Annotated in this window: 102 protein-coding genes (2 of these 102 cut by a window edge); 35 read left to right on the forward strand and 67 right to left on the reverse strand. The window is 64.1% G+C overall.

Annotation, left to right across the window (positions count from 1 at the left end):
- Positions 1–747, forward strand: the 3' portion of a protein-coding gene (locus OX459_RS14980; protein WP_289905638.1) for a histidine kinase. It extends 162 nt beyond the left edge of the window; only the last 747 of its 909 coding nucleotides appear in the window; its start codon lies off the left edge, out of view; its stop codon occupies positions 745–747.
- A complete protein-coding gene (locus tag OX459_RS14985; RefSeq protein ID WP_289905639.1) occupies positions 744–1421 on the forward strand; it encodes a response regulator transcription factor in 678 nt (225 codons plus the stop codon). The genes OX459_RS14980 and OX459_RS14985 overlap by 4 nt, the downstream gene beginning before the upstream one ends.
- Here OX459_RS14985 and OX459_RS14990 read toward each other — a convergent pair.
- A complete protein-coding gene (locus tag OX459_RS14990; RefSeq protein WP_289905640.1) occupies positions 1418–3919 on the reverse strand; it encodes a TonB-dependent receptor in 2502 nt (833 codons plus the stop codon). The two genes, OX459_RS14985 and OX459_RS14990, sit on opposite strands and share 4 nt — an antisense overlap.
- A 93-nt stretch (positions 3920–4012) precedes the next feature.
- A complete protein-coding gene (locus tag OX459_RS14995; RefSeq protein WP_070217690.1) occupies positions 4013–4474 on the reverse strand; it encodes an Lrp/AsnC family transcriptional regulator in 462 nt (153 codons plus the stop codon).
- Between the two features lie 99 nt (positions 4475–4573).
- On the opposite strand from OX459_RS14995, the gene ilvB reads away from it, so the two are divergent.
- Positions 4574–6331, forward strand: coding sequence for a biosynthetic-type acetolactate synthase large subunit (gene ilvB, locus OX459_RS15000; protein WP_289905641.1), 1758 nt, complete (start codon positions 4574–4576; stop codon positions 6329–6331).
- Between the two features lie 10 nt (positions 6332–6341).
- Here ilvB and OX459_RS15005 read toward each other — a convergent pair whose 3' ends face one another.
- Positions 6342–7199 (reverse strand): helix-turn-helix domain-containing protein, encoded by an 858-nt coding sequence (locus OX459_RS15005; RefSeq protein WP_289905642.1) that lies wholly within the window; start codon positions 7197–7199, stop codon positions 6342–6344.
- A gap of 113 nt (positions 7200–7312) precedes the next feature.
- Here OX459_RS15005 and OX459_RS15010 point away from each other — a divergent pair, with 113 nt between their 5' ends.
- From OX459_RS15010 to bamE, 5 genes are all read left to right on the forward strand, one after another.
- Entirely contained in the window at positions 7313–8752 is a 1440-nt protein-coding gene (locus OX459_RS15010) for a cytochrome P450 (protein WP_289905643.1), read from the forward strand.
- A 35-nt stretch (positions 8753–8787) separates the two neighbouring features.
- Positions 8788–9249: a GNAT family N-acetyltransferase gene (locus OX459_RS15015; protein WP_289905644.1), complete on the forward strand. Its 462-nt coding sequence runs from the start codon at positions 8788–8790 to the stop codon at positions 9247–9249.
- A complete protein-coding gene (locus OX459_RS15020) occupies positions 9246–9605 on the forward strand; it encodes a nucleotide pyrophosphohydrolase (protein ID WP_289905645.1) in 360 nt (119 codons plus the stop codon). The genes OX459_RS15015 and OX459_RS15020 overlap by 4 nt, the downstream gene beginning before the upstream one ends.
- 62 nt (positions 9606–9667) lie before the next feature.
- On the forward strand, positions 9668–10456 hold the full coding sequence (locus tag OX459_RS15025) for a hypothetical protein (RefSeq protein ID WP_289905646.1): 789 nt from the start codon (positions 9668–9670) through the stop codon (positions 10454–10456).
- Complete coding sequence (gene bamE, locus OX459_RS15030; protein ID WP_289905647.1) at positions 10453–10761, forward strand: outer membrane protein assembly factor BamE; 309 nt, start codon at positions 10453–10455, stop codon at positions 10759–10761. Before OX459_RS15025 ends, bamE begins: the two co-directional genes overlap by 4 nt.
- 35 nt (positions 10762–10796) lie before the next feature.
- Here the strand turns inward: bamE and OX459_RS15035 are convergent, their stop codons facing one another.
- The 3 genes from OX459_RS15035 to OX459_RS15045 form a co-directional block, all read right to left on the reverse strand.
- Complete coding sequence (locus OX459_RS15035; protein WP_099665611.1) at positions 10797–12452, reverse strand: PAS domain-containing methyl-accepting chemotaxis protein; 1656 nt, start codon at positions 12450–12452, stop codon at positions 10797–10799.
- A 438-nt stretch (positions 12453–12890) separates the two neighbouring features.
- Positions 12891–15047: a DEAD/DEAH box helicase gene (locus OX459_RS15040; protein ID WP_251349280.1), complete on the reverse strand. Its 2157-nt coding sequence runs from the start codon at positions 15045–15047 to the stop codon at positions 12891–12893.
- Positions 15048–15319: 272 nt separating this feature from the next.
- Positions 15320–16165 (reverse strand): alpha/beta hydrolase, encoded by an 846-nt coding sequence (locus tag OX459_RS15045; protein ID WP_099665613.1) that lies wholly within the window; start codon positions 16163–16165, stop codon positions 15320–15322.
- 135 nt (positions 16166–16300) lie between these two features.
- On the opposite strand from OX459_RS15045, the gene OX459_RS15050 reads away from it, so the two are divergent.
- Positions 16301–17917, forward strand: a complete 1617-nt coding sequence (locus OX459_RS15050) for a M28 family peptidase (RefSeq protein WP_289905648.1) — start codon at positions 16301–16303, stop codon at positions 17915–17917.
- Positions 17918–18056: 139 nt separating this feature from the next.
- Here OX459_RS15050 and OX459_RS15055 read toward each other — a convergent pair whose 3' ends face one another.
- The 3 genes from OX459_RS15055 to OX459_RS15065 form a co-directional block, all read right to left on the reverse strand.
- Positions 18057–18473 (reverse strand): SRPBCC family protein, encoded by a 417-nt coding sequence (locus OX459_RS15055; RefSeq protein WP_289905649.1) that lies wholly within the window; start codon positions 18471–18473, stop codon positions 18057–18059.
- Positions 18474–18613: 140 nt separating this feature from the next.
- The gene (locus OX459_RS15060) at positions 18614–19312 is read right to left on the reverse strand and encodes a dienelactone hydrolase family protein (RefSeq protein ID WP_289905650.1); all 699 of its coding nucleotides are present in this window, start codon (positions 19310–19312) and stop codon (positions 18614–18616) included.
- An 88-nt stretch (positions 19313–19400) separates the two neighbouring features.
- Complete coding sequence (locus tag OX459_RS15065) at positions 19401–22352, reverse strand: DUF6701 domain-containing protein (protein ID WP_289905651.1); 2952 nt, start codon at positions 22350–22352, stop codon at positions 19401–19403.
- A gap of 115 nt (positions 22353–22467) precedes the next feature.
- On the opposite strand from OX459_RS15065, the gene OX459_RS15070 reads away from it, so the two are divergent.
- Positions 22468–23472, forward strand: a complete 1005-nt coding sequence (locus OX459_RS15070; RefSeq protein ID WP_077399151.1) for a helix-turn-helix domain-containing protein — start codon at positions 22468–22470, stop codon at positions 23470–23472.
- A 12-nt stretch (positions 23473–23484) separates the two neighbouring features.
- Here the strand turns inward: OX459_RS15070 and OX459_RS15075 are convergent, their stop codons facing one another.
- A complete protein-coding gene (locus OX459_RS15075; protein ID WP_034784311.1) occupies positions 23485–23718 on the reverse strand; it encodes a hypothetical protein in 234 nt (77 codons plus the stop codon).
- A 118-nt stretch (positions 23719–23836) separates the two neighbouring features.
- The gene (locus tag OX459_RS15080; protein ID WP_289905652.1) at positions 23837–24943 is read right to left on the reverse strand and encodes an S-(hydroxymethyl)glutathione dehydrogenase/class III alcohol dehydrogenase; all 1107 of its coding nucleotides are present in this window, start codon (positions 24941–24943) and stop codon (positions 23837–23839) included.
- A gap of 216 nt (positions 24944–25159) precedes the next feature.
- On the opposite strand from OX459_RS15080, the gene OX459_RS15085 reads away from it, so the two are divergent.
- The 3 genes from OX459_RS15085 to OX459_RS15095 all read left to right on the forward strand — a co-directional run bounded on the left by OX459_RS15085 (position 25160) and on the right by OX459_RS15095 (position 28024).
- Positions 25160–26608 (forward strand): PQQ-dependent sugar dehydrogenase, encoded by a 1449-nt coding sequence (locus OX459_RS15085; protein ID WP_289905653.1) that lies wholly within the window; start codon positions 25160–25162, stop codon positions 26606–26608.
- Positions 26609–26738: 130 nt separating this feature from the next.
- On the forward strand, positions 26739–27182 hold the full coding sequence (locus tag OX459_RS15090) for a thioesterase family protein (RefSeq protein ID WP_077399141.1): 444 nt from the start codon (positions 26739–26741) through the stop codon (positions 27180–27182).
- Positions 27183–27223: 41 nt separating this feature from the next.
- Positions 27224–28024 (forward strand): transporter substrate-binding domain-containing protein, encoded by an 801-nt coding sequence (locus tag OX459_RS15095; protein WP_289905654.1) that lies wholly within the window; start codon positions 27224–27226, stop codon positions 28022–28024.
- On the opposite strand, the gene OX459_RS15100 is transcribed toward OX459_RS15095, so the two are convergent.
- Both OX459_RS15100 and OX459_RS15105 read right to left on the reverse strand, forming a co-directional pair.
- Positions 28012–28554, reverse strand: a complete 543-nt coding sequence (locus OX459_RS15100) for a DUF3016 domain-containing protein (RefSeq protein ID WP_289905655.1) — start codon at positions 28552–28554, stop codon at positions 28012–28014. The genes OX459_RS15095 and OX459_RS15100 overlap by 13 nt on opposite strands.
- A 145-nt stretch (positions 28555–28699) precedes the next feature.
- A complete protein-coding gene (locus tag OX459_RS15105) occupies positions 28700–29203 on the reverse strand; it encodes a DUF3016 domain-containing protein (protein WP_289905656.1) in 504 nt (167 codons plus the stop codon).
- Between the two features lie 435 nt (positions 29204–29638).
- Here OX459_RS15105 and OX459_RS15110 point away from each other — a divergent pair, with 435 nt between their 5' ends.
- The gene (locus OX459_RS15110) at positions 29639–31144 is read left to right on the forward strand and encodes a DUF3369 domain-containing protein (RefSeq protein WP_289905657.1); all 1506 of its coding nucleotides are present in this window, start codon (positions 29639–29641) and stop codon (positions 31142–31144) included.
- A 225-nt stretch (positions 31145–31369) separates the two neighbouring features.
- Here OX459_RS15110 and OX459_RS15115 read toward each other — a convergent pair whose 3' ends face one another.
- Positions 31370–33325 carry a GAF domain-containing sensor histidine kinase gene (locus OX459_RS15115; protein ID WP_289905658.1) on the reverse strand — a complete coding sequence of 652 codons (1956 nt, stop codon included), beginning with the start codon at positions 33323–33325 and terminating at the stop codon, positions 31370–31372.
- Positions 33326–33510: 185 nt separating this feature from the next.
- Here OX459_RS15115 and OX459_RS15120 point away from each other — a divergent pair, with 185 nt between their 5' ends.
- From OX459_RS15120 to OX459_RS15140, 5 genes are all read left to right on the forward strand, one after another.
- A complete protein-coding gene (locus OX459_RS15120) occupies positions 33511–35058 on the forward strand; it encodes a C13 family peptidase (protein ID WP_289905659.1) in 1548 nt (515 codons plus the stop codon).
- A gap of 42 nt (positions 35059–35100) precedes the next feature.
- Positions 35101–35463 carry a cation efflux protein, CzcI family gene (gene czcI / locus OX459_RS15125; RefSeq protein ID WP_289905660.1) on the forward strand — a complete coding sequence of 121 codons (363 nt, stop codon included), beginning with the start codon at positions 35101–35103 and terminating at the stop codon, positions 35461–35463.
- A gap of 107 nt (positions 35464–35570) precedes the next feature.
- Positions 35571–36809 (forward strand): TolC family protein, encoded by a 1239-nt coding sequence (locus OX459_RS15130; protein ID WP_289905661.1) that lies wholly within the window; start codon positions 35571–35573, stop codon positions 36807–36809.
- A gap of 12 nt (positions 36810–36821) precedes the next feature.
- Positions 36822–38027 (forward strand): efflux RND transporter periplasmic adaptor subunit, encoded by a 1206-nt coding sequence (locus OX459_RS15135; protein ID WP_289905662.1) that lies wholly within the window; start codon positions 36822–36824, stop codon positions 38025–38027.
- A 25-nt stretch (positions 38028–38052) separates the two neighbouring features.
- A complete protein-coding gene (locus tag OX459_RS15140) occupies positions 38053–41235 on the forward strand; it encodes a CusA/CzcA family heavy metal efflux RND transporter (RefSeq protein ID WP_289905663.1) in 3183 nt (1060 codons plus the stop codon).
- A 23-nt stretch (positions 41236–41258) separates the two neighbouring features.
- Here the strand turns inward: OX459_RS15140 and OX459_RS15145 are convergent, their stop codons facing one another.
- The gene (locus tag OX459_RS15145) at positions 41259–41771 is read right to left on the reverse strand and encodes a hypothetical protein (RefSeq protein ID WP_152252198.1); all 513 of its coding nucleotides are present in this window, start codon (positions 41769–41771) and stop codon (positions 41259–41261) included.
- Positions 41772–42135: 364 nt separating this feature from the next.
- Between OX459_RS15145 and OX459_RS15150 the strand changes: the two genes are divergently transcribed.
- Positions 42136–42774, forward strand: coding sequence for a PEP-CTERM sorting domain-containing protein (locus OX459_RS15150; protein ID WP_289905664.1), 639 nt, complete (start codon positions 42136–42138; stop codon positions 42772–42774).
- Between the two features lie 80 nt (positions 42775–42854).
- Here OX459_RS15150 and OX459_RS15155 read toward each other — a convergent pair whose 3' ends face one another.
- Complete coding sequence (locus OX459_RS15155) at positions 42855–43034, reverse strand: hypothetical protein (RefSeq protein ID WP_077399114.1); 180 nt, start codon at positions 43032–43034, stop codon at positions 42855–42857.
- A 269-nt stretch (positions 43035–43303) separates the two neighbouring features.
- On the opposite strand from OX459_RS15155, the gene OX459_RS15160 reads away from it, so the two are divergent.
- The gene (locus OX459_RS15160) at positions 43304–43684 is read left to right on the forward strand and encodes a hypothetical protein (RefSeq protein ID WP_289905665.1); all 381 of its coding nucleotides are present in this window, start codon (positions 43304–43306) and stop codon (positions 43682–43684) included.
- On the opposite strand, the gene OX459_RS15165 is transcribed toward OX459_RS15160, so the two are convergent.
- On the reverse strand, positions 43685–46690 hold the full coding sequence (locus tag OX459_RS15165; protein ID WP_289905666.1) for a CHASE domain-containing protein: 3006 nt from the start codon (positions 46688–46690) through the stop codon (positions 43685–43687). It lies immediately after the preceding gene.
- Between the two features lie 264 nt (positions 46691–46954).
- Between OX459_RS15165 and OX459_RS15170 the strand changes: the two genes are divergently transcribed.
- Positions 46955–47674, forward strand: a complete 720-nt coding sequence (locus OX459_RS15170; RefSeq protein ID WP_289905667.1) for an AraC family transcriptional regulator — start codon at positions 46955–46957, stop codon at positions 47672–47674.
- Here the strand turns inward: OX459_RS15170 and OX459_RS15175 are convergent.
- Positions 47658–48563, reverse strand: a complete 906-nt coding sequence (locus OX459_RS15175) for a sterol desaturase family protein (protein WP_289905669.1) — start codon at positions 48561–48563, stop codon at positions 47658–47660. The genes OX459_RS15170 and OX459_RS15175 overlap by 17 nt on opposite strands.
- Positions 48564–48641: 78 nt before the next feature.
- On the reverse strand, positions 48642–49367 hold the full coding sequence (queC, locus tag OX459_RS15180) for a 7-cyano-7-deazaguanine synthase QueC (RefSeq protein WP_289899447.1): 726 nt from the start codon (positions 49365–49367) through the stop codon (positions 48642–48644).
- Between the two features lie 221 nt (positions 49368–49588).
- Here queC and OX459_RS15185 point away from each other — a divergent pair, with 221 nt between their 5' ends.
- Complete coding sequence (locus OX459_RS15185) at positions 49589–51502, forward strand: autotransporter assembly complex family protein (protein WP_289905670.1); 1914 nt, start codon at positions 49589–49591, stop codon at positions 51500–51502.
- Positions 51502–55929 (forward strand): translocation/assembly module TamB domain-containing protein, encoded by a 4428-nt coding sequence (locus OX459_RS15190; RefSeq protein WP_289905671.1) that lies wholly within the window; start codon positions 51502–51504, stop codon positions 55927–55929. The genes OX459_RS15185 and OX459_RS15190 overlap by 1 nt, the downstream gene beginning before the upstream one ends.
- Before the next feature lie 72 nt (positions 55930–56001).
- Here the strand turns inward: OX459_RS15190 and OX459_RS15195 are convergent, their stop codons facing one another.
- A complete protein-coding gene (locus tag OX459_RS15195; protein ID WP_099378551.1) occupies positions 56002–56241 on the reverse strand; it encodes a hypothetical protein in 240 nt (79 codons plus the stop codon).
- 24 nt (positions 56242–56265) lie between these two features.
- The gene (locus tag OX459_RS15200) at positions 56266–56418 is read right to left on the reverse strand and encodes a hypothetical protein (protein ID WP_168208500.1); all 153 of its coding nucleotides are present in this window, start codon (positions 56416–56418) and stop codon (positions 56266–56268) included.
- A 223-nt stretch (positions 56419–56641) separates the two neighbouring features.
- Here OX459_RS15200 and OX459_RS15205 point away from each other — a divergent pair, with 223 nt between their 5' ends.
- The gene (locus OX459_RS15205) at positions 56642–57160 is read left to right on the forward strand and encodes a hypothetical protein (protein ID WP_251349301.1); all 519 of its coding nucleotides are present in this window, start codon (positions 56642–56644) and stop codon (positions 57158–57160) included.
- 9 nt (positions 57161–57169) lie between these two features.
- Here the strand turns inward: OX459_RS15205 and OX459_RS15210 are convergent, their stop codons facing one another.
- The 8 genes from OX459_RS15210 to OX459_RS15245 all read right to left on the reverse strand — a co-directional run bounded on the left by OX459_RS15210 (position 57170) and on the right by OX459_RS15245 (position 66715).
- Positions 57170–57979: a hypothetical protein gene (locus OX459_RS15210; protein WP_289905672.1), complete on the reverse strand. Its 810-nt coding sequence runs from the start codon at positions 57977–57979 to the stop codon at positions 57170–57172.
- An 88-nt stretch (positions 57980–58067) separates the two neighbouring features.
- Entirely contained in the window at positions 58068–58646 is a 579-nt protein-coding gene (locus OX459_RS15215) for a nucleotidyltransferase family protein (protein ID WP_289905674.1), read from the reverse strand.
- 4 nt (positions 58647–58650) lie between these two features.
- The gene (locus OX459_RS15220) at positions 58651–59655 is read right to left on the reverse strand and encodes a DUF4424 family protein (RefSeq protein ID WP_289905675.1); all 1005 of its coding nucleotides are present in this window, start codon (positions 59653–59655) and stop codon (positions 58651–58653) included.
- Positions 59655–62486 carry an ATP-binding protein gene (locus OX459_RS15225; protein WP_289905676.1) on the reverse strand — a complete coding sequence of 944 codons (2832 nt, stop codon included), beginning with the start codon at positions 62484–62486 and terminating at the stop codon, positions 59655–59657. The genes OX459_RS15220 and OX459_RS15225 overlap by 1 nt, the downstream gene beginning before the upstream one ends.
- An 8-nt stretch (positions 62487–62494) precedes the next feature.
- A complete protein-coding gene (locus tag OX459_RS15230) occupies positions 62495–63241 on the reverse strand; it encodes a hypothetical protein (protein WP_289905677.1) in 747 nt (248 codons plus the stop codon).
- Positions 63234–64604 carry a hypothetical protein gene (locus tag OX459_RS15235; protein WP_092608970.1) on the reverse strand — a complete coding sequence of 457 codons (1371 nt, stop codon included), beginning with the start codon at positions 64602–64604 and terminating at the stop codon, positions 63234–63236. The genes OX459_RS15230 and OX459_RS15235 overlap by 8 nt, the downstream gene beginning before the upstream one ends.
- A gap of 224 nt (positions 64605–64828) precedes the next feature.
- On the reverse strand, positions 64829–65593 hold the full coding sequence (locus OX459_RS15240) for a DUF3108 domain-containing protein (protein ID WP_289905678.1): 765 nt from the start codon (positions 65591–65593) through the stop codon (positions 64829–64831).
- Positions 65594–66715 (reverse strand): DUF3108 domain-containing protein, encoded by a 1122-nt coding sequence (locus OX459_RS15245; protein WP_289905679.1) that lies wholly within the window; start codon positions 66713–66715, stop codon positions 65594–65596.
- A gap of 149 nt (positions 66716–66864) precedes the next feature.
- Here OX459_RS15245 and OX459_RS15250 point away from each other — a divergent pair, with 149 nt between their 5' ends.
- The gene (locus OX459_RS15250; RefSeq protein WP_289905681.1) at positions 66865–67575 is read left to right on the forward strand and encodes a PhaM family polyhydroxyalkanoate granule multifunctional regulatory protein; all 711 of its coding nucleotides are present in this window, start codon (positions 66865–66867) and stop codon (positions 67573–67575) included.
- Positions 67576–67596: 21 nt separating this feature from the next.
- On the opposite strand, the gene OX459_RS15255 is transcribed toward OX459_RS15250, so the two are convergent.
- The 11 genes from OX459_RS15255 to OX459_RS15305 all read right to left on the reverse strand — a co-directional run bounded on the left by OX459_RS15255 (position 67597) and on the right by OX459_RS15305 (position 78979).
- Positions 67597–67893, reverse strand: a complete 297-nt coding sequence (locus OX459_RS15255) for a hypothetical protein (protein ID WP_251349309.1) — start codon at positions 67891–67893, stop codon at positions 67597–67599.
- Positions 67877–69607, reverse strand: a complete 1731-nt coding sequence (locus OX459_RS15260) for a response regulator (protein ID WP_099665642.1) — start codon at positions 69605–69607, stop codon at positions 67877–67879. The genes OX459_RS15255 and OX459_RS15260 overlap by 17 nt, the downstream gene beginning before the upstream one ends.
- A gap of 11 nt (positions 69608–69618) precedes the next feature.
- The gene (locus OX459_RS15265) at positions 69619–70338 is read right to left on the reverse strand and encodes a HAMP domain-containing sensor histidine kinase (RefSeq protein ID WP_289905682.1); all 720 of its coding nucleotides are present in this window, start codon (positions 70336–70338) and stop codon (positions 69619–69621) included.
- A 158-nt stretch (positions 70339–70496) separates the two neighbouring features.
- Positions 70497–72299, reverse strand: a complete 1803-nt coding sequence (locus OX459_RS15270) for a family 2A encapsulin nanocompartment cargo protein cysteine desulfurase (protein WP_289905683.1) — start codon at positions 72297–72299, stop codon at positions 70497–70499.
- Complete coding sequence (locus OX459_RS15275) at positions 72274–73203, reverse strand: family 2A encapsulin nanocompartment shell protein (protein ID WP_034753448.1); 930 nt, start codon at positions 73201–73203, stop codon at positions 72274–72276. Before OX459_RS15275 ends, OX459_RS15270 begins: the two co-directional genes overlap by 26 nt.
- A gap of 118 nt (positions 73204–73321) precedes the next feature.
- The gene (locus tag OX459_RS15280) at positions 73322–73546 is read right to left on the reverse strand and encodes a helix-turn-helix transcriptional regulator (protein WP_034784364.1); all 225 of its coding nucleotides are present in this window, start codon (positions 73544–73546) and stop codon (positions 73322–73324) included.
- Between the two features lie 7 nt (positions 73547–73553).
- The gene (gene epsC / locus OX459_RS15285; protein ID WP_289905684.1) at positions 73554–74540 is read right to left on the reverse strand and encodes a serine O-acetyltransferase EpsC; all 987 of its coding nucleotides are present in this window, start codon (positions 74538–74540) and stop codon (positions 73554–73556) included.
- Between the two features lie 19 nt (positions 74541–74559).
- A complete protein-coding gene (locus OX459_RS15290) occupies positions 74560–75057 on the reverse strand; it encodes a rhodanese-like domain-containing protein (protein WP_251349313.1) in 498 nt (165 codons plus the stop codon).
- A gap of 213 nt (positions 75058–75270) precedes the next feature.
- Positions 75271–76902, reverse strand: coding sequence for an FAD-dependent 5-carboxymethylaminomethyl-2-thiouridine(34) oxidoreductase MnmC (gene mnmC / locus OX459_RS15295; protein WP_289905685.1), 1632 nt, complete (start codon positions 76900–76902; stop codon positions 75271–75273).
- A complete protein-coding gene (locus OX459_RS15300) occupies positions 76902–77465 on the reverse strand; it encodes a DNA-3-methyladenine glycosylase I (RefSeq protein WP_289905686.1) in 564 nt (187 codons plus the stop codon). Before OX459_RS15300 ends, mnmC begins: the two co-directional genes overlap by 1 nt.
- Positions 77466–77503: 38 nt before the next feature.
- A complete protein-coding gene (locus OX459_RS15305; protein WP_289905687.1) occupies positions 77504–78979 on the reverse strand; it encodes a PLP-dependent aminotransferase family protein in 1476 nt (491 codons plus the stop codon).
- Between the two features lie 108 nt (positions 78980–79087).
- On the opposite strand from OX459_RS15305, the gene OX459_RS15310 reads away from it, so the two are divergent.
- Both OX459_RS15310 and OX459_RS15315 read left to right on the forward strand, forming a co-directional pair.
- Positions 79088–79549, forward strand: coding sequence for an OsmC family protein (locus tag OX459_RS15310; RefSeq protein WP_289905688.1), 462 nt, complete (start codon positions 79088–79090; stop codon positions 79547–79549).
- Entirely contained in the window at positions 79550–80203 is a 654-nt protein-coding gene (locus OX459_RS15315; RefSeq protein WP_289905689.1) for an FMN-binding negative transcriptional regulator, read from the forward strand.
- A gap of 267 nt (positions 80204–80470) precedes the next feature.
- Here OX459_RS15315 and OX459_RS15320 read toward each other — a convergent pair whose 3' ends face one another.
- From OX459_RS15320 to OX459_RS15330, 3 genes are all read right to left on the reverse strand, one after another.
- Entirely contained in the window at positions 80471–81424 is a 954-nt protein-coding gene (locus tag OX459_RS15320; RefSeq protein WP_289905690.1) for an AEC family transporter, read from the reverse strand.
- A 99-nt stretch (positions 81425–81523) separates the two neighbouring features.
- Positions 81524–81961: a CHRD domain-containing protein gene (locus tag OX459_RS15325; protein WP_289905691.1), complete on the reverse strand. Its 438-nt coding sequence runs from the start codon at positions 81959–81961 to the stop codon at positions 81524–81526.
- Positions 81962–82122: 161 nt separating this feature from the next.
- Positions 82123–82680 (reverse strand): helix-turn-helix domain-containing protein, encoded by a 558-nt coding sequence (locus tag OX459_RS15330; RefSeq protein ID WP_034753667.1) that lies wholly within the window; start codon positions 82678–82680, stop codon positions 82123–82125.
- A 254-nt stretch (positions 82681–82934) separates the two neighbouring features.
- On the opposite strand from OX459_RS15330, the gene OX459_RS15335 reads away from it, so the two are divergent.
- Positions 82935–83171 carry a hypothetical protein gene (locus OX459_RS15335; RefSeq protein ID WP_289905692.1) on the forward strand — a complete coding sequence of 79 codons (237 nt, stop codon included), beginning with the start codon at positions 82935–82937 and terminating at the stop codon, positions 83169–83171.
- Here the strand turns inward: OX459_RS15335 and OX459_RS15340 are convergent.
- Genes OX459_RS15340 through OX459_RS15355 form a run of 4 tightly spaced genes read right to left on the reverse strand, consistent with a single transcriptional unit; the run spans position 83168 to position 87852 of the window.
- Positions 83168–84175, reverse strand: a complete 1008-nt coding sequence (locus tag OX459_RS15340; RefSeq protein ID WP_289905693.1) for a spore coat U domain-containing protein — start codon at positions 84173–84175, stop codon at positions 83168–83170. The genes OX459_RS15335 and OX459_RS15340 overlap by 4 nt on opposite strands.
- Complete coding sequence (locus OX459_RS15345; RefSeq protein ID WP_289905694.1) at positions 84175–86523, reverse strand: fimbria/pilus outer membrane usher protein; 2349 nt, start codon at positions 86521–86523, stop codon at positions 84175–84177. The genes OX459_RS15340 and OX459_RS15345 overlap by 1 nt, the downstream gene beginning before the upstream one ends.
- A gap of 57 nt (positions 86524–86580) precedes the next feature.
- The gene (locus tag OX459_RS15350; RefSeq protein WP_257218765.1) at positions 86581–87276 is read right to left on the reverse strand and encodes a fimbria/pilus periplasmic chaperone; all 696 of its coding nucleotides are present in this window, start codon (positions 87274–87276) and stop codon (positions 86581–86583) included.
- 45 nt (positions 87277–87321) lie between these two features.
- Entirely contained in the window at positions 87322–87852 is a 531-nt protein-coding gene (locus OX459_RS15355; protein ID WP_099665656.1) for a spore coat protein U domain-containing protein, read from the reverse strand.
- A 349-nt stretch (positions 87853–88201) separates the two neighbouring features.
- Here OX459_RS15355 and OX459_RS15360 point away from each other — a divergent pair, with 349 nt between their 5' ends.
- On the forward strand, positions 88202–89005 hold the full coding sequence (locus OX459_RS15360) for a response regulator (protein ID WP_099665657.1): 804 nt from the start codon (positions 88202–88204) through the stop codon (positions 89003–89005).
- On the opposite strand, the gene OX459_RS15365 is transcribed toward OX459_RS15360, so the two are convergent.
- Both OX459_RS15365 and pnuC read right to left on the reverse strand, forming a co-directional pair.
- A complete protein-coding gene (locus tag OX459_RS15365; protein ID WP_289905696.1) occupies positions 89002–91569 on the reverse strand; it encodes a TonB-dependent receptor in 2568 nt (855 codons plus the stop codon). The two genes, OX459_RS15360 and OX459_RS15365, sit on opposite strands and share 4 nt — an antisense overlap.
- Positions 91570–91901: 332 nt before the next feature.
- Complete coding sequence (pnuC, locus tag OX459_RS15370; protein ID WP_289905697.1) at positions 91902–92492, reverse strand: nicotinamide riboside transporter PnuC; 591 nt, start codon at positions 92490–92492, stop codon at positions 91902–91904.
- Between the two features lie 252 nt (positions 92493–92744).
- Here pnuC and OX459_RS15375 point away from each other — a divergent pair, with 252 nt between their 5' ends.
- Positions 92745–93476 (forward strand): transporter substrate-binding domain-containing protein, encoded by a 732-nt coding sequence (locus tag OX459_RS15375; protein ID WP_289905698.1) that lies wholly within the window; start codon positions 92745–92747, stop codon positions 93474–93476.
- A gap of 6 nt (positions 93477–93482) precedes the next feature.
- Here OX459_RS15375 and OX459_RS15380 read toward each other — a convergent pair whose 3' ends face one another.
- The gene (locus OX459_RS15380; protein WP_289905699.1) at positions 93483–94184 is read right to left on the reverse strand and encodes an isochorismatase family protein; all 702 of its coding nucleotides are present in this window, start codon (positions 94182–94184) and stop codon (positions 93483–93485) included.
- A 58-nt stretch (positions 94185–94242) separates the two neighbouring features.
- Positions 94243–95109: a pirin family protein gene (locus OX459_RS15385; protein WP_289905700.1), complete on the reverse strand. Its 867-nt coding sequence runs from the start codon at positions 95107–95109 to the stop codon at positions 94243–94245.
- A 119-nt stretch (positions 95110–95228) separates the two neighbouring features.
- On the opposite strand from OX459_RS15385, the gene OX459_RS15390 reads away from it, so the two are divergent.
- Both OX459_RS15390 and OX459_RS15395 read left to right on the forward strand, forming a co-directional pair.
- The gene (locus OX459_RS15390) at positions 95229–96134 is read left to right on the forward strand and encodes a LysR family transcriptional regulator (RefSeq protein WP_289905701.1); all 906 of its coding nucleotides are present in this window, start codon (positions 95229–95231) and stop codon (positions 96132–96134) included.
- Positions 96135–96180: 46 nt separating this feature from the next.
- Positions 96181–96984 (forward strand): metallophosphoesterase, encoded by an 804-nt coding sequence (locus tag OX459_RS15395; RefSeq protein ID WP_289905702.1) that lies wholly within the window; start codon positions 96181–96183, stop codon positions 96982–96984.
- On the opposite strand, the gene OX459_RS15400 is transcribed toward OX459_RS15395, so the two are convergent.
- A complete protein-coding gene (locus OX459_RS15400) occupies positions 96981–97154 on the reverse strand; it encodes a hypothetical protein (RefSeq protein ID WP_219117343.1) in 174 nt (57 codons plus the stop codon). The two genes, OX459_RS15395 and OX459_RS15400, sit on opposite strands and share 4 nt — an antisense overlap.
- Positions 97155–97419: 265 nt before the next feature.
- Positions 97420–98376, reverse strand: coding sequence for a subclass B3 metallo-beta-lactamase (bla, locus tag OX459_RS15405; protein ID WP_289905704.1), 957 nt, complete (start codon positions 98374–98376; stop codon positions 97420–97422).
- Positions 98377–98462: 86 nt separating this feature from the next.
- On the opposite strand from bla, the gene OX459_RS15410 reads away from it, so the two are divergent.
- Complete coding sequence (locus OX459_RS15410; RefSeq protein WP_289905705.1) at positions 98463–99320, forward strand: metallophosphoesterase family protein; 858 nt, start codon at positions 98463–98465, stop codon at positions 99318–99320.
- Here the strand turns inward: OX459_RS15410 and OX459_RS15415 are convergent.
- Positions 99317–99844 (reverse strand): dihydrofolate reductase family protein, encoded by a 528-nt coding sequence (locus tag OX459_RS15415; RefSeq protein WP_289905706.1) that lies wholly within the window; start codon positions 99842–99844, stop codon positions 99317–99319. The two genes, OX459_RS15410 and OX459_RS15415, sit on opposite strands and share 4 nt — an antisense overlap.
- Before the next feature lie 41 nt (positions 99845–99885).
- Here OX459_RS15415 and OX459_RS15420 point away from each other — a divergent pair, with 41 nt between their 5' ends.
- Positions 99886–100473, forward strand: coding sequence for a TetR/AcrR family transcriptional regulator (locus OX459_RS15420; protein ID WP_289905707.1), 588 nt, complete (start codon positions 99886–99888; stop codon positions 100471–100473).
- 9 nt (positions 100474–100482) lie between these two features.
- Here the strand turns inward: OX459_RS15420 and OX459_RS15425 are convergent, their stop codons facing one another.
- The 13 genes from OX459_RS15425 to aspS form a co-directional block, all read right to left on the reverse strand.
- Positions 100483–101964, reverse strand: a complete 1482-nt coding sequence (locus OX459_RS15425) for a serine hydrolase (RefSeq protein WP_289905708.1) — start codon at positions 101962–101964, stop codon at positions 100483–100485.
- A gap of 166 nt (positions 101965–102130) precedes the next feature.
- The gene (locus tag OX459_RS15430; RefSeq protein ID WP_289905709.1) at positions 102131–102910 is read right to left on the reverse strand and encodes an enoyl-CoA hydratase; all 780 of its coding nucleotides are present in this window, start codon (positions 102908–102910) and stop codon (positions 102131–102133) included.
- A 204-nt stretch (positions 102911–103114) separates the two neighbouring features.
- Positions 103115–104311 carry an acetyl-CoA C-acyltransferase gene (locus OX459_RS15435; RefSeq protein ID WP_034753391.1) on the reverse strand — a complete coding sequence of 399 codons (1197 nt, stop codon included), beginning with the start codon at positions 104309–104311 and terminating at the stop codon, positions 103115–103117.
- Positions 104312–104371: 60 nt separating this feature from the next.
- A complete protein-coding gene (locus OX459_RS15440) occupies positions 104372–104869 on the reverse strand; it encodes a YiiD C-terminal domain-containing protein (RefSeq protein WP_289905710.1) in 498 nt (165 codons plus the stop codon).
- 11 nt (positions 104870–104880) lie between these two features.
- Positions 104881–107280 carry a 3-hydroxyacyl-CoA dehydrogenase/enoyl-CoA hydratase family protein gene (locus OX459_RS15445; RefSeq protein WP_289905712.1) on the reverse strand — a complete coding sequence of 800 codons (2400 nt, stop codon included), beginning with the start codon at positions 107278–107280 and terminating at the stop codon, positions 104881–104883.
- 14 nt (positions 107281–107294) lie between these two features.
- Positions 107295–109085, reverse strand: coding sequence for an acyl-CoA dehydrogenase C-terminal domain-containing protein (locus tag OX459_RS15450; protein WP_034753387.1), 1791 nt, complete (start codon positions 109083–109085; stop codon positions 107295–107297).
- 78 nt (positions 109086–109163) lie between these two features.
- Positions 109164–109766 (reverse strand): TetR/AcrR family transcriptional regulator, encoded by a 603-nt coding sequence (locus OX459_RS15455; protein WP_070278980.1) that lies wholly within the window; start codon positions 109764–109766, stop codon positions 109164–109166.
- Between the two features lie 257 nt (positions 109767–110023).
- Positions 110024–110413 (reverse strand): RNA-binding S4 domain-containing protein, encoded by a 390-nt coding sequence (locus tag OX459_RS15460; protein ID WP_289905714.1) that lies wholly within the window; start codon positions 110411–110413, stop codon positions 110024–110026.
- Positions 110410–111573, reverse strand: coding sequence for a cardiolipin synthase ClsB (gene clsB / locus OX459_RS15465; RefSeq protein ID WP_289905715.1), 1164 nt, complete (start codon positions 111571–111573; stop codon positions 110410–110412). The genes OX459_RS15460 and clsB overlap by 4 nt, the downstream gene beginning before the upstream one ends.
- A 9-nt stretch (positions 111574–111582) precedes the next feature.
- The gene (locus OX459_RS15470; protein ID WP_251349339.1) at positions 111583–112404 is read right to left on the reverse strand and encodes an endonuclease/exonuclease/phosphatase family protein; all 822 of its coding nucleotides are present in this window, start codon (positions 112402–112404) and stop codon (positions 111583–111585) included.
- Between the two features lie 85 nt (positions 112405–112489).
- Positions 112490–112783 carry a hypothetical protein gene (locus tag OX459_RS15475; RefSeq protein ID WP_046682130.1) on the reverse strand — a complete coding sequence of 98 codons (294 nt, stop codon included), beginning with the start codon at positions 112781–112783 and terminating at the stop codon, positions 112490–112492.
- Between the two features lie 19 nt (positions 112784–112802).
- Positions 112803–113267 (reverse strand): dihydroneopterin triphosphate diphosphatase, encoded by a 465-nt coding sequence (gene nudB, locus OX459_RS15480; RefSeq protein WP_289905716.1) that lies wholly within the window; start codon positions 113265–113267, stop codon positions 112803–112805.
- Positions 113268–113358: 91 nt separating this feature from the next.
- Positions 113359–113486 carry the final stretch of an aspartate--tRNA ligase gene (aspS, locus tag OX459_RS15485; RefSeq protein WP_180278639.1) on the reverse strand. It continues 1675 nt past the right edge of the window, so 128 of the gene's 1803 nt are visible here — the last part of the coding sequence; its start codon lies off the right edge, out of view; its stop codon occupies positions 113359–113361.

Consider the following 113486-nt stretch of genomic DNA (forward strand, 5'->3'; position numbering starts at 1 on the left):
CTCGATGAACTGGCCCTGAGCCTCCTGGTGCTGGTGCTGGCGCTGGCCGGTTTTGCCGTGCGGCGCGGCCGCCAGGTGGCGCTGCTGCTGGCGCAAAACCGCGCCCTCACGCAGCGCCTGCTGCGCGCGCAGGAAGAGGAGCGCTGCGCGCTGGCGCGCGAGCTGCACGATGAAGTGGGACAGGACTGCACGGCCATCCGCGCCGCCGCCAGCTACATCCTGCGCGCGCGCGAGGGCGACCAGGCAAACGTGCAGGCGTGCGCCGCCAGCATCGCCCGCTCGTCGGAAGCGCTGCACGCGATGGTGCGCACGATGCTGCGCCGGCTGCGCCCGCCCGTGCTCGACAGCCTGGGCCTGGAAGCAGCGCTGCAGGCGCTGTGCGACAGCTGGACCCAGCAGCACGGCATCGCCTGCCATTTCGCGGCGCACGCCATCCCCGCCGGCCTCGACGACAGCACCGCCACCGCCATCTACCGCCTGGTGCAGGAAGGCTTGACGAACGTGGCGCGCCACGCGGGCGCCGACCAGGCCACGGTGGAATTGCGCGCCGATGCGCACGGCTTGCTGCACCTGGCCATCGAAGACAATGGCCGGGGTTTGCGCCAGGACAAGACGCCAGCAGACGGTTTCGGCATGCTGGGCATGCGCGAGCGCGTGGCGGGCTTGCGCGGCCACATCCGCTGGATCAGCGCGCTGGGCAACGGCTTGCGCATCGAAGTGGCCCTGGCGGCACGGTGCGCGGCATGAACGCCATGAACGCCATGCACAGCGGCATGCGGCCGATCCGCGTGATGCTGGTGGACGACCACCCCGTGGTGCGCACGGGCTACCGGCGCCTGCTGGAACAGGGCGGTGACATCGCCGTCGTGGCCGAGGCGGGCAATGGCGAAACGGCGTATGGCTTGTACCAGGAGCACGCGCCCGACGTCTGCGTGACGGATTTGTCCATGCCCGGCATCGGCGGCCTGGAATTGCTGCGCAAGCTGCTCGCGCGCGACGCGGGCGCCCGCGTGCTGGTGTTTACCATGCACGACACGCCGCAGCTGATCGCGCGCGCGTTTGACGGCGGCGCCTGCGGCTTCGTCAGCAAGCAGGCCGACCCGGAACACCTGGTCGACGCCGTGCGTGCCGCCCACGCGGGCCGGCGCTACCTGGACCCGCACAGCGCGCCCGGCCTGCTGCAAGGCACGGCCAACATGGAAGCGGACCGCTTGAGCAGCCTGAGCCAGCGTGAATTCGAAATCTTCCGCCTGCTGGCCGAAGGCCGCAGCGCCGCCGACTGCGCCCGCCTGCTGCACGTCAGCAGCAAGACGGTGGCCAACCACCAGACTTGCATCAAGGAAAAGCTCAACGTACCCGGCCCCGCCGCGTTGGTGCACCTGGCCCTGCGCAATGGCATCATCGAGCAGGTCCATCCTTAAAACGCATAGCGCACGCCCACGTTCACGCTGCGCGGCGCGCCGGCCGCATAAAACGTCGCATTGACCATCGGATAGTCGCCGTTCACGGCGGGCAGCGGGCGGGCGGCGAAATTGCCGTTGGCATCGAAACCCGTCACGCCCAGCTGGGCCGCCGTCGCATATTTCCGGTCGAACAGGTTATTCACCTGGGCAAACACGCTGAGTCGTGGCGTCAACTGGTACTTGCCGTTCAATTCCACCACGGCATAGCCGCCGCTCTTGCCCGCGCCCAGGTACGACGTTCCTCCCGCCTGGTGCGCATTGTTTTCATTGCCGCGCGCATAGGCGCTGGAGACGGCCGTCATGGCCAGGCCCACCGTCCAGTCGCGTCCGCCCTGAATATCCACATGCGCCTTCAGGATATGGCTCGGCGTCAAGGGAATGCGCTTGCCGGGCGTGATGACGATATTGCCTTCCAGGCCGGGCGCGTCCGCATCGCTGCTGCTGTTGGCGCTGCCGTTGACGAACTCCCGGCTTTGATACGTCGCCTGCAGCCACGTGTAGTTGACGCCGAAGTCCAGCATGCCCGCCTTGCCATCAAGCGCCAGCTCCACGCCCTGGTGGCGCGTCTTGCCGAAATTCTTGAAATAGCCAAACCCCGCCTGGTTGTCGGCCACGAACAGGATATCGTCGTGATTTTCCGCGCGGAACACGCCGGCGCTCCAGCGGGCCACCTCGCCCCACTGGCCGCGCACGCCCGCTTCCCACGTCTTCGTGATGACCTGCTTTAATGGCGGGTCGCCGGCCATGGCGTTGGGCAGGCGGCACGGGTTTTCCGGGTCGGCGCAACCGAGCTCGATGGCCGTCGGCGTACGGCTGCCTTCGTTGTAGCCGAGATAGGCGCTCACGCCTGCGGCCGGCGCATACGCCAGGCCGATGGCAGGATTGAAGCGGCTGAAACGGTGGTTGCCATCGAGCGAACCGCTGCCGCCGCCGGGCGTGATGGCGTCGCGGTTGCGCACGGTGCTGCGGTTGTAGCGGCCGGAGACGGTCAAGGTCATATCTTGATTCAACGCAATGCTGTCGCTCGCATACACGCTCCACGTGCGCATGCGCCCGCTCAAGTCGACCCGGTTGTCGACGGGCGTGCCGTCGTCATCGATTTCCGTGCCGTCGGCAAAGAAGTTCACAGGCGTGATGCTGCGGTCCGGATTCAGGTAGCCGAACTGGCTCGTCTGGCGGAACGTGGCGTGGCTGGCGTCGAAGGCGGCACCGGCCGTGACGCTGTGGCGCATGGCGGCCACGTCGGCCAGCGCGGTGAACTGGCCCGAAAATCCATAGTTTTCCTGCCGCGTATGGCTACGGTTGAGCATGCCATTGCATTTTTCGGCCGGCTCGTCGTTCAGCAGCACGTTGGCGATGCAGCGCCACTTCGGAAATGGCGTATTGGCCGCGTTCGCGCCGCTGGCGGGAAAGCCCGTGTAGCCGGCCGCCGCCAGGGCCGCCCGCTCGGCCGCTCCCGGCTGGTAGACGGACTGGTCGAGCGACTCGTCGTTCAAGTCGCCATTGAACGTGTGCGTGTCGATCTTGCGGTAGTACACATTGCCGGACAACAGCAAGGCCGCGCCGGCCTGGTGCTTGCCCGTCAGGTTCAACAGGGTCGATTTGTTTTCCGTCAAATCCGGCTTGGTATACACGCTGCGGTAATCGCGCGCCAGCAGGCGCTGTTCCTGCAAGCCGTTGCCCGTCAGCGCATTGTCCGCATGGGCCACGGTAACGGCGATGTCCGTGCGCGCATCGCTCCAGCCCAGCTTGCCAAACAGCTGGCGCACGTCGGACGGCGAATCGTCGCGCCAGCCGTCTTCCTTGAAGCGGTTGCCCGTCACATACCAGTGCCAGCCCTGCGCATTGCTGCCGCCATGCTCGACCTCGACGGCGCGCCGTTTGTCGGAACCCAGGCGCGCTTCGATGGCGGTGCCGGGGCTGCTGCGGCCATCCTTGGTTTGCAGGGCCAGCGCGCCGCCCAGGGTATTCAAGCCGAACAGGGGATTCGAGCCGGGCATCAGGGTCAGCGACTCGATGGCCATGCGCGGGATCAAGTCCCAGCTGACGACGTCGCCGAACGGCTGGTTCAGCCGCATGCCGTCCAGGTACACGGACAACCCTTGCGGCGTGCCCAGCAGGGGCGACGCCGTGTAGCCGCGGTAGCTGACGTCGGGCTGGAACGGGTTGTTCTGTACCTCGTTCACGTAGACGCTGCCCAGGTTGCGGCGCAGGAAGGCGGAGATGTCGAGCGCGCCGCTGCGGGCGATCTGCTGCGCGCTGGCCGTCTGCACGGGCGCGGCCAGGGTATCGCGCGGCTGGTCCACGGTGGGCAGCGGCATGCTGCCCGTGATGATGACGGTGGGCAAGTCACCCGAGGCGGCCAGGCTCGCGGCCAGGCTGGCGTCAGCGGCAAGGTCGGCGGCCTGCGCCTGGCACAGCGCCATGGCGGCGGCGGCCAATAAAGTCAGTTTCATGCGTATCCCCAGTTTTATCGTGGTTTTTATTGCGTCCAGTATCGGACAGCCACCATCGGGGAACTAGGGAAAAACTCCCGCCGTGCGGGGGAACTAGCGTTGCAAGGGCAGGTAACTCTGTTTGAGCTGGCGCAACACGAAACTGGATTTGCTGTGGCGGATGCCGGGAATTTTATATAAACGCTCGCGCAGCAGGCGTTCATAGTCGCGCGTGTCGCTCACGGCGATGCGCAGGTAGTAATCGTAGTCGCCGGAGACGAGGAACGCTTCCAGCACTTCCGGGATCATGGCCAGCGCGTGGCCGAATTCGAACAGGGCCTGATCGGAATGGTCGTCCAGCGTCACTTGCACGATGACGGTGTCGGCCAGCCCCACCTTGGCCGCGTTGACGTTCACCGTGTAGCCTTCGATGACGCCATCGTCTTCCATGCGCTTGATGCGCGCCCAGCATGGCGACGAGGTCAGGCCCACCTTGGCGCTCAGGTCGTGCAGACTGATGCGGGCATCCTGCTGCAGGGCCGTCAGGATGGCGAGGTCGAATTTATCCAGTTTCATTCTGTCATATCCTTATTTCACAGCAAATTTTACTGAATATCGCATTCTATACGAGAAAACCAGCAGCCTTTTCTGCCGCATCAGGCAGAAAATAAGGCCATGAAACCCGATCCCGCTCCCCTCCTCGCTCCCGCCGCCGATCTTGCGCCGCGCAACGGCGCCAGCACCCTGATCGACACCCTGCTGGCCCTGGGCGTCGACACCGTCTTCGGCTACCCGGGCGGCGCCGTGCTGCCCCTGTACGACGCGCTGCACGCGCAGCCCCGCTTGCGCCACGTGCTGGTGCGCCACGAACAGGCGGCCGTGCACGCGGCCGAAGGCTATGCGCGCAGCACGGGCCGGCCTGGCGTCGTCTTCGTCACGTCCGGCCCCGGCATGAGCAATACCACCACGGGCTTGCTCGACGCCCTGTGCGATTCGGTGCCCGTCATCTGCATCAGCGGCCAGGTGGCCAGCACCAGCATCGGCACCAACGCCTTCCAGGAATGCGACGCGCTGGGCATTTCGCGCCCCGTCACCAAGTGGAACCGGCAAATCCGCGCGGCCGAGGAAACGGCCGCCGTCGTGCACGAAGCATTTATCCAAGCCACGCAGGGCCGGCCCGGCCCCGTGCTGGTCGATTTTCCCAAGGATCTGCAGCTGGCGCCCGTCACGCAGCACGCGCCGCTGCCGCCCGCAGCCACAGCGGCCGCGCCCCTGCCGCAGCCCGCCGACCTGGAACGGGCCGCCAGCCTGATCGCCGGCGCGCGCCAGCCCGTGTTCTATGGCGGTGGCGGCCTCGTCAATTCCGGCCTGGATGCCTGCGCCGCCTTCCAGCAATTGGTGAAACTGGCCGCCGCGCCGTGCACCCTGACCTTATTGGGCCTGGGCGCCTTTCCCGCCTCGCACCCGGCCTTCCTCGGCATGCTGGGCATGCACGGCACCCTGGAAGCGAACCTGGCCATGCACCATGCGGATTTGATCGTCTGCGTCGGCGCCCGCTTCGACGACCGGGTCACGGGCCGCCTGGATGCGTTTTGTCCTGGCGCAAAGGTCATCCACATCGACATCGACCCGGCGTCCATACACAAGGTGGTGCACGCCGACGTGGCCTTGCGCGGCGATTGCGCGCCCGTATTGGCCGCCTTGCTGGCGCAGCTGCGCGGACGCCTGCTGGCGGACCGCCAGCCGTGGTGGCAGCGCATCGACGGCTGGCGCGCCCAGGACAGCCTGGCGTTCGACGATACGCCGGAGGTGATCGCGCCGCAGGCGCTGATGCGGCGGCTGCAGGCGGCGCTGGACAGCAGCGATGGCGGCGACGCCATCGTTTCCACCGACGTGGGCCAGCACCAGATGTGGGCGGCGCAGCACTTGCGCTTCGAGCAGCCGCGCCGCTGGCTCACCTCGGGCGGTGCCGGCACCATGGGCTATGGCTTGCCGGCCGCCATCGGCGCGCAGATCGCCCATCCGGGCAAGCGCGTCGTGTGCGTCAGCGGCGATGCGTCGATCTTGATGAATATCCAGGAACTGGCCACGGCCGTGCAGCACCGCCTGCCCGTGAAAGTGGTGTTGTCGAACAATGGCTACATGGGCATGGTGCGTCAGTGGCAGGAACTCATCCATGGCGGGCGCTACAGCCACAGCTACACGGAAGCGCTGCCCGATTTCGTCGCCCTGGCGCGCGCGTTCGGCTGGCAGGCGCACACGGTGAGCCGGCGCGAGGAACTCGACGCGGCACTGGCGGCCTGCCTCGCATCCGAGGGCCCGTACTTCCTCGACGTGCGCGTGCATGGCGCGGAAAACTGCTTCCCCATGATGGCACCCGGCGCGGGGCACCATGAAGTGACCTTGCGCAAAGGCGTCGTCTATACCGGGTAACAAATCCTGCTCAACTCCACACCCTGTATATCCAGTAGCTTTCATCGTCGCGCATGGCACGCGCCAGCTCGGTGGGGCTCAAGCCCGTGATTTCGCGCGTCTCGCGGCAAAAATGGGCCTGGTCGGCGTAACCGCCGCTGGCGGCGACGTCGGACCAGGACGCCGTGCCCTGCAGGATGGCGCCGCGCTCGTCGAGAAACAGCTGTTCCGCGCGGCGCATGCGGCGCAAGGTGCGCATGGGCTGGCCGGCCCAGGCCTTGATGCGGCGCTCGATATTGCGCGCGCTGCTGGCCAGGCCCGTCGATGCCGCCTGCACGGCCAGGCGGCGCACCCAGTCCTGCACGGCGCCGGCCGGATGGTCGCCGCTCTTGCGCGCCAGCGCCCAGCGCGGCGCGAGAAAATCCTCCACCAGCCTGACGCGGACCGCATCGCCGGGCGCCGCCAGCACGGCGTCCGACAGGGCCAGCCAGTCCCCATCGAACAGCGCGTCGAGCGGGCGGAACTGGTCCAGCAAGCCATCCATCGAGACGCCCGTCAACGCATGCAGGGCGGCCGGGTAAAACATCACCACAAACGTATGCACGGGGCCGGGGTTGTAGCTGACCAGCGGATACGAACGGGGGCCGCCGAACAGCGCGGGCGGCATGCGCACGTCCCGCAGCGACAGGCCCGGCGCTGCCGCTTCCACGTCGCCCGCGACGGTCCAGACGATGCTGCACATGGGCGCGGCGGGAAAGCGGTTCAGGCGCTGCGCCGGCGGCAGCGGCGCGCAGCCCGTGGTGTCGCGCACGAGGAAGGCGCGCACGCAGGAAGCGAGCGCCGTGCGCGGCGCGATCAGGCGGGTCAGGGGCGTAGGGGCGGCAGGCATGGCGACGATTGTACCGGCAATTTCCGGCCGCGCCCGATGTCGTATTCGTTCAAGACGCGGACGCGCAAGCGCGCTACAGTGAAGTCATTGTCGCCATCCACCAGGAGTACGCCATGCCCCCGCTCGACCACGCCGCCGCGCCCGCCACCACGGTCCTGCGCCAGATTCGCCGCCTGCCGGGGCCATTCGCCCTGCCCATCGTCGGCAACAGCCTGCAGATCAAGCTCACGCGCATCCACCGCGACGTGGAAGAGTGGGTGCAACGCTACGGCCCCTACCTGCGCGTCTGGTTCGGCCGCACCCTGGTGCTGGTGGTGGCCGACAGCGAGGCTGTCGGCGCCGTGCTGCGCGACCGGCCCGACGGCTTTCGCCGCCCCCTGAGCAGCTCCATCGTTTCCGAGGAAATGGGCGGCATCCCCGGCCTGTTCCTGGCCGAGGGCACGGAATGGCGCAACCAGCGCCGCATGGTCATGGCCGGCATGGCGCCCGGCGCCGTCAAGGCCTACTTCCCGGCGCTGGCGACGGTGGCGCAGCGCCTGCGGCGGCGCTGGCATCTTGCCGCCACGCAAGGCCAGGCGATCGACCTCGATGGCGACCTGAAACGCTACACGGTCGACATCATCGCCGGCCTCGCCTTCGGCACCGAGGTCAATACGCTGGAAGCGGGCGAAGACGTGATCCAGCGCCACATGGACGCCATCCTGCCCGCCGTGGCGCGGCGCAGCCTGTCCATGTTCCCGTACTGGCGCTACGTCAAGCTGCCCGTCGACCGCCGCCTGGACCGCGACGTGGCGGCCCTGTCCGCCGCCGTGGCCGACCTGGTGCAGCAGGCGCGCACGCGCATGGCGCGCGACCCGGCACGGCGCGAGCGTCCGCCCAACCTGCTCGAAGCGATGATCGCCGCCGCCGACGAAAAGGACAGCGGCGTGAACGACCGCGCCGTGGCCGGCAATGTGCTGACCATGCTGCTGGCGGGCGAGGATACGACGGCCAATACGCTGTCCTGGATGATTTACCTGTTGCAACGCCATCCACACACCCTGGCGCGGGCGCGCGAGGAAGTACGGCGCCTGGCGCCCGACGCGGCCCGCTTCACGATCGAGCAGATGGATAGCCTCGACTACCTGGGCGCCTGCGCCAGCGAAGCCATGCGCCTGAAGCCGGTGGCGCCCTTCCTGCCCGTCGAGGCGCTGCGCGACACGGTCATCGCCGATATCGCCGTGCCGGCCGGCACCCTCGTGTGGTGCGTGATGCGCCACGACACGGTGTCCGATGCGCACTTTCCCGACGCGCAAGCCTTCCAGCCCGAACGCTGGCTGGCCGAAGGGGGCGAGGCGAACAACAGGCGCGCCGCCATGCCCTTCGGTGCCGGCTTGCGCACGTGTCCGGGCCGCTACCTGGCCTTGTTGGAGATCAAGATCGCCATGGCCATGCTGCTGGGCAGCTTCGACATCGCCGGCGTCGACACGCCCGATGGCGGCGAGGCGCAGGAACTGATGGGTTTTGTGATGTCGCCCATCGGCTTGACGATGCGCCTGGCGCGGCCGCAGTGATACCATGGGGGAAGTCCCATTCATACGACCTCCCCATGACCATCCGCCTGGAATCGCCGCAGCAAGCCGACGTGCAAACCCTGATCGCCGAGCTTGATGCATATCAACAGACCCTGTATCCGGCCGAGTGCGTCTACTCGCTGGACCTGGCGTCCGTGCCGTCCGATACCCTGCTGTTTGCCGTCGCCCGCGATGCGGCCGGCACGGCACGGGCCTGCGGCGCCATCGTCGTCACGCCCGCTTTCGGCGAGCTCAAGCGCATGTACGTGCACCCTGACAGCCGGGGACTGGGCCTGGCGAAACGCTTGCTGGCCTTGCTGGAAGAGCAGGCGCTGGCGCGCGGCTGCCGCTTGCTGACCCTGGAAACGGGCATCCACCAGCCCGAGGCGATCGCCCTGTACGCGCGCCACGGCTACCAGCGGCGCGGACCGTATGGCGACTATCCCGACGACCCATTCAGTGTCTTCATGGAAAAACCGCTGCAGGCGGCCGCATGAGCGCGCCCAGCGACAGCTTGCTCGACATCCGCACGCGCCTGCGCGCCTTTGCCGACGAGCGCGACTGGGACCAGTTCCACACGCCGAAAAACCTGGCCATGGCCCTGTCCGTGGAAGTGGCGGAACTGGTGGAACATTACCAGTGGCTGGCCACGGGCGCGGATAGCGAACTGGACGAGGCGAAGCGCACGGGCATCCGCCACGAACTGGCCGACGTGCTGATGTACCTGGTGCGCCTGGCCGACAAGAGCGGCGTCGACCTGCACGCGGCCGTGCTGGAAAAGATGCAACTGAACGCACAGAAATACCCGGCACAGCAGGTGCGCGGCGACGCACGCAAATACAGCGAGTACTGATAGCGAGTACAGACACGCCCACCCGTGCGTGGCGGATGCGCAAAAAGGCGTAGCATTCAGGCATGCGTATTTATCGATTACTGCTGATCATAGGCTTGCTCCATGGACCTATTGCGCTGGCGCAAACCGCGCCCGTGCCGCAGGTGAAGGTGGACGCCACGCGCGACCCCGTCGACAAGTCCTACCGCAAGATGCTGCAGGGCGTGGACCGCTTCGAGCGCGACCATGCGCTGGCGCCGCAGGCCGTGCTGCGCTTCCGCTTGCTGCCGCGCCAGCCCGGCGTGGACATGGCCGGTGTGCAGCTGCGCATCGCCGGCGACACGGTCAGCATCCCCTTGCCCTTGGCCGAAGACAACAGCTTTGCCCCCGTGCGCAATGCGCAAGCGGCGCGTGAAGACGCCGTGCTGCTGGCCAACCGCAAGGCCAGCACCATGAGCTGGCGCGCGCAAGTCATCACGCCCGGCTTGCCGCCCGGCACGCGGCGCCTGGGCGACCTGCGCCTGGAATGCCGCGCCGGCATGGATTCCGGCCTGATCTCGAACGACCCGCAAATCATCGCCTGGCTGTCCAGCATGCTCTACAGCACAGATAAAGTGTGTTCCGAGCCGGACGGCAATTATCTGTTCTTCACGGACCGTCCCCTGTTCGGCGTGACCCTCGTGCATGGCGAGCGCCGCCTGGCGCTGCCGTTCACCATGCTGTACGCGGGCGGCGAGCAAACGCCCGCCTCGCTGCCCTATTGCGATTGCCAGGTCTTGCTTGACCGCACGTATTACGCGCCCTTGTGGGATAGCAACTGGCCGGACGACACCCTGCTGGAATTTATTTATATGGACGAGGTGGCGCCATGAAGTGGCTGTCGCTGATCTTGTTGACGCTGCTGGCCGCCTGCTCCGGCACGCGCGCCTTGCAAGCAAGCAAGAATGTGCCCTACACCACCCTGGAACAGACGGTGCAAGTGGGCAGCAGCACGCGCGAACAGGTGCGCGCCGCGCTGGGCGACAGCACGTCCATCCGTTTCGACAGCGGCAAGGAAGTGTGGATGTACACCTATCCGGCGGCCTCGGGCGCGCAGGGGGAATATGTGATTCTGTTTGGCGGGGATGGGGTGGTGAAGCAGGTGCGCAGCGGCGAGGTGTACCGGGTACGGAAGTGATTCCCGCCAGCATGGCGCTGGCGGGAGTGGCATGCTTATCGTGCCTTCAGCAAGGCCCGCGACGCGACGCCCGCGCCCACGCTGCGGCCCACGCCGGCAACCTTGCGCTTGGGCGACGCCTTCAATTTGAAGATGCCGATCGACTGGGCCACGCTGTCGGTGCGCTGCGCCAGGTTGGTGGCGGCCGCGGCCGCCTGCTCCACCAGCGCCGCATTCTGCTGCGTGATGCCATCCATGTGGATGACGGCCTGGTTGACTTGCCCGATGCCCTGGTTCTGCTCGCGCGTGGTCGAGGAAATCTCGTCCATCACTTCCGTCACGCGGGCTACCGAGGCGATCACTTCCGCCATGGTGGCACCCGCGTTGCTGGTCAGCACGCTGCCCGCGTTCACGGTGGCGATCGAATGGTCGATCAGGTTTTTCACTTCTTTCGCAGCCGTTGCCGAGCGCTGCGCCAGGCTGCGCACTTCGCCGGCCACGACGGCAAAGCCGCGGCCATGCTCGCCCGCGCGGGCCGCTTCCACGGCCGCGTTCAAGGCGAGGATATTCGTCTGGAAGGCGATGCCGTCGATCAAGCCGATAATGTCGAGAATCTTGCGCGACGACGAGCTGATCTCATCCATCGTGGTGACCACTTCGCTGACGATGGTGCCGCCCTTGGCCGCCACGGTGGACGCCTGCGCCGCCAGGTCGTTGGCCGTGGCCACATGGTCGGCGCTGTTCTGCACGGTCGACGTCAGTTCTTCCATGCTGGCCGCCGTCTGCTCCAGGCTGGACGCCTGCGATTCCGTGCGGCTGGACAGGTCCATATTGCCCGTGGCAATTTCCGCCGTGGTGATGCGGATATCCTCGAAGTTGGCGCGCACGTCGCCGATGATGCTGTGCAAGTTGATGTTGGTCTGGCGCAAGGCCGCCATCAATTGACCCATGTCATCGTCGCGCACCTTGTCGATGACGCCCGTCAAGTCGCCGCCGGCCATCTTGCGCGCCACCGTGATGGCGTCGCCCAGCGGGGCGACGAGGGAATTGTGCAGGTGGGCCCAGAAATACAGCATCAGCGCCACGGCTGCGGCGGCGGCACCGCTGAGCCAGCTGCGCGTGGCCGTGCTCGTGTCGCCGTCGATATTCCACACGGCGCAACCGAGGATGGCCAGCACCACGCCGAAGACGATGCAATGCAGGGCCAGGTCTTGCGACAGGCTCAGCTTGCGCCACTCGGCCAGCTTGGCGGCCCAGCCCTGGCGCACGACACGGCCATTGCGGATCGCCAGGTTGGCGGAATTGCCGTCTTTGAAACTTTTATACAGGGCTGCCGCTTCGTTGATCTGCTCGCGCGTGGGCTTGGTGCGCACGGACATATAGCCGATCGGGCGGCCGCTTTCGATGACGGGCGTGATATTGGCGAAGACCCAATAGAAATCGCCGTTCTTGCAGCGGTTCTTGACCATGCCGGTCCAGGGCATGCCCGTCTTGATGGTGTCCCACAGGTCGGCAAACGCTTCGGCCGGCATATCGGGATGGCGCAGGATATTCTGTGGCGCACCCAGCAGTTCCATTTCTGAAAAACCGCTGACTTCAATGAAATACTGATTGGCGTAATTGATGTTTCCCTGTAAATCCGTGGTGGAAACAATCGTCATGCCTTCATTTAATACGTATTCATTTTGCGTGATAGGCGTATTGACCCGCATCGTCGCTCCTCTATTTTTTTTCAACTAGCATAACAAAAACATAAAAACAATATACCACATCAAGCACCCATGATATATCGCCTCGGCGACAGTGACGCCAGTCAAACAATTTAATAAAAGTCAATTCATTTATGTTTTAGGATTTACTTTGATTCAACTTGATTGATTTTATTGAAATGCAAAATTTAAATTGCGTGCATATACAATAATTAATAAAAAATTATGTATCGATGCAGCAGGCAATAAATATGGCGTTTGCACCGATAAAAATATGCAAAGGAGCCGTGGCCATTGCCGGCAGATGGCGATACCTGCCGCCAACCATAACGCGGCAACCATGTTTATTTCTTGAGGGAAAATAAAAACTGGCGCGAATGCGCCAGTGGGGGATGTGTCTCCAATCCGCGACACAGGCGCCGGAGCGCCCGTGGGGATGGCTTACTTGTACGTTTTACGGGGTGGCGACTTCGGACGCGGCGGCGCAGGCTTGCGCTCCGTCGTGCCATCGTCCAGGCTGATGCGCAGTTTCTGCCCCGAAACGACGACCGATTTCAGGTGGTCGAGGATTTCCGGCGGCATGCCTTCCGGCAAGTCCAGCACGCTGTAGTTGTCAAAGATATCGATGCGGCCGATATGCTTGGCTTCCAGGTTCGCTTCGTTGGCGATGGCGCCGACGATGTTGCTTGGCGTTACGGCGTGCTCACGGCCCACTTCGATGCGGTAGGCCGTCACGCCCGGGCGTGGACGTTCCTTCTTCGGCGCGCGCGGGGCAACTTCGCCCGCGTCCGCCGGTGCATCCTTGAACGCTGGCGCGGACTTGGCGGCGAACGGCTTGCGCGGCGCGGCTGGCGGCGCCAGATCCGGTGCGTCGCCGTCGCGGCTGATGCGCAGCTGCTGGCCCGCCACCCACACGGTTTTCAGCTGGTCCAGCAATTCTTTCGGCATGCTGTCTGGCAAGTCCAGGACGCTGTAGTCGTCATAGATTTCGATGCGGCCGATGTTTTTCGAATCGATGCCCGCTTCGTTGGCGATGGCGCCCACGATATTGCCCGGTTTCACGCCATGCTGATGACCTACCTCAATGCGGAAGGTTTGCATGCCGGCGTCGGCTGGACGCTGGATGCGTTCCTTTTTCGGGAAGGCCGGGCGCTCGCTGCGCTCGTTGCGGTCGAAGCGGTCATTGCGTTCGAAACGGTCATTGCGTTCAGGGCGGTCAAAGCGGTCTTGACGCGCAGGACGGTCGTCTTGCCACGTGGCTTGCTCGCGCGCCTTGTTCTTGTCCAGCAACAAAGGCACATTGCCACGCGCCATCTTCGCCAGGGCGGCGGCGATTTCGATGGCGGGAATGTTTTGTTCGCGTTCGAAATCTTCGATCAGCGACTGGAACTGCTCCAGTTCGCCCAGGGCCAGGGTTTCGCTGATTTGTTCCTTGAACTTGGCGATACGCACGTCGTTGACGGCCTGGATCGTCGGCAGTTCCAGCATGCCGATCGGCTGGCGGGTCGAGCGTTCGATGGCTTTGAGCAAGTTCTTTTCACGCGGGGTGATGAACAAAATCGCTTCGCCGCTGCGGCCGGCGCGGCCCGTGCGGCCGATGCGGTGGGTATAGCTTTCCGGATCGTGCGGCACGTCGTAGTTGACGACGTGGCTGATGCGCTCGACGTCCAGGCCGCGGGCGGCCACGTCGGTGGCGACCAAAATGTCGATCTTGCCGTCTTTCAACTGCTGGATCGTGCGCTCGCGCTGCGCTTGCTGGATGTCGCCATTGATGGCGGCAGCCGAGAAGCCGCGGGCTTGCAGCTTGCCGGCCAGTTCTTCCGTGCCCAGCTTGGTGCGGGCAAAGATGATCATGCCGTCAAACGCTTCCGCTTCCAGGATGCGGGTCAGCGCGTCGAGCTTGTGCATGCCCGACACCAGCCAGTAGCGCTGGCGGATGTTGTCGGCCGTGCCCGTCTTGGCGGCAACCGTCACTTCGGCCGGATTCACCAGGTAGGTCGTGGCGATGCGCTTGATGACGGAAGGCATGGTGGCAGAGAACAGGGCCGTTTGATGGCCTTCCGGCGTTTCTTGCAAGATGCGTTCGACATCGTCGATAAAGCCCATGCGCAGCATTTCATCGGCTTCGTCGAGCACCAGGGTCTTCAGCTTGGACAGGTCGAGCGAACCCTTGTCCAGGTGATCGATGACGCGGCCAGGCGTGCCGACGACGACGTGCACGCCGCGGCGCAGGGCCGACAGTTGCGGGCCGTAGCTTTGGCCGCCATAGATCGGCAGCACGTGGAAGCCGGGGATGTGGGCGGCGTACACCTGGAACGCTTCGGCGACCTGGATGGCCAGTTCGCGCGTCGGTGCCAGGACCAGGGCTTGGGGTGAGCTTTGTTTCAGATCGATGCGCGACAGGATCGGCAAGGCGAAGGCGGCGGTCTTACCCGTGCCTGTTTGCGCCTGACCCAGCACGTCGCGGTTCGCGAGCAATAATGGAATCGTCGCCGCCTGGATAGGCGACGGTGTTTCGTAACCGACATCCTTGAGCGCGCGAATCAGCGGCTCGCTCAGGTTAAGGTCGGAAAATAAGGAAATTGGTGTATCAGACATGAAATCACTCACAAGTTCGCTCGAATCGCCCAATGCGAAAGAGTGTATCTGCTAGTTTACTCTTTACTGGACCTTACCGGGTGGCTGCATGCCGCAGAACGCCGTTTTTTGCGCCATATCTACGTAAAAAAGCCAGAAAAATCGGCGATCCGCACGCATTGGGCGCGTGATTTTGCCAACATTAAGCGATACACAACAATATGCCGGCTGCGCCTGTTCTGCGTGGCAACAGCTCCGGCGGGCACCGCGCCGCCACGGCGCCCGCCCCCGCTTCAGGTGCGCAAGAACTCCAGCAAGTCCTCGTTCAGCCTATCCTTGTGCGTCGTCGCCAGGCCGTGCGGCGCGCCCGCATACACGAGCAATTTGCTGCCGATGATGAGCTCGGCAGTGCGGCGCGCCGAGGCGGCGATCGGCACGATCTGGTCGTCGTCGCCATGGATCACCAGGGTCGGCACGTCGAATCTGGCCAGGTCGCCCGTGAAATCCGTTTCCGAAAACTGCTTGATGCACAGGTAGGCGGCCGGCATGCCCGCCTGCATGCCTTGCCGCCAGAAACTGTCGCGCACGCCCTGCGACGGCTTCGCGCCGGGCCGGTTGTAGCCATAGAAGGGTTCGCTCAAGTCGCGGAAAAACTGGCTGCGGTCGGCCTGCACGCCTGCGCGGATGGCGTCGAACGCGGACAGCGGCAAGCCCAGCGGATTATCGGCCGTTTGCAGCATCAGCGGCGGCACGGCGCCCACGAGCACGGCGCCGGCCAGACGCTGCGTGCCATGGCGGCCGATGTAGCGCGCCACTTCACCGCCGCCCGTCGAATGGCCGACGAGGGTGGCGCCCGTCAAGTCCAGCGCGGCGATCAGGGCGGCCAGGTCGTCGGCATAGGTATCCATGTCGTTGCCGCCGAACGGCTGGCTGGAACGGCCATGGCCGCGCCGGTCGTGCGCGATGACGCGGTAGCCGCGCGAGGCCAGATAGAACATCTGGTCTTCCCAGGCATCGGACGACAGGGGCCAGCCGTGGCTGAAGACGACGGGCGGGCCGCTGCCCCAGTCCTTGTAGTAGATCAAGGTGCCGTCGGCGGTACGCAGGGTATTGCTCGATTGCAAGTCAGGGCTAGTCATGGAACGCTCCTTGTCGGTGGACCAGCGGCCATTGTGGCCCCAATCGGCTGGCGCGCGCCGCGCGCTACGCCAGAGCATTGCGGTAGAGTAAGATTACCGCTGCTTTGCTTTCCCGTATTCACTTTTGGAGTTGTCATGCGTTTTCCCTTCGTCCTCGCCGCCAGCCTGTTCAGCACGGCTACCCTCGCCCAACCGCTCGTTGCCGAGGCGCCCCTGCGCGCCCACCTGTCCTTCCTGGCCGACGACTTGCTGGAAGGACGCGGCACGGGCCAGCGCGGCGGCGACCTGGCCGTGCGCTACCTGGAAACGCAGGCGGCCGTGGCCGGCTTGCAGCCGTTGCCGGACGGCACGTATCGCCAGGCGCTGACCATCGTCGGCAGCAAGGCATTGCCATCGAGCACAGTGACCTTCAGCGCGGGCGGCAAGACCTTGTCTCCCGCCTTCGGCCAGGACATCGTCTTTGGCGCGGCGAATGGCCAGCAGAAAGTGGCGTTCGACGCGCCCGTCGTGTTCGCCGGCTACGGCATCCGCGCCCCCGAAGAGCAGTGGGACGACTTCAAGGGTGCTGATTTAAAAGGAAAAATGGTCATCCTGATGGTCAACGACCCGCAGCCGACCGTTGCCGAACCGAACCGCTTTGCCGGCAAGTCGCTGACTTGGTACGGCCGCTGGGTCTACAAGTACGAGGAAGCGCTGCGCCAGGGCGCGGCCGGCGTGCTGCTGATCCACACGACGGCGTCCGCGTCGTATCCGTGGTCGGTGCCGGCCAACGGTTTCGGCCATGAACGCTTCAACCTGGCCGGCGCGGGCAATGCGATGGAAGGCTGGCTGCAGGAAGACATGGCGCGCGCCCTGTTCCAGGCGGGCGGACAGGACCTGGACGCCTTGCGCGCGCAGGCGGAAACGCGCGAGTTCCGTCCCGTGGCCTTGAACGCCACGGTCAAGGTGGTCTTGAACAGCCAGATCCGCAGCATCGAGCAATTCAACGTGGCCGGCATCGTGCCGGGCACGGATCCGAAACTCAAGCACGAAGCCGTGATTTACTCGGCCCACTGGGACCACCTGGGCAAGGATGACGAAGGCAACAGCCGCAGCGGCCAGAGCGACCACATCTACAACGGCGCCATCGACAATGCCTCGGGCGCGGCGGCCCTGCTGGCCATGGCGCAAGTTGCGGTAAAACAACCTGCACGGCGCACGCAGATCTTCCTGTGGCCAGCCGGCGAGGAAACGGGCATGTTGGGCAGCACGGCCTACACGCGCAAGCCCCTGTGGCCGCTGGCGAAAACGGCCGCCGACCTGAACCTCGACAGCATGAATTTCGTCGGCAAGACGCACGACATCGGCGTGGCCGGCGCCGAGCGCAGCAGCCTGTACGCGAGCGCCGCCAAGGTGGCCAAGCGCATGGGCCTGCGCCTGGCGCCCACCATTCCCGACCTGTCCGGCGCGTTTTACCGGGCCGACCATTTTGCGTTTGCCAAGGCTGGCGTGCCCGCCTTCAACGTGGGCTCGGCCGTGTTTTCCGGCGACGGCTCGTTCGACTTCGTCAAGGAGCCGAAAGCGTCCGGCGAGCGCCTGGTGGCGTTCAAGAAGGATTACCACCAGGTAACGGATGAATACCACCCGTCTTGGGATTTATCGGGCATGGTGCAGCAGGCGCAATTCACCTTGAACCTCGGCTATGAAGTGGCGAACGACAAGAATTTGCCTACATGGAACAAAGGCGAAGCGTTTGGCAAGGTGAAACGCTAGGCACCATGCAAAACACCGGCCTGCGCCGGTGTTTTTTAAGAGTGCTGGACAAAATGTTCAGGGCTAGGCGTGTTGCCGAAGACAGTACGAATGTACGGCGAGGCAACGCAACAACGCCATGGACTTTTTGTCAGGCGCTCTAAATCGCCATGATGCGTTTCAGGTCGACGAAGGCCGTTTCATACAGGTGCTGGAAGGCACCGATCATGACTTCTTCCACACCTTCGGCCGCATCGAACTCGCTAGCCCATTCCGCCACGCAGGAAGCGCCGCCCGGCTCGCCCGTGACGCGCAGGGTGGAGCGGTAGTTCTTGACGGGGATCGGCCCCGAGACGATGGTGTAGCTGTAGCTCTTGTCCGCCTCGCTGTAGCTTTGCAGGCGTTCGGCGATGATGGCGCCGTCCGTGGTTTTCAGGCGGCGCACGCGGCCGCCGTGTTCGGACAGGCTGGTCTTGATCGAGCTCGACCATTCAGCCAGCGACTGGAAGCCGCCGATAAAATCCCACACGCGTTCGGCGCTTGCCGCCAATGTTACAGAAACAATTACTTGGGCCATCTTTAATTCGGTTCCTCATCCAGGTTTGCCGGGCGCCGCGCCCAGCCGGCCGGAGTTGCCCGGCACAGCCGCTATTTTAGCGCCCACGCGGCTTTGCTGCTGAGCGGGCATCCTCGGCCATCCTGATTTCGGTCCCCGTCTTACAGATTTTCCGCCAAGAAAATCAGGGAATTGCCGTGCGCGTGGGCGGCGGCGCGCTGCTGGTAGCTGTCGCGGTGGGTGCAATTAAAACCGTGCTCGGCGCCCGGGTAGATGTGGATTTCCACGTCTTGCCGGTCTTCGAAGCGTTCGGCGATCTTTTGCACGGCTTCCGGCGGAATGTGGCTGTCCTGGCCGCCGAAATGCATGAGCAGCGGCACCTGGATGCGGTCGGCCAGGTCCAGCTTGTTCTGGATGCCGCCGCCGTAATAGGCGATGGCCGCGTCGACCAGGCCAGCCGCGGCCGTCTGGAACGACAAGCGGCCGCCGAAGCAGTAGCCGACGGAGGCCAGCTTGCCCGTCACTTCCGGACGCGCGCGCAGGACGGCGATGGTGGCCTTGATATCGGCGTCGGCGTGGGCATTGTCGGTAGCTTGCATGAGTTCGACGGCGCGCTTCCAGCCGTCCGCGTCATAGCCCAGTTCGATGTGCGCACCGGCGCGCCAGAACAGGTCGGGCACCAGCACCACGTAGCCATCGGCCGCGTACTGGTCGGCCACGGCGCGGATGTGCTCGTTGACGCCGAAAATTTCCTGCAACAGGATGATGGCGGGGCCCTTGCCCACGTGCGGCACGGCCAGGTAAGCCTGAAAGCTGCCGTCCGGGCCGGCGATATCGATCCACTGCGATGTTGTGCTCATAGAAACTCCAGTCTGAGGTTGGGGGGAATGCCACAGCCAGGCATGTTACTGGTTTTTCCCTCTTTCTGCGCCCACCCTTTGTCCTGGCTCAATACATCTCGCGCAGGTAAATCACCGGGCCCGACTTGAAGACGCCAAAGACGACTGTGCCCACGGTGCTGGGCAAGTACGCGATGCCGGGCACGGACACATCGACGCTGCCGGTCTTGCCGGCGCCGGGCGCCGCCACAATCAAGCGTCTATTCGACGGCAAGATGCCCTTGTCGAACGTATAAGTAATAGTCGTGCCAGCGGGAAATGCAAAGTCCTTGCACGCCAATGTTTTCTTACAATTGGCAAACACCACCTGCGCGCTGCCGAAGGCGCTGATGCTGTCCAGCAGACTGGTGACCCAGGTCTTGCCGTCCCAGTACTGCGCCTGCACGGCCAGGCGCACGGGATAGCGCTCGGAACCGTAGTCATGCGGCACCATCAGGCGGCCCGTGAACACGGTCAGCTGCGCTTCCTTGCCATCGGCCGGCGCCGAGCTCACATTGCCAGCCGCCGGATAGGCATACGTCGCGCGCAGCAGCAGCCCCGTCGGCGATGCCAGCGCTGTCGGGTCCTTGGGCACGGCATAGGCGGCGGGGAAACTGTAGGCGATGGCGCGCGTGGCAACGCCATTGGTAAAACTGGTGACGGGTACGCCCGTCACGGCCGCAGGTACTGTTGCCCCATCCGTCAGCGTGCTGCCCGATGGCGCCGTGGGCGGATATTTGTTGTTCCCCGTGGCCGCGTCATACGGGGCCAGCGGCACCTGCGTTTTATTGATGTCGGCATTCCTGGCGTCGAAGTTCTTCGTCTCGTTACCGGCGGCCGTCTGGGCGCGGATGGTCAGGTCGAAGGGCTGGCGCGAATACACGGCGCGGTTGCCGGCGCACACGAGCGGCGTGCTGCACGGGAAAGGAAACTCCGTCTTCGCCCCCCCCGGGAGGTCCACTTGCTTGACGACCAATTCCGTTACAAAGTGGTGCGGATAAAAGAGCACGGTATCGCTCGTCCCCGGCGACGTCAGGCTGCTGCCCAGATAACCGTTTTGCAGCGCGGCCGTGAAATTGATCTTGCCCACTTCTGGCCAGACCAGCGGCGGCGCCGCGATGATGCCCCCTTTCGTCACGAAATCGAGATCGCCGCTGACCTGCGGATTGAATACGCCTGTGTAGAGCGGCGCCTGCAGATTACGGTCGAGCACGACTGTTTGCACGGCAACACCGCTTTCGTTGCCGAAATTCTTCGTCACGGCATCGAGCGCGTTGACGGCCGATAACGTGATGGTCGTCCCCGCCACGAGGGGCGCTGCCGCCAGGCCCGCGCGCTGAATCGGCGCCAGCTTCGTGAACAGAAATTTCTTCGGCGCCACGACGACCGTACCGTTGCCTTTCATGTCCAAACCTTTGTCGCTGCCGCTGTCCGGTTTGTAGGCAGCCGTCAGGATCAGCGCTCCCGCATCGGCATACAGCATGTTCGGCTTGGCCACGCCGTCGGCGCCAAACGTCACATTCACCTTGGTGCTCGCCACGGCGCAGCTGCTCTGGTCGCTGCCAGCCAGGGCGACATAGCTATTTTGGACGCTGTCAAAGATGCGCGCAGGCAATGTTCCCTTGTCCGGATTGCTGTACCCGCAAGTCAGGTTCAATTGCTTGGTCTGGCTGGCAAACATGGGCACGCACACGTCCCTGTTGCCGGACGAGGTCTGCAATGCGCTGATTTCCAGTACGGCCACGTCCTCCGCGTAGCGCGGAACGCCGCTTACCTGGAAGCCGCTGGAAAGAAAGCTGATCTGGCAATTGCTCGTATTGCCGCCGCTCTTGCACACCAGCGCGCCCGTCGTGGCGGGCGTGCTGACCAGGCTCAGGGTGGCGATGCCCACCGTGGTCTGGCGCACCGTGACATTGGGATTGACGCCGCTGGTATCGATCTGCGTCGGCACGCCGCCCGGGCTGACGGTGACGCTGGGGCTGGGACTACCCTTGTACACCGCGCTGCAGTTGGCATCGGCACAGGCAGTCACCGTCACCGTGGGTACCTGGCAAGTGAGCGCCGTCAGCGGGTGCTCGATCTGGAAATGGTGCAGTCCGGTCGGCGTGCCGGGCCCGCACTTCGGCCCCATCGGTTCATTGAAGGCCCAGCCGCTGTTGTTCGTCACGCAACTGCACGGGTTCGATGGCGTATACGCCTTGCAAGTAATGGTTTGCTGCACCCGGCCCTGCCAGCCCAGAGTGATGTGGTCGACCTTAGCGTTGCCCGTGATATAGGCGTTGGACGAGTCGAGGGTCACCTCGCCAGCGTCCACATTGCCCTTGATGCCATTGCCGGAGGCGATCGTCAAAGAATTGCTCGCGTCCACGTCGCCCGTGACGAGCAGGCCCGAGGCCTTCAAGTCGATGGTCGGCGATTTCAGGTTGCCCGTCACCTGGCTGCCGGAACCGATGGTCAGCGACGTGGTCGCCGTGATATCGCCCTGGATGCGGGTACTGGCGGGCAGGATGTTGACGACGGTGCCGCTGATGGCCCCGTTGATGACGGAACCCGAGGCAATTTCCACCGGGCCCTTGGCGCTGATCTTGCCCGTCACCTTGACGTTGTTCGAGCCCATCTTGATGGTCGTGGCCGAAATATTGGCCGTGACGGTCTGTTCCTGCGCGCCCATGAGGAAAGTGCCGCCTTCGGCTGTCAGGTTGCCCCCCGTCACTTTCAGGTTCGGCGGATTGATATCCTTGATATCCAGGTTGCCCTTGACCGTCAGCGTGGCGTCGCCGCTCATCGTCAAGCCCTGGTTATAACTCATCGCCAGGGAACTGTTGACCGTCACGGCATACGCGCTGCCGATGACGATGACGTCGGTAGAGCTCAGCGCCAGCGAGGCGCAAGTATATTGGGTGCTGGACGCCGGCAGGGTGCAGCCGCTGACGGCGCCGCCATTGAAGTTGAGCGTGGCCGCGTGGGCAAGGGTTGAGCCCAGCAGCAATGTCAGGGCGGCAAAAATGTGGAGTAAGCGCACGATATCGAGGAATCCGGTGGGTGGGGAGCCAGCGGGCGCGCGGATTATTTCATGCTAACCTACGCCATCGCTGTTGTTGCATTATGGCAGTATTTATCCCCCTCGCGCATATCGCATGATCAAGCAAAGCCCCAAAGAATTCCCCCTGCGCACCGTCGACATCATCGTCTATCCCGGCTTCAAGGCGCTCGAAGCCATCGGCGCCATGAAAGTGTTTGACTACGCCAACACCCATTTGCGCCTGCGCAATCTGCCCGGCGGCTACGACGTGCGCATCGCCTCGACAGCCATCGGCCCGGTCGAGTCGGACACCCTGATGTCGCTGCACGCCAGCAAGGCGCTCGATGTGAACCGCCTGCCCGACCTGGCCGTCATCGTCGGCTGCCACCACGTCGAGCAAGTCTTGCAGGACATTCCCGCCCTCGCCGCCTGGGTGGCCGAGGCGGCGCCGCGCATCGATACCCTGGCGGCCCTGTGCACGGGCTGCTTCTTCCTGGCCGAGGCCGGAGTGCTCGACGGCAAGAGCGCCGCCACGCACTGGAGCGCCGTGGACAGCCTGCGCCAGCGCTATCCATTGATACAGGTCAATGCCGATGCGATTTTCGTGCGGGAAGGGAAATTCTGGACGTCGGCCGGCGTGACGGCCGGCATCGACCTGGCGCTGGCCCTGGTGGAAGACGATTTCAGCCGCGATATCGCGCTGGAAGTGGCGCGCGACCTGGTCGTGTATCTGAAGCGGCCCGGCGGCCAGTCGCAGTTTTCCGTGCACCTGTCGAGCCAGATGACGACGCACCCGACCATCCGCCAGTTGCAGGGCTGGATCATGGAACATCTTGCCGAAGAGCTTACCGTGCCGCTGCTGGCGGCCAGGCTGGCCATGAGCGAGCGCAATTTCACGCGCGTGTTCCAGCGCGAAACGGGCACCAGTCCCACGGAATTCATCGACACGGCCCGCTTTGAAGTGGCGCGTCGCTTGCTGGAAGACAATGTGTCTTCCTTAAAACAGGTGGCCGTACAGGCGGGCTTGCACAGCGAAGACAGGCTGCGCCGCCTGTTTCAAAAGAAACTCGCCATCACGCCGCGCGATTACCGCGAGCGCTTTTCCAGCACGGCGCGCTAGGCGCAGCGGGTATCAGCGCGGCTTGCCGTGACGCACGTGGCGCGTGGCCAGTTGGCGGCTCTGCCGCGCCAGCGGCGTAAACAGGAGTGCGCACAGCAGATACGTGGCCAGCAGCGCCAGCCAGATGGCGGGCGTGGCGAGGCTGGCGGCATTGCTCCACCACAAGGCTAGCAGGGAAGACAGGGCCGCGCCGAGGAAGACGGGCAGCATGCGGCGCAAGGTCGCGAGGTAGGCAGTGGCAAACATGGACGGCTCCCGAAGCAAGGCGGTGATGTCTTCACACTAGCAGGGGCAGGCGGCGAAGTACAGCGCGCCGCCCTGCCCCGTCCGTCAAGTGTTGCGCAATGAGTACAGTCAGATAAAATTAATACAGCACGACGGAGCGGATCGATTCACCGCTCTTCATCAAGTCGAAACCTTGATTGATATCATCGAGCTTCAGCCTGTGTGTGATCAAATCATCGATATTGAGCTTGCCTTCCATATACCAGTCGACGATCTTCGGCACGTCCGTGCGGCCCCGCGCGCCGCCGAAGGCCGAACCGCGCCATTCGCGTCCCGTCACCAGCTGGAATGGACGCGTGGAAATTTCCTGGCCCGCCGCCGCCACGCCGATGATGAACGATTTGCCCCAGCCCTTGTGCGTGCACTCGAGCGCCTGGCGCATCAGGGTGGTGTTGCCGACGCACTCGAACGAATAATCGGCGCCGCCGTCCGTCAGTTGCACGATGGCGTCGACGACGTTCTCCACCTCGTTCGGGTTGATGAAATGCGTCATGCCGAACTTGCGCGCGATGGCCTGGCGCGCCGGATTGATGTCGATGCCGATGATTTTATCGGCACCCACCATCTTCGCCGCCTGGATCACGTTCAGGCCGATGCCGCCCAGGCCGAACACGGCCACGTTGGCGCCCGCCTCGACCTTGGCCGAGAACAGCACGGCGCCCACGCCCGTCGTCACGCCGCAGCCGATGTAGCACACCTTGTCGAACGGCGCGTCGGAGCGGATCTTCGCCAGCGCGATTTCCGGCACGACGATGTAATTGGAAAAGGTGGACGTGCCCATGTAGTGAAACAGCGGCTGGCCATTCAGCGAAAAGCGGCTGGTGGCGTCCGGCATCAGGCCGCGGCCCTGGGTCGAGCGGATGGCCTGGCACAGATTGGTCTTTTGCGACAGGCAGAATTTGCACTGTCGGCATTCCGGCGTGTACAGGGGAATGACGTGGTCATCCTTTTTCAGGGTCGTCACGCCCGGGCCCACGTCGACGACGACGCCGGCGCCTTCATGGCCGAGGATGGCAGGGAAGATGCCTTCCGGGTCGGCGCCGGACAGGGTGTAGTAATCGGTATGGCAGATGCCCGTGGCTTTCAGCTCGACCAGCACTTCGCCGGCGCGCGGGCCGGCCAGGTCGACTTCTTCGATGGTCAGCGGGGCGCCCGCTTTCCAGGCAATCGCGGCTTTGGTTTTCATGTGTGTCATTCCTGCTCGGTTTCAGATGCGCCATTATCGGGCGCCGGCGGGCGCCGTGGAGCAAGTGCCGACGCGCTTGTCTGAAAACGCGGCGCATTTGTCCGATGCCACCGTACGTTTGCGCCAGCTCAAACTTCCCGCCGCAAAGACGCGCATTCTTGGCACAAGCCCATCCCCTCTTGAGCAGCCATTGCGTCGTTCCCGCAGGAGACTGACATGCGCCATTTCCTTTCCCGCTTGCCGCTGCCCTGGCTGGCCCTGCTGCTGGCATGCTGCCTGGCACTGCTGGCCGCCTGTGGCGGCGGCCATCACCACCCTGCGCCGGGCGCCACCACGGGGAACCTGACGGTCACCATCGGCGGCTTGCCGGCCGGCGTGGCGGGCGCCGTCACGGTCACGGGGCCTGCGTCGTACAGCAAGACGCTGACGGCCAGCACCACGCTCACCGGCCTGGCGCCCGGCGCCTACGCGGTTGGCGCCGCCAGCGTGACGCAAGGCACGGGGACGCTGTCGCCCACGCCCGTCACGCAACAGGTGCAAGTCACTGCGGGGGCGATGGCCAGCGCCAGCGTCACGTATGCGGCCGGCGCACCACTGGCCCTGCGCCTGCAGGAAGTGGCCAGCGGACTGGATGCCCCCCTCTTCCTCACGGCGCCGCCCGGCGACAGCCGTTTGTTCATTATCGAACGGGCCGGCCGCATCCGCGTGGTGCAGAACGGCAGCCTGCTGGCCACGCCCTTCCTCGACATCGGTACGCTCACCACCACCAGCGGCGAACGGGGCTTGCTGTCGCTGGCCTTTCATCCGCAATACGCCAGCAATGGCTATTTCTTCATCTATTACACCAACCTGGCCGGCGACATCGTCATCGAGCGGCGGCAAGTGTCAGCGGGCAACGCCAACGTGGCCGATCCCCTGTCCGCGCTGGCCATCCTCACGATTGCCCACCCCACCTTCAGCAACCATAATGGCGGCTTGCTCAGCTTTGGCCTGGACGGCTATCTGTATGCGGGCACGGGCGACGGCGGCAGCGGGGGCGATCCGCCCGGCAACGCGCAAAACACGCTTGTACTTCTGGGCAAGCTGCTGCGCCTGGACGTCAACGCCAGCAGCGTGGCCCAGCCGTACACCATTCCACCCGATAATCCCTTTGCCACGGCAGGCGGACGCCCTGAAATCTGGGCCTACGGCTTGCGCAATCCGTGGCGCTACGCCTTCGACGCGCCGGCCCAACTGCTGTATATCGCCGACGTGGGCCAGGCCAGCTGGGAAGAGGTCGACGTGCGGCCCGTGAGCCAGGCGGGCAACAACTATGGCTGGAACATCATGGAAGGCGCGCACTGCTACAACAGCGGCAGCTGCAGCCAGGCGGGCCTGGTCTTGCCCGCCATCGAATACGGCCACGATGCGGCCGGCGGCTGTTCGATCACGGGCGGCTATGTGTACCGGGGCGCAGCCCTGCCGGAACTGGCGGGGCAATACCTGTATTCCGACTACTGCAGCGGCTGGCTGAAAAGTTTCAGCTACAGCAATGGCACGGCCTCCGCCGTGACGGACTGGGGTATCGCGAACGTGGGCAACATCGTGTCGTTCGGCCAGGATGGTCAAAACGAGCTGTACATGCTGAGCGGCACGGGCAAGGTGTACCGGATCGTACGCAAATAAGCGTCCGTGAATAGTGCGCGCAAGCAGTCATGGCGGCGCACGCCTGGGGCGGCATTTTTCGACGGGGTGCGGGGAACCGGCTAGAATTGGCATTTTCGCCGCGCCCTGCGCACCAGCCCAAGAGAACACCATGGCCCGTTTGAAACTTGAATTTCCCGAAGACCAGTACTGCTATTCCTCGCAACTGACGGTACGCACGACGGACATCAACGCCGGCAACCATCTCGGCAACGATTCCATGATTTCCATGATTTCCGAGGCCCGCGCCCGCTTCCTGTTCGAATATGGCGTGCGCGACATCGAAGCGGACGGCACCGGCATCATCGTCACCGACCTGGCCACCACCTACCGCGCCGAAGCCCATGCGCGCGACCAGTTGCTGTTCGAAGTGGGCGTCATGGATTTCAACAAGTATGGCGGCGACATCACCTTCCGCATCACGCGTCCGCGCGACAGCACCCTGATCGCGATGGCCAAGTCCGGCTTTGTGTTTTTCAACTATAAGCTCAGCCAGGTCGTGCCCATGCCAGAAGATTTCGGCAGCAAGTTCCCACAGGTGAACTGGATCGATTGAGGCGCGGTACATTCCGGCCATCATCCTGTATGCTTGTCAGGATGATATGTAAAATTGACCTGCGCCGCGCCGGCGCCTGCCTGCTGGCCGCCGTCTGCGCGATGGCCGCACACGGCATCGGCCATGCCGCGCCGCAAACCGTCATCCTGTACGGCGACGACGACTATGCGCCGTACAGCTATGTGGAAAACGGCGTCTTCAAGGGCATGTATGTCGATATCCTGCGCCAGGCGGCCAGCACGATGCCCGGCTACCGGCTGGAACTGCAGCCGCGTCCCTGGAAGCGGGGCCTCGACGCGCTGGAAAAGGGCCAGGTTTTCGGCCTGTTTCCGCCCGGACGCAAGACGGAACGGCCCTACGTGCAGCCGTATTCGGCCATGCTGTACCGCGAATCGGTGGTGCTGTTTTGCCATGACGCCGTCATGCGCACGCCGCGCACGCGGTTTCCCGCCGACTTTGCCGGCCTGACCATCGGCGTCAATACGGGTTTTTTACTCTCGGAAAAACTGATGGCGCCGGCCCGCGAGGGACTGCTGCGCCTGGAAGCGGCCAAGGGCAATGAAGCCAATCTGAAAAAACTGGCCTTGCGGCGCATCGATTGCTACGCCAGCGACCGCGGCGCGGCACGCCACACGGCGCGCCGGCTGGGCGGCGAACTGGCCCGTTACGGCTTTGCCTTGCATGAAGTGCTGGAATTGTCGTCCGAAGCCACGTACATCGCCTACAGCGCGCGCAACACGCCGGTCTACAAGGCCGACTTCGTCTCGCAGATGAATGCCGCCCTGCTGGCCCTGCGCCAAAGCGGCCAGCTGGCGCGCATCGAAGCGGCTTATTTGCGCTGAACGTCGCGCGGCTGCAAGATCATGACGGGACGGCTGCGGCCCTGGGGCTGGACGCCGAAGGTATTCTTGAACCAATCGTCGATCATGCGCTTTTCATAGCGCAAGGCATCGTTGCTGGGATAACGATTGATATGCTGCAAATAGGACATGTCCGACAGGTAGGCATTGCCGCTGGCGATGACCTTGCCCTGCTGCTCGAGCGTATAGCGCAAGCGCAGCCGCGGCCAGTCCGCGCGGCCCGTCATCACGCGCACATCAAAGGCGCCGCGGCGCGCCGGGTCTTCGCGCCCCGCCAGGTCGACATCGGTGATCTCGATCCGGAGCTCCTGTCCATGCGGCAAGCCCTTGCCCAGCCAGCTAAAGTGATTGGCCAGGCCCTCCAGGACCTGCTCCCGGTCTCGCGAACTGAACGGTACATCGGAATAGTCGTCGGGCTTGTCGAACGTCACCTGGACGCCTGCCCAGGCGCTGCTGCCAGCAGCCAGCGCCAAGGCGGCTATCCATGCCTTCGCCATGCTGGAAATACGCATATGCATTCCTTTCAGAAAGTTCACGGGCAGGCAGCTGCCGCAATGCCGGCATCTGCCTGTTTCCCGTTTGACTATAGCCTGAAGTGAAAATTTCCGGAGCGCAATACGTTTCGTGCAGCGCAGGCCCGGCGCCCAGCCGCGCAGCCTACTTGCGGGCCTTGCGCTTGACCTTGATGCCAAAGGTATCGGCATACCATTCGTCGATCATCAGCTTTTCATAACGCAACTTTTCATTGCTGAAGTAAGGATTGATGCGGCTCAGGTAAGACATGTCGGACAGCGCGGCATCAGCGCTGCTGATGACCTTGCCATTCTGTTCCAGCACATAGTGCAGGCGCATGCGCGGCCAGTCGACCCGGCCATTCATGACGCGGATATCCTGGCCGGCACGCAGGTTGGGATTTTCACGTCCCGCCAGGTCCACGTCCGTCACGTCGATTTTCAAGGTCTGCCCGGGTGGCAGCAATGCGCCCAGCTTTTCGAAATGCCGGCTCAGTTCTTTCAACACCTCTTCCCGCTCGTGCGGGTCGAACGGTACATCCGTGAATTGATCCGGCTTGCTGAAATGCACTTCCGTTCCTGCCCAGGCCGCGCTGCTGGCCAGCAAGGCCAGACCGGCGATCAGGGCGCGCGTCGTTTGCTTTTGCATGATGTACCCTTTCAGGAAATGTGCGTGGCATGGCGCCACTTTCTTATGCTTGTTTAATATAACGCGCCACCTTCCATTCTGGCGCGTAATTCATACCTTGTTACTTTTCCGCTTTTCCGCCAGAACAGCAAGACGCCGTATTTTTTTACAGATTCATTGGCAATATTAACTAAAACAAAGTATTGTCTTGAAAATATAGTTGCCTAAGCGATAAAGTATAGATAGTGTCAGCAGCATGGATTTAAAGTGCCTTTTTGGCATGGATGTTGCATGATTTTAGTCAATTGTTCTTGCTTATTGTTAATACTTAGCTGTCAGTCTACAATCGACAAAATGCGCCCGAAAAACGCGCAACGCCAGTGGTGGCGCACAGCTTAGTCTGGCGCAGGCGTCTCAGCATTGCGTCAGTTATGCCTTTTAGCGGAACTCGTCCTTATGTCATTTTTGTCTTCAGCCTCGCCCAAGTTACCCCCCTGGAAAGTCCTGCTCGTCGACGATGAACCCGACATTCACGACATCACGGAACTGACGCTGAGCCGTTTCCGGCTGGAAGGCCGCGCGCTGAGCTTCGTGCATGCGTACAGCGGCGCCGAAGCCAAGCAGGTGCTGGCGCGCGAAGCAGGCATCGCGCTGGTGTTTCTCGACGTGGTGATGGAGCGCGAAGACAGCGGCCTGGAAGTGGCGCGCTGGATGCGCGAAGACCTGGGCAACCAGTTTACGCGCATCGTGCTGCGCACGGGACAGCCGGGACAGGCGCCGGAAGAACGGGTGATCGTCAACTACGACATCAACGACTACAAGGAAAAGACGGAACTGGACCGCACCAAGCTGTTCACCACCACCTTTGCCGCCCTGCGCGCCTACCGCGACATCATGAAGGTGGAAGAGGCGCGCCAGGCCCAGCTCCATTACCGCGAGGGACTCGAGCGCGTCATCGCCGCCTCGGCGCACATTTTCAAGCAGCGCAACCTGCGCGACTTCGCCAGCGGCCTGCTGCAGCAAGTCGTCGCCCTGCTGCGCCTGGAAACGAGCATGCTGCTGCGCCTGCGCGGCGCCAGCGCCATTTCGGGCGAACAAGATTATGAAATCCTCGCGCAGATCGGCGACACGGATGACGGCATCCTCAGCCCTTCCCTGCTGTCGCAGCTGGACGACGCCAAGAGCAACAAGATTTCGCGCCTGCACGGCGACACCTATGTCGGCTACTTCCCGAACAGCAGCGGCAAGGCGTCCTTGCTAGTCTTGAAAGGCGTGGAAGAAATCTCCGACCTCGATGCGCAATTGCTGGAAGTGTTCTGCTCGGGCGTGGCCATCGCCTTCGACAATATCCTGCTGACGCAGGAAATCACCGATACCCAGGCCGAGCTGATCCTGCGCCTGGGCGACGTCGTCGAATCGCGTTCGCACGAAGGGGGCAACCACGTGCGCCGCATGGCCGAAGTGTGCCAGCTGCTGGCGCAGGCGTCCGGCATGTCGGAAGAAGAAACCATGGTGCTGCGCCATGCGGCGCCCATGCATGACATCGGCAAGATTTCCACGCCCGACGCCGTGCTGCTCAAACCGGGCAAGCTCGACGCGGCCGAATGGGAAATCATGAAGCAGCATCCGACGGTGGGCATGTCCATCCTCGACGGCTCGCAGCGCCCGCTGCTGAAGGCCGCCGCCGTGATTGCCCACCAGCACCATGAAAAATACGACGGCAGCGGCTATCCGCAAGGCCTGGTCGGCGAGCACATCCACAAATACGCGCGCATCGCCGCCGTCGCCGACGTCTTCGACGCCCTCATGCACAAGCGCTGCTACAAGGACGCCTGGCCCCTGGAGCGCGTGGTCAGCTACCTGCGCGAAGTCAGCGGCAGCCACCTCGATCCGCAATATGTGGAATTGCTGATTGCAAATCTGGATGCGGCGCTTGCGTTGAATCAACGTTTTCCAGACTAGCAGACCGGATTACGCGGTTCGTCCAAGAGCCAAGTGCCCCCTGAGCAATACGCACGCCGGCAAAACACGCTTCAGCCCAGGTCTCCAAGACGGGCATTCCGGGCCAAGCGGACCTGAAAAATGTCGAGGGCAAGGCGCAGCGACGCAGACAGTACGCATGTACGGCAAGGAGCTGCAACGCCGCCATCGGCATTTTCTCAGGCCCGCGTCTCCGGCCCGCCGCTTTTAGGTTTTCAAGGACACATCATTGAACCCGAGCGGGAAACGGATTTTATAGTGCAATCCCATGCCTGGCGCACTGACCACCTTCACCGTGCCGCCCAGCGGCCCCGTCACCAGGTTATACAGGATATGCGCACCCAGGCCGCTGCCACCGGAACCCCGCTTGGTCGTGAAGAAAGGGTCAAACAGCTGGCCCAGGGTGGCGCTGTCCATGCCCATGCCGTCGTCGCTGTAGTCAAGTTCCAGCATCTCGCCGGCCGTGCGCACGCTGATCCTGATCTTGCCCGGCTCGCCTTCGACAAAGCCATGCACCAGTGAATTGACCACCATGTTCGTGACGATCTGCGAGACGGCGCCCGGATAGCTGCGCAGCTGCACCTCGGGCGGGCAATCGATCTCCACCTTGACGGGCTTGCCCTTCAGCTTGGGCTGCAAGGACAGCAGGATTTCATCGAGGTATTTGCGCAAGTTAAAGCTGCGCAATTCGTCCGACGACTGGTCCACAGCCACCTGCTTGAAGCTGCGCACCAGCGCCGCGGCGCGTTGCGTGTTCGTCGTCATGATGCGCAAGGTCTGGTCGATGATGTCGAAAAATTGCCGCAAGCCATCTTCATCGAGCTGGCCGCCTTCCAGGTCTTCGCGCGTGAGCTTCAATTCCTGCACCAGGTGGCTCGTGGCCGTCACACAAATGCCCAGCGGCGTATTGATTTCATGCGCCACGCCCGCCACCAGGCGCCCCAGCGAAGCCAGTTTTTCCTGGCGCACCAGTTCCGACTGCGCTTCCTGCAAGGCGCTCAGGGCGCTGTTCAGGGCCGCGTTCTGCTCTTCCAGCGCTTCCTTGGCGCGGCGCATGGCGCTGTCGGCCTGGATGCGGGCCATCGCCACGGCCACGTGGCTGGCCATGAAGGCCAACACGTCCAGTTCCGCCTGGCCATACACGACGGATGTGTCATAGCTTTGCACGATGATCACGCCATATTTCCGGTCGCCCAGCAGCATGGGCGCGCCCATCCAGCTGGCGATGCTGGTATTGCCCAGCGGCTCTTCCATCTCGCCGCTGGCCACCAGCGCCGCATAGCTGCCGGCATCGAGCAGGCAGGCTTGCCGCCGCGCCAGCACATAGGAACTCATGCCGATGCCGTAATGAAAGCGTTTTACGGGCGCCTGCGCATCCTTTTCGTCGACGAAATACGGGATCGTGATGTCCTTGTTATCCGGGTGGTACAGGGCGATGAGGAAATTCTTCGCCGTCACCAGCTCGCTGATGATGGCGTGCAGGCGCGCGTACAGGGTCGTCGCATCGGATGCCTGCGCCGACAGGTTGGCGATTTCATACAGCGCATGCTGCAGGTTTTCCGCGCGGCGCCGCTCGGCCACCTCGTGCGCCAGCAGGGCCGTGCGCTCCTGCACCGCCTTTTCCAGCCGGTCCATGCTTTGCATGCCTTGCAGCGCGCTCGACACGTGCGTGGCGATCAGCGCGAACAGGGCCTGGTCTTCCAGGCTGAAGCGGTGCTGCGCGTCGTAGCTCTGGATGACGATGGCGCCCAGCACCTGGTGCTGCTGGTCCAGCAGCGGACAGCCGATCCAGTGCTCGGCCGCCGTGCCGCCGCCCCAGGCGCCGCCGCCGATGGCGCGCATGGCGTCGTCGTCGGCCGTCATCACCAGCTGCTTGCGGTTGACGATGACCCACGCCGTGGGCGACTGCGCGGCGCTGGCCAGGCGCACGCCCTCGTCCGGGTCGGGCGCGGCATCGAATTCGTCGACAAAATAGGGAAAGCGCACGAGGCCGTCGTCGCGGTCGCTGAGCGCGACATAGAAGTTCGCCGCATACATGATGCGTCCCAGCGCCGCATGCACCGCCTGCAGGAATTCACTGATATCGCTGCAGGTGCTCGAGCGCTGCCCGATTTCCAGCAACACGGTTTGAACGGCTTCCAGGCGGCTGAGGCGGCTTTCCATGGGTGACTATGTACCTTGTGCAAGTATATGTTCTGAAAATCAATATTATCAGTTCAGCCCAGCCTTGGCACGGCATAAAACGGAGAATCTTGCCTTGAGGCAGAGCAACACACGCCACGCGCGCATTTGCCACGCTGGCAATACAGTGGCAGACTAGGCCCCTTCCTACAGACCAGACCGTCCTCATGACTGCCACGCTACGCGCCTCGCTTCGCCCCTACACCCTCGCCGGCCTGCTGGCCTTTGCCGCGCTGGGCATGCCGCCGCTGTGCGCCGCGCCAGCCAAGGCGCCGGCGGCGGAAACGGCCGATGGCGGACGCTATTTCGGCCCCCTCGTCGCGGGCAAGATGCATGGCCAGGGCCGGCTCGAGTATGCGAGCGGCGCGTTTTACGAAGGGGGCTTCGCGCGCGGCGTGTTTTCCGGCCAGGGCAAGCTGCGCCAGGCGTCCGGCGTCGAATACACGGGCGCGTTCAGTCAGGGCGCCTTCGACGGCCTCGGCCGCTACACCTCGCCCAAGGGCGAAATTTATACGGGCAACTTCGTCAAGGGCAGCTTCGAGGGCGTGGGCCGCTTCCAGGGCGCCGACGGCGCCACCTTCGAAGGCCATTTCAAGCACTGGCGCCCGCACGGCGCCGGCAAGCTGACCGACACGGACGGCACCGTCTTCGAAGGCGAATTCGTCCAGGGCCAGGTGCAGGGCAAGGCCACCGTCACCACCAGCGACGGCATCCATTACGAAGGCGAGCTGAAGGACTGGAAATTCGAGGGCCAGGGCGTGCTGCGCACGGCCGAGGGCGACGAATACCGGGGCGGCTTCAAGAATGGCCAGTTCGACGGCAAGGGCGTGCTGCGCTATGCCGTGGCGCAGGCGGACGGCCGGCGCGAAGACAGCGGCAACTGGACGGAAGGCCTGCTGGACGACCCGGCCCTGGACAAGCTCACGCGCGACAATATCGAGCTGGCCCTGTACAACCAGCGCACCTTGCTCGACGGCGCCCTGGCGCGCATCGCGCCGCGCGATGCGGCGAAAAAGATCAATCTGTATTTGCTGGGCGTGGCCGGCGATGGCGCACAGGAAGTGTTTCACCGCGAAACGGCCTTCGTGCAGCACCAGTTCGACCGCGATTACGGCACCGTGGGCCGCTCCTTGATGCTCGTCAACAGCCGCAACACGGTGGCGCAGCAGCCGATGGCCACGCGCACCAGCATCGCCGCCAGCCTCGACGCGCTGGGCGCGAAGATGGACAAGGCCAACGACATCCTGTTCCTGTTCCTCACCAGCCACGGCTCGCCCGAGCACGAACTGGCGCTGGCGCAAAACGGCATGGACCTGCACAGCCTGCCCGCGCAAGAGCTGGCGTCCATGCTCAAGCACAGCGGCATCCGCTGGAAAGTCATCGTGATCTCGGCCTGCTATGCGGGCGGCTTCATTGCCCCCTTGAAAGATGACAACACCCTCATCATCACGGCCGCGCGCAGCGACCGCACCTCGTTCGGCTGCGACGACCAGAACGATTTTACGTATTTCAGCGAAGCGTATTTCAAGGAAGCCTTGCCGAAAAGCAGCAGCTTCACGGAAGCCTTCGACAAGGCCAAAGTGCTGGTGCAGGCGCGCGAAGCGGCCGATTTCCGCGAAAGCGGCATGGAAGCGGAAGAGCATTCCGAGCCGCAACTGTTCCAGGGCAAGGCCATCGCCGCGCAATTGAAGGCGTGGCGCGCCCAGCCGCGCTGACATGGGCACGCCCGCCCGCCTTTCTGTACAATAGCCGTCACCATGCGTAAATTCTTCCTCATTTTGCTGCTGTTCGTGCTTCCGCTCCAGATGTCCTGGGCCGCGGCAAGCGCGTATTGCCTGCACGAGGAAGGCAAGGCGGCGCAGCACTTGGGCCACCACAGCCACCAGCACAAGGCGGATGCGGACAAGAAACCCGTGGCCGACAAGACTGACAAGCAATCCAAGGGCCAGCCGCACAGCGATTGCAACGTCTGCCACGGCATCGGCCACGCATGGCTGCCGGCCGGCTCCAGCCTGCCCGTCGGCGACATGGCTTCCGTGAACGCGGACACTTCCCCCTTCTTTTACGCTTCCCACATCCCGGACGCTCCCAAACGCCCCGACTGGTCGTCGGCCATCTAGGCCGACGGGACGTCCCCTTTTGTCATAGCGCAATGCGCGCCCTGAGATGATCCGGGCGCAGGCCTGCGCGTCCCGTCGAATTCTTTTTCCATACCTTGGAGAATTCGATGCACCGATCCATTTATCTATTGCTACTCTCTGCTGGCCTGCTGGCCGGCAACTTTGCCCACGCACAATCTGGCGTGGAACCCGCCGCACCCCTGACCCTGCCCGCCGCGCTGGCCCTGGCAGAGGGCGGCAACGCCACCCTGTCGGCCGCCCGCCATGAACTGGCGGCCCAGGGCGGCGCCCTGCAACAGGCGCGCGCCTTGCCCAACCCGGAATTGCAAACCGTGCTGGAAGACACGCGGCGCGCCACGCGCAGCACCACCGTGCAGCTCAACCAGCTCATCGAGCTGGGCGGCAAGCGCGGTGCCCGCGCCGCCGTCGCCCGGCGCGGCGCAGACCTGGCGCAGGCGGGCCTGTCCCTGCAACAGGCGGACACGCGCGCCGCCGTCACGTCCGCCTTTGTCGACGTGCTGGCCGCGCAGGAAGGCTTGCGCCTGGCCGACAGCGCACAAGCGCTGGCCGCGCGCGCCAGCGACATCACGGCGCGCCGGGTGACGGCCGGCAAGGCGTCCCCGGTCGAGGAAACCCGCGCCAGGGTGGCCGAAGCGAGCGTGCGGCTGGAACTGAACCTGGCGCGCAGCACCCTGGCCAGCGCCCGCCAGCGCCTGGCCGCCCTGTGGGGCAATGCCACGCCCCGCTTCACCCTGGCAGAGGGACGCCTGGAAACCTTGCCGGAGCTGCCCCCGGCCAGCGAACTGGCGGAGAGAATGGCCCAGGCCCCTGCCGTGCGCCAGGCGCAAAGCGCCCTGGCCCAGCGGCAAGCCATGCTCGACGTGGAACAGCGGCGTTCCACGCCCGACGTCACGCTCAGCATCGGCATGAAGCGCTCGGAAGAGCTGGGCCGCAACCAGGCCATCATCGGCCTGGCCCTGCCGCTGCCTCTGTTCGACCGCAATGCGGGCAACAAGCTCGACGCCTTGCGCCGCAGCGACAAGGCCAGCGACGAGCTGGCTGCCGCCCGCATCGCCGTGCAAACGGCCGTGGCCGCCGCCAGCGAACGCCTGGCCACGGCCAGGCTCGACGTGGAAAGCTTGCGCCAGGACATCTTGCCTGGCGCGCAAAGCGCCTACGACGCGGCCAGCAAGGGATTCGAGTTCGGCAAGTTCGCCTTCCTCGACGTGCTCGACGCCCAACGCACCTTGCTGCAAGCCAAAAACCAATACCTGCGCGCGCTGACAGAAGCGCAGCACGCCGCCGCCGACATCGAGCGCCTGCTGGGCACACCAGCTCCTCTGTAAGGAACACCCTCCATGAACATCACACGCAACAAAAAGCAGGCGATCGCCATCGCTTCCATCGCCGCCGCCGGCATCGTGCTGGCCGTTCTCATCCTTGGCACGGGCAAGTCCAGCGCCCCGGCAGTCCCGGCCGCCAAGGCGGAAGCACATGCGGAAAAGAAAGACGAACACGGCCACGAAGAAGTGGAAGGCAAGCTGGAATTGACGGCTGCGCAAAGCCGCGCAGCCGGCGTCGTCATCGCCACGGCCGCGCCCGGCCGCATCAAGACGACGGTGGCCCTGCCCGGCGAAATCCGCTTCAATGAAGACCGCACGGCCCACGTCGTGCCGCGTCTGGCCGGGGTGGTGGAAGCCGTGCACGCCGACCTGGGCCAGCTGGTCAAGAAGGGGCAAGTACTGGCCGTCATCGCCAGCACGGAACTGTCGGAACAGCGCAGCGCACTGCTGTCGGCGCAGCGGCGGCTGTCGCTGGCCCGCTCCACGTATGAGCGCGAAGAAAAACTGTGGCGCGAGAAGATTTCGGCCGAACAGGATTATCTGCAGGCGCAGCAAGCGTGGCGCGAAGCGGAAATCGCCGTGCAAAACGCCCAGCAAAAGCTCAGCGCGCTGGGTGCCAACTCCACCAGCAAGGGCCCGCTGAACCGCTACGACATCCGCGCGCCGTTCGACGGCATGGTGCTGGAAAAACACATCACCCTGGGCGAAGCCGTCAAGGAAGACGCGAACATCTTCGTCATTTCCGACCTGTCGACCGTGTGGGCGGAAATCGCCGTGCCCGCGAAAGACCTGGCCACCGTGCGCATGGGAGGCAAGGCGGAGGTCAAAGCGTCCGCGTTTGATGCCAGCGCGCAAGGCACGATCACCTATGTGGGCGCGCTGCTGGGCGAACAGACGCGCACGGCCAAGGCACGCATCAGCTTGCTGAACCCGGACATGGCGTGGCGCCCGGGCCTGTTCGTCACGGTGGAAGTGGTGTCCGGCGAAGCGGACGCGCCCGTCACCGTGCACAGCACGGCCATCCAGACGGTGGAAGACAAGCCCGTCGTCTTCGTGCAGGTGAAAGATGGCTACCAGGCCACGCCCGTGGTGCCGGGCCGCAGCGATGGCAGCTTGACGCACATCAAGCAGGGCCTGGCCGCCGGCACGCCGTACGCGGCGCAAGGCAGTTTCGTCCTGAAGTCCGAGCTGGGCAAGGACTCCGCCGGTCACGAACACTGATCACGTCAAGGCTAAGGAAACCATCATGTTTGAACGCTTGATCCGCTTTGCCATCGACCAGCGCTGGCTGGTGATGCTGGCCGTGGCCGCCATGGCCGGCCTGGGCATCTACAGCTATCAAAAGCTGCCCATCGACGCCGTGCCCGACATCACCAATGTGCAGGTGCAAATCAATACCCAGTCCGCCGGCTATTCGCCGCTGGAAACCGAGCAGCGCGTCACCTTCCCCATCGAGACGGCCATGGCCGGCTTGCCCAACCTGGAGCAGACGCGCTCGCTGTCGCGCTATGGCCTGTCGCAAGTGACCGTGATCTTCAAGGATGGCACGGACATCTATTTTGCGCGCCAGATGATCAACGAGCGCTTGCAGGAAGCGAAGGAAAGCTTGCCAGCAGGCATCACACCGAAGATGGGCCCCGTTTCCACGGGCCTCGGCGAAATCTACCTGTGGACGGTGGAAACGCAGGACGGCGCGAAAAAGCCCGACGGCACGCCGTACACGCCGACGGACTTGCGCGAAATCCAGGACTGGATCATCAAGCCGCAGTTGCGCAATGTCACGGGCGTGACGGAAATCAATGCCATCGGCGGCTACGCCAAGCAATACCAGGTAGCGCCCTACCCGGAAAAACTGGCCGCCTACGGCATCAGCCTGCAAGACGTGGTGACGGCGCTCGAGCGCAACAACAGCAACGTGGGCGCCGGCTACATCGAACGGCAGGGCGAGCAACTGCTGATACGCGCGCCGGGCCAGGTGGCGTCCAAGGACGACCTCGGCAACATCGTCGTCGCCAATGTGCAGGGCGTGGCCATCCGCATCCGCGACGTGGCCGACGTGGTGCTGGGGCGCGAGCTGCGCACGGGCGCGGCCACGGAAAATGGCCGTGAAGTGGTGCTGGGCACGGTGTTCATGCTGATCGGCCAGAACAGCCGCGCCGTCTCGCAAGCCGTCGACAAGAAGATGGTGGAGATCAACCGCAGCCTGCCGAAAGGCGTGCACGCCGTCACCGTGTATGACCGCACGGTGCTGGTCGACAAGGCCATCAATACAGTGAAGAAAAACCTGCTGGAAGGCGCCGTGCTGGTGATCGCGATTTTGTTCCTGTTCCTTGGCAATATCCGCGCGGCCGTCATCACGGCCATGGTGATTCCGCTGGCCATGCTGTTCACGTTTACGGGCATGGTGCAATACCACGTGAGCGCCAACCTGATGAGTTTGGGGGCGCTGGATTTTGGCATCATCATCGATGGCGCCGTGGTGATCGTGGAAAACTGCGTGCGCCGCCTGGCCCATGCGCAGCAAAAACTGGGACGACCGTTGACCTTGCAAGAACGTTTTCACGAAGTGTTTGCGGCATCGCAAGAGGCGCGCCGGCCCTTGCTGTATGGTCAGCTGATCATCATGGTCGTGTACCTGCCCATCTTCGCGCTGACGGGGGTGGAAGGCCGCATGTTTACGCCGATGGCCCTGACTGTCGTCATCGCCCTGCTGGGCGCCATGCTGCTGTCGATCACCTTCATCCCGGCCGCCGTGGCGCTGTTTATCGGCGACAAGGTGGCGGAGAAGGAAAACGCCATCATGCGCGCCGCCAAGCGTTGGTATGCGCCGCTGCTGGACAAGGTGATGCGCAACACGCCCGTCGTGCTGACGGGCGCGGCGGTGGCCGTGGTGCTGTCGGGCTTGCTGGCTACGCGCATGGGCAGCGAATTCGTGCCCAGCCTGAACGAGGGCGACATCGCCATCCAGGCCTTGCGCATCCCCGGCACCAGCTTGACGCAATCGCTGGCCATGCAGCAACAGCTGGAAAACAAGCTGATGAGCAACCACAAGGAAATCGCCCGCGTATTCGCCCGCACGGGAACGGCCGAGATCGCTTCCGACCCCATGCCGCCGAATATTTCCGACGGCTACATCATGCTCAAGCCCCGCGACCAGTGGCCGGAGCCGAAGAAATCGCGCGAGCAATTGCTGGCGGAAATCGAGGCGACGGCCAGCAGCTTGCCAGGCAACAATTACGAGTTTTCGCAACCGATCCAGCTGCGCTTCAATGAACTGATTTCCGGCGTGCGCAGCGACGTGGCCGTGAAACTGTTCGGCGACGACATGCTTGTCCTCGACGGCACGGCGGCGAAGATCGCCGGTGTGCTGGGCAAGATTCCGGGCGCCACGGAAGTGAAGGTCGAGCAGACGACGGGGCTGCCCATGCTGACGGTGCAGATCGACCGCGAGCAGACGGCCCGCTATGGCCTCAACATTGCCGACGTGCAGTCGGCGATTGCCACGGCCATCGGCGGGCAGGAAGCGGGCACGTTGTTCCAGGGCGACCGCCGCTTCGACATCGTCGTGCGCTTGCCCGACAGCCTGCGCAGCGACCTGGAGCAACTGAAACGCCTGCCCATCGCCCTGCCCCTGGGCGCGGCGGCGGAAGGCCGCGCGCGCTTCATCCCGCTCGGTGAAGTGGCCAGCCTGCAGGTGGCGCCGGGGCCGAACCAGATCAGCCGCGAAGACGGCAAGCGCCGCATCGTCATCAGCGCCAACGTGCGCGGCCGCGACATCGGCTCGTTCGTGGCCGACGCCACGCAGCAGCTGCAAGCGCAGGTGGCCATTCCCGCCGGCTACTGGACCAGCTGGGGCGGCCAGTTCGAGCAATTGCAGTCGGCCACGAAACGCCTGGAGCTGGTGGTGCCGGTGGCGCTGGCCCTCGTCTTCGTCTTGCTGTTCGCCATGTTCGGCAACGTGAAGGATGGCTTGCTCGTGTTCAGCGGCATCCCGTTCGCCTTGACGGGCGGCATCGTCGCCCTGTGGCTGCGCGACATTCCCATGTCGATCTCGGCGGCCGTGGGCTTCATCGCCCTGTCCGGCGTGGCCGTGCTGAACGGCCTGGTGATGATCGCCTACATCCGCCAGCTGCGCGAACAGGGCATGCCCTTGCAGGAGGCGATACGCGTAGGGGCCATCACGCGCCTGCGGCCCGTCTTGATGACGGCGCTGGTGGCCTCGCTGGGCTTCGTGCCGATGGCCATCGCCACGGGCACGGGCGCTGAAGTGCAGCGTCCGCTGGCCACCGTGGTGATCGGCGGCATCCTGTCGTCGACAGCCTTGACCCTGCTGGTGCTGCCGCTGCTGTACCGGCTGGCGTACCGCAAGGAAGACGAGGTGGAAATGCACACCGCGCCCGAAGGCGCGGCGGTACAGCTGAGTAAATAGAGGGAAGCGCTACCGCAATCGGCTTAACCCGGCCGGCGGTAGCCGCCTTCGATCCAATTCGCCGCCGACGTGGCGTTGAACTTGAACGCGGCCGAGGTACGCACCTTGGCGATCTGTTCGCCGTCGGCGTCGTAGGCGCTCAGTTCCGCGTACGGGTGGTCTTCGTCGGGCACGATGTCGAACATCACCTTGATCTGCCCCTCGTCGGTGGCGACGAACAGGTTCTTGTGCAATTGCGCATGCAGCTGCTGCTCGTGGCGGCGCAGCACTTCCGAGGCCGTCTTGACCAGCGTGTTGAACGCGTTGACGTCGAGCGGCTTCGGGTTTTTCTTGTCGCGGCCCATGGTCCACGGGCCCACCAGCGCTGGCTCCGGTTCGCCATCCTTGATCATGGCGACGGCCCAGCCTTCATCTTCCTCGTTCTTGATCACGCGCGCCGTCCAGCCATTGCCTACCCACAGGCGCGGCTCCTGGATTGGGGCGTCGTTGTCCTGCTCGGCTGCTTCGTCAGAAAAATCGGGGAAATCGGTACTCATGGCGGTGCTCGTGATGGAAGGTCGGGGCTAGCATGATAGTCGAAAACGCCCGCCCGTGCCGCCTTGCCGCAAGGTAAGGCGCGGCCCGCCATAGTCGATCCAGGCAAGAAGACAAGCTATCAATGTAGTAGCTTTACTCTAGCAATCGCGCTTTGATATTTCTCAAGTCAACCTATTATTATTTTTGAATCTGAATTATGTTTTTTATATTTAAATATTGCATGTAGTAATGCTTGGCCTCAAGAAACTCCTGCCTCATGCGACGTCCCTCTTCCCCGCACGCCGTACTGCCTCGCCACGCCGGGCACTTTCGTCGTTCCTGATAAAAATAGTTGTGTACACCCATACATTCGAGGGAATCAACATGAAAATCTTGTCCACTCTGGCCTGCGCCACGCTCGCCGTCGCCGCAGGCAGCGCCAGCGCAATTCCCACCTTCACTACCGGCGGTACGGTACTGGCAGGCGAAGGGCTGGTCACATCCGTGGCCGGCGCCACCACCATCGATTTCAATGATGGCCTGGTGCCCGGCAATTACACGGGGAACGTCTTTACCAGCGATCACCCAAGCTACGCCGCGCAACCACCGAACGATCTGACGGCCTTCTATTCCGTCGGCGTGACGAATGGCCAGATCACCCCTGGCATCGCCACCTTCGGTGGCGGGTTGAGCTATTTTGGTTTCTACATGGGTTCGCCAGATGCGTATAACAGCGTCGTCTTCACCATGGGTGATCAAAGCACGGTCACCTTGACGGGATCGCAAATCGCCACCTTGGGCAATGTCAGCTCCAATGGCGATCAATCGGTCGGCCTGTATGTGAACGCGTGGGCGGGCGAAGGGGCAAAATTTACCTCGATCGCCTTCCACTCGACAGGCCAGGACGCCTTTGAAAGCGACAACCACGCCTTCATCGCCGCCGTGCCCGAACCGGAAACCTATGCCATGCTGCTGGCCGGCCTGGGCTTGCTGGGCTTCATGCTGCGCCGCAAACAATCCTGATTCCAGGCATGCACCAGCAAAAGCCCGCGCAGCGGGCTTTTGTCATTACCAGGCTGCTCGTTTCTTTCGACGACCAGGCATCAGCACATGGACATGGCAGGCCGGTTGGGCCAGGTCAGCGGCGGACCGGGCGGTACCCAGCGCGGGTCGATGGCCGGCAGCGGCGCATGGTAATTGAAGGGGTTGATGATGATCGGCGGTATCGCCGATGGCGCGCCGACGGGCTCGGCGCAGGACTGCGTGGCGCTACGCTGGCGCATGATGCGATGGTCAGGGGGGGATAGCGATTGATCCCCGGTATCTGCAAACAAAAGCATGTTGCCCTCCTTGCGAGACTGAGGTATTCAGTATAGGTCGGCTTGCGCGCATTACAAGAAAAGAAATCTTGTTCCAGATCAGCGTTTTTCTGGCCCCCAGCGCCTTCCATACCGTGAAAATGACGGCCTGTCGCACGCCGCTGGCGGCGAGCCGGGCGCATCCCTACAGTGTGAGCATGCAACACCCCATCACCCACACACCGAGGCCTATCATGAAAAAATTGCTCACCTTCGCCCTCATCGTCATGCTCGCCTGCCTGTTCCTCGACAAGATCAGCGGCAGTGGCAGCGACATGCACATGCAGTTCAACGGCGACGATGTCGACGGGCCGCTGGAGTGGCTGTTCGGCCTGGTGTTTGCCGGCGGCGGCTTGCTGATCGCCGCCATCGCGGTGGTGTGCGCAGCCGTCATCACGGGAGTCGTCCTGGCCGGCGTGGGCGTGGTGCTGATCGCGGTGGTGGCGCTCTGCGTGGCACTGGCGCTGGCCTTGAGCACGCCCGTGCTGCTGCCGCTGCTGATTCCCGTCGCCATCGTCTGGCTGATCGTCAGCCGCAACCGCAAGCAGGCGCAAGCGCGTCAGCACAGCCTGTAATCACTGCGCCATGAACTTGCTGAGCACGCCGTCGCCGCCGCCGTCATTCTGTTCGATGCGGTTGCGCCCGCCCCGCTTGGCCCGGTACAGCGCCTCGTCGGCGCGCGCCAGCACGGCATCGCAATCGGCATCGGTACCGGCCATGGCGGCCATGCCGATGCTCACCGTGATGGTGATCACAATGCCGCCATCGATGGTCAGCGAACTTTCCGCCACGCGCCGGCGCAACCGTTCGGCAAACACGGCGGCGGCGCTCAGATCCGTGCCAGGCAGCAAGATGGCGAATTCTTCGCCGCCCACGCGGCCCGGCACGTCGACCTTGCGCAGCGCCTGGCACATCAGCGCGCCCAGGTGGCGCAGCACGGCATCGCCCACCGCGTGGCCATACTCGTCGTTGACGCGCTTGAAGTGATCGATGTCGAGCATCAGCACGCTGGCGCAGCTGGCCAGCTCGCGCTGCAGCCGCGCATGCTCGTTTTCCAGCGCCGCCATGAAGTGGCGCCGGTTCGGCAAGCCGGTCAAAAAATCCGTGGTGGCCAGTTGCAGCAGTTCCGCGTTCATGCGCTTGCGCTCGGTGATATCGAGCGAGGACACCATGACGAAATCGAGGCTGTCCGCATGGCCCGGCATCACCAGCAAGCTCAATTCATTTTGCCGCGCCGCACCATCGAGACGCACGAAGCTGCTCTCGCACTCGTACAGGTGGGCGCCGCCAGCCAGCGCCAGCAACGCATCGCCAAAGCGCGGCAAGGCGCTGTCGTCGAAATTCTGCGCCAGGCCCAGCGCGCCGCGGCGCTGGTCGTCCTCGTTGGCGCGCACCTGCGCCAGCGCGGCGCCGTTCGCATCGATGATGCGCACCAGCCCCGCCAGCCGCTGCAGCGCCTCCGGATGGGCCTGGAAGTGGGCGCCCAGGTCGCGCACGCCCGCTTGCTCGAGAACATCGAGCGCGGCGCGCACGGCCGACCAGTCCTGTTCCCACAGGGCCACGGGCGCATGGTCGTACAGGCTGCGGAAACGCGCTTCGCCGGCGCGCAGGGCCAGCGCCACTTGCGCCTGCTCAATAGCCATGCCGGCCAGATGCGCCGCCTCGCTCAGCCGCGCCAGGTGCGCCGCACCCGGCAAGGTGGGCTGGCGGTGATACGCCATCAGCACGCCCAGCAGCTTGCCCGAGCCGCCACGCACGGGTTCGGCCCAGCACGATTGCAGCTGGGCCCGCCACGCCAGTTCCATCGTCTCTTGCGCATCGGCAACGGCGTGCAAGTCGCCGACGATCACGCGCAGGTCATCGCGCAAGGCTTGCGCGGCGATGCCATGCACGCCCTGCAGGGTGTCGAGGTCATGGCCATGGCTGGCCAGGTTGAAGAACGCGGGCAAGCCCGGCGCCGCGCCCAGCACCAGGCGGTGGCGGCTTTCATCGAGCAGCAAGATGCTGCACAGCATGGCGGGATGGTCCGCTTGCACGCTCAGCACCACGCTTTCCAGCACCCGTTCCAGCGGCGCACCCGTGGCCAGCATTTCCAGCACTTGCCGCCGCGTATGCTCGCGCCGTTCCATCTGGCTGCGCTCGCTGATATCGCGGAACGTCCACAAGCGCGCCTGTTCATTGCCCAGTTGCATGCTGCGCACATATTGCTCGACCACCCGCCCATCGCGCAGGTGCAGCACGTCGCGCCGCTCGCGGTGGCCGTGCGGCGCATGGACGCGTGCTCCGAGGAAAGGCGCCGCCTGCTCCAGCTGGCTTTCCACATGGCGCACCAGCGCCGCGCCGTCGGCTTGCCAGTCGAGCGCATCGGGCACTTGCCACAGGTCGCGGAAGCGCCGGTTCGACGTGAAGATGCGGCCATCGATGTTGTCGACCAGAATGCCGTCGATGGTCGAGTCGAGGATGCTGCGCAGCATGGCCTGGCTGCGCTGCGCCGCCTCGGCCATCGCCAGCACGCTCGCCTGCCCCTGCTCCAGCTGGCCCGTCAGTTCGCTCGAACGCGCCAGCGCCGCCTGGGCGCGGGCGCGGCCCGCCGCCAACAGCCAGGCGGTCAGCGCCAGCACGGTGCTGGCCAGCAAGCCGGTCAAGGCCACCAGGCGGGGCCGCGCCAGCAGTTCGCCATCGAAACCGGGCATGGCGCGCACGCGCAAGGTCCAGGCATGGCCGGCGATGGTGATCGTTTCCTGCGCCACCAGGCTGTCCGACGCGGCAGACGACAAGGCGCCCGGCAAGCTGTCATACATCAGGGCCGCCTCGGCCAGTTGCGCGCCATCATAGATTTCCAGGTCCAGCTGGCGCGCGCTCTCGCCGCCCACGCCAGCCATCAGGTCGCCCATGCGAAATGGCGCAAATACCCAGGCGCGCAAGGCGGCGCGCCGCTGCTCCACGCTGCCGTGCAGCAAGCTATTCTCATACACGGGCAGCACGATGAGAAAACCATGCGACTGGGCGCTGCCGCCATCCTGCACCAGGTGGATCTTGCCCGTCATCGCGGCTTGCCCCGTGTCGCGCGCCTGTTCGAGCGCGGCGCGGCGCACGGGTTCGGAGCCGATGTCGTAGCCGAAGGCCAGCAGGTTGCTCTCGCTCAAGGGTTCCAGATAGGTGATCGGCGCATGCCAGGCGCGCTGGCCGTGCGGACGCACGGCATAGCCGGGATAGCCTTCCGCGCGCACGCCGGCCTCGTGCCGCGCCAGGGCGGCGCCGGACAACAGCGGCAGGTAGCCGATGCCATGGATGCCGGGAAAGTGGCGGTCCACCTGTTGCACCGCCAGATAGGCGTGGAATTCGCGGCGCGTGACTTCCTGCGAACTGGCATACAGTCCCTGCACCCCGTGCAGCACCTGGATATAGGTCTGCATGCGGCCGGCGATGTTGTTGACCAGCTCGTGCACGCGGAAATCGAAATCGGCCCGCACCTGCTGTTCGCTGGCATCATGGGCATTGCGCCAGGCGCCATACGTCAACCCCAGGCACAGCGCCAGCACCAGCGCGGCCAGCACGCGCGGTCCCATCCAGTGCGACACTGGCCCAGCAAACCACGACGTAGACGCGCGTGTAGGCATGACAGGATGACAAGCAGAACGGATATCAAACCGCTTCACGGCCAGCGACGTGGCTGGCGGCGGGCTGCAGGACTACCATCGGTAGTCGATGAGAATGATAGTACGTTACAGCGGGCGGCCTTGCAATGCTGAATATTGTATTAAAAAAATCACATATTTCGCCAATGCAATGATGTGTACTCCAGGAAAATTCGATGCCGTGAAAACAATCCATCACTCGCTGATATGATCGCCCCGCAATCCATCACCTGGGAGTCGCGTTTGCAACAGGATAGCTGGCAGGGAACACTCTGGCTGGCGCCGGACTTCGCCATCTTGCATGGCGCGGCGGGCGCCACGGCCAGCCACGCCCATTATGCGCACCAGTTGATGCTGAGCACCGGGGCGCCTTTCACGGCCGAGCTCGACGGCATCGTCCACACGGCGCGGCACTTGCTGGTCGATAGCCTGCGTCCGCACGCCGTCCTGGTTGCCCCGGCGCCCATGCTGACCATCTATGCGGAACCGCAACGCCTGGGAGGCCCGGCCCTGCTGGCGGCGGCCGGCAGCGCAGGCATGCCCAGCCTGGACAGCCTGGCCGCCGCGCTGCAGGCGCAGCCGCGCGAGCACTTGCCCGATCCCCGCTTGCGGCGCGCGCTGGACAAGGTCGACGCGTTATTGTCAGGCAAGGTCAGCGCAGCCGCCGTGGCCGAGGCGGCGCATTTGTCGCTGAGCCAGCTGGAACGCCTGTTCAGCGCCCAGCTGGGCTTGCCCGTGCGGCGGCTGGTGCTGTGGCGTCGCCTGCGCCTGGCCATCCGTTTCATTGTGCTCGGCAGCACCCTGACGGAAGCGGCCCACGGCGCCGGCTTTGCCGATGCCGCGCATTTTTCGCGCACCATGCGCAGCCTGTTCGGCGTGCGCGCCGACCGCAGCTTGCGCCAGCTCAACGTCAAGCTGCTCGATTGAGGGGCGCGCGCAAGCCTTCCGGCAACTCGGGCGCGCGCACGCCCTCTTCCGCGCGGAACGGTTCCAGCAGTTGCGCCCCGTACGCGGCCGGGTAATCGGGACGGCTGCCGATGCCAAGGTCCTCGCCCCGCATGCGGTAGCCGGGCGTGTCGAAACGTGTGCCCAGCAAGCGGTCCCAGCAGGTAAAGAACAGGCCGAAATTCACGTCGCCCGCCGTGCCGTATTTCATGTGGTGAAAACGGTGCAATGGCGCCCAGGCAAACACGTGGCGCAATGGCCCCATGCGCATGTCGACATTCGCGTGCTGCAGCAGCAACTGGATCGCCACGGCAAACGCCAGCACGCCCATGACACGCTCCGGTATGCCCAGCAGCAACAAAGGCAGCATGCCGCCCGCCGCTTCCAGCAGCAGGTGCAGCGGGTGCTTCATCCAGCCGTTGAAACCGTACAGGCGCGTCACGCTGTGGTGCACGGCATGCAGTTTCCACAGAAAATAATAACGGTGGCTCAGGTAATGCACGAGCGTGATGCCGCAGTCGGCAATAAGGATGGCCAGCAGCAGCTGCGCCCAGAACGGCAACTGGCCGGGCCAGAACGGACCCAGCGCCAGGTGCCCGGCCAGCAGGGGGAAGATGGCCAGGCCCAGCAGGTACAGCGCTTCATTGACGAACGCGTGCGCAATGTCGCGCCAGCCGTCGCCGTGATCATGGTTCCACGCGCCGTCATACGGCAGGTAACGCTCGGCCAGGAAGGATGTGAGCAGGGCCAGCAGCAATAACGGCGGCAAGACCCGGAGGGGAAGTTGGCAAAGCGCCACCAGCACGGTGGCGGCGCCGATGAAGCCGGCCCAGAACACGGGGCCGTACAGCGCGGCAAAGAGGGATTTCATGGCAAGACGCTCCTGTGGCAAAAACCACAGCATGGCCTTGTCCCCCGCCCCGCCGCTTGAAGAAACGGCGCAAACTGCTTATTTGACAGCCGGCTTCGCAGCCTTCCTCGCCGCGTACTGCTGGTAGCCATTCGCGCGCAGGGCGCAGGCGGGGCAGGTGCCGCAGCCATAGCCCCAGTCGTGCAACTCGCCCCGCTCGCCCAGGTAACACGTATGCGTGCCGCTGCGGATCAGGTCGACGAGCGGCTGGCCGCCCAGGTCTTCCGCCAGGTCCCAGCTTTGCGCCTTGTCCAGCCACATCAGCGGCGTTTCCAGCTTCAGGCGCGTGTCCATGCCCAGGTTCAGGGCCACTTGCAGCGCCTTCATCGTGTCGTCGCGGCAATCCGGATAGCCGGAGAAATCCGTCTCGCACATGCCGCCGACCAGCACCGTCAAGCCGCGGCGGTAGGCCACGGTGGCGGCCACCGTCATGAACAGCAAGTTGCGTCCAGGAACAAATGTGTTCGGCAAACCGTTTTCCTGCATGACGATCTCGACGTTCTGCGTCATGGCCGTATCGGAAATGGCGGAAATCAGGGACAGGTCGATCATGTGATCCTGGCCCAGGCGGCTGTCCCACTCGGGCGACTGCCGGCGCATCTGTTCCAGCACGCCGGGACGCACGGTCAGTTCGATCGCATGGCGCTGTCCATAGTCAAAGCCGATAGTTTCCACGCGGCTATAGTGTTTCAAGGCCCAGGCCAGGCAGGTGGTGGAATCTTGTCCACCGCTAAAGAGCACCAGTGCGGAGTCCGTTGCTAGCATAATTTCTTTCTTTGAGTTTTGTTCTGTCCAATAGTGCGCGGGGAAACGAGATTCCCCATGCAAAAAATACTTATTCGTCCGCCATCAGTTTACCTATTCCGGTAACATGCAGTCAGCATTTACTCATCTGGAGCACCATGTTTTCTGCACGACCCATACGGCATACGGCTGCCGGCAAGGCGATACGACCACGAATTTTGGCACAAGTAGTGACAAAAGCAATGGGTCAACTGGCACTGGCGGCCGCCGGCAGTGTCATCTTGCTGTTCCCCATCGCCCAGGCCGCCGCGCAGGAGGGTGCGCAACAGAGCGCGCAAGACGCGCCCGCCGACAGCGCCGCCACGGAAGCGGCGCCCGCCCCGCTGCAGTACGAGGTCAAGGTCAATGCACCGGGCGACCTCGATGAGTTGCTCGAAAAAAACCTGGACCTGGAACGCTTCCGCGGCAACCCGCGCATGGACCGCGAGCAATTGCAGCGCCTCGTCCGTGATACGCCCGAGCAAGCCAGGAACCTCATCGCCACGGCCGGCTACTATACGCCCGTCGTCACGGTGCGCGTCGATACGAGCGGCGCCAAGCCCGTCGTCATCGTCGACGTCGATCCGGGCCAGGCGGTCACCATCGACAAGGTCGAACTGGAATTGCGCGGCTTCGATCCCACGCCGCCGCTGGCCGCCAGCGAGCCCTACGATACGGAAGCCCTGAAGCGCAGCTGGTCCCTGAAGACGGGCAGCGTGTTTCGCCAGGCCGACTGGGAATCGGCCAAGCGCGCCCTGCTGCGCGAAGTGGTGCAGACGCGCTACCCGCGCGCCCAGCTGGTCGACACGCAAGCCGTGGTCGACCCGGAAACGCATAAGGTCTCGCTGCTGGTAGTGCTCGACAGCGGCCCCGAGCTGCGCTTCGGCGAGCTGCGCATCGAAGGCTTGAAACGCTACGATCCCAGCATCATCCGCAACCTCGACAAGATACGTCCGGGCGAGTACTACAGCGAATCGGCGCTGCAATCGTTGCAGGCGCGCCTGCAGGACACGGGCTACTTTGCCAGCGTGGAAGTGAGCGCCGACATGAGCAGCATCCTCAGCGAGCAGATCGAGGCCGGCCAGGAAAGCCAGCAAGCCGAGGCCGAAGGTGCCAGCGCCGCCGCCGAAGCCAAGCCCGTCAACCGCGGCCCCGCGCCGCTGCTGCCGCTGGTGGTGCGCGTCACGGAAAACAAGCAACAGAACGTCAGCGCCGGTCTCGGTTTCAGTACGAACACGGGCAATCGCGCCCAGCTCAACTATGACAACCTGAACGTGTGGGGCACGCGCTTCAAGAGCGCGATCACCATGGAAACGAAGAAACAGGCGGCGCACGCCAATTTTTACTTCCCAACGACCGAGCGCGGCTACAACGACAGCGCGGGCGCCTCGTTCGAGCGCAGCGACATTTCCAACGAAATCACGGCCGTCACGACCATCTCGGCCAAGCGCAACTGGGGCGGTACCAACCTCGAGCGCAGCCTGACGTTCGAGTTCCTCAGCGAGGACAAGACCGTCGTGGGCCTGGAACAGACGCGCAGCAAGAGCTTGCCGTTGACCTATGCCATCACCAAGCGCAGCCTCGACAGCCTGCTGTTTCCCACCAAGGGCTACGTCATCAACGCCCAGGTGGGCGGCGCCCTGCTGCCCGTGCTGACGGACGAGCGCTTCGTGCGCGTGGCCGGCAAGGCCGTGTATTACCGTCCGCTCGGTGAAAAAGGCGAGCTGATCGTGCGCGGCGAAATGGGCGCGCTGGGCTCGAAGGAAAAACGCGGCGTGCCGGCCGTCTACCTGTTCCGCGCGGGCGGCGACCAGTCCGTGCGCGGCTATGGCTACCAGGAACTGGGAGTCAAGGAAGGCGACGCCACCATCGGCGGGCGCTACATGCTCACCGGCAGCGCCGAATACCAGTACTGGTTCAAGCCGAAGTGGGCCATTGCCGCCTTCTATGACGCCGGCAACGCGGCCGATACCGTGAAGGCGGCCATGACGCCGAAATCGGGCTACGGCCTGGGCGGGCGCTACAAGAGCCCCGTCGGTCCCATCAATGTCGACGTGGCGTATGGCCACGCCGTCCACGCTTACCGTTTGCACTTCTCTCTGGGATTCACTTTCTGATGTCCGATATTACTACCGAGTCCCCCAACGGCGCCGCGCCGCCACCGCCGGCGAAAAAGGTCCGCCGCTGGCCCCGCTATGTGGCGATCGCCGTCGCCAGCCTGGCAGTGCTGCTGGGCGGCGCCTTCTGGTTCCTGGGCCGCGAATCGACCTTGCAGATGCTGGTGCAAAAAGTGGCCAGCGCCAGCGGCGGCGAAATCGCCGTGTCGGGCGTGTCCGGCTCGCTGTACAACCGCATGCACCTGGGCCACGTCAGCTACCGCAGCAAGACGCAGCACATTACGGCCGAGAATATCGACATCAACTGGTCGCCGTTCCAGTTCTTCTCGGAAGGCATCGCGATCAGCGAACTGCATGTGGCCAGCCTGTCCGTGGAAAGCACGGCGCCCTCCGAGGAACCGTCGACGATGCCCGCCAGCCTGGCTTCGCCGTTCAAGATCGGCATTGCCGACGCGCGCCTGGACAAGGTGACCTTGGTGAGTCCGGGCGGCAACACGGTATTTGAAAAGATCCATTTCACCTTGTCGGGCGACAAGACACAATGGCAGCTGGAAGACGCCTCGGCCCTCACGCCCTTCGGCCAGGCCACGGCCAGCGCGACGATTGCCGCCACGCAACCGTTCAAACTGTCAGGCAAAGCCGGCTTGACGCAGATCAACCCCGTCGCCGGCGAAAAACCGGCCGCCCTGGCCCTGCAACTGGGCGGCGACCTGAATGTGCTGAACGTCACGGCCAAGGGCAGCGCGGGCGCGGCCACGGCCGACGCCCGATTGGCGCTGGCGCCGTTCGACCCCGTCATCATCCTGCGCTCGGCCAGCATCAAAGGCCGCAACATCAATCCGGGCAAGTTTGACGCGACCTTGCCGCAGGCGGACCTGAGCCTGGAACTCGACGCCGCCATCGATACGCGCCCCAGCGCGCAAAGCGTGTCGGGCAAGCTGGCCATCCTCAACCACGCGACACCGGGCCCCATCGACCAGCAAAAGCTGCCGCTGCGCCAGTTCGAGGCGAGATTAGGCGGCACCCTGACGGCCACCACCCTGGAGTCGGCCCTCATCGATTTCGGCACTGCGGGCAAGTTCACGGGCAGCGGCAAGCTCAACCGCGACGCGGCCGATGCCCCCATCGGCAATGCGCAGCTGACCTTGCACACAGACAAGATCGACTTGCAGCACATTTACAGCAGCATCAACAGTACGAAGATCGTCGGCGATATCGTGCTCGACAGCGACGGCAAGACGCAAACCCTGCGCGCCAAGCTGGGCGAAGCCAAGCTGCGCCTGGACGTGGAAGCCACCCTGGCCGATTCCCTCGTGCAATTGCGCAAGGCAACCTTGCAAGCGGGCAAAAGCAGCGTCAACGCGACGGGCCAGATCAGCCTGAAGGATGAACAACCGTTCAAGGCCGTGGCCAGCACCAGCCGTCTAAATCCCGCCGACTTCGGCGCCTTCCCCGTGGCCGACCTGAACCTCGACGTGCGCGCCAACGGCCACGTGGCGCCGCAATGGCTGGCAAATGCGGACTTCACCGTGCGCCCCAGCAAGCTGCTCGACCAGCCCCTGTCCGGCAAGGGCAAGCTGACGGCCGATGCGGCCCATTTCAGCGGCATCGACGTGCAATTGGCGCTGGGCAAGAACAACGTGACGGCCAAGGGCAACTTCGGCGGCGCCGGCGAAAAACTCAACTGGAACGTCGATGCGCGGCAACTGTCCGCCCTGCAGTCCGACTTGCTGGGCAGCGTGCTGGCCAGCGGCGTGGTGCAAGGCACCATGCAGCAGCCGCGCACGACGTTTGTTGCCGATGCGAAAGGGCTTGGCTTGACCAGCGGCAAGCGTCCCGCGCCGGACAGCGCCATCCACGCCAGCGGCGACGTGGGCTTGACGGGACCGAAGCAGGTAGCGGAACTGAAAGTGACGGGTTCCTTGCAAAAGATCAACCCGGCCGCGTTTGGTGCTGCACTGCCCAACGGCAACGTCAACGCGGATTTCAACGGCAGCGGCCGCCTGAGCGGCGACTGGCAAGTGGCCCTCAACCTGGCCCTGCGCGAATCGACCTTGCAAAACGCCCCGCTGGCCGGCTACGCCAAGCTGTCGGCCAATGCGAAACGGGTCGACAGCGTGGATACGGAACTGCGCCTGGGGCCGAACAGCCTGCTGGCCAAGGGCGCGCTGGGCGGCGCCACGGACAAGCTGACGTGGAAACTTGATGCGCCGCAACTGTCGACCCTGGGGCCCCGCTTTGCCGGCGTGCTGCAAGCGTCCGGTTCCGTCAGCGGCAAGATGGACGCGCCGGCCGCGCAGCTGACGCTCGATGGCCGCGATCTGACCTTCTTTGGCGACCAGCAATTGAAATCCATCAAGGGCAGCGCCAGCGTGGGCGCCGGCCAGGGCGCGCTCGACCCCATGGTCAGCAGCCTGGACATCACGGGCTACAGCACGCCCACCTTCAAGCTGGGCAGCGCCCGCCTGGCCACGACGGGCACGCGCGGCAGCCATACCGTGAGCCTGGCGGCGCGCAACGACGATTTCGACGCCACCGTGCAAATCCGCGGCAGCCAGAGCGGCGCCAGCTGGACGGGCACGATCGACGGCCTGCAAAACAAGGGCCGCTATGCGCTCGTGCTGCAAGCGCCCGTGCCCGTGAAAGTGGCGGGCCCCGCCGGCAGCGGCGTGGCGGGCCTGGGCCAGCCGGAGCAGATCAGCGTGGGCAACACCGCCATCAAATTGCCTGCGGGCAGCATCACCATGCAAAGCCTGGTCAAGAACGGTCCCCGCTGGACCAGTTCCGGCCAGGCGGCGGGCGTGGCGCTGACGTATCTGGCGCAAGTGATTCCCTCGCTGCAAGCCAATGCGCGCAGCGACCTGACCTTGGGCGCGCAATGGTCGCTCGACATGCAGGTGCCGACGGCGCAGCAGAAAGATCCCTCCCTGGCGGGCATGTTGCACATCTACCGCGAAAAAGGCGACGTGACGGTGGGCGTGGAGCAGCCGCTGGCGCTGGGTTTGCGCACCCTCGACGCCCGCGTGGATGTTGCCAACCAGCAGCTACGCCTGGCCGTGAAACTCGATGGCGCGCGCGCGGGGCAGAGCGATATCAATGCCACCGTGCAAATGCTGGGCGGGCGCATCAGCAACGACAGCGCCCTCTCCCTGACGGGCACGACCAGCATCGATTCGCTGGCCTGGCTGGCGCCGCTGACGGGCCAGCCGGGCCTGGAACTGGGCGGCGCCTTGAAAGTGGCGCTGTCCGGTAGTGGCACCATCGGCGCGCCGCAATTGAATGGCGACATCAACGGCAGCAAGCTGCTGGTGAACTGGGCCGACCAGGGCTTGAAATTGCGCAATGGCGTGCTGCAAGCCAAGCTGGCCGGCGATCAATTGCAATTGCAGCGCCTGAGCTTTGACGGCGGCGATGGCAAGGTACAGGCAGACGGCTGGGTACGCTTTGCGAATGGCGAAGCGAGCCTGGAACTGAAATTGATGGCCGATCGCCTGCAAGCGCTGTCGCGCCCCGACCGCACCTTGATCCTGTCGGGCAACAGCACCCTGGTGCGCAACGACAAGCGCTTCAGCTTCGAGGGCAAGTTCAAGGCCAACCGCGCGCTGATCGAACTGGCGCCGCAAGATACACCCACGCAAAGCAGCGACGTGGTGGTGCTGGGCAAGGAAGTCAAGGGCAGCAAGGAAGCACCATCCTTGCCATTGAATATCGACCTCGAGTTTGACCTGGGCAATGCCTTCCACCTGCGCGGCATGGGCATCGATGCGGACCTGGCGGGCAATGTGCGCGCCAGGGTCATCAACCGCGCCGCGCCGCGCGTGACGGGCAGCATCAAGGTTGTCACAGGTCAATACGCCGCCTATGGACAAAAGCTGTCGATCGAACGGGGCTTGATCGCCTTCACGGGCGCCTACGACAACCCGTCGCTGAACATCCTGGCCGTGCGCAAGCGTCCCGAAGGCGAAGCCTTGTCGGAAACGAATGTGGAAGCGGGCGTGGAAGTGCGCGGCACGGCCCAGGCGCCGACGGCCAAGCTGGTGTCCACCCCGAGCGTGTCGGACAGCGACAAGCTGGCCTGGCTGATCCTGGGCCACGGCGCGGAAACGGCGGCCGGCGATGAAATGGCCCTCTTGACGACGGCAGCAGGCGCCCTCTTCGGCGGCTCCGGCGGCGGCTTGCAGGGCAAGCTGGCCAATTCGCTGGGACTCGACGAAGTGGGCCTGTCGCAGGCGCAAGGGCTGGAAAGCACGGTCGTCACCGTCGGCAAGCGCCTGTCCTCGCGCGCCTACCTGACGTTCGAGCAAGGCACGAGCACGGCGACGAGCCTGGTCAAGCTGCGTTACAAGCTGAACCGCCGCATCACCCTGCAATTCCAGACCGGCACGAACAATGCCCTGGACGTGCTGTACACGTGGGCGTTCGACTAATCAGACGTTGAAATGCAGAAACAACAAAGGGCGCCTCGGCGCCCTTTTCTTTGATCTGCCGCAAAGGCAAACTTACTCGGCCACGTCGAGGCCCCGCTCGATCATGCCTTCGACGTACGCGCGCAAATACTGTTCCAGCGCGGGGCCGGACAGCACGTTGGCCGTCAGCGCGCCATGGGGCGAGCCTTTCAGCACGCCGTCGTGATACACGCGCGCAATCCAGGCCACGTCCGTGCCCTGGGTGTAATCGAGTTCATAGTCGAACGATTCTCCGCTGACTTTGCGTGTGTAGACTTCCTTGACAATTGCCATCTAAAACAGCCTTTCTTGACGAGATTAACTGGGATGCGGGTGCGGCACGGGATCGTCCTGCGGCACCGGGTGCACGGGCCCCGGATGGTGCCCGGGCGCTTCTTGCGGCTCCGGCGCCGGCATGGGTTCATCGACGGGCGCCGGGTCGGGCGCGCGGTGGGCATGGATGACGGACATGGCTGGCCTCCCGGCGGACAAAAGAAGACCATACCACGAGATGCCCGCCGCCTGTCCATGTTTGCCTGCCGGCCTGACGTCGGCGGCCGGCGGCACGGCGTGACAAGGCATAGTGCTTGCATGCCATGTAAATGTCAACATGCAACTTTTACCGTTTGACAAGCATCGCCGCCCGTCCCCATCTGGCTTACAATCGCTGTTTTACCCGTACCCGATTGCATACATGGAAACCACCACCCTCGCCCTGCTGTTACTGGTCCCGCTGCTGGTCTGGCGCATCTACTCGCGCCTGAAGAAACTGGTGGCGCGCCAGAAGTCGCAGCTGTGGCGGCACTGGACGGTGGCGATCGCCTTCCCCGCGCTGCTGCTGTTCCTGGCGACGACGACAAAGTTCGACGTCCTGCCCCTGTCCAGCCTGGGCGCGGCCGCGCTGGCCGGCGGCTGGCTGGGCGTGCTGGGCTTGAAGCTGACGCGCTTCGAACAGGTCGGCAAGGACTTTTTCTTTACCCAGCACCGCTACCTGGGCCTGGCCATCACGATGCTGTTCATCGCCCGCCTGCTGTACCGTGGCATGGAAATCTACCTGAACTCGCGCCTCGACGTGCCCGTGCCGCCGCCACCGTTCGGCCAGAGCGCGCTGACGATGGCCGCCTACGGCCTCGTTATCGGCTACTACGCCGTGTATGCGTGGGGCCTGGTGCGCTGGCGCCAGCGCAACCAACCGCTGCAGGCGCCCGAATAAGTCATCCCGTCAGTAGTACTGGCACAGGCCTTCGCAGGTCGTCACCGACAGTGCCTGGCGTATCGTCGCCAGCGCCGGCGCCAGGGCGGGATCGAGGTCCTTGTCCGCATCAGCCAGGCTGGCCAGCAAACGCTCGCGCAACGGCGGCGCCATCAGCGCGACGTTCGGCGCTGCGTACTGCGCGGCCGCGTCCAGCATGCGCTTCTTTTGCGCCACGGTCCAGAACGGCACTTGCACGAACTGCACCACGCCGACATACAGGGTGGTCGAGCCCTTGCTGAAGGCGCGCGCGCGCATGCGCTCCGTACCGCTCACTACCTGCAGCGGCTGGCTACTGAATTCCTGCTCCATCAAGCCAATCAAGTGCGCATGGCAATGCATGCCAAAGGCAAAAAAAGTACTCATTTCATCGCCATAATTGGCCAGGTTCTCCGTTACCTGGTCATTGCGCGCCTGCTGCAATTCGGCGCCGGACAGCGGCAGCGGCCGCTCGCTGCCAAACGTGTAATACGCCTTGCCGATGTTGGTTGCCCGTTCGCACAGGGCCACGCTCGGGTTGATGTCCTGCAACGCCGCGACGGGCGCCCGGAACAGGCCCGGCGCGTCGGTAATCCGGGCAATCAGCGCTGCCACTTCAGGTTCACTCAGGCGCGGCAAGCCGCTTTGCAGCGTGGCCTTGGCCATCAGCGCTTCCAGGCGCGCGCTGGCTTGCTGGAAATCGGTATAGCTGTCGGCCCAGGCGGCGGGCGCCACGAGAGCGGAGGAAAGGCAGAACAGGCGGCCGAGGCGGCGCAACGGCATGGAAATCGACAGGGACATGGGATCAGGAAAACACTATTGGAAAATTGGCAATTATAGGCAATCTGTATCCACAGTGCATTTAATTGTGTTTTACACCATGGTTTACCTAGGCGATGATGGTGACGCGCGGCCAGCGCGCCGCATAATCCTTGCTGGCCAGGCGCTGCGCATAGCCGTCCAGGCTGATGCGCGCCGGGTTGCGCCGCACCACCATATCGAACAGGTCGTCGAGGCCATGCGGCGCGATGATGCCGATCCCGCCGTCAGGCTGCAGCGAGATGCCGACCGAGGTAGCAAACTCGGGCCAGGTAGCGATGGCGTCGTCGAGCGACAGCAGGGGCGGCACGGCGTAGCCGAACGCGTCTTCGAACCACAGGTGCACCCGCGCCTGGTTGCAAACCTCCCACGGCACGCCGGGCAGCACAGTTTCCAGGCGCTGGCGCAGTTCCACCTCACGCCGGGGTTGCAAATTGTGCGCATCGAAATACGCCACGTCGACGTCGCTCAAGGCAGACGCTTGCGCGTAACCATGCAAGGCATCCCACACGAGGTTGCGCACGGCGCCGGCGCCGATGCAGCAGTGGGGCAAGCCCAGCTGCGCCACGGCGTGCAGGGCTTGCATGCACCACGGCGTGGCGCCGGCGATGGCGCGCAGGCGCGCCGCCAGTGCTTCCTGCCTGCTCATGCAGCTAGGGCCGGATCTGCGGCGCCACGCCGTCGTGGCTAACCATGCCTTCGACATTGCCGAAGTACACGTCCAGGTCTTGCTTCGGATGGAAGTTGCGCAGCTTGACTTGCAAGGTGGTGGGGTTGATTTTGGTAAACGTACCGGGGAAGCACAGGCTGACCAGCTCGTCCGACTTGCCCTTGATTAAGTTCAAGGTAAAGTCTTCGATGCCATTCTTCCACGTATTGCCGGTGGTCAAAATGTACGATACCCACACGGCATTGACGAAGCCGCTTTCACCCTGCTGGGCCGCCAGGCGGTTCCACGTCTTGTAGAAGGCCTTGTCGCCGCAGTATTTCTTTTCAAATGTATTGCCATCGCCCAGGTAGGACGCGCCCGGACCGGCCGCAACGAACGGCGCATATTGATGCCGCACGCGCACGACTTTGCCGGCAGGGAATTTCTGCTGCCACAGGTAGATGACTTTCACGGTCCAGGCCGGTACCCATTCCTCGTCGTACAGCTGGGCCAGCAAGCCTTCGCGGATCATGATCTTGCTCTGCGCGGCCGTCAGCGGCGCCACTTTCTTGTCGAACGGCGTGTGCGAGGGGAAATACGCAATTTGCGCATCGGACAAGCCCAGCTGGCGCAAGCGGGCCGTCACATCCTCGGCGTCGAGCTTGGCGACGAAGGTGGTTTTATAGTCCTTGCGCTTGCCATCCACGTCGACGGTAAACTGCTGCGGCTGGCCATAATACGTGGGCGAGCCGTGGTAGCCGGAAGAGTATTCGGGCAGCGGGAAGAAGATCGTCTCCTCCACATCCGTTTTCGACTCATTGAGGAACTCGTATTCGACCTTGATCAATTCCGCACTCACGCTGAGCACTTCCTTTTTCATGGCCACGGCATCCGTCTTGCCGAACAGGATGCCGCCTGCGCTCACGGAGCCGATGCCGTCGTTGGCCATGGCGGGCGCCGAACACGCCAGCGCCAGCGCGGCAGATGCCAGCAAGGTGCGCACCAGCATCACGCCACCTTGCCCGAGACGGGATCGACCCGGCGCTGCAGCACGAAAATCGGTTGCGCCCATTGGGTATCCTTTTTCTTCTTGCTCGTTATCAAAGTCAGTTCCGATGGATCGTAGACATCCGTGTTGTGCGTCAACGGCGTCGTCATCAGGTATTGCGCTTCCGTGTTCTTCAGGAATTCGCCAACCAATTGAATGTTGCGGATATCGAGGTGGGCAAACGGTTCGTCGATGAAGACGAAGCCGCCGGAACCGTCTTCCGATTTCAGCAAGCCGATCAGGAGCACCAGCGATTTCATCACTTGCTGGCCGCCCGACGCTTCGCCATCGTTCATGCCGATGACGCCCTTGCCGTCGAACTTGAAGCGCACGTGCAAGCCCGCCTGCGACAGCTGCACGTCGTCGTTTTCCAGGCGCACGGGGTCGGCATGCACTTCGATGCCGGCCAGTTCGCCCAGCTCCTTGATGTTCTTGCTGTAAGTCTTGATGGTGTAGCGCAAGCGTTCCATGTAGGCGCCGCGGGCATTGCCCGTCGCTTCGATGGCGCGGTTGTTCTGGTAGCGGCGCTCGTCCGTTTCCGACTGGCGGCCATGCAACTGGTCCGACAGGCGGTGGTGCTGGTCGATGACGGTGGCGTCCAGTTCCCAGTCGTCGCGCGCCAGGCTGTTTTGCAGGCTGGCCACGCGCAAGTCGACCTGGTGCGCATTCTGATGCTCGGCCACGAGGGCCGCGCGGCGTGCGGGACGGCGCCAGCTTTTCGGCAAGTGGCGCCACGCATGGCGCAGGGCCAACAAGGCGCGCGCATGCTCGGCGCGCTGTTCGATCTGCTTCTTGTAGCCGAGGCGCGAGCCCGCTTCCGCCTCGGACAGGGCCAGGCGCGCGTTTTGCCACACGGTATCGGCACGCGTGCGCGCCACGGTGGCGTTCTTCGTCAGGTTTTGCAGCTCGCCCAGGCGGCCACCCACTTCCAGGCGCTCTTCCTTGAGCGGCTTGGAATTGCGCAGCGCTTCGGCGAACTCTTCCTGGCGGGCACTGAGTTCCTTGGCCGCGTCGACGCCGGCGATGCGCGCTTTCAAGGCGCCCACTTCGGCCGCCAGCTTCGAAATCGCCAGGGTCAGGGTGTCTTCCTGTCCTTCCAGGCCCGGCAGGGAGCGCAGCAGCGCTTCCAGGCGGCCGCTGCGGCCAGCCTGGCCGAAGCGGTAGCGCGACGCTTCCACGAACAGCGAGCGCCCGCCGCGGCGTTCGCGGTGATACGCCTCGGGCGTGATCCATTCCTCATGGTTGCCCAGTTTAAAACCTGCTTCGACGGAATCGACGCGGGAAATGCGCGACAGTTGCTCGATCAGCCAGCTGGGCACGGGCGCGGAAAATTTCACCACGGCCAGCAAGCTCTCGTCTTTCGCGACAGGCGCCGTGACCAGGTCGGGCACGATGAAGTGGCGATAGCGCTCCTTCTCGGCCAGACGATAGGCGGCCGCCGCATCCTTGGCCTTGTCCAGCAGCACCACCGAAGCGTAACCGCCCAGCACGCCTTCGACGGCGCCCTGCCAGCGGCTGTCCGTCACTTCGACGATATCGGACAGCATCGCGTGACTGATCCCGGCATCGCGCAGCGCGCGGCGCATGCCGCGCACGTTGTCCGGCTCCGGCATGGCCGTCTTGCCTTGCAGCGCGGCAATAGTTGCCTGTTCGCCCGCGATGCGCGCCGCCAAGGCGTCGCGCTGCTGGCGCTGCTGCAGCAATTGCGCTTCCTTCTGTTCCAGCTGGGCCGCCACTTCGGCGATGTCGCTGCCCGAGTCCGCCGCCAGCTTGTGCAAACGGTCTTTCTGCTCCAGCAGGCTGTCCAGCGGTTTGAGCTTGCTATTGATCAAGGACAAACGACTCTGCAAGCCGATCGATTCCTGTTCCAGCAAGGTTTCGTTCATTTGCGCGTCGAACAGGGCCTTCGCCTGCGATGCCAGCGCGTTGCGTTTATCGGTCAGCTGCTGGTCCGCCTGCGCCATCGGTTTGCGCGCATCGCGCAATTGCCGGCTGGCCGCGGCCGCTTTTTCGCGCGCCTCGTGGTACTGCAGGCTGGGCAGCACTTCTTCCAGCAGGTTGCGGCGCTCCTTATGCAGCCCCTCCCACTGGTGATAGTTGGCCACGCGCAGGCGCAAGCCTTCCAGGTTGGTCTTCGACGCTTCCAGTTCCGTCTCGAAACGCTTCAGTTCCACTTCCGTGTCGCGCTGGTGGCGCTTGGCTTCGTCGTAGGCGTCCAGCACCTCCTTGTCGCCAAACACCTGGAACACGAGGTCGAGCAGCTGGCGCGGCGCGTATTCGCACAATTTGTCCGTCTCGCCCTGCTCCAGCGCCAGCACTTTCGACATGGCGGGCGACAGGCCCGCATTGGCCAGGCGCTTGCGGTAGTTTTCCACGCCGAGCCAGTCGTTGGCGTCCGTGATGTCCTCAATCTGCACATTGCCCGGACGCATCAGATACTGGCGCTTCCAGTCGCCGCCATTCTTCTGGATCTGGCAAAACAGGGTCACTTCATCGTCGCTGAAGAAGCCGGAACTGCGGAACGGCCGGTTCGACAGCTGCTTGCCCACGTTCTTGTTGTCGACCACGGCGCGCAGCCAGGCCGTCTGCTGGCCCGAGTGGCGCGCATAGTGTTTATACGTGCGTCCCATCGAGCAATCGAGGCCGAACAGGGTGCGCAAGGCGTCGAGCAAGGTGGTCTTGCCCGAGCCGTTCTGCCCCGCGATGGTGATGATCTTCGCGTCGAGCGGAATATTCTTGATGCGCTGCCAGTAATCCCAGTGCACCAGTTCAAGTGATTTGATATGAAACATGGGCGCTTTCAGTGAGGGAGGTCGGACACGGACTCATCGCCGTCGTCGGGCAGGTCGCCGATGTCGGCGGACAAGTCATCCGCCAGGTCGGCGTCGGGCAACGTATCGCCGCTGACGGCCACCAGGCGCGCCGGCGCCCGCTTGAACACGTCAGCCAGGGCGCCATTGATGATGCGCTCTTTCAAGACGTCCGTGTCCATCATCAGGTCCAGCAGCGGACCTTCCAGGATGAAGTCGCCGCGCCGCTCGATAAAGCCCAGCTTGGCCAGGGTGCCCAGATTCATGTCCATGCGCGTCTTCTTGCCCAGCTTGTCGCCGAAGTCCGACAGCAGCGCCTTGTAGGAAATGCCGATCGACGCGTCTTCCGCGCGCGGCAGCGGCTTTTCCGTGCCAAACATGTCGTTCTGGTCGTCGTCCGCGTGCTGGTGCGTTTCCTGGCGTTCACGCTTGGGCAGGATGATCTGCGCCCACAGCACCACCAGCAAGGCCACGCCATCGCGCGCCAGGCCAAAGTTGTTGTTTTGCCACACGTCGCGCGCGCCGAAAATCTTCGGTTCGATGGTGCGCGTCAGTGCCAGGGTGACATGGTCGGCGTACACGTTGTCGAGCAGTTTCAAGCCGCAGGCCAGCAGGCGCGCATCGATCTCGGCGCGGAACAGCTCGTCGGACAGCACGCGCTTGACGAGCTTGTCGTCGCGGCGCAGGGTTTGATGCGTGAGCAGGCGCGCAATCAGGATTTGGGAATCGTCATTCATCGGCAGTGCCGCTATCTAAATCAAGTGAAACATTCAGTGAAAGCGAGGCGATCGACATGGCCGCCACGTGGGGGTCGGTCAGTTGGACCATCTCGTCGGTCGGTGTAAAGGTAATCGGCAAACGGGCCAGTTCGGCCGTGGATCCCTGCAAGCTCGCTTCGGAGACGTCGCCCAGCAGCGGTAGCATGGAGGCGCGGTACGAGGCCACGGCAAAGCTGGCCGGCAACAGGGAATCCTGCACGGGCACCGATTTCGGCCCTTCTTCGCCGATGCTGGGGAAATTGCCCAGGCTGGCGAAGTTCGACAGGCGTTCGAGCAAGTCATCGAGTTCGAGTTGCATGGCGGGACCGTCGCTGATGGTGGTGGGCGCGTCCTCTCCGCTGGGCAGGCCCGTGTTGATGACACCCGCCGCCCGTTCGGACAGCAGTTCCGTTTCAGCCACGTCGATCATCTCGGCCGGCGTTGAGAACAGGGGCACGACAGGCTGGTCGATGGCGCCCTCGGCCAGGCTGGCCAGGTCGTCATGCAGCAAGAGCCAGCGCTTGATGTCCGTGGTCGACAGGCCCGACTGGCCCAGGTGGACCCGCTGGCGCTCGATCTGGTTCAGGGCGCGCGAAAACATGCCTTGCATGTTCAGCAATTTACTTTGCGCGCGGCCGATCGCCTGCGCCGCCTTGTGCGTGGCGCTGTCCGCGTTTTCATCGGACGTGATCGCCACGAGGATCTCGGAACCCTTCTCGACCCAGTCGCAAGCCATGTTCCACTTCGCTTGCGCCGTGCGCAGGCGGAATTCGGAACCGGAGGCAATCGCGTCGGAAAATTCTTCCGTCAAGTCCACCAGGCGGCCCAGCAAATGCTGAAGTTGCTCGACCGACACGCCACCGACGGCTTGCGCGCCCGCCACCTGCGACAGCAGGAAACCCATTTCCGCTTCATCTTCCGTCTGCCCCAGGCCCAGCAAGCTGTCGATGGCGGACAGCACATTGCGCGCCATCGGGGTCACGCGGTACACGCCCTGCTGCGCATCCCAGGCCAGCAACTGGTTCGAGCGCAGGCGCAGCAAGACCGTTTCCAGGCTTTCCGGCAACAGATATGCGAGTTTCGTATTGATATCGGCGCGCGTATAGGCGGACGTGGCCGCATCGGACGCGAGCTCGCGCAACACCAGCAGACGCACCAGCACGCCATCGAAACCGCCGTGGAACAGGGCCGTAAACACTTGCAGCAAGGGCTGCGCCCGCTTCAAGTGAAAAACTTGCTCAATTTCATCGGCCGAAATATTGGGCTGGAAATGCGCCTGCAAGGAATCGTGATGCTCTTGCTCTGTCTGATTTGCATCCGTAGCCACGGCTGCACTTGCCATTATATCAATCATTCTTTTCCGGATGAGTGTTCAGCGGGCGGCGCTGCGGGCTAACGCGGCGCTGCGGGGCGGGGGCGTCAGTATATCAGTTCTGACATGCAATTTAGCGCATGGGAGGGGGCGGTGCGGACATGGCGCAACACGGCCGGTGCGCCGTGCCGGGCCAGGAGGATGAAATGGGGGGCCAAACACGGCATGCCTGGTCCCAAGCCATTAGTGAACACTTACTTCCTGACGATCTTTTGCAAGGTTTGCTCGACGTAATCGCCGTCTTCATCGGCGAACGTCACCTTCACGGGATACCATTCCAGCGACGGCGCCAGCCACAGGTCCACTTGCTGGCCCTTCTTGTCCGGCGGCGGTGCCTTGACCAGGTGCACGGCTTCCAGCAAACCCTGGCCGGTGGCGACCGTTTCCTGCTTGACGACCTTGAAGGTCCACGGTTCGGCGTCATGGCGGCCGGCAACGAAGAAGCTCCATTCCGAGCCGGGCGTGAATTTCTCCGGGGTGGCGCGCGCCACGCTGACCAGTTGCCAGACGGTGCTGTTGCGGTCCTGCTCGCCGCCTTTCAGCGGATACGTTTCATCGCCTTCGCTGAAGACGATGCTCTTGCTGTCGCGCTTGAAGGTGGTCGTGGCCGCTTCCTTGCGGAAACGTTTTTCCACGAACTGCGCCGGCGCCAGGCCGTAATCGTCGACCGTGCCTTCGCTGCGCTGTTCCAGGATCTTGCCGAACAGGGCGGCCTTGGTTTCGGCCAGCAGCGAGTACTTGCCGTCGCCGGCGCGCCAGTTGCTGACCGATTCGCCGGACAGCGCAATGCCGCGCTGTTTCGCCTTGATCGAATAGACGAGGTCGGCCGACGGCGCCAGCTTGTACGGGCGCTTGATGACGGGATGGTCCACGGGCTCGTCCGCCGCCATGGCGGGCGTCAGGGTGGCCGCCAGCAGGCTGGCAGCCAGGACGCGTTTCAAGGTAGTCAAAGTAGTCATTTATTTTCCTGTTGATTCATTTACGGAGATCTTGGTCACGGTTTGCGTGGTCAGCGCCCCGTTCGCTTCGGTATTGCGTATTTGTACCGGATACCATTGCATGGACGGCGCCAGCCAGACATCGAGCTGCGACGAATACGTGCCCGGCTTCGGCGGCCGGCGCAGGTGCCACGTCACCAGGCGGCCCATTTTCGTGTCCAGTTCTTCCTCGCCCACCAGGTGGAAGCGGAACACGGTCGCTTCCTTTTCCTCGCCGACGAGAATGTCGATATTGCCCACCAGCTGGTTGACGTCGGCGCGGCCGATGGCGGCCAGCTGGAACGGCACGGTGGCCTTGTCCTGCGCCCCTTCCTGCCATGGCGCCGTGGCCGTCGTGGCCGAAAACGTGATGGCCTTGGCGTCGCGGTTGAAATGCGTGGCCGTTTGCGCGCGGCCCTTGCGTTTCTCCGTGGCCGTGACGGGCACGATGCCGCTGCCATCGATCTGGCCCTCGCTCGTCAGCACCAGCAGGTTGATGCGCGTGATCAGCATGCTCAAGCCCACTTCCAGTTTCAGCTGATACGTGTCGCCCCGGTTGTCCCACGCCATCGCGGCCACGCCCTGCCACTTGGTGCCGTCCGCATCGCGCCTGTCCACATGCAGGTCGAACTGGGCCGAAGCGGGCGCGTTCGTCTTGTAGTGGCGTGCCTGTTCGACGGGCGGTGGCGGCGGTTCGCTGGCCGGCGCGGGCGCGGCGGCCACGGCGGGCGCCGGCGCCGTGATGGCCGGGGCCGCCACAGCGGCCGGCTCGCTCGTGGCCGGGCCTTCCGGCACGTCGCTGACGGGCGCCGTCAACTGAGGCGTTTCGCTCGACGCCAGCTCCGTCGGCGGCGGGGGCGGCGGCGGCGGCCTGGGCTTGGGCACGGGCCGCAGTTCGGGCGGCGGGGGCGGCACCACCGGCAGGGGCTTGGGCGGCTCGGCGATCAAGGCCATGCTGACCACCTGCGCATGATTCTGTCCCAGCGGCACCATGCTGGCGCGCGAGGTGAGCCATTCCAACGCCACGTAATGCAGTACGCCGATGACCGCGACAAAGATGACGGTGCGGCGGCGCGGTGGCGAAAAGAAGGAGTCAGGCATCATAGGCCGTAGTGTAACGCTTCCGCCCCGCTTCCCGCTTCTTGCCCGTGCTCAACTCTTAATGTTTTATGTAAGAAAATGTTGGCGGCATTGCGTCAGTTGCAAGCCGATATCTGCTACGCTAAGGCTATCCACCTACCAGGAGATTTCGCATGGCAAACCCGCAAATGCCCCAAATGCCGGGCGCAGCAGTTGTGACCGATACGCTCGACTTCGTCAAAAACCTGTGGGGCAGCATGAGCGTGCCCGGCATGGGCATGCCTGGCATCACGGCGCCCACCATGTCGGTGGAAGAGCTGGACAAGAAAATCAATGACTTGAAGGCCGTCGAAGCATGGCTGAACCTCAACACCAGCATGCTGCGCGGCAGTATCCAGGCGCTGGAAGTGCAGCGCGGCACCATCGCCACCTTGAAATCGATGGGCGCGTCCCTGGCGGCAGCCATCACCCAGCCCGGCGCCAGCGAGAAATCCGTGTTTGAATCGGTGCCCTACGCTTCCGCGTTTTTCCAGCAAGCCGCACCTGCGGCGCCTGAACCAAAACCGGCGCCTGCGCCCGCGCCCGCACCCGCTGCGGCGGCGCCCGCCGATGCCGGCAGCCAGGCCGGAGCCCAGCTGGCCAATCCAAGTGCCTGGTGGAATTTGTTACAAGATCAGTTCACGCAGGCCGTCTCGACAGCGATGTCGCCCGACGCCGCCAGCGCGGCAGCGGCCAGCTTTGGCGGCGTGAGCAAAGCCAAGCCAGCGGCCAGCAAGCCGGCCAAACCTGCCGAAGCAGGCACGGCAGCCAAGGCCAAGGCCCCGCTGCGCAAGGCGCCCGCGAAACGCGCAGCACCCAAGGCCAAAGCACCAGGCAAGGCCTGATGTTTCAAGCCGGCAATATGATCAGGCGATACGATGAATGCGGATCGCCTCGATCATGTTGTCGGCCTGGCGTTTTACGTCACCGATCGTGATCAGGCCTTCGTCGGCCAGCGCCTTGGCGTGCTCGTACGAAGACTGGAATGTTTCCAGCGTGTCTCCCTTGGCGGCGACCGGGCGTACCCAGGCAACGGCGCCGACCTTCATTTTTTTGTATACTTCATTGACCACATCACGCATAGTTTCTTCCTTATTGTTGTAAAGCAACTCAAGCACGGGCGAACCCACGCTGGCCCCTAGTTTATCATCCGGCACGCTCACGCACGGCTTTTCCCCCTTTTTCCGCTGCCGGCGGCGCATTTTCCGGCGCCGCGACGGCGTCTTCCGGCCCGGGCGGCGGCGTCAGCTGCACCAGTTGCTCCATCAATTGCGCGAAGCGCTGCTGCCCTGGTGCAATTTTGTCTACATACAACAACACTTCCATGGCTTCGGCCGCCAAATCGGCCTGAAACCCGCGCTGCTGCAGGAAGGAAACGATGATTTGCGCGGAATTGAACAGGATGCGCAAGTTGTTCGGCAGTTTTTCGCGCGCCGCGCGCATCCAGGCGACCGCTTCGTTGAGCTTGTCCGTCTTCCACAGCAGCACGCCCTTGTTCATCAAGTCCGACGCTTCCTTGCGCGAGGCGATGATCAGGCTCGTGCCTTCGTCGCCCATCTTCGCCTTGTCGAATATCTTTTGCACCTCGTCCTGCACCACTTGATTGTCGTGGTTGTTTTTCACCACGTAGCACAGCAGGCCGGCCGGCGCATCCTTGACGCCGACGGCGAACAGCAGGGTGGCCAGCTCCATGCAGATGGCCTTTTCGGGCCGCGCCGGGTCTTCCAGCAGCATGGCTTCGAGCTCGTCGCCGCACTTGCGCGCGCGCCGGTAATCGCCCGTTTCGTGGTGCACCATGCCTTCCGTGATCTTCGCGCGCAAGCCGATCTGTTCGGGCGAGAATTCGCGCTGCGCCAGCAGCAGCCACTGCAGCGCCTCTTTCGCATCCTTCTTCAGGCCGCACACGCGCGCAAGACCCAGGTAGGCGTCCGGCGTCTTCATGACGGAAAACTCGCCGATGGAAATACACTTGCGGAAAGCCTTTTCCGCCATGCTGACATTGCCCACTTTCAGGGCCGCCAGTCCCAGGTTGCGCTGGCGCGGCACGGAATTGGGCGACAGGCGCGCCGCCTTTTCCAGCACGCCGCACGCTTCCTCGTGCTGGCCCATCAGCTGGTAGGCGACGGCCATCTGGTCGTAGGCGTCGATGTAATACTTGTTTTCGACGATTACGCCCTGGAAGATCTGCCGCGCCGCCTCGTGTTCGCCGTTATTCATGCGGATCTTGCCCAGGCCCGCCTTGGCCCAGCTGTAATCGCGCTCGGCCAGCACTTTTTCGTACACGGCGCGGGCCTTTTCCGGCTCGCCGCTTTTCAGCAGCAAACTGGCCTTCATGCGCAGCAATTCCAGCTCGTGCAGCTTGTTGACCTCGATCTGCGCGTCGCACAGTTTGGCGGCGCGCAGATAATCCTTTTCCATGCAAGCCTGGTCGATTTCGCGGAACACCTGCTTCTTGTGCCACACGCGGTTCAGCCGCGTCAGCAGCACGCCTTCCGTGATCGGCTTGATCAGGTAGGCGTCGGGCTGGTGCTCGGCCGCGCCCATCACGGATTCCACGCTTTTTTCGGCCGACACCATCAGCCACACGCTCGATGGCGCCGTCAGGTTGCGCACGCGCGTCTCTTCCAGCACTTGCTGGCCATTCTTGCCTTCGCCCAGGTTGTAATCGCACAGCACCACGTCGTAGCGCGTCTTGGCCAGCAGCTTCATGGCTTCGCCGCCGCTGGCCGCCTGGTCGATATGGCGCGCGCCCAGGTTGCGCAGCGATTCGCGCAACAGGATGCGGATGCCGATGAAATCGTCGACCAGCAGATAATGTTTGTCGGCCCAATCGGTGCTGCCCGCTTCGGCGGCGGTGGCGTGGCTGTCTGTCGTCATGGATTCCTCGTTCAGGGCAGGCGCAGGATGAAACAGCCGCCGCCCAGCGCGCCGCCATTTTCCAGGGCGATGCTGCCGCTGCTGCCCCGGTGCTTGTGCATCTTTGCCACTTCGCTGGAAAAATACAGGCCCAGTCCCGTGCTGTTGGTGGAAAAATTCACGCCGGCGGCCATGCCATCCATGGCCGCGCTGCCCGCGTCCAGCAAAGCCTGGGTATAGCCGTCGCCATTGTCTTCCACGCGCAGCTCCAGCATGTCGTCGTGCTCCCGCACGGACAGGCGGATCGTGTCTTTCGTGTAGCGGATGGCGTTGTTGATGGCATGCGCGAGCACGCCGATGACCAGGTCTTCATCGAGGGTCCAGATCAGCTCGGGCGGACAGGCCGTCTCCAGCTGGATGCCTTTCGAGGCCAGCAGGATCTTTTCCTGGTCCACCACCTGGTCGATGACCTGGCTGACCAGTTGCGGCTGCACGTCGAAGGGGTAGCCGGGCTTGCCCACTTCCTTGTACAGGGCCAGCAGCTGGATCAGGTTATCGTTGAGGCGCTTGGTCTGGTACAGCATCTGCGCCATCTGCAGGTAGGCGGGGTCGGCCTGGGGCGCGGGCTTGGCCTGCTCGGCCGCCAGCAGCGACTCCAAGGTGCCGCTGACAACGCTGATCGAGTTTTTCATGTCGTGCACGGTCGACGCCAGGAACAGGAAAAGCTCGGGCGAGCTGTGTTGATCTTCCACCGGATATCTCCTTGGGGGCCGCGGCTTGAATATTGCCAAGGATAAATTATACCGCCAGCCTGCGGGCGCCTGCCAGCCAGGCGCAAAGTCCGTGACATGACGCAACAATGCCGCCCCCGCTGGCGCAGGGGCGGCATCGGCTTGACAAGGCGGCAAGATCAGCGGCGCGCGCCCGCCAGGCGTCTGACCACGACGATCATGCGGTCGATTTCCTCATACGTATTGTAGAAGGCGAACGAGGGGCGCACGGTCGCTTCCACGCCGAAGCGGCGCAGAATCGGCTGGGCGCAGTGGTGGCCCGAGCGCACGGCGATACCCTCGTCATTGAGGGCGCGCCCCACTTCCGCCGGCTCGTAACCGGCCAGCACGAACGAGGCCACGCTGGCCTTGTCCAGCGCCGTGCCGATCAAACGCACGCCGGGAATGGCTTGCAAGTGGTGCGTCGCGTATTCCAGCAGCGCGTGCTCGTAGGCGGCGATGTTTTCCAGGCCGATGCGCTGCACGTAGTCGATGGCCGCGCCCAGGCCCACGGCATCGGCGATATTGCCCGTGCCCGCCTCGAAACGGTTCGGCACGCCCTGGTAGACGGTGCGCTCGAACGTGACGTCGGCGATCATGTTGCCGCCGCCCTGCCACGGCGGCAATTGCTCCAGCAAATCCGCCTTGCCATACACGGCGCCGATGCCCGTCGGACCGAACACTTTATGCCCCGAAAACACATAGAAATCGGCGCCCAGCGCCTGCACGTCCACGCGCAGGTGCGACACGGCTTGCGCGCCGTCGACCAGCACACGCACGCCGGCCGCATGCGCGAGCGCAATGATCTGCGCCACGGGCGTCACCGTCCCCAGCGCATTCGACACCTGCGTCACGGACACCAGCTTGGTGCGCCCGTTGAGCAGCTTGCGGAATTCATCGAGGATGATCTGTCCGCTGTCGTCGACGGGAATCACGCGCAATGTCGCGCCCTTCTCGGCCGCCAGCTGCTGCCACGGCACGATGTTGGCGTGGTGTTCGAGCTGCGAGACGATGATCTCGTCGCCGCTGCCGATGTACTTGCGCCCGAAGGTATTGGCAATCAAATTGATACCTTCCGTGGCGCCCCGCACGAAGATGATTTCATTGGCCGAGGCGGCGCCCAGAAAATTCGCCACCTTGGCGCGTGCCGCTTCATACGCATCGCTGGCGCGCGCCGCCAGCGCGTGCGCCGCGCGGTGGATGTTCGAATTTTCGTGCGCATAGAAATACGACACGCGGTCGATCACCGACTGCGGCTTGTGCGTGGTGGCCGCATTGTCGAACCAGGCCAGCGGCTTGCCATTGACCCGCTCGGCCAGCACGGGAAAATCGCGCCGCACGGCGTGTACATCGAACGGCGCCGGCGTCTGGTGCTCGCCAGGCGTCGTCGCCGAGGGCAGCTCGGTCTGGAAATAGAACGCGGGCTGGCCACCGGCTGGCGAGACGGGCAGCTGGCGCGCGGGCGCCTGCTGCGGCGTGGCAAACAGACCCCGCACATCATCGGGCGCTGTCTGCCCTTGCCCCTGCCGCGCCAGGCCATCAAGGCCATTGCCCGACGCGGGATAACCATGCGCGCCACCGATAAAATAATACGGCGACGGCGCAGCCGGCGCATTGATCGCCGACAAGCGCGGCGTCGGTACGGACGCGGGGGCCGGCGCAATGGGCGCTTCCAGGGGCGCCGTCACGGGCGGCACCTGCGCCGTCGCCACGCCAGGGACGATGGCGGCAAACGAAGGGCCGGGCTGCGGCGGCGGACGATTCGCATAGCGGGGCGCCGCATCGAGCACGCTGCCGGAACCGCCGAGGCTGGGAGACTTGTCCAAACCCGGCAGGCGGGCAAAAAACTCGCCCGCCAGACGGTTCAAGGTCGCTTCGTCGGGTAAAAACGGGACGGCAGGCAAGCCCGCCGCACCATCACTTGTAGGTGTCTGGGTAGTCATGGTATTTACCGATCTCCACGTCTTCCAGTACGGCCAGCGCATCGTCGGTCAGCACGGCCAGCGAGCAATACAGCGAAATCAGGTAGGACGAAATCGCGTGGCGGTTGATGCCCATGAAACGCACGGACAGACCCGGGCTTTGCTCGCCCGCCAGGCCAGGCTGGAACAGGCCGATCACGCCCTGGCGCTGTTCGCCCGCGCGCAGCAGGATGATCTTCGTCTTGCCGTCTTCGATAGGCAGCTTGTCGGACGGCACCAGCGGCACGCCGCGCCACGTGAGGAACTGGGAACCGAACAGGCTGACGGTCGGTGGCGGCACGCCGCGGCGCGTGCATTCGCGGCCGAAGGCGGCAATGGCCAGCGGGTGCGCGAGGAAGAAGCCCGGCTCCTTCCACACTTTCGTCAGCAGTTCGTCGAGGTCGTCCGGCGTGGGCGCGCCCGTCAGGGTAAAGATGCGCTGGTCGTCGTGCACGCTGGCCAGCAGGCCGTAGTCGGGATTGTTAATCAATTCGCTTTCCTGGCGCTCCTTGATCGTTTCGATGGTCAGGCGCAGCTGCTCCTTGATCTGGTCGTGCGGGCTGCTGTACAGGTCCGACACGCGCGTGTGCACGTCGAGCACCGTGCTGACGGCATTGAGGAAGTATTCGCGCGGCTGGTCGTCGTAGTCGACGAAGGTTTGCGGCAGTTCCGACTCGTCGCGCTGCGAGCAGGCCACGCGCACGTCCTTCGGATTCTTCACGCGGTTCAGGCGGTAGATACCCGCTTCCACGGGCAGCCATTGCAGCAGGTGCACGAGCCAGCGCGGCGTGATCGTGGACAGCTGGGGGACGCTCTTGCTTGCATTGGCCAGCTGGCGCGCGGCGTTATCGCCCAGCGCGAACTGGCTCTCTGTTGCTTCTGCCATGACTACTCCTGATGAGAAAAGTGAATATGCTTATCTGAAAAACAAATAAAGTATCAAGCGTCTCCCCTGATCTCTCAACATGCTATCGCCATCAACGCGACGTTTTAATGCACCCGCCTTAATCCACCAATTCCGGCTCGCAGCGGGCCATCAGTCCCGCCAGGCCGATGCCCAGCGCGCCGGCCAGTTTTTCCACCGTCAGCAGCGACGGCGTGGCGGCACCCCGTTCGATCTCGCCGATGAACGAGCGGTTCAAGTCGGCCGCTTCGGCCAGGCGCTCCTGCGACCAGCCATGCCCTTCGCGCAACTGGCGCACGGCCAGTCCAAACTGTTTGATCAACATGCTGTCCTCATGGGTGGTGGGCAAAAGCGGGGTGGGATGGCGCCGGCAACTCCGGCGCCTCCTGCTGGTTATGCGCTTGCGTGACATGGCTGCCGGGCGCCACGCTGCGGGTCAGCCAGACATTGCCGCCGATGACGGAGCCCTGGCCGATGGTCACCCGTCCCAGGATCGTCGCGCCCGCGTAGATGACCACATCGTCCTGCACGATGGGATGGCGCGCCAGTCCCTTTTTCAGCACGCCGTCGGCACCGGCGGGAAAGCGCTTGGCGCCCAGGGTGACGGCTTGATAAATGCGCACCCGTTCGCCGATGATGGCCGTCTCGCCGATCACCACGCCCGTGCCATGGTCGATGAAAAAACTGCTGCCGATGATGGCGCCCGGGTGGATGTCGATGCCCGTCTGCGAATGGGCCACTTCGGCGATGATGCGCGCCACCAGCGGCGCGCCCAGCGCATACAGGTTGTGCGCCAGGCGGTAGTGGATGATGGCCAGGATGCCCGGATAGCACAGCAGTACTTCATCGACGCTGTGCGCGGCCGGGTCGCCATGGAAGGCGGCCGCCACGTCCGTGTCGAGCTGGGCGCGGATGCGCGGCAGCGCGCGGGCGAAGCGCTGCACGATGGCCAGCGCCTGCTGTTCGATGGAGACCGTCTGCTGCAAGCCATGCTGGCGCGCGTGGTAACTGAGCTCGCGCCGCACCTGTTCGTGCAGCCCCGTCAAGGTCGTGTCGAGCGTATGGCCGACAAAGAAATCCTCGCTCTCCTGCTGCAGGTCGAGGGGACCCAGGCGCATGGGGAACAGGGCTGCGCACAGGGCTTTGATGATGTCGTGCAAATGCTGGCGCGACGGAAATTCGCGTGCGCCGCACTCCTGGTTGCTGGCCAATCCTTCGCGCCACTGCTCGCGCACGGCGCGCAATTCATCGACGATCTGGCGCAATTCCCATTGCGGCTGCGCGGCTAGGGAGGCGGGGGGGATGGCTCGCTGGTTCATGGTGATCCTGAAGGGAGATTTAATCTTGCAGCCAGGGCAGCGCATGCCAGCGCCAGCCACCGCTGTGGCCACGCTGCTGCTGCTCGTCGAGGTCGCCCTCGAAGCCTTGCGCGATATTGAAGACGTGCGTGAAACCGGCCTTGGCCGCCGCTTCGGCAGCTGCGGCCGAGCGCTTGCCGCTGCGGCACAGCAGCACCACGACGGCGTCCTTGCCGCCCACTTTCGCTTCCAGTTCGCGCGTAAAGCGGGGATTGCGGTTCATGGACGTGCCGGTCGCCCACGCCACGTGCAGCGAGGCGGGCACGTAGCCGACGAAGGTGCGTTCTTCATTCGTGCGCACGTCGACCAGCACGGCTTTGCCGGCCTGCACCAGCTGCCATGCATCCTGCGCACTGACGATGCCCGCATACGGCAAGCCTTGCGCCTGCGCCTGGGTACGCGCGAGATTGAGTACTTCGTCAAACGCCGCCTCGCCGTGCGCGGCGCGGGGATCGAAAATCAGTTCTGCAGCAGCCATCTTTCCACCTCTTTATTCCGTCGTCAAAAACCAGCACGAGTCCACTGTAGCGAACTTATGTTGTTCGGAAAACAAATTAAAAAGAGTTTGGAAAGCTGAAAAACGTATATGGAGAAATCGAAGGGGGAGTGTCTGGAAATGCCCAGGGCCAGGCGGAGTGCCGAAGACAGTACGAACGTACGGCGAGGCAGGACAACAACGCCATGGGCTTTTTCAGGCGTTCCGGCGGCGCTCGCGCAGCAGGAAGCGCGCAGGGTCCAAAGCGGCGGCCAATTGACTCTCCAGCGGCAGCGGCTCGCCCTCCAGCTGGCAAGCCAGCAGCTCGGCCGCCAGCGGCGCCCAGATCAGGCCGCGCGAGGCATAAGCGAGCAAGCCGAACAGGCCGGGCCAGCGGGGCACGTCGCGCAGGCGCTCGCAGCGGCCCGGCACGCCGGGGTCGGGCAAGGCGCCCGCCAACGGCAAACGGTCCGGCGCCACGCAGCGAAAGCCCGTGCGCCCGGCCAGCGGCGCCTCGAACGGGGCTACGCCAAGGATGTCGGCGATCTTCGCGATATTTTCTTCCTGGCTCGATGGGCGCAACGTGGTGTCCCCATCCGCATCGTAGCTGGCGCCCACGCACACGACACCTTCGTGCGCCGGCGTCATGTAGGCTTCGCGGCAGACGACGAACGGCAACGAAGGCAAGCTGCCTTCGGCCAGGTGCGTGACCTGCCCCCGCACGGCGTCCAGCGGCAGGCCGGCCGCCTGCTCGACATCCACGGCCCCCGTGCCCGCCGCCAGGATGACGGTGGGCGCGGCCGCGATCAGTGTGCCTTGCGCATCGCGCACCAGCCATTCCTGATCGCCGCGTTCCAGGCGCAGGGCGCTGCTGGAAAAGCGCCGCGTGAGCAAGGCGCCGCAGGCGTCCAGCATGGCGGCGCAGACGGAGGACGGGCGCGCCCAGCCGCCCTGTTCGAACCACCAGGCACCATCGGGCGCCGGCGCGCCCAGCATGGCCGCCGCCTCGGGCGCTTCCAGCCAGCGGGCGAATTCGCGCGGATACAGGCCGCTGGCGGCGATCTGCCGCTGCACCTGCGCATGCGCGTCATCGCGCGCCAGCTGCAGCACGCCGCATTGCGCGCCATCAAAGGCGCTGCCGATACCGCCCAGGTCTTGCCAATAGCGCAGCGAGTACAGGTAGGCGGCGCGCACCAGGCGCGTGGCGATATTGTCGTCCTTCGACAGCTGCGGCATGAAGATGCCGGCCAGGTTGCCCGACGCCTCGCTGGCCGGCTGCGCGTGGCGTTCGATCAAGGTCACCTTCCAGCCGCGCGCGGCCAGGCGTTCGCAGGCGGCCGCACCGGCCACGCCCGCGCCGATGACGATGGCGCGCCGCTCGGGCGCCACGGCAGCCACGTGCTCTGCGCGCCGCGCATAAAACATGGCGCGCAAACGGCTCTCGTCGAAGACAAAACCGTTCTTTTGCAGCGCCATGCGCTGCGCCTCGTCCAGGTGCACGGCCTGCAGGCGGGCGCCATCGACCATCAGGCGCGCCAGCACGGGCGTGGCTGCCGGCACCCAGGCCAGGTGCACTTCGTCGACACGCGCCGACAATTGCGCCAGGCAGACATCGGGTTCGCCGATCAGCACATCGAGCGTGACGAGGCCATCGTGCGACACCATGCGGTGCAGGCCCGGCACGCAGGGCGGCCACTGCGCGCGCCACTGCTCGGGCAAGTGGTTGGCGTCGACGGGACGCGGCGCCAGCGCGATGTAATGCAGGCGGCGGCCGCCATGCGCCGCGCAAACGGCACGCAAGCGGGCGCCGTCAAAATCCGTGTCGAGCAGCACCAGCGCGCGGCGCATCAATGCCCCGCGCGGCAAAAGCAGGCGGGCGCATGGTCGTCGACCACGCCGATGCCCTGCATGTAGGCGTAGATGATGGTCGAGCCGACGAACTTGAAGCCCCGCTTGAGCAAATCTTTCGACAGTTTGTCGGACAAGGCCGTCCTGGCGGGACGCTCGCCGGTCTGCCAGCTGTTGACGATGGGCTGGCCATCGACATACGCCCACAGGAAGCTGTCCAGGGTCTGCCCTTCCGCGCGCAGGCGCAGGTAGGCTTGCGCATTCGTGATGGCGGCCGCCACCTTCAGGCGGTTGCGCACGATGCCCGGGTCGAGCAGCAGCTGCGCCACCTTGTCCGGGCCATACGCGGCGATCTTTTCCGCATCCCAGTTATCGAAGGCGGCGCGGTAGGTGTCTCGCTTGTTGAGGATGGTTTCCCAGCTCAGGCCAGCCTGCGCGCCTTCCAGGTTCAGCATCTCGAACAGCCGGCGCTCGTCATGGCAGGGCACGCCCCACTCCGTATCGTGGTAGTCGAGATAACGGGGATTGGCCGGATTGGCCCAGGAGCAGCGGGTAATATTCATGGTCGTGTTCTTCATGTGCAGGCAAGTACCAGTATAGTTTATCGGCCACGCAGGAGGCGCCCCAGTTCCTGCAAGCCGTGCGCCATCTCGGCCGGGGGAATCGCCGCAAAGCCCAGCAGCAGCCCGGGCGGCGTGGCGCACTCCGGCCCCGCCGCCGGATCGGCATAGTGGCCCAGCGGACGCAATTCGATGCCCCGCGCCAGGCCCGCGCGCGACACCGCTTCCTCGTCATGGCTGCCGCGGAAATACGCGCACAGTTCCAGGCCGCTGTCGGCCGGGCCGCAGACGAGCTGATCGTCGAGTTCGCGCGCCAGGCCACGCACCAGCAGGTCGCGCCGCTCGGCATTGCTGTCGCGCGTGCGGCGGATATGCCGGCCAAAGTGGCCCTCGGCGATGAAGTCGGCCAGCGCCATCTGCGGCACGATGGCCGTGTGGCGGTCCATCACGGCCTTGGCCTGCACCAGCGCTTCGGCCAGTGCGGGCGGCGCCACCATGTAGCCCAGGCGCAGGCCCGGGAACAGCACTTTCGACAAGGTGCCCACGTACACCACGCAACCGGCCCGGTCCAGGCTTTGCAGCGAGGCCAGCGGCGCGCCCGTGTAGCGGTATTCGCTGTCGTAATCGTCTTCCACCAGCCAGGCTTTATTTTGCGCGGCCCAGGCCAGCAAGGCCAGGCGGCGGGGCAAGCTCATGCTCACGCCCAACGGCATCTGGTGCGATGGCGTCACGTAGGCCAGCTTCGCCTGCGGGCAATGCGCCACGCCATACGCCACGTCGAGCCCCTGCGCATCGACGGGCACGGGGCAGACGCGCGCGCCGGCCGCGCGCAGCGGGCCGCTGGCGCCCCGGTAGCCGGGCGACTCCATCCAGGCCGCGTCGCCGGGCGCCAGCAGAATGGTCGACAGCAAAAACAGCGCCTGCTGCGAACCGGAAGTGATGACGATCTGCTGCGGCGTGCACTGGACGCCGCGCGACGCCTTCAGGTACACGCACAGCAGTTCGCGCAGCGGCAGGTAGCCGGCCGGATCGCTGTAGCCGAAATGGTGGTCGGGCCGGCGCCAGCGCCGCGCTTCCAGGCGGTTCCACACGTCGAACGGGAAATGGTCGATGCGCGGCATGCCGACGCGAAAGGCGCGCAGCGCCCCCCGGTGGAACGCCACCTGGCGCATGGCCGCCACCACGCCCTGCCCGCGCGCCGACAGGGGCCGCAGCAAGCCCGGCGCCGCGGCAGGGACGGGCAGCGGAACGTCGCGGCTGACAAAGGTGCCGCGCCCCACGGCGCCATCGAGATAGCCTTCGGCCGCCAGCTGCGCATACGCATTGAGCACCGTCTGGCGCGACACGGCCAGCAGGCGGCAAAAGTCGCGCGTGGGCGGCAGCTGCATGCCGGGACTCATGCGGCCATCGAGGATGGCGGCCTTGATGGCCGCATACAGCTGGCGAAACAGCGGCTCGCTGGCGCCGCGCTGCAGCGGCAAGGCGGCGATAACCTGGTGCAGGTGGGAAACTGGCATGGTGGCATTCTTGAATTGGTAGCTTCAAGATAGCACTTATTGGCTGTTTTAAATAGCCAAGACTGGCGCTAAGATGGTGCATCCCCCTTCTACTCTTGCGGAGCACCCATGCATCAGTTTTTCGCCACCGTGGCCTGGCAGCGTGACGGCCAGGATTTCGCCGGCCAGCGCTACAGCCGCGGCCATGAATGGCAGTTCGACGGCGGCTTGCACGTGCCCGCTTCGTCGTCGCCCCTGTCCGTGCCGCTGCCCATGTCGGTGGCGGCCAACGTCGATCCGGAAGAAGCGCTGGTGGCCGCCACATCGAGCTGCCACATGCTGTTCTTCCTGTCGCTGGCAGCGCAGCGCGGCTACGTCATCGACGACTACCGCGATGACGCCGTCGGCGAGCTGGGCAAGAATACCGCCGGGCGCCTGGCCATGACGCGCATCGTGCTGCGTCCCCGTATCGTCTTCGCGGGAACGCCGCCCTCGCCCGAGGCGCTGGCCGCCCTGCACCACGACGCGCACGAGCGCTGCTACATCGCCAATTCGCTGACGGCCGACGTGGTCGTGGAAGGAGCGCGCTAGATGTACACGCCCGCCACCTTCCGCGAAGAGCGCCTCGAGGTGCTGCATGGCCTGATAGCCGCGCATCCGCTGGGCGCGCTGGTGCGCCATGGCGCCGATGGCCTGTGCGCCGACCACCTGCCGTTCGAGATCGCCGCGCCCACGCTTGATGCGCCATTCGGCATCCTGCGCGCCCACGTGGCGCGCGCCAACCCGCTGTGGCGCGCGGCCGGCAGTGAGGATGATTGCATGGTGATCTTCCAGGGGCCGCATGCCTACATCACGCCCGCCTGGTATGCGGAAAAGCAGCGCAGCGGCAAGGAGGTCCCCACTTTCAATTACGCGGTCGTGCACGCGCACGGCCCCCTGCGCGCCATCGACGACGCGGCGTGGCTGCTGGGATTGGTGGAGCGCCTGACGGCGCGCCATGAGGCAGATCAAGCCGCGCCTTGGAAAGTGGGCGATGCGCCGGCCGGCTACATCGAGAAACTCTTGAAAGCCATCGTCGGCATCGAGATTCCCCTCGCGCGCATCACGGGCAAATGGAAGCTGGGGCAGAACCGCAGCATGCGGGACCAGGCCAGCATGGCGCAGGGCCTGGCGCTGGACACGCAAGCCGGCGCGGCGCAGGCCCTGGGCGCGCTGATCGCCGCCAACGTCAAGTCAGCCAGCTGACGGCCGCCGAAAACGTCAAAAACGACAGCGCCGTCGAGACCAAAATGATGCGGGCGATGCGCGCCGCGCAGTGCTCACGATGATGCGCAAGGCGCGAGGCGCGGCCCGGGCCAACGCGTCCACCCTCACGCCAGCCAGCTGACAGCCGCCGAAAACGTCAAAAACGACAGCGCCGTCGAGACCAGAATGATGCGGGCGATGCGCGCCGCGCAGTGCTCACGATGATGCGCAAGGCGCGAGGCGCGGCCCGGGACAACGAGTCCACCCTCACGCCAGCCAGCTGACGGCCGCCGAAAACGTCAGAAACGACAGCGCCGTCGACACGAGGATGATGCGGGCGATACGCGCAGTGTTCGCGCCGAAACGTTCCGACAGCAGCGAGACATTGCTGGCGCTGGGCAGGCAAGCCACCAGCACCATGCAGGTCAGCGCAAATGGATCGAGCGGCGCGCCCAGCGCGATGGCCGCGTGGCCGATGCCCCACACCAACAGCGGATGCAGCAGCAGTTTTTTCAGCGCCACGGGCACATACTCTCCCAGTGGCGCCGGGTCGCTCGTGCTCATTTGCGAACGGGCCAGCACGGCGCCGATGGTAAACAGGGCCACCGGCGAGGCGGCGTCGGCCAGCAGGCCCACCGTCTGCATCAAAGGCTTGGGCAAGGCCAGTTCCAGCCACGACGTCAGGGCACCCAGCACAATGGCCCACGGCATCGGATTGCCCACCATGCCCTTCAAGGCATTCATGACGGCCGCGCGGCTGCCATGCGCGCCGCCGCTGCCGATGCGCGACAGGGCGATGCACAGCGAGCTGGTAATGAGCATGTCGACGACGATGGTGACGATGACGGGACCCGAGGAGCGGGGACCGAGCAAGGTCAATAGCAGGGGCACGCCCATGAAGCCCGTATTCGGGAAGGCCGCCACCAGCGCACCGAAGGCGGCGTTGTTCCAATCGATGCGGTGGCTCAAGGTCATGGCTGTGGTGACGCCCACCATGATCAGGGCGCACAGCAGATAGACGCCGAACACGCTGGCGTCGAGCAGCTGCGCGATGGGCGTGGCGGCGCCGAAGCGGTACAGCATGCAGGGCAGCGCGAAATACAGGACAAAACTGTTCAAGCCGCCGATGGCGGCCAGCGGCAGCAGCTTGCGCCGCACGGCAAGGTAGCCGCACAGCACCAGGGCGAAGAAGGGAAAGGTGATGGCGAGGATGGTCAGCATGGAGCGCCATTGTAGCGCGCTGCACTGGCCGGCCGCCTGGCGCAAAAAAAGGCCGCTCGCGCGGCCCAAGGAGGTTTTCGGAAAAACGCAGGCGGCCCGCTAGGGCTTGAGCTGGGCGCGGATCTCGCCGGCAGGATAGGCGGCGCTGTGCACGTTCACGTACAGGTTGCCGGCCTGGTAGCTCGCATACTGGGGCGGCGTGAGCATGGTGCCGGCCGGCACGGCAAACATGCCTTCGGCGGTTTTCACCAGCGGCACGATGACGGGGCCGTTGGCACCGGCGGGCGCTTCATGGATGTGCGCGACGGTGGCCACCATGCCCGTGTAGCGCACGCCGCCGCTGACGCCGCGGTCGTGGGCGACGCGGATATTGCTGCTGCCGCTGGCCGTGCTGGTATTGGCCGGCACTTCCTGCGCGCCCGTCAAGGTGACGTCATGGCCGCCCGGGTGATGCGGACCGTGGGAACAGGCGCCCAGCAGGGCGGCCAGCGCCAGCACGCTGGCGGCGCGGCGTACGTGTTGTTGCAGTGTGCTCATCGCAATACTCCCTCAACGGACATCGGATCACGGATGGCGCCCTGCCCGTACAGCCGAGCCGGGCGTACGCCGCACTTGAGTTGCATAGTGCGACAGTAACGCCATGCCGCCGTGTCCGCTTTGCTGTACGCCAAACTTGCTGCTCGCCTGCCTGCGCGCGTTCAGGCCAGGTGGCCTTCCGCCACCCAGCCGCGGTTGGCGGCCGGCGCCTTCGGCTTGGGCGCGATGCCGCTGCTTTTTTCCGCATCGAGGATGATGCTGCGCATGCTGTCGCTGGCGGCAGGCCCTGGCGCGAACGCGTAATACTCGTCGTTGATGGGCAAGCCCGTCGTGGCGTCGACCAGCACCGGATCGGCGGCCAGGCCCGTGTCGCGGCTGGCGATGACGAGGCTGGCGCCTTCGGGCGCGAAGTTCTCATTACCCCAGGCAATAAACGCCAGCAAGACGGGCTTGAAGGCGCGCCCGGACTTGGTCAGCACATAGTCGTAGCGGGGCGGCTTGGCGCAATACAGGCGGCGCGTCATCAAGCCCCCTTCCACCAGGTCGGCCAGGCGGCGCGTCAGGATGGTGGGCGCAATCTTGAGGCTTTTTTCAAATTCGTCGAAACGCGTCTTGCCGTAAAACGCTTCGCGCAGGATGAGGATGCTCCACCATTCGCCCACCTTGCCCAGGCTGCGTGCGATCGGGCAAGGCAAATTATTAAAGTTGGTATGTTTCATGACCATCTCCTCACGTTGATTCAACACAACAATCGAAAAAGTATTTCAGTTGCAATACAGAAACTTAGTTACTATCATCTTGAAAGCTACGCTCACCCCATGATGGCGGCCTGAAAATACGCACAAACTCACACTTTTCTTGTTCCAGTACAATCATGGCTCGTTCTGTCCCCCTCAACCCGGTACGAAAAATGGTGTCAGCCTTGCCATGCGGCATCGCTGACCACGCCCGTTTTTCGCCAGATGCATCCAAGATGACTCCTTTGAAGCTTGCCGTACTGCCAGCCCTGTTTGCCCTTGCCGTTTGCCAGACCACCACCGCAGGTACCGTCTCTTCCGCATCGTTCCAGGCCACCTTCGTCGTCCACGATGCGTGCACCATCGTCTCGCAGCGCGGCAGCGCCCAGGTGCGCTGCCAGCACAACACGCCCTATTTTCTGCACCAGCAGGCAACGTCATCGGGCACCGACCTCGTCACCGTCACGTTCTAGAAATAAATCGTTGCCGTCACCGTGTCCTTGTAATCGCCAGGGCGCGGCGACACCTGCGCCGGCACCCGGCCGTAGATCGTCAGCGGCACGCTGGCGCCCGTTCCCGTCCCCGTCACCATGCTCGTGCCTGCCGTGCCATCGCCCCATGGCGCACCATCGAGGGTGGCGGACAGCAAATAGCTGACCTTGTCCGTGGTCACCGTGTTCTTCATTTGCCTGTTGGCCACATTGGCCGCCACGCTGCCGCCGTTGAGGGCAATCTGGTAAGCGTTGTTATTGACGCAGCGCACCGACAAGGTGCTGGTGCTGCGCAGATTGCCCGTCAGGATGGAGGCGTTCGCAAACGCCATCGGCGTGGCCGTGATGGTGCAATCGTTGACGGCCGTGGCATTCACCGTGAAACCGAAGCTGCCGCTGCTGGCCGTGCAACCCTGCAAGTTGACGAGGCCATACGTGGTGTAGGTGTAGGTGCCGACGCCGGCAAAGCTCGACGTATAGACGGTATTGGCGTTGGCCACCGTGGGCACGGCGGCCAGGGCGGTGCCGGCAGGAATCTTCGCGTACACGGTAAAGGTGGTGGAATACGTGCCGGGCGGGGCCAGCAAGCCGGCCGACAGGATCATGCCGAAGGTCGACGGCGCGCCCGCCACGCCGGCGCCCCCCCAGATCTTCGCCGTCGCATACGAATTGTCCACGTACACGTTGTACTCCATGCGGTTGCTGCCATTGCCCAGCTTGCGCGGCAGGGCCGACGTGGAATTCGTGCCCAGCCCCAGCGAAATGCACACTTGCGCATTGGGCGTGAGCAATTGCCCCAGGTTCAGCGACGAAAACAGGCAGCTGAAGGTCCCCGTGGCCTGCGCCACGTGATCGGTGCCGGAAATCGGGCTGACGGTACCGAAATCGATATTCGTCACGCTGACCGTGCAGGTATCGGCCGCCTGCGCCACGCCGCCCCAGGCGCAGCCCAGTAACAGGGTCAGCCATAGCAGCAGGCGGCGCATCAGCGGCCTGCCCCGGCGCTGGCAGCGGCGCAGCGCAACGGCCCGATCACGGGCAAGCCGCCCGCGGCCGGACGCACATAGGCAAAACGCAGCGTGCATGCGCCTTCGCCTTCGCCGACTTGCAACTCGTTTTGTTCGAGCAGGTCGTCGACGAAAACGATGCCGTCGAATCCCACCACCGTCTGCTTGCCGCTTTGCACGTGCAACACGGGCAAGCCCGTGGCCAGCGCCTTGCCCTGCGCATCCTGGACGATGACGGTGGCTGCGCTGTAGCGCTCGATGGGAAAGGCCGCCAGCACGCCCGCCAGGTATTGCGGCACGACATTAATATTGCTCACAGGCACCCGCGCATCAACATCAAGCTCATCCGTGGCGATGCTGATCTGGTTATTGCCATAGGGATTCAAATTCGGCACCAGCAGATAACCGCCCCTGCCCGTCACGCCGATCTGGCGGTTTTCATGCAGCACAGGAATATTACCCACGCCGCCCGTGGAGACCAGCGCAAAACCGTTGCCCACCTGGCGCGCCGCCTCGACATGGCCATCCATCAGCACCAGCGCGCCGGCCGCGCCCAGCGAGGAGGCACTGCCCATGCTGCTGCTTTGCGTGCGCGCGCTCACGCGGCCGTCGTTGCCCAGGTATTCCACTTGCGCCTGCCGGTAGGCATTGCTGCCCGCCGTGCCAGCCTGCACGCTCCAGCCGAAGCCGCCGCCAAAGTCCGCCGCGCGCTGCGCACTGACGCTGCGGCCGCTCTCGCCGTTTTGCCGGCTGCTGTTCACGCTGAGGGCCAGATTGTTGTCGAAAGCCATGCTCAAGCCAAAGTAAAAGCCCCGCTTCTCGCGTTGCCGCAAGTCCTGGAACAGGCTGGCGTTGAAGAACAGGCCGTGGAACAGGGTGGCCGAATAGCCCACGGTGGCCAGTTTCGATGGCGGCGCGCCAGGCGTGCGGTAGCTGATATAGCTGCTGCTGATACTGCTTCCTGCAGGCAATGGCAGGCTGACGGTGAGGCGGTCGGCCGCGCGCACCACGGGGCTGCCGTCGCGCGAGGCCAGGTCGCCAAAGCCGGCGCTGGCGCGCACGCTTTGCACATCGACGCTGAAGCGCGGCCCCATGTATTGATAGCCGGCACCCAGCTGCGCACCACGGCTGCGGCCGGCGCTGGCCGACAGCGAGCCGCTCAGCACGCCCGCCTGGCCCAGCCGCACCAGCGCGCCCGCCCCCGCCTGATACAGGCCGGCGGCCAGTTCCGCATGGCCTTCAAGGGTGAAGTTGTCGCTGACGCCGTGGCGGCCGGAAGCGCTGGCAACCAGTTGCCGCTCATAACCGAACAGGCGGCGGCCATAGTCGCGCCGCACGGCGCCCGCCTCGACCGAGTAATCGCTCAAGCCGCTGGCCAGCATGCGCGTATCGACATACAGGGGCAGCACGGTCGTCACGCTGCGCCCCAGCGCATCGCGGGTGATAATGGTGGCTTGCCCTGCGCCATTGATGCCGGCCACCTGGTTCAGCACGAATGGACCGCTGGGCACGCTGGCAGCATATTGCTGCACGCCATTGACATACAGGCTCAGCGACGAAGGCACGAGCGCCGTGCCATCGACGGAAGCGACGGGAAAGGTCAGCAAGTCGGGGCGCAGCTGGAAATTCTTGCGCCACTGCACGCCGCCGACGCGCACGGCGCGGCTCCAGCTCAGCGACGAAGAAATCAGGTCGCCCACTTGCCACGTTTGCAAGGTGTCGGGGTCGGCGTGGCTCCAGAAGGTGTCAAAGCGCATGTACTTGCGCTGGTCCGACCCCAGGTTCACGGTGCCGGTATTGCTGAAGACGCCGCTGTCATTGAAGTAGCGCAAGTCGTTGAAGATGGCGGCGCGCCGCGTCCGGCCCAGTTCCGCATAGGCTTCGTAATTGAGAACGGCACCGGGCGTGACTGTCGATGGCGGCGTCTGCGCCGCCGTGCGCGCGCTGATGCGGTAAGGCGAGCGCAAGTCGTCCGCCACCCGCAGCGACACGCTCTGGCGCGCCGCATCATATTCATAGCTGAGTCCGGGAATCGCGTCGAGCGCCACCTCGGTCTGACCGGGTGCGACCAGGAGCGCGGGGTCCAGCCCCAGCTGCTGCAAGTTCGCCACACTGCTGCGCAAGCCTTTGCCCACCTGGGTAAAGCGCAAGATCAGCCCGGTTGATTCAGCATTCACAGTGACCTCCAGATACAGTTCATTCGGCGCCGCCGGATCGCTGGGCAAGCTGGCAGGACCCGGATCGGCACCCGTCAGGCCCGCCGCGCCATCGGCCCTGGCCAGCGGCGCCATGACCAGCAACAGCCACGCTGCCAGTGCGCGTTTCATGGTGTGGCCGCTTGCACCCGGGGCGCGCAGCAGGCCGCCCCGTCATGGCAGCCATGTTCAAGGTGTCGAAGTCTTGGCAATGAGTGCCTTGGCATTCACATTTACCGCAATACTCAACGGCCCATCCAGTTCGGCCTCCCTGGCAACGGGCAGGCGCCAGACGCGCATGCGTGCCGCCAAGACATAACCAAACAACCCCTTGCTGATGACAAACTCCTTGCCCGCCGGGTTCGTCAACGTCATCGCACCGATCTGCGCATGGAAATTGCCGCTGTTCTTGATGCGCAACATCCACTCGCCCTGTTCGCGGAAAACTTGCCAGTCAAGCACTTCCTTGCCCGGCGCACCGGCCGGCAGCACGAACACGGGCACCGAATAGCGCAGGCGGATATCGACGCCGCTGCGGCCCGCCTCATCCTCGCGGCTGACTTCATCGATGAGCACGCGATACGTCTTTTCCTGCGCGACAGGGCCAGCCTGGGCACGCACGAGGCGGATGGTCTGCCGGCTGTTGGCGGCGATTTCGACGATCGGCGGACTGGCCACCAGCTCCTGCGTCGGCGCCAGCGTTTCCTCGCCATCGCGCTGATCCCAGACGAATACCCGCACTTGCCCGTAGATGGGCTGGTCACCGAGGTTTTGCAGGGTGAGGCCGGCCGCATTCTGCGCCGCGCGCAAATTGAGCGTCACCGGCGAAATCTGCAGGCTGGCACCGTGCGCGCCCGCGGCGCAACAAGCCAGCAGCGCCAGCACGCCTTTCATCAGGGAAACAACACCGGCCTTCACGCGGCGCCTGGCTTAAAAGTAAACGGTGGCCGTGATGGTCGACTTGTAGGTGTCGGGCGCCGGTGTCGCCTGCGGCGGAATATTGCCGTACACCGTAATCGGCTGCGAGGAGCCGTTGCCGGTGCCGCCGACGGTATTCGTGCCCTGGGTATCGCCCCACAAGGTGCTGCCGGCCGTCTGGTACAGATTGAATTGCACCGTTCCCAGGTTGCCGCCGGTACCGCTCAGGTAGCGCGTCGTGCCGGTCGAGCCGGTGCCCGTTCCCGCCGTCAAGCCCACGTTATACAGCGTGGTATTGGTGCAGGTGACATTCACGGTCGTATTGACGTTCACGGCAGTAGCCAGTACACCCTGACTTTGTCCAAAGTCGAGATTGGCCGCCGCGATGGTGCAATTGGCGATGATCTTCAGGGTGACGTCGAAGGTGGTGCTGGCGCTGCCATTCAGATACACGGCTGCGTCGGCGCCACGTGGCAGAAGCGCCGTGGCGGCAATAGCCACGCTGGCGGCAACGATAAGACGGGGGAAAATAACTCGCAACATGATACCTCCTGATGATGGAACATCATTAATGAGCCCGCCAATTTGAGGGGCGTCGAGGACAGTCACGGTATTGCCGGCGTTTTCTTGGGCACGCAAACCAGGACGACAAAATACAGGTGCCGGGAGTCAGGAACCCGGGGACTCCGGCACTTTTTGCAGCATTGGCAAAACAGATTTTTTAGCAATCGACATTGCTTAAAATCAATGCACGAATGAATTATTGGCGATCTGGGAAATCTGCGCTTCTTCTGGCGGAGAAACATCTTTTGAAACACGAGAAAAGCAGAAAAAAAAGAAAAAGCGAGGCATAATAAGCCACAACTTGTTATTTGGTTAAGTCATCCATGCCATGCCATTGACCAGCGAAACCATCAAAAAGAACATCTTGCTCGTGGACGATTCCGCGTTCGAGCAGCGCATGCTGATGGAGCTGCTCAGCGAGCAGCCCTATCGTTTCAGCATCGCGTTCAACGGCTACCAGGGCTACCAGCTGGCACTGGCCACGCACCCCGACCTGATCCTGCTCGATGTCCGCATGCCCGAGATGGATGGCTACACGGCGTGCCGTTTGCTCAAGGCCAATCCCGAAACGGAACAGATACCCGTGATCTTCCTCAGCGGCGCCGATGCCGCCAAGGAACGCATCATGGGCTTGCAGGTGGGGGGCGTCGACTACATTTCGAAGCCATTTACGCCGGAAGAACTGGCCGCGCGCATCCATATCCACCTGGGATTGATGCGTAAAAGCAACAGTACCCTGCCGGCGACGACGCCGATCAGCGACAAGCTGCAGCATCCCGACCTGGTCTTCGTTAATGCCGTTAAGCAACTTATTCTCGACAACCTGGGCAGCCTGCCGAACCTGTCCGAAATCGCCCGCAGCGTCGGCACGTACCGCGAAAAGCTGACCCTGATGTTCCGCGAGCAGACGGGCATGACGGTCTTCGCCTTCATCCGCGAAGCGCGCATTGCCCGCGGCGTGGAATTGCTGCAGCAGACGGACATCGACGTGCAGGATATCGCCCTGCTGATCGGCTTTCACAACGCGGGCAACTTCGCCACCGCCTTTCGCGAACGCATGGGCGTGCCCCCCAGCGCCTACCGCCAGCGCCTGCAGGAGCAGACGAGCCAGCGGCAGGCGGCGGGCGGCTAGAACTTGTAGTTCAGCTTGAGCGCCGCAACGCGTCCGCGCGGGTCGGCCTGGGTAAAGTCAAAGCCGGTGGAGGCATAGTCCCAGGGCGCGCGCTTGTTGGCCAGGTTTTGCACGATGAAGGTGACGTTCGCCTGTGGCGTCACTTGCCAGCTGCTGGTCGCGTCAAAGGTGCTGAAGGCGGCCACCGATTCATCGAGGTGCGTCTCCTGCGCATAGCTGCCCACATAGTTCCAGGTCAGGGTCGACGACCATTTGCCCTGTTCCCAGGTGGCCGAGCTGACGCCGCGCCATTTCGGAATGGAACCGAAGTGATTGGTGCCGGCGCCATTGGTGAGCGGCGCGCCATCGGACAGCGGCTCGGCAAAGCGCAGCACGCGGCTCAGCTGACCTGCCAGGGTCAGCTTGCCCCAGTCCTTGTCGACGAAGCGCTGGCGCAGGTCGATATCGATGCCCGACACTTCGCGCTGTCCCTGGTTGCGGAACTGGCGGTACAGGGTCGTGATGCGTCCATCGGCGCCGCGCGTGATCTGTTGCGGCGCCGTGCCTTCATTCTCGAGGATGGTGGTGGCGCTGGCCGTGCCGATCACGCCATCCTGCTTGATGCGGTAGTAATCGAGGCCGATGCTCGAGCTGCTGGTGGGCGACACCACCACGCCCAGGTTCAGGTTTTTCGAGCGCTCGGGGCGCAGGTTCGGATTGGCGATCGTCATCACCGTCACGCCGCGCGCCTGCGTCGGCGTCAGCGGATCGCGGGCATCGATCACGCTGGTATAGCTGACGGCCGTGCTGTCGGTGATTTCCGGCAGCGACGGCGCGCGGAAGGCGCGTGAAACAGTGCCGCGCAGCAACAACCATGGCGCCGCCTGGTAGCGCGCGCTGGCTTTCGGCGAAAATGCATTGCCGAAGTCGCTGTAATGGTCGGCGCGGCCGGCCACGTTGACGGACAGATCCTTCACCACGGGCACGTTGAATTCGGCGAACAGGGCCGACACATTGCGCGAGCCGTTGATGATATTGAGCGCGGGGCGCAGTTCCGTGCCCGACAGCACGGCCGTCGAGGTTTGCGAATCCATCTTTTCGCGGCGCCATTGAGCGCCGGCGGCAAAGCCCAGCGGGCCCGCGGGCAAGTCCCAGATATCCTTGGCCGCCGAGAAGTCGAGCGTGTCGAGCGTCGATTCGGCCGGGCGCAGGGTCGACAGGCGCAGGCGGTTGCGCACCGCTTCGCTGTTTTGCGATTGATCAAAGAAATTGTAGCTGCCTTCGGTCAGCACTTTCTGGAATTCGTAGCGGTTGACGAAATTCTGCACCGTTTCCTCCAGCTTGCTGCTGGAATGGGCCACGGCCGTATCCCAGTCCCAGCCCGCCCAGGTGCCCTTGGCGCCGGCCAGCGCGCGGTAGAAGGTGACGCGGTCCTGCTTCAGGCGCGGCCCCAGGTCGAACAGCGTGGCCGTGAAGGGCAAGGGTGTCGTGCCCGGATTGTTCGGGTGCCCCACGGGCAGCACCACGGGGATGGTGTCGAGCAGCTTGGTGCTGTTGTTCCACACGCGCGTGGCGTTATTCACCGTCAGTGGCGCACTGAAGGTCTGGTCGGCGCGCGAATAACTGTGCAGCAGGTCGACATAGGCTTCCGTGTCCGCGTTCAGCTTGAGGGTGCCGCGCAGCGACGAGTGGATGCGCTGGATGCCCGGAATCAGCGTTTTATACGGCGCCGGATTGTAGGCCAGCACCTGGCCGCTGCGATCGGGATTGATATCGTTGTACGACACCAGTTGCAGCGGGCCGCGCACGCCGCCCAGGGTCTGCGTGGGGTCGTTGCCCGCGTAATTCGTGACAGCCCAGCCCAGGCTGCCGCGCTGCTGCTGGCGATAATCGGCATCGCGCAGCCATGCCACGTCGTTTTGCTGCAGCTTGTCGCGCTGCTGCGCGTCGACCGAGAAGACCACGCTGTAGCCATCTTCCTCGAGCTTGCCGAAACCCGTTTGCAACGCCGCGCTCTTTTCATGCTGGCCCGTGCCTTGTGTCGAGCCGCCCCATTGCGCCGTGATGTCCGTGCCCGTGAATTCCTTGTACAGGATGATGTTGACCACGCCGGCCACGGCGTCGGAGCCGTACACGGACGAGGCGCCATCCTTGAGCACCTCGATGCGCTGCACGGCCGCCATCGGCAGGCTGTTCAGGTCGACGAAGGTCTGCTGCAAATCCTGCGCCGTGGCATAGCTGGCCACGCGGCGGCCATTCACGAGGATCAGGGTGTTTTGCTGGCCGATGCCGCGCAGCGACAGGCCCGAAGTGCCGGCCGAGAAACTGCCCGTATATTGTTCGTTGTAGCTGTTGCCGCTGTTGGCGGAAATGGCGCGCAGCACGTCCGACACGCTGGTCTTGCCGCCGGCTTTCAATTCCTTGGCCGTGATGACCTGCACGGCGCTGGCGCCCTCCTTTTCGCTGACGCGGATATTCGATCCGGTGACATTCACGCGCAGCATGTCGTCCTCGGCATGGGCAAGAGTGGTGACAGCGGGAAAGGCAGCGGCGATGGCAAGACTGATGGCGAGTGGTTTGAACATGGTTTCCTCTTATTGGGATTGCAGCCTTTTTCCGATAAAAAAGGCCGAGCAGGGGCACGCGGACCGGGTGGGCCAGCGGGCAAACGACAACGAAATGGATGGAGTGACTTAGGGGATGCGTGGACGGGCACGCATCGGCATCCACTGCGCCATGCATTGCATGGTCAGTTGATGACAAGTAGCGTAAAAACTGGCAGAAGGGGTAGAACGCAACATAAAAGACACCGGTAAGCGGGGAAAGGCCACTATATCCCGGCGTCTTTATCGCGTGAACGAATTAAAAATTGATTGTATATACGATTTGAATCTAAGGACTTGTCGTTTGACAACATTCAAGCATCGGCATGCGCCACTGGCGCCAGCGCCGCCCGGCGCGCCTGCACGCTCCACCAGTACCAGGAAATCACGGCATTGACCCAGTAAGCCGCATACAGCACAGCCGTCAGGTGCAGGCCGCGGCTGTAGTACAGCGGCACGGCCACGGTGTTGACCAGCAGCCAGAAAGCCCAAGTTTCGATGCGCCGGCTCATCAGCAGGAATTGCGCGATGATGCTAAATACCAACACTGCCGAATCGATGAACGGCGCGTAGGCATTCGTAAAGCGGTGCAACAGCATGCCGTAGATCACCACGGAGGCGATGCCGGCCGGCACCACCCACGCCAGGCTGCGCCAGCCCGTGCGCGTGATCGGCAACGGCTTGCCGCCGGCGCCACGCCGCCATTGCAGCCAGCCGATGACGCAGGTGACGATGAAAAACAGTTGCAGCATCACGTCGGCGTACAGGTTGACCTGGAAAAACAGCACGGCAAACAGCACGCAGCCGACCATGCCGATCCACCAGGAATGAATATTATTGCGTCCGGCCAGGATGATGGAGGCAGTCATCAGTACATTGGCGGCGATCTCGAGCGGGGCAGTCAAGCGGTCTTCCTTTGCGGGGCAGTGGTGGCACCGCGCCACTATAGCCGATTACACTGTACGGTGTTCGCCGGGCCGGAGGCGATTTCCATGGGGAAAAGCGGCAAAAAACGCGCAAACATCGAGGAAATGCGAACCAGGCCCGCCTTCCGCAGCCTCAGCCCTTGACTTCCGCGGCCATTCTGGCAAATTGAATATCAAGTTGAAACTCCTGGAAACCTCCATATGCGCATGCGCCATCTCCTGTTTGCGGCAATGCTCGGCATAACTGCCCTGCCCGCCGTGGCTTGCCGCATGACGATGGCGCTGGAACAGTGGCCGCCGTATATCTACCGCGATGCCCGGGGCCGCTTTACGGGCCTGGACCTGGAGTTGCTGCAAGCCATTTTCAAGGAAGCCCGGTGCACCCTCGTCACCTTGCCGGAATTGCCCACCGCGCGGCGCCAGTTGCTGTTCCAAAAAGGGGGGCTGGACCTGATGCTGGCCGCGTCCGAGACGCCGGAACGCCAGTCCTATGCCCGCTTTTCCCTCTCGTATCGCGACGAAGCCGTGGGCCTCTTCAGCAAATCCGGCGCGCCCGGCGGCCACCGCCAGATCGCCAGCTTCGCGCAACTCATGCGCGGCAACTCGACCTTGCTGGCGCCCAAGGTAGGCTGGTATGGCGCGCAGTACGCGGCGGCCCGGCCGGCGCTGGAAAAGGCCGGCCGCCTAAATGCGTTCGGCAGCTTCCAGCAAGGCGTGCGCATGCTCGATGCGGGCCGCGCCGACCTGCTGCTGGGCGACGTGCTGGCCGTGCGCCACGAAGCGCGCCTGCAGGGCGTTGCCTTGCACACCCTGCCCTTCCTCATCCTGCGCGCCCCCGTGCACCTGATGCTCAATGCGCGCACGACCAGCGCCGACGACCTGGCGCGCCTGAACGCCGCCATCACGCGCCTGGAACAGCGCGGCGCGCTGGCGGCGATACGCAGCAGCTACGAAGCGCCGTAGCGGCGGTCAGCCCTTGCTGGCCGCTTCCAGGATTTCCAGCTTCGTTTCGCGGCCATTCTTTTGCACGCCCTGCGCCTTATCGTAGCTTTCGATCAGGGCGCGGTACGGCGGCACGATATGGTCGGTCATGATGGCGGCAAACTCCATCGCATCGGCGCGGTTCCAGGTGCTCATCACTTCAGCCAGCACGGCATACGTGTCGATCGGCACGGCGCCTGCCTGCGTCACGCGCGCCATGGTGATATCGGTGGCCATCTTCGACCAGTTGCCCGAGGCGTCGATGATGGCAAACACCTTGTAGCCGGCCGCCAGCGCGCTGATGGTGGGAAAGGCCATGCACACGCTGGTGAGCGTGCCGGCGATCAGCAGGGTCTTGCGGCCCGTCTTTTCGATGGCGTCGACCCAGGCCGGATTGTCCCAGGCATTGATCTGGCCCGTGCGCGGGATGTAGACGGCTTCCGGGTTGAAATGGTGGATTTCCGGGATCAATGGGCCGTTCGGGCCGTCGGGCACGGAAGCGGTGGTAAACGTCGGCATGTTGGCCAGGCGCGACAGCTTGGCCAGCGCCGTAACGTGGCCGCGCAGCACGTGCTGCTCGATGTCGCGCACCAGCTGGAACAAGCCGCTCTGGTGGTCGATCAGCAGCATGACGGCGTCGTCGGGATCGATCATCGGCGGCAAACCTTGGAAGTTGGCGGGGGTGCTCATGGTGGTCTCCTCAAAAAACCATGCCGCGGGATGCGGCATGGGTACTGCACAAAGTGACTTACTTCTCGATGCGGGCGAAGCGGCCGCTGTTGAAATCCTCGAATGCCTGCGCGATTTCCGCTTCGCTGTTCATGACGAAGGGGCCATGGCCGACGATGGGCTCATCAATCGGCTCGCCGCTCAGCAGCAGCACCACGGCGTCGTTGTTCGCTTCGATGGTGATGCTGTCGCCATCGCGCTCGAACAGCGCCATCTGCGCTTCGCGCACCACGCTCTCGCCATTGACCAGCACCGTGCCGTGCAGGACGATCAGTGCCGTGCTCCAGCCTCGGGTCACGGGCAGCTGCGTCAGCTTGCCCTGGGCCAGGCGCAGGTCCCACACCTGCATCGGCGAAAACGTGCGGGCCGGGCCATGCTGGCCGTCGAAGTCGCCGGCGATCACGCGCACGGAACCGGCATCGTCCGGCAGCGCCACGGTGGGAATCGTGCCGCTGGTGATGGCCTGGTAGCCGGGCGCCGTCATCTTGTTTTTCGCCGGCAGGTTCACCCACAGCTGCACCATTTCCAGGGTGCCGCCCGACTGCGTGAAGGCAGGCGAGTGAAATTCCTCATGCAGGATGCCGGCGCCGGCCGTCATCCATTGCACGTCGCCGGGGCCAATCACGCCGCCCTGGCCAGTCGAATCGCGGTGCGCCACTTCGCCCTTGTAGACGATGGTCACCGTTTCAAAGCCGCGGTGCGGGTGCGAGCCGACGCCGGGCGGACGGGTACCGGGCGCAAACTCGGCAGGGCCGGCATAGTCGAGCAGCAGGAAGGGGCTCAGCTGCTTGCCATGGCCGTTATACGAAAACATCGAGCGCACGGGGAAACCGTCGCCGACCCAGTGCTGGCGGGGTGCGCTGTAGATACCTGTGACTGTGTTCATCTCGATCTCCTGTTGGGGTTTGCATTACGATGAAGACAGAATACGCTTGCAACGATGAAGGCGGTAGACGGTAAAATATGCCATCAGCGTTCTAAAAATAGAACGATCAAGGAGGCGGCATGCAGGATCTGAATGACTTGTATTACTTTGTGCAGGTGGTCGACCATGGCGGTTTCGCGCCGGCCGGGCGCGCGCTGGGCATGCCGAAATCCAAGCTGAGCCGGCGCATCGCCCTGCTGGAAGAGCGCCTCGGCGCGCGCCTGCTGCAACGCACGACGCGGCATTTTTCCGTCACCGACGTGGGCCAGACGTTTTATGAACATTGCAAGGCCATGCTGGTGGAAGCGGAGGCGGCACAGGAAGCCATCGAGCTGACGCGGGCCGCACCGCGCGGCACGGTGCGCCTGTCCTGCCCCATCGCCCTGCTGCATACATTGGTGGGTCCCATGCTGGCCGGTTTCATGCGCGACCATCCCCAAGTGACCTTGCTGCTCGAAGCGAGCAACCGCCGCGTCGACCTGGTGGCCGAAGGCATCGACGTGGCCATCCGCGTACGCCCGCCGCCGCTGCCCGACAGCGACCTGGTGCTGCGCGTGCTGGCCGAACGCAGCCAGTGCATGGTGGGCAGCCCGTTACTGTTCGCCGGCGCGCCCGCGCCGCAGGCACCGGCCGACCTGGCCGACTGGCCCAGCCTGGCCCTGGGCATGCCGCAACAGCATTACCAGTGGGATTTACATGGCCCGGACGGCGCGCGCGCCCAGCTGCGCCACGTGCCGCGCTTCGTCACGGGCGACATGCTGACCTTGCGCGACGCGGCCGTGGCCGGCGTGGGCGTGGTGCAGCTGCCGACCATGATGATCACCGAGCAGGTAGCCGATGGCAGTTTGCTGCCGCTGATGGAGCAGTGGCGGCCGCAGCGCGAAATCATCCACGCCGTGTTCCCGTCGCGGCGCGGCCTGCTGCCGGCCGTGCGCGCGCTGCTCGACTACCTGGCGCACGGCTTCGCCGCGCTGGAGGAAGAGTGAGAGTTTTCAGGTACGATGACATACCCTCTCATCGCCTGGATGCCGCATGCGTTTATTGATCCTGTCGGACCTGCACCATGAGCTGTGGCGCGACGAAGCGCCGCAAGGCGACCTTGCACTCAGCTGCCCCGATGTCGTCATCCTGGCCGGCGACATCGACACGGGCGCCCGCGCCGTCGCCTGGGCCGCCACCGCGTTTGCGAGCTTGCCGGTGCTGTACGTGCATGGCAACCACGAAGGCTATGGCCACCACCTCGACAAGGTACGCCAGGAGCTGCGCAGCGCCTGCGCCGCCACGGACAACGTGCACTTCCTCGACTGCGGCACGCACGTCATCACCGACCCGGCAGGCGGCGCCGTGCGCTTCCTGGGCGCCACCCTGTGGACGGATTTCCGCCTGCTGGGCGACGACACGCGCCAGGCGGCCATGCGCGACGCGGAAGCCGTCATGAACGACTACAAGCGCATCCGCCTGGCCAACATGGGCTTTCGCAAGCTGCGCGCGGCCGACACGGCCATGTTCCACGCGCAGCAAAAAGCGTGGCTGGCACGCGAACTGGCGCAGCCGTTCGACGGCCGCACGGTGGTCATCAGCCACATGGCGCCGTCGCTGCTCTCGGTCGACGATGCCTACGGCAGCGAAGGCTGTTCGCCCGCCTACGCCTCGCGCCTGGACGAACTGGCCGCGCAGGCGGACCTGTGGGTGCATGGCCACATCCACGCTTCGCGCGATTACCGCCTCGGCCGCTGCCGCGTCGTCTCGAATCCCTGCGGTTACCGGACGCGCAGCGGCACGCCGCAAAATCCTGCTTTTGATCCGAACTACATCGTCGAGCTGCCGGCCCGCTAATCGTCAGCTTTGAGGCGGCCCGCCAGCCATTGCTGCAGGCGGTGCTTGCCGGCCCGGCGCGCCGCGCGCGGCGACGCTACCGACTGGTGCGCGCCGGCGCCGCCGCGCAGCCTGGCGGCAGCCACCAGCGGATTGCGCGGCTTGGGCGTGGCTTTCACTTTGATTTTCATGGTATTTCCTTTCAATCCGGTCGTCCAAAACAAAAAAACCCGGCGAGTTTCCTCACCGGGGTTTGAAGGACACCGGCTCGGGGTCGGCAATGCTGCCGATGGCCCCGAGCGTCATGCGCGGGGCTAGTGGTCGTACAATTTGCTGCCAGCCTGCTCGAACATGGGTTTCCTTTCCTTTATCTGGTTAATCTGCACTGCGGACGCTGATTCTGCGCCGTATGCTGCAGTGCGTCAACCGATTTTCATGGTGCATGCGCCAACGTTGTTATTTTGTCGCAGCCTCGCCGGCCATGGCTTGTTCCTTGGCGATGCGGGCGTCGAGCTTCGCTTCATTTTTGGCAGCGTAGTTGCTGCACGCCTGCGCATCGATGAAGGGATTCGGCGTGACGCCTTCCAGCAGTTGCGTGAGCTTGCGGTCGCCGTCCGAGTGGTCCGGGTGGGCCGAGATCAGGATGTCGCACGGCAGTTTGGCGAAGTCCTGCATGACGCGGCGGAAGGCCGGCGTCAGGTCCGCATGGCGTTCATCGCCCAAGTAGTGAAAGTCGTCGGCCGCCACCGGCGTGAGGCTCGCGCCAAACACCACGTTCAGGCATTCCTGACGCTCCGCATCCTCGCACGACACCCAGGTCCAGCTGGTGCTGCCTGGCGTATGGCCAGGCGTATGGCGCGCCGTGATGGTCACGTCGCCCAGTTGCAGGGTTTCGCCATCGGCGATCTCGCGCACGTTTTCCACGGCCGGCATGGGATCGATTTCGCCCGCTTGCGGGTCCATGGCGAGCACCGAGCCCGCGCGCAGCGCCTCCGCTCCCAGCGGGCTGGCGATCACTTGCGCGCCGCTGTCGCGGGCCAAGGCGGCGATGCCGCCCGAATGATCGAAATGCGCTTCCGTACTCAGGATGAACTTGATGTCTTGCAGGCGAAAGCCCAGCTCGAGGATATGTTCCTTGATGGCGGCCACCGATTGCGGCAATGCGCCATCGATGAGGATCAAGCCTTCGCGCGTGTCGATCAGCACCACGCTCAAGCCGCCCACGCCCACGTAATACGTGTCGCCGTGGATGCGCGCCGGCTGCTGCGGACGGTTCCACTGCGCCGCATACGGCGAGGCGATCGGCTGCGTCAGGGGATCGACGGCGGGCGTGGCGGCATGCGCCGTCAACGGCAGCGCCATGGCGGCCAGCGCGATACTGAGCAAGGTCTTGGGAAGGAAGAAAGGCGGCATGCGGCTCCAGGAAGATAGGCAGTATGAATCAATGCCACAGGGTAACGTCGCTACCCTCGCGCGGTCAAGCAGACGGGCGTGGCGACTTGCGCTACGATAGAGGCCCATCGACTGCCGTGCGCCTTGCCGCGCCCACTGCCATGCGTTTGCTGATCCTGTCCGACCTGCACCTGGAAGTCTGGGGCGAAAACACGCCCGCCATCGACCTTGCCGCCTGCCGCCCCGACGTGGTGATCCTGGCCGGCGACATCGACACGGGCAGCAATGCCATCGCCTGGGCCGCGCGCACCTTCGGCGCCCTGCCCGTGCTGTACGTGCACGGCAACCACGAAGGCTACGGCCACCAGCTCGAACGCATGCAGGACGCCGTGCGCGACGCCTGCGCCAGCGCGAATGCGCACGGCGCCAACATCCGTCTGCTCGACGGCGACGCCGTGGTACTGAACGGCGTGCGCTTCCTCGGCGTCACGCTATGGACGGATTTCCTGCTGTTCGGCGCGCAGCGCCGGGAAGAAGCGCTGAACGCGGCGCAAGCCTACATGCCCGATTACAAGCGCATCAGCACGGGCGGCGACACGCCCCGCCTGCTGTGCGCCAGCGACACGGCGCAGCTGCACGCGCAGCACCGCGCCTGGCTGGAGAGGCAGCTGGCGCAACCGTTCGATGGCAAGACGGTCGTCATCACGCACATGGCGCCATCGATGCTGTCGGTGGAAGCGCAGTATGCAGACAACCTCGGTTCGCCCGCCTTCGCCTCGCAGCTGGACGCGCTGGTGGCGCAAGCGGACCTGTGGGTGCATGGCCACATGCATGCCTCGCTCGACTACCGCGTCCAGGACTGCCGCGTGGTGTGCAACCCCTGCGGCTACAAACGGCCGGACGGCACGCCCGAGAACGAACGTTTTGACACAGGCTTCATCGTCGACCTGGCCAGCGCCGCTTAACGTTTTCCATAGCGCAGCTGCACCACGCCGCTGGGCAGCTGGCGCGTGCCGTCCAGCCGCCAGTCGCTGCGCGGCAAGCCATCCTCGAACAGGCGCACGCCCCGGCCCAGCACCACGGGCAGCACGGACAAGGTGACGCTGTCGACGACACCCTCGCGCAAGCCGGCGCGGATGACGGCGCCGCCATCGAGGTACACGTGGCGGCAGCCTTCCGCTGCCAGTCCCTTCAGCACTTCCCGCACGCTGCCTTCGCGGCGCTGCTCGCCATGGCGCGGCGCGAAGTCGCGGTGGCTCAAGACCACCACGCGCTTGCCCGCATACGGCCACGGCTCGAAGCCCAGCACGGCGTCATACGTGGTGCGCCCGATCAGCAGGGTATCGACCTGCTCCATCAATTGCGTATAGCCGGTGGCGTCGGGCGAGTCGGGGGCCAACTCGGCCAGCCAGGACAGGTCGCCGTTTTCCCCGGCGATGCAGCCATCGAGGCTGATGCCGAGAAAAACGCTGACGAAAGGTTTTTGCATGAGTGTTCCTTGATTTAATTCTACGGTGTAGAATTATGCCCATGAAAACCCTAAAACTTCAAGCCATGGAATCTCCCGTGCGCCGAGCGGGTCGTCCGCACCGCGCCCTGCCCGCACTGGACAACGCCAGCATCCTGCACGCGGCCCTGGCCCTGCTGGAAGAAAAAGGCGAGGCGTTTTCCATGCGCGCGCTGGCACAGAGCCTGGGCGTCGACGCCATGGCCCTGTATCACTACTACGCGGGAAAAGAGGAATTGTTGCTGGCCTTGATGGCGCAACGTTTTGCCGCGCTCGACCCGCGCCAGCCGCCGTTTACGCGGCGCCAGGCAGCGCCACGGCGTGTGCTGGCGCTGTGCGCGCTGTACCTGGAACTGGTCAGCGCCACGCCGTATTTCGTGCGCCTGATGGCGCGCGGACTGGTGGAGCAAGCCGACGTTGCCGAACGCTTCACGGTGCTGTTCGAGCTGGCCGTCGAGGGTCTCGCGCTGGACAAGAAAACCCGCTTGCGCGGGCGCGATGCGCTCGTCGATTTCCTGCACGGCTATGCGCTGGCGGGCAGGCCGGTGGGCGAGACGCACTGGCACGCCTCGGTTTCCCTGATCCTGGCCGGGATGCTGGCGTCGCGCTGAACGCCGTACTCAGCGCGCCTGCAGCGCGCGCAACCGTTCACTGGCGTGGCTGTTGCCGGCATTAAGCGCCAGCGACTTGCCATAGTTGGCAATCGCACCTTGCCTGTCGCCCGCCTGCTCGAGGATTTCCGCCAGGCTATCGTAAGCGTTCCAGCTGGCCGGATGTACGCTGGCGTTCAGCCGCAGGATGGCCAGCGCTTGCGGCAGCTGCTGCTGGCTGCTCAATTTATAGCCCCAGACATTCAGCGCCTCTTCGCCCGGCAGCGCCTGCGCGTCGCGCGCCTGGAATTCGGCCCACACTTGCGGCGCCTGCTCGAATCCCCGCTGCAGCAGGGCCGTGCGCAGCGGCAGCACTTCCGGCGGCAAGCCGAAACCCGTCGACGGATGCATGGCCGGCACGTACAGGCCTGCGATGTCATCGATGAACAGCTCGGGATTGACGCCCTGCAGGTTGGTCAGCACGACGACGGACAGCGCATCTTCCGGATACACGAAGAACGCCGAACGCATGCCGCCGATGGGACCAGCCGCGCGGTGCGCGCCGCGCACCGTCACGGGCCAGCCCAGCGCCGAACCGTTGAGCAAGTCGTTCGGCCCCTGCGTCGTGCCATTGTTCAGCACATACGGGCTCCACATGGCTTGCAGGCTGGCCTTGTCCTTCAGCAGCTTGCCGCCTTGCAGCGCTTGCAGCCACTGCGCGATGTCGCCTGCGGTGGACAGAATGCCGGCGGCCGGGCGGAAATAGGCGGGGAAGGTGACGTAGGCAATCGCCAGCCGCGTGCCCGTCAGCCACTTGCCGCCCTCGTTGCGCGAATAGGTGTAGGCGCCGGCGGAATGGGCGACCACGTCGCTGGAGTCGCCGAAACGCGTGTGCTTCAGGCCGGCCGGCTTGAACTGGTGGTTTTCCACGAACTGCACGAAGGACTCGCCGCTGAGCTTTTCGATGATCTTGCCGATGAGGACATAGCCGGTCTGGTTATAGCGATAGCGTTCACCCGGCGCGAACTCGAACGGCAGGGCCTTGACCTTGCTCCAGGACAGGGCCTCATTCTCGCCGCCCAGCAGGTTTTCCTGTTCGTCGATGATATTCGGCAAGCCCGACGTGTGCGTCATCAACTGGCGTATGGTCAACGCGCGCCATGCAGGCGGCAAGTCGTCCAGGTACAGCCCGATGGGATCGCCGAGTTTGATCTTGCCCGCCTCCACCAGCTGCATCACGGCCACGCCCGTAAACGCCTTGGTGCAGGAATTGATTGAAAAGACGCTGTCATTGGTAGCCGGCACGCCGTTTTCCACGTTCGCCGTTCCCAACGCGGCCAGCTCGACGACCTTGCCATGCTCGATGACGGCCACCTGCAGCGCAGGGATCTGCTGCTGCGCCATCCTTTGCTGGAGCAGCGCCATCAGGTCATCATGACTGGCGGAGGTATTATGTTGCGCCCAGACGGGAAAAGCCAGGCACAGGCCGGCAATCAGTGCTGCCACTTTCATGGGGTATCCAATCAGTCGATGGGCGCCAGGCATGGGGGAAGGAGCGTGAAACGCCTCGGGGCCACCTTACCGGATTGCGGTGCCGGACGAAACAAAAATATCGAGGGGCAGGCCAAATAAAAACAGGCGCCCCGCGGGACGCCTGTTTTACCGGACAACATACAGCTCAGGCGAACTGCTTGAAGTCGGGCTTGCGCTTTTCAAAGAAGGCCGTAAACGCTTCCTTCGCCTCGGCGCCCCCCAGCATGGCGCTGAACAGCTTGTTTTCCTCGGCGATGGCAGCCTTCATCGGCTCCATGCGGCTTTGCTTCATCAGGCGCTTGGTGGCGCGAATGGAGGCGGCTGGCAGGGCCACCAGCTTGGCGGCCTGGCCTTGCGCGAAGGTCATCAGCTCGTACAGGGGCACGACTTTCGACACCAGGCCCATTTCCAGCGCTTCGCTGGCCGGGAACGACTCGCCCAGCATCAGCTTTTCCGCCGCGCGCGGGTAGCCGGCCAGTTGCGTGAGCAGCAGGCTGGAACCGAATTCAGGGCACAGGCCCAACTGCGTGAACGGCATCGAGAAGCTGGCATTATCGGCCGCGTAGACCAGGTCGCAATGCATCAGCAGGGTCGTGCCGATGCCGATGGCCGGGCCGGAAACGGCCGCCACCACGGGCTTGCTGCTGCCGTACAGGGCGCGCATGAACTGGAACACGGGACGGTCATGGTCGAGCGAGCCATCCTTCGGGCGCGCCGTCTTCATGAAGTCATCGAGGTCGTTACCGGCAGTGAAAATCTCGCGCTTGCCGCAGATCAGGATGGCGCGCACGTCGTCGTCCGTCTCCGCCGCCACCAGCGCATCGGCCAGGGTCTGGTACATGGCGCCCGTGATCGCATTCTTGCGTTCCAGGCGGTTGAATTCCAGGGTCAGAATGCCCTCGCTCTTGCTGCACACAATATCCATGTCGTCTCCAAAAAGATAAAGGGCGCCGGGGTAATCCCGCAGCGCCCAAGTTTTGACCAATCTTATCTGACCACTTACGTCACGACGCCTGGCAGAAGCGTAGCGAGCGGCAGCGAGTTGTGGTCGAGAAGCGCAGCTGTGCCAGGGCACAGTGAGCATCGGAGGCCGCGAATCGCAACGCGCAGTAGCTTATGCCAGGTGTCATCAAACGCGCTCGAAGATGCCTGCTGCGCCCATGCCGGCGCCCACGCACATCGTGACCATGCCGTACTTCTGCTTGGTACGCTGCAGCGCGTGGATCACGGTGGCTGCGCGGATGGCGCCGGTGGCGCCCAGCGGGTGGCCCAGGGCGATCGCGCCGCCCATCGGGTTGACCTTCGATGGATCCAGGCCCAGGTCGCCGATGACGGCCAGCGCCTGTGCGGCAAACGCTTCGTTCAGCTCGATCCAGTCCAGCTGGTCTTGCGTGATGCCGGCGGCGGCGCATGCTGCAGGAATGGCGAATTTCGGACCGATGCCCATGATTTCCGGCGGCACGCCGCGCACGGCGAACGAGGAGAATTTCGCCAGCGGAGTCAGGTTATGCTCGCGCAGGATTTTTTCGCTGACGATCAGCAGCGCGCCAGCGCCGTCGGACATCTGCGAGCTGTTGGCGGCCGTCACGCTGCCCTTGGCGGCGAAGACGGGCTTCAGCTTGGCCAGCGACTCCATCGACGAATCGGCGCGTGCGCCTTCGTCCGTGTCGACCGTGCGGCGCGTCACGTCAACCTGGCCGGTAGCCAGGTTCGGCGTGCGCGTGATGATTTCCACAGGCGTCGTTTCCGCCTTGAAGAAACCGGCTTGCTGCGCGGCGATGGCGCGGCGGTGCGATTCGACGGAGAACGCATCCTGCTGTTCGCGCGACACTTTCCATTGCTGCGCCACTTTTTCGGCCGTCAGGCCCATGCCGTAAGCCATGCCGATGTTCTCGTCGCTGAACATGTCCAGGTTCATCGACGGGTGGTGGCCCATCATCGGCACCATCGACATCGATTCGATGCCGCCGGCGATCATCACGTCGGCTTCGCCCACGCGGATGCGGTCGGCCGCCATGGCGATGGCCGTGATGCCCGAAGCGCAGTAGCGGTTGACGGTGACGCCGCCCACGGTTTTCGGCAAGCCGGCCAGCAGCACCGAGTTACGCGCGATATTGAAGCCCTGCTCCGCTTCCGGGAACGAGCAGCCGATGATGGCGTCGGTGATCAACGCCGGGTCCAGGCCAGGCGCTTGCGCCAGGGCCGATTGCAGCACGCGCACCAGCAGGTCGTCCGGGCGGGTGTTCTTGAACATGCCGCGCGGCGCCTTGCCGATCGGGGTGCGGGTTGCAGAGACGATGTACGCGTCTTGAAGTTGTTTGCTCATTTTGTTCTTTCAAAGATGTTGAACGAGGTTCGTGTTCTGTCGAATGTCCGGGGTAGAGGCTTATCGCTTCTGCGACAAATACCAGTCCACCGTCACCTGTGCCGCCAGCGTGCCTTCGGAGTCGAAGATATCGACTTCCACGGGAAACGCCACCTTGCCATCCTGCGCCAGCTGCGCCTTCAAGGCAGCCAGGTCGCCCGGTACCCGGCCTTCGGCGCGCGTCGCGCCCCGCGCCACCTTCTGGTACTGGATGCGCGACTCCTTGGCCACCGGGCGCAAGCCCAGTATCAGCTCGGCGAAGCCGCCCGCCATGGCCGCGCCGGAAGCCGTTTCGGCCAGGGTAAACAAGGCGCCCGCATGCTGCGTGCCCAGGTGATTATTCAGTTTTGGATCTTCCGGCAGCGACACCTTCGAGGTGCCGGCGCCGATGTCGTCGATGCTGATCCCCAGCAGCCGCACGAAGGGCAAGGTGTCCATCATCTGTTGTTTGATACGGTCATACACCATGCTTGGCCTCACGCGCAGTAATACTTTAAAAACGAGGGACAGGATCGTCATCGACGCTGTGCTTAGTTGCGTACCGGTTTACCGGTCTGCATCATGCCCATGATCCGTTCCTGGGTTTTCGGATGGTTCAACAGCTCCAGGAATGCCTTGCGTTCCATATCCAGCAGCCACTGTTCGCTGACGAAACTGCCTTGGTCCACGTCGCCGCCCGATACGATCTCGGCGATCATCTCGCCCAGCTTGAAATCGTGCGCCGAAATGAAGCCGCCGTCGCGCATGTTGACCAGCTGCGCCTTGATGGTGCCCCAGCCGTAACGGCCCGTCACCTGGATCAGCGACGGCAGTTGCGGACGGAAGCCCGCGTCGAACATGGCGCGCGCTTCGACCTTGGCCACGTGCAGCAGCTCGTAGGCGTTGAACACGATCACGTCGTCTTCCTTCAGGTAGCCCATTTTCTTCGCTTCCAGCGCCGATTTCGACACGTTGGCGGTAGCTGCATTGGTGAAGCCCGTTTTCAGGAATTGCAGGATATCGTTGCCCTTGGCTTCCTTGTAGGCGCGCTGCGCCGCTTCCTTCAGGCCGCCGCCGGCTGGAATCAGGCCCACGCCCACTTCCACCAGACCGATGTACGACTCGATCGAGGCCACGCGCTTCGACGCATGCAGCGCCAGCTCGCAACCGCCGCCCAGTGCCAGGCCAGCGACCGCGGCGATCACCGGCACGTTCGCGTATTTCAGCGACATGAAGGTGTTCTGCAGTTCGGCGATGATCGGATCGACGGCTTTCACGCCGCCTTGCATGAATGCCGGCAGGGCCGATTGCAGGTCGGCGCCGGCCGAGAAGGCGCCGCCTTCGGCTGCGTCGGCGTGCCAGATCACCAGGCCCTTGAAGTTCTTCTCGGCTTCGGCCAGCGCCAGTTTCAGGCCATTGATCACGCCTTCGCCGATCACGTGCATCTTGGTCTTGAACGAGATGATCAACACATCGTCGCCCGTATGCCAGACGCGCACGGATTCGTCTTCGAAGACGGTGGTGCCGGCGGTCTTGCCATCGATGGCACCGCTGCCCAGGACTGGCGCGCGGAATGGCTGGCGGTCGTACACGGACAGGGTCGAACGTGGCACGAAGCTGTTCGACACGGCCGAATACGAACCTTCCGGCGTATGCACGCCGCCTTGTTCAGCGACCGGGCCTTCGAAGACCCATGCCGGCAGCGGTGCATTGCACAGCGCGTGGCCGGCGTCGATGTCTTCCTTGACCCAGTTGGCCACTTGCAGCCAGTTCGATGCCTGCCACGTTTCAAACGGACCCACGTTCCAGCCGAAGCCCCAGCGCATGGCGAAGTCGATGTCGCGCGCATTGTCGGCCACGGTGTCGAGGTGGATGGCGATGTAGTGGAAAGCGTCGCGGAAGATCGCCCACAGGAACTGACCTTGCGGGTTCGTCGATTCGCGCAGCGCCTTCATCTTCTTGACCGGATCCTTTTCCTTCAGGATGCGGGCGATGATGTCGGCAGCCTTGGCGCCGCCGGCGACGTATTCACCGGTGGCGAAGTCCAGGCGCTGGATTTCCTTGCCGACCTTCTTGTAGAAGCCTGCGCCGCTCTTCTGGCCCAGCGCGCCTTTTTCCACCAGCTGCGCCAGCACGGCCGGCGTCTTGTAGACGGCAGCGAACGGATCGTTCGGCAGGTAGTCCTGCATGGTCTTGATCACATGGCCCATGGTGTCCAGGCCGACCACGTCCGCCGTGCGGAAGGTGCCCGACTTGGCGCGGCCCAGCTTGGCGCCCGTCAAATCATCGACGACGTCGACGGACAGGCCGAATTTTTCGGCTTCGTGCACGATGGCCAGGATGCCGAACACGCCAACGCGGTTGGCGATAAAGTTCGGCGTATCCTTGGCGCGGACCACGCCCTTGCCCAGGGTGGTGGTCAGGAAGCCTTCCAGCTGGTCGGCGATCTGCGGCTTGGTGAACTCGGTCGGGATGATCTCGACCAGGTGCATGTAGCGTGGCGGGTTGAAGAAGTGCACGCCGCAGTAGCGCGATTTCAGGTCGGCGTCGAAGCCTTCGGCCAGCTTGGTGATCGACAGGCCCGAGGTGTTCGAGGCGAAGATCGCGTTCGGGCCGATGTGCGGGGCCACCTTCTGGTACAGGTCGTGTTTCCAGTCCATGCGCTCAGCGATGGCTTCGATGATCAGGTCGCAACCGGCCAGCAGGTCCAAGTTGTCTTCGTAGTTGGCCACCTGGATCAGCGCGGCGTCATCCTTGTTGCCCAGCGGTGCAGGCGACAGCTTTTTCAGGTTCTCGATGGCGCGCAGCACGATGCCATTCTTCGGGCCTTCCTTGGCTGGCAGGTCGAACAGCACGACCGGCACTTTCGCGTTGATGCAATGGGCGGCAATCTGCGCGCCCATCACGCCGGCGCCGAGGACGGCTACTTTTTTAACGATGAAATTGGTCATATTTTCCTCAAGTCTTAGAACAGGTCTGCGTCGAGTGCCATCAGGTTGGCCGAACCGGAACGCGCCTGACGGATCAGGGTTGCCGTTTCAGGCTGCAAGCGGGCGAAGTAGAAACGTGCGGTAGCCAGTTTGGCGGTGTAGAACTTGTCGCCGCTGGATTCTTTTTCGAGGGCGATCTTGGCCATCTGCGCGAACAGGTAGCTGTAGATCATGTGGCCGACGACGCGCAGGTAAGGCACGCATGCCGCGCCCACTTCGTCCGGATTCTGGAATGCCTTCATGCCGATTTCCATGGTCAGCTTGGTGACTTTGTCGCCCAGGTCGCCCAGTGGCGTAACGAATTCGCTCATCGCTTCATCGGTACCGTTGTCTTCGACGAAAGCCTTGATCTTTTCGCCGAACTTGCGCAGCTTGGCGCCGTTGTCGCCCAGGATCTTGCGGCCCAACAGGTCCAGCGACTGGATCGTGTTCGTGCCTTCGTAGATCATGTTGATGCGCGCGTCGCGCACATACTGCTCCATGCCCCATTCCGAGATGTAGCCATGGCCGCCGAACACTTGCATCGCGTCCGAGGTGGCGATCCAGGCATTGTCGGTGATGAAGGCCTTGATGACAGGCGTCAGCAGCGCCACTTCATCGGCCGCTTCCTTGCGCACGTCGGCGTCTGGGTGGTGCAGTTCGCGGTCGATCTGCAGCGCCACATAGGAGGTGAAAGCACGCGCGCCTTCGGCGTAGGCTTTACCCGTCAGCAGCATGCGGCGCACGTCAGGGTGCACGATGATGCGGTCGGCCGGCAGTTCCGGGTTCTTGATGCCGGACAGCGAACGCATTTGCGTGCGGTCCTTGGCGTAGATCAGCGCGTTCTGGTAAGCGATTTCCGTCAGGCCCAGCGACTGCATGCCCACGCCCAGGCGGGCCGCGTTCATGAAGACGAACATGGCGTTCAAGCCCTTGTTCGGCTGGCCGATGATCCAGCCTTTCGCGCCGTCCAGGTTCATCTGGCAGGTCGAATTGCCGTGGATGCCCATTTTTTCTTCGATGGCGCCGCAGGTGATCGGATTGCGCTCGCCGACAGTTCCATCCGCGTTTGGCAGGAATTTCGGCACCAGGAACAGCGAAATGCCTTTCGAGCCTTCCGGCGCGTCCGGCACGCGGGCCAGCACCAGGTGCAGGATGTTTTCCGCCATGTCGTGCTCGCCGGCCGAGATGAAGATCTTGTTGCCGGTGATGGTCCAGGAACCGTCCGCCTCAGGCAGCGCTTTCGAGCGCAGCAGGCCCAGGTCGGTGCCGCAGTGCGGTTCGGTCAGGCACATGGTGCCCGTCCATTCGCCCGACACCAGCTTCGGCAGATACACTTCCTTCTGGTGGTCGGTACCGTGCTCCTTCAGGCACTCGTAGGCGCCGTGCGACAGGCCAGGGTACATGGACCAGGCCTGGTTCGACGAGTTCAGCATTTCATAGAACGAATTGTTCAGCACGACAGGCAAGCCCTGGCCGCCGTATTCCGGATCGCACGCCAGGGCCGCCCAGCCGCCTTCGACGTACTGCTTGTAGGCTTCCTTGAAACCTTTCGGCGTAGTCACGCTTTTCGTGACGGGGTCGTGGTGGCAGCCTTCGCGGTCGCCGGAGTGGTTCAGCGGGAACAATACTTCGGAGGTGAATTTGCCGCCCTCTTCCAGCACCTGGTTGATGATGTCGGCGTCGACGTCGGCGTACGACGGCATTTGCTTCAGTTCTTCTTCCACTTGCAGGAACTCATGCAGGACGAATTGCATATCCCGGATTGGCGCGACGTATTGACCCATAATTTTCTCCTGAAGGCGATTAGCTAAAGTGTTGTACTTGTAAGTGCGTGTGCGTTGTTGCGGATACTGCCTGACGGCTTATTTGCTTGTGACGGAATTCTGGTATGACGCCAGCAGGCGGACAAAGCCCGCTTGCGCCCGTTCGATGCTGCCCGGCACGCGCAGGAAGCGCGCATCGTGATGCAGGGCCAGGATCAGGCCATACATCTCGTACACCAGCTGCTGGGCATCCGTGTCCGCTTTCAGGTCGCCCGTGGCGATCGATTGCTCGACACAGCGCAGCAGCGCGCCCTGCCAGGCCCGCACCATGGCCACCAGGGCTTCACGGATGGGACCGGGACGGTCGTCATACTCGACGGCGCCGCTGATATAGATGCAGCCCGAAGCGATTTCCACGCTGACCCGCTTGACCCAGCGCGCAAACATCGATTGCAGGCGCTGGATGCCGCGTGGTTCTTTCATGCTGGGAAAAAAAACTTCTTGCTCGAAACGATAGTGGTAAAGCTTCAGCACTTCCATCTGCAAGTCTTCGCGCGAGCCAAAGTGGGCAAACACGCCCGACTTGCTCATGTTCATTTTATCCGCAAGCAACCCAATGGTCAGGCCTTCCAGGCCGTCGCGGCTGGACAGGTCCAGCGCCACGTCGAGGATGGCTGCACGGGTCAGTTCGCCCTTGCGCATGAATTTGACTGAAGTATTCAAGAGGTCCGTTCTAAAAGTGATGTTGCCGATTTGGCGGACTGAAGCGAGGGTAAAAAAAGCACGCCTCGAAAAAATCCGAACGCTCGTACTATTATCCACTACCACGTAAAAGTCAAACGGGAACTTTAGAGCCGGTGTTCTATTGGTGCAGCGCAGCATTTTCAGGCTGCGTGTTTACAGCGATTTCAGGAGGGCAAAAGCGTCGCGCGCCCTTGCCGCCCCACATCAGGCGAGCCTCAGGAAAGGTCGCCTGCCTTGCTCAATTGACGGCGGTCGCGCTTGGTCGGCCGCCCCTTGATGGTGGTGCCGGGCTCGCGGAACAGCTTGCGCTCCTCGGCCAACTGCTCGCGGCGGGCGATGCTGGCCGGCGTTTCGCCATACAGCAGGCGCGCCACGGGCGCCGCGCCGCGCTTGTCGGACAGGCCCAGCACGGCCACTTCCCACGTCTCTGCGCCATTGTCGATGACCAACTCGTCGCCCACGCGCAGGCTGCGCGCCGGTTTCACGCGCTCGCCGCCCACTTTGACTTTCCCCGTGTCGACGGCCTCGCTGGCCAGCGAGCGCGTCTTGAAGAAGCGCGCCGCCCACAGCCATTTGTCCAGCCTTACCGTTGTCATCTCGTTCATGCGTACTTGCCTACTGAAAAAATGCGCATCACCAGCCGGTACACGAGGAACGCGGCCTCGTAGCCGATGCGCCGGAAACGGCCTATGTGCTTGAAATCATCCTGGTGAATCACGATGCCGTCGGCCACGCCCTGCTCGATGTGCTGGCGCAAGCTTTGCGCGAACGCCACATCCTTGATGACCACGTTCGCTTCCTGGTTCAAGAACAGGCTCAGCGCATCGATGTTGCTGGAACCGACCGTCGCCCAGTCATCGTCGACGACGGCCACCTTGGCGTGCAGCTGCGTCTTGCGGTATTCGACGATTTTCACGCCGGCGGCCAGCAGCTTCGGATAAAACGAATGCGCCACGGCATCCTGCATGCGAAATTCGCCCACGCCGATCAACAGCACCACGTCCACGCCCCGCTGGGCCGCCTGGGCCAGCGCACGGCGCAGCTTGTGGCCGGGCGCGAAATACGGGTTGGCCAGCATCACGCTTTTCCTCGCCTGGCCCAGCGCCTGCAGATAGGCGCGCTGGATGGTGCGGCGGTTGCGCAGGTTGTCGCGCACGACAAAGCCGGCCACGACCGGGTTCTTCGCCAGCTCCTTGCTGACGACGCGCATCTTGCGGTACAGCTTGATACGCCGCACCAGGTTCATCTTGCCCAATCGTGCCCACTGCGCCTGCACTTCCTCGTGGATGGCGTCCACCAGCGGGCCCTTCACCTGCACGGCGAAATCCCAGCGCGGCGCTTCCAGGCTGATGCTGTGGTCATAGTCGCAAAACATGTCGTCGTTGATATTGATGCCGCCCACCAACGCGATTTCGCCATCGGCCACGCAGATCTTGCGGTGCGTGCGCGTGATGCCGCGCCGGAACCACGGATTGAAGATGCGGTGGTGCACGCCAGCCGCTTCCAGCTCTGCATGCATGGTGTTGACCCGGCGGTTGCCCGTGCCGAACCAGTCCGTGATCATGCACACCAGCACGCCGCGCGCGGCGGCACGCTTGAGCGCATCGAGCACCAGGGCGCCCGTGGCGTCGTCGGCAAAGATATACGTTTCAAAATACACTTCCGAGCGCGCGCCGTCGATGGCCGCGATCAAGGCTGGAAAGTAATCGGTGCCGCAATACAGCAGCTGGATGTCGTTGTGGGCGATGAAATTGACTGTGCGCATGCCGGCAGTCTACGCGAGTTTCAAAGCAGCAACTATCGGCGCGTGGTCCGACAATTTGGCCCACAGGGTGCCGTGCATCACTTGCGCGCCTTCCACGTGGAAACCGCGCACATAGATGCGGTCCAGGCGGAACCACGGCAAGGCGGCGGGAAAGGTACGCGCCGGCACGGGGATTGGCGTTTTCGTCTGGCGCCGCGCCAGGGTGCGCACCAGGTCGCCCAGGGCCGAGTTCGAAGCCCGCTGGTCGAATACCTCGACCACGCCAAGCGCATTGCGCAGCTTGTCGCTGAGCGTGTTGCGCCAATCGTTGAAATCTCCCGCGATGATAACGGGCTCGCCATTCGGCGCCGACTCCATGACGGCGTCGATCAGCGCCTGCGTCTGGCGGCCCCGCCCCGACTCGAACAAGCCCAGGTGGACGACGTAGCAATGCACGTCGGCCTGCGGCGTCTTGAGCACGCAATGCAGGATGCCGCGTTGCTCGTAGGCATGGTCGGACACGTCGTGGTTGGTTTGCGAAGCGATGGGAAACTTGCTCAGCAAGGCGTTGCCATGGTGGCCATGGTCATACACGGCATTCATGCCGTAGGCGGAATGGTGCTCGGGGCCGGCAAAGAACTCGTGCTGCGACGCTTCCGGCCAATGCTTGTGGCCGTTCTTCTCGGCGCCATAGCGGGCCGCATTGCGGTCGTGCTTGCCCTGCACCTCTTGCAGAAAGACAACATCGGCATGGAACAGGGCAATCGCCTGCTTTAAAGCATGCACGCGGGGCAAGCCCCGCACGGAGGAGACACCCTTGTGTATATTATAAGTTGCTACGCGGATTTTCATGCATTGATTCTACTCCCAGACAGGCCCCGCGCGGCGCCGGCGTAGGTGCGCGTGCGCACCTAAACGAGCACAACCACGCACACAATCAGGCCAGCATGCGTCCCACGCCCGCCGTCACGCTGACGATCAGCGCCGTGATGCCGGCCGCCCAGACGATTTTCACCAGCAAGGGCGCGCCGCGCCAGGCCACGGTGCGCTTGCCCTTGGCAAATGCGCCCGGATGCAGCAGCCAGCCGATGGCCATCAGCGGCATGCCGATCGGCGGCGTGCGGCCGGGCACGGTGGAGCTGAACAGCAAGAAGATAAAGCACAGGCAAAAAACGATGCCCAAGGTGCCCAGCAGTTTTTGCTGCGCAGTCAAATGTAACCAGTTCAACATGGAATGCTTTCTAGGAAAATCAGGTGGGACGCGCCAGGCCCGTCATGGCCGGCAATTGCAAGATCGCTTCCGCGTTGGACGACGAGAAACAGCGGTCGGCCGCCGCCAGATACGGCAGCCACGCGTGCTGCAAATGCTCGCGCGGGCTCAGGGTGATGGCGATGTCGCGCGGCACTTGCACGCTGAACACGTGCTCCGTGTTGCGCGTCACGCCGGGCGCATAGCGGTGGCGCCAGATCGGATAGATCTCGTACACATTCGACAAGTTCCAGTCGCGCAGCACGAGGTCGTGCCCATCGACAACGATGCCGGTTTCTTCCGCCAGTTCGCGCGCGGCCGTCTGCAGCAGCGGTTCGTCGACGGCATCGACGGATCCCGTCACGGATTGCCAGAAACCGGGCTGGCCCGCGCGCTCGATCAGCAAGACGTCTAGGTCAGCCGTATGGATGACGACCAGCACGGAAACGGGAATTTTATGGCTCATATCAATCAAGAATGAAAAAGGCGCCTCGCAGCGCCTTTTTTTGCCTCAGCAAGTAGAACGGTAGCGGCTGCCTGGGCAGCCGCATGCTTCATTACACTACTTTTGGCTCGGTGCTGCGCAAACGGATGTGCAGTTCGCGCAGTTGCTTCTCGTCAACTTCCGACGGCGCATGGGTCAGCAAATCTTGCGCGCGCTGGGTTTTCGGGAAGGCGATCACGT

Origin of the sequence: Janthinobacterium sp. SUN026 (assembly GCF_030397625.1) — a bacterium.
GTDB lineage: Bacteria > Pseudomonadota > Gammaproteobacteria > Burkholderiales > Burkholderiaceae_D > Janthinobacterium > Janthinobacterium kumbetense.

What these genes read in the sequence shown, in the direction of transcription:
- bamE (WP_289905647.1), top strand. Translation starts at nt 10,453, where the DNA reads ATGAAGTGGCTGTCGCTGATCTTGTTGACGCTGCTGGCCGCCTGCTCC.
- OX459_RS14985 (WP_289905639.1), top strand. Translation starts at nt 744, where the DNA reads ATGAACGCCATGAACGCCATGCACAGCGGCATGCGGCCGATCCGCGTG.
- OX459_RS15445 (WP_289905712.1), bottom strand. Translation starts at nt 107,280, where the DNA reads ATGACCAATTTCATCGTTAAAAAAGTAGCCGTCCTCGGCGCCGGCGTG.
- OX459_RS15040 (WP_251349280.1), bottom strand. Translation starts at nt 15,047, where the DNA reads ATGTCTGATACACCAATTTCCTTATTTTCCGACCTTAACCTGAGCGAG.
- OX459_RS15060 (WP_289905650.1), bottom strand. Translation starts at nt 19,312, where the DNA reads ATGAGCACAACATCGCAGTGGATCGATATCGCCGGCCCGGACGGCAGC.
- OX459_RS15155 (WP_077399114.1), bottom strand. Translation starts at nt 43,034, where the DNA reads ATGCGCCAGCGTAGCGCCACGCAGTCCTGCGCCGAGCCCGTCGGCGCG.
- OX459_RS15055 (WP_289905649.1), bottom strand. Translation starts at nt 18,473, where the DNA reads ATGGCCCAAGTAATTGTTTCTGTAACATTGGCGGCAAGCGCCGAACGC.
- OX459_RS15190 (WP_289905671.1), top strand. Translation starts at nt 51,502, where the DNA reads ATGTCCGATATTACTACCGAGTCCCCCAACGGCGCCGCGCCGCCACCG.
- OX459_RS15450 (WP_034753387.1), bottom strand. Translation starts at nt 109,085, where the DNA reads ATGGGTCAATACGTCGCGCCAATCCGGGATATGCAATTCGTCCTGCAT.
- OX459_RS15075 (WP_034784311.1), bottom strand. Translation starts at nt 23,718, where the DNA reads ATGTTTGCCACTGCCTACCTCGCGACCTTGCGCCGCATGCTGCCCGTC.
- OX459_RS15400 (WP_219117343.1), bottom strand. Translation starts at nt 97,154, where the DNA reads ATGAAAATCAAAGTGAAAGCCACGCCCAAGCCGCGCAATCCGCTGGTG.
- OX459_RS15080 (WP_289905652.1), bottom strand. Translation starts at nt 24,943, where the DNA reads ATGAAAACCAAAGCCGCGATTGCCTGGAAAGCGGGCGCCCCGCTGACC.
- OX459_RS15175 (WP_289905669.1), bottom strand. Translation starts at nt 48,563, where the DNA reads ATGAAATCCCTCTTTGCCGCGCTGTACGGCCCCGTGTTCTGGGCCGGC.
- czcI (WP_289905660.1), top strand. Translation starts at nt 35,101, where the DNA reads ATGCGTAAATTCTTCCTCATTTTGCTGCTGTTCGTGCTTCCGCTCCAG.
- OX459_RS15425 (WP_289905708.1), bottom strand. Translation starts at nt 101,964, where the DNA reads ATGAAAGTGGCAGCACTGATTGCCGGCCTGTGCCTGGCTTTTCCCGTC.
- OX459_RS15095 (WP_289905654.1), top strand. Translation starts at nt 27,224, where the DNA reads ATGATATGTAAAATTGACCTGCGCCGCGCCGGCGCCTGCCTGCTGGCC.
- OX459_RS15380 (WP_289905699.1), bottom strand. Translation starts at nt 94,184, where the DNA reads ATGAGCACCCCCGCCAACTTCCAAGGTTTGCCGCCGATGATCGATCCC.
- OX459_RS15160 (WP_289905665.1), top strand. Translation starts at nt 43,304, where the DNA reads ATGAAAAAATTGCTCACCTTCGCCCTCATCGTCATGCTCGCCTGCCTG.
- OX459_RS15115 (WP_289905658.1), bottom strand. Translation starts at nt 33,325, where the DNA reads ATGGAAAGCCGCCTCAGCCGCCTGGAAGCCGTTCAAACCGTGTTGCTG.
- OX459_RS15220 (WP_289905675.1), bottom strand. Translation starts at nt 59,655, where the DNA reads ATGCTGGTGCGCACCTTGCTGGCATCTGCCGCGCTGGCGCTGGCGTGT.
- OX459_RS15120 (WP_289905659.1), top strand. Translation starts at nt 33,511, where the DNA reads ATGACTGCCACGCTACGCGCCTCGCTTCGCCCCTACACCCTCGCCGGC.
- OX459_RS15250 (WP_289905681.1), top strand. Translation starts at nt 66,865, where the DNA reads ATGGCAAACCCGCAAATGCCCCAAATGCCGGGCGCAGCAGTTGTGACC.
- OX459_RS15435 (WP_034753391.1), bottom strand. Translation starts at nt 104,311, where the DNA reads ATGAGCAAACAACTTCAAGACGCGTACATCGTCTCTGCAACCCGCACC.
- OX459_RS15005 (WP_289905642.1), bottom strand. Translation starts at nt 7,199, where the DNA reads ATGCCTGCCGCCCCTACGCCCCTGACCCGCCTGATCGCGCCGCGCACG.
- OX459_RS15185 (WP_289905670.1), top strand. Translation starts at nt 49,589, where the DNA reads ATGGGTCAACTGGCACTGGCGGCCGCCGGCAGTGTCATCTTGCTGTTC.
- OX459_RS15360 (WP_099665657.1), top strand. Translation starts at nt 88,202, where the DNA reads ATGCCATTGACCAGCGAAACCATCAAAAAGAACATCTTGCTCGTGGAC.
- OX459_RS15105 (WP_289905656.1), bottom strand. Translation starts at nt 29,203, where the DNA reads ATGCAAAAGCAAACGACGCGCGCCCTGATCGCCGGTCTGGCCTTGCTG.
- OX459_RS15325 (WP_289905691.1), bottom strand. Translation starts at nt 81,961, where the DNA reads ATGAGCACACTGCAACAACACGTACGCCGCGCCGCCAGCGTGCTGGCG.
- OX459_RS15110 (WP_289905657.1), top strand. Translation starts at nt 29,639, where the DNA reads ATGTCATTTTTGTCTTCAGCCTCGCCCAAGTTACCCCCCTGGAAAGTC.
- OX459_RS15085 (WP_289905653.1), top strand. Translation starts at nt 25,160, where the DNA reads ATGCGCCATTTCCTTTCCCGCTTGCCGCTGCCCTGGCTGGCCCTGCTG.
- OX459_RS15470 (WP_251349339.1), bottom strand. Translation starts at nt 112,404, where the DNA reads ATGAAAATCCGCGTAGCAACTTATAATATACACAAGGGTGTCTCCTCC.
- queC (WP_289899447.1), bottom strand. Translation starts at nt 49,367, where the DNA reads ATGCTAGCAACGGACTCCGCACTGGTGCTCTTTAGCGGTGGACAAGAT.
- OX459_RS15070 (WP_077399151.1), top strand. Translation starts at nt 22,468, where the DNA reads ATGATCAAGCAAAGCCCCAAAGAATTCCCCCTGCGCACCGTCGACATC.
- OX459_RS15335 (WP_289905692.1), top strand. Translation starts at nt 82,935, where the DNA reads ATGACTCCTTTGAAGCTTGCCGTACTGCCAGCCCTGTTTGCCCTTGCC.
- OX459_RS15305 (WP_289905687.1), bottom strand. Translation starts at nt 78,979, where the DNA reads ATGCCAGTTTCCCACCTGCACCAGGTTATCGCCGCCTTGCCGCTGCAG.
- OX459_RS15355 (WP_099665656.1), bottom strand. Translation starts at nt 87,852, where the DNA reads ATGTTGCGAGTTATTTTCCCCCGTCTTATCGTTGCCGCCAGCGTGGCT.
- OX459_RS15365 (WP_289905696.1), bottom strand. Translation starts at nt 91,569, where the DNA reads ATGTTCAAACCACTCGCCATCAGTCTTGCCATCGCCGCTGCCTTTCCC.
- OX459_RS15230 (WP_289905677.1), bottom strand. Translation starts at nt 63,241, where the DNA reads ATGAATGACGATTCCCAAATCCTGATTGCGCGCCTGCTCACGCATCAA.
- OX459_RS15420 (WP_289905707.1), top strand. Translation starts at nt 99,886, where the DNA reads ATGAAAACCCTAAAACTTCAAGCCATGGAATCTCCCGTGCGCCGAGCG.
- OX459_RS15375 (WP_289905698.1), top strand. Translation starts at nt 92,745, where the DNA reads ATGCTCGGCATAACTGCCCTGCCCGCCGTGGCTTGCCGCATGACGATG.
- OX459_RS15200 (WP_168208500.1), bottom strand. Translation starts at nt 56,418, where the DNA reads ATGTCCGTCATCCATGCCCACCGCGCGCCCGACCCGGCGCCCGTCGAT.
- OX459_RS15475 (WP_046682130.1), bottom strand. Translation starts at nt 112,783, where the DNA reads ATGTTGAACTGGTTACATTTGACTGCGCAGCAAAAACTGCTGGGCACC.
- OX459_RS15300 (WP_289905686.1), bottom strand. Translation starts at nt 77,465, where the DNA reads ATGAATATTACCCGCTGCTCCTGGGCCAATCCGGCCAATCCCCGTTAT.
- mnmC (WP_289905685.1), bottom strand. Translation starts at nt 76,902, where the DNA reads ATGCGCCGCGCGCTGGTGCTGCTCGACACGGATTTTGACGGCGCCCGC.
- OX459_RS15100 (WP_289905655.1), bottom strand. Translation starts at nt 28,554, where the DNA reads ATGCGTATTTCCAGCATGGCGAAGGCATGGATAGCCGCCTTGGCGCTG.
- OX459_RS15310 (WP_289905688.1), top strand. Translation starts at nt 79,088, where the DNA reads ATGCATCAGTTTTTCGCCACCGTGGCCTGGCAGCGTGACGGCCAGGAT.
- clsB (WP_289905715.1), bottom strand. Translation starts at nt 111,573, where the DNA reads ATGCGCACAGTCAATTTCATCGCCCACAACGACATCCAGCTGCTGTAT.
- OX459_RS15415 (WP_289905706.1), bottom strand. Translation starts at nt 99,844, where the DNA reads ATGCAAAAACCTTTCGTCAGCGTTTTTCTCGGCATCAGCCTCGATGGC.
- OX459_RS15315 (WP_289905689.1), top strand. Translation starts at nt 79,550, where the DNA reads ATGTACACGCCCGCCACCTTCCGCGAAGAGCGCCTCGAGGTGCTGCAT.
- OX459_RS15025 (WP_289905646.1), top strand. Translation starts at nt 9,668, where the DNA reads ATGCGTATTTATCGATTACTGCTGATCATAGGCTTGCTCCATGGACCT.
- OX459_RS15050 (WP_289905648.1), top strand. Translation starts at nt 16,301, where the DNA reads ATGCGTTTTCCCTTCGTCCTCGCCGCCAGCCTGTTCAGCACGGCTACC.
- OX459_RS15440 (WP_289905710.1), bottom strand. Translation starts at nt 104,869, where the DNA reads ATGACGATCCTGTCCCTCGTTTTTAAAGTATTACTGCGCGTGAGGCCA.
- OX459_RS15135 (WP_289905662.1), top strand. Translation starts at nt 36,822, where the DNA reads ATGAACATCACACGCAACAAAAAGCAGGCGATCGCCATCGCTTCCATC.
- OX459_RS15010 (WP_289905643.1), top strand. Translation starts at nt 7,313, where the DNA reads ATGCCCCCGCTCGACCACGCCGCCGCGCCCGCCACCACGGTCCTGCGC.
- OX459_RS15260 (WP_099665642.1), bottom strand. Translation starts at nt 69,607, where the DNA reads ATGACGACAGACAGCCACGCCACCGCCGCCGAAGCGGGCAGCACCGAT.
- OX459_RS15320 (WP_289905690.1), bottom strand. Translation starts at nt 81,424, where the DNA reads ATGCTGACCATCCTCGCCATCACCTTTCCCTTCTTCGCCCTGGTGCTG.
- OX459_RS15345 (WP_289905694.1), bottom strand. Translation starts at nt 86,523, where the DNA reads ATGAAACGCGCACTGGCAGCGTGGCTGTTGCTGGTCATGGCGCCGCTG.
- OX459_RS15245 (WP_289905679.1), bottom strand. Translation starts at nt 66,715, where the DNA reads ATGATGCCTGACTCCTTCTTTTCGCCACCGCGCCGCCGCACCGTCATC.
- OX459_RS15455 (WP_070278980.1), bottom strand. Translation starts at nt 109,766, where the DNA reads ATGCGCAAGGGCGAACTGACCCGTGCAGCCATCCTCGACGTGGCGCTG.
- OX459_RS14990 (WP_289905640.1), bottom strand. Translation starts at nt 3,919, where the DNA reads ATGAAACTGACTTTATTGGCCGCCGCCGCCATGGCGCTGTGCCAGGCG.
- OX459_RS15145 (WP_152252198.1), bottom strand. Translation starts at nt 41,771, where the DNA reads ATGAGTACCGATTTCCCCGATTTTTCTGACGAAGCAGCCGAGCAGGAC.
- OX459_RS15240 (WP_289905678.1), bottom strand. Translation starts at nt 65,593, where the DNA reads ATGACTACTTTGACTACCTTGAAACGCGTCCTGGCTGCCAGCCTGCTG.
- OX459_RS15270 (WP_289905683.1), bottom strand. Translation starts at nt 72,299, where the DNA reads ATGACTACCCAGACACCTACAAGTGATGGTGCGGCGGGCTTGCCTGCC.
- OX459_RS15235 (WP_092608970.1), bottom strand. Translation starts at nt 64,604, where the DNA reads ATGGCAAGTGCAGCCGTGGCTACGGATGCAAATCAGACAGAGCAAGAG.
- OX459_RS15090 (WP_077399141.1), top strand. Translation starts at nt 26,739, where the DNA reads ATGGCCCGTTTGAAACTTGAATTTCCCGAAGACCAGTACTGCTATTCC.
- OX459_RS15150 (WP_289905664.1), top strand. Translation starts at nt 42,136, where the DNA reads ATGAAAATCTTGTCCACTCTGGCCTGCGCCACGCTCGCCGTCGCCGCA.
- OX459_RS15015 (WP_289905644.1), top strand. Translation starts at nt 8,788, where the DNA reads ATGACCATCCGCCTGGAATCGCCGCAGCAAGCCGACGTGCAAACCCTG.
- OX459_RS15215 (WP_289905674.1), bottom strand. Translation starts at nt 58,646, where the DNA reads ATGAGCAGGCAGGAAGCACTGGCGGCGCGCCTGCGCGCCATCGCCGGC.
- OX459_RS15395 (WP_289905702.1), top strand. Translation starts at nt 96,181, where the DNA reads ATGCGTTTATTGATCCTGTCGGACCTGCACCATGAGCTGTGGCGCGAC.
- OX459_RS15225 (WP_289905676.1), bottom strand. Translation starts at nt 62,486, where the DNA reads ATGTTTCATATCAAATCACTTGAACTGGTGCACTGGGATTACTGGCAG.
- OX459_RS15130 (WP_289905661.1), top strand. Translation starts at nt 35,571, where the DNA reads ATGCACCGATCCATTTATCTATTGCTACTCTCTGCTGGCCTGCTGGCC.
- OX459_RS15390 (WP_289905701.1), top strand. Translation starts at nt 95,229, where the DNA reads ATGCAGGATCTGAATGACTTGTATTACTTTGTGCAGGTGGTCGACCAT.
- OX459_RS15205 (WP_251349301.1), top strand. Translation starts at nt 56,642, where the DNA reads ATGGAAACCACCACCCTCGCCCTGCTGTTACTGGTCCCGCTGCTGGTC.
- OX459_RS14995 (WP_070217690.1), bottom strand. Translation starts at nt 4,474, where the DNA reads ATGAAACTGGATAAATTCGACCTCGCCATCCTGACGGCCCTGCAGCAG.
- OX459_RS15280 (WP_034784364.1), bottom strand. Translation starts at nt 73,546, where the DNA reads ATGTTGATCAAACAGTTTGGACTGGCCGTGCGCCAGTTGCGCGAAGGG.
- OX459_RS15385 (WP_289905700.1), bottom strand. Translation starts at nt 95,109, where the DNA reads ATGAACACAGTCACAGGTATCTACAGCGCACCCCGCCAGCACTGGGTC.
- OX459_RS15210 (WP_289905672.1), bottom strand. Translation starts at nt 57,979, where the DNA reads ATGTCCCTGTCGATTTCCATGCCGTTGCGCCGCCTCGGCCGCCTGTTC.
- OX459_RS15275 (WP_034753448.1), bottom strand. Translation starts at nt 73,203, where the DNA reads ATGGCAGAAGCAACAGAGAGCCAGTTCGCGCTGGGCGATAACGCCGCG.
- bla (WP_289905704.1), bottom strand. Translation starts at nt 98,376, where the DNA reads ATGCCGCCTTTCTTCCTTCCCAAGACCTTGCTCAGTATCGCGCTGGCC.
- ilvB (WP_289905641.1), top strand. Translation starts at nt 4,574, where the DNA reads ATGAAACCCGATCCCGCTCCCCTCCTCGCTCCCGCCGCCGATCTTGCG.
- OX459_RS15035 (WP_099665611.1), bottom strand. Translation starts at nt 12,452, where the DNA reads ATGCGGGTCAATACGCCTATCACGCAAAATGAATACGTATTAAATGAA.
- OX459_RS15195 (WP_099378551.1), bottom strand. Translation starts at nt 56,241, where the DNA reads ATGGCAATTGTCAAGGAAGTCTACACACGCAAAGTCAGCGGAGAATCG.
- OX459_RS15430 (WP_289905709.1), bottom strand. Translation starts at nt 102,910, where the DNA reads ATGGATATTGTGTGCAGCAAGAGCGAGGGCATTCTGACCCTGGAATTC.
- OX459_RS15290 (WP_251349313.1), bottom strand. Translation starts at nt 75,057, where the DNA reads ATGGCTGCTGCAGAACTGATTTTCGATCCCCGCGCCGCGCACGGCGAG.
- OX459_RS15020 (WP_289905645.1), top strand. Translation starts at nt 9,246, where the DNA reads ATGAGCGCGCCCAGCGACAGCTTGCTCGACATCCGCACGCGCCTGCGC.
- OX459_RS15460 (WP_289905714.1), bottom strand. Translation starts at nt 110,413, where the DNA reads ATGAACGAGATGACAACGGTAAGGCTGGACAAATGGCTGTGGGCGGCG.
- epsC (WP_289905684.1), bottom strand. Translation starts at nt 74,540, where the DNA reads ATGAACCAGCGAGCCATCCCCCCCGCCTCCCTAGCCGCGCAGCCGCAA.
- OX459_RS15170 (WP_289905667.1), top strand. Translation starts at nt 46,955, where the DNA reads ATGATCGCCCCGCAATCCATCACCTGGGAGTCGCGTTTGCAACAGGAT.
- nudB (WP_289905716.1), bottom strand. Translation starts at nt 113,267, where the DNA reads ATGAGCCATAAAATTCCCGTTTCCGTGCTGGTCGTCATCCATACGGCT.
- OX459_RS15330 (WP_034753667.1), bottom strand. Translation starts at nt 82,680, where the DNA reads ATGAAACATACCAACTTTAATAATTTGCCTTGCCCGATCGCACGCAGC.
- OX459_RS15340 (WP_289905693.1), bottom strand. Translation starts at nt 84,175, where the DNA reads ATGCGCCGCCTGCTGCTATGGCTGACCCTGTTACTGGGCTGCGCCTGG.
- OX459_RS15140 (WP_289905663.1), top strand. Translation starts at nt 38,053, where the DNA reads ATGTTTGAACGCTTGATCCGCTTTGCCATCGACCAGCGCTGGCTGGTG.
- OX459_RS15045 (WP_099665613.1), bottom strand. Translation starts at nt 16,165, where the DNA reads ATGACTAGCCCTGACTTGCAATCGAGCAATACCCTGCGTACCGCCGAC.